The following is a 115,343-nucleotide window of genomic DNA, read 5'->3' as shown; positions in this document are numbered from 1 at the left end:
GGCAATGAAACTCTGTACTTGATTAAGTTGGCGACCCACGTCCAGGTTTGCATCTTCAATTTGTAGGTGCACATCAGGTGTCGTTTGCGCCTGTGTCTTCATGCCATTTAACAAAATGGTCAGAAAAGGATTGTCCAGGGAGGTCATGGTTACGCCGATATTGAGTGCCGAGCTGTATCCACAGAGGACACTGCAGAACACCGCAATTATTATTTTTATCTTCATTGCGTTTGTCCGATACAGTTGAAAAGACCGGTAAATCAGGCTTACCAGTCAACAATTGGCTTACTTCATGGTTGGCATGGAAAACTCGGCACCAGCTCTCTGGCCAGTCGGCCAGCGGGCAGTGACGGTTTTCATTTTAGTATAAAACCGCACGCCATCCGGTCCATGCATGTGCAACGGACCAAACAATGAACGCTTCCAGCCACCAAAACTATGGAACGCCATTGGCACTGGAATAGGGATGTTTACACCAACCATGCCGACCTGAATATCTTCGCAGAATTGTCGTGCACTATCACCATCGCGGGTGAAAATAGCGGTGCCATTGCCGTACTCATGAGCATTAATGAGTTTTACCGCTTCATCGTAACTCTTCACTCTGACAACTGACAGTACCGGTCCGAAAATTTCCTCGTTATAAATCCGCATTCCCGGTTTGACATGATCAAACAGGGTCGGACCCACAAAATAGCCGTTTTCATGACCCGGATAAGTAAAGTTACGGCCATCAACAATCAACGTGGCACCTTCTTCCACGCCGCTATCGATATAAGCTTTAACTTTGCCAGCGTGTTCTTTGCTGATCAACGGTCCCATATGGCTCTCTTCCGGCAAACCGATACCCGGGCCAACACGCATGGTTTCGATTTCTTTAGTCAGAGATGATACCAGGTGATCAGCCACCTCATCACCAACGCAGACAGCCACCGAAATGGCCATGCAGCGTTCGCCGGCAGATCCATAGGCCGCACCCATCAACGAGTGGACGACCTGTGTTGGATCTGCATCCGGCATGATGACCATGTGATTTTTGGCACCACCCAGTGCTTGTACCCGTTTGCCGTGTTCGCTGGCTGTCCGGTAAATATATTCGGCAATGGGGGTCGAACCGACAAAGCTGACAGAAGTGATCCGGTCGTCGGTTAACAACACATCAACAGCTTCTTTGTCACCATTGACGATATTGAATACACCGTCGGGCAGTCCGGCTTCCGCCAGCAGTTCCGCCAGCCGGTACGTCGTACCCGGATCTTTTTCGGAGGGCTTCATCACGAATGTATTACCACAGGCGATGGCAATCGGAAACATCCACATTGGTACCATGGCAGGGAAATTAAACGGTGAAATACCGGCACAAACACCTACCGGCTGCATCAGTGAGAAACTGTCCACGCCACGGCCGACATTGAGGCTGTGCTCTCCTTTAAGTAAGTGAGGAATGCCACAAGCGAATTCCACGACTTCCAGACCCCGGGTCAGTTCGCCTTTGGCATCGGAAAAGACTTTGCCGTGCTCGGATGTAATCATGGTGGCCAGTTCGTCGACATGTTCTTCAACGAGTGCCTTGAATTTAAACAGGATGCGGGCCCGATTTAACGGTGTCACTTTGCTCCAGGTGGCGAATGCCTTTTCCGCCGCAGTGATGGCCTGACGGGTTTCTTCGGCAGAGGACAGTGCCACCTGAGATGACTGTTCTCCGGTTGCCGGATTAAAGACAGGGCCAAAGCGTTCACTGGTGCTGGCCACTGCCTGATTGTTGATAAAATTTCCGAGTACTTTCATGTTCTACATCCTCGTTTTGTCTTCGCCGACCGTTTCCGCCTGGTCGTGTTACTTTTGAATGCTCAGTCCCGCGTCAGCGCACAGCTTGACCAGATTGTCATGCCCCATGGTTGCATAAGTGAGTGGGTGGGCAACGGCAGGATCCTGTTCTGCTTCGACCACCAGCCAGCCTTCGTAGTTGGCTTCTTTGAGTCCCTTGAACAGAGTTGGATAGTCGATAAAACCGTCTCCTGGCACGGTAAACACACCATCGAGTACCGAATCGAGAAAGCTTCTGTCGCGATTGAGTGAATCGGTCAGTACTGCCTTTCTCATGTCTTTGCAGTGCACATGATTAATTCGACTGGCATACCGTTTTTGAAGGGCGATCGGATCACCACCAGCATAGGTCAGGTGACCGGTATCGAGCAGCAGTCCAACGGAATCCCGGGTCATGTCCATCAGTCTGTCCACTTCTGTCTCAGTTTGAACGACAGTCCCCATATGGTGATGGTAGGCAATTTTGATACCCTGATCCTGGCAGTAGTCGGCCACCTGATTCAGGCGGCTGGTGAACTCTTTCCATTGATCGTCGGTCATGTTGGGTTTATGGGACAAAGGGGTTTCTCGTTGTCCGTGTATACAGTGGGTTACTTCACAGTAAACCATGGTGGTTGCGCCCAGGTCCTTTAATAACTTGAGATGCCCCTGGATGGCTTCGATTTCTGCTTCAACGCTGCGGGTCAGTAGTTCAGAGCTGTACCATCCCGACACCAGACTCAGGTTGTGGCTGTCCAGAATAGGGCCAAGAACTTCGGAGCTACGGGGAAACTTCTGTCCCAGCTCAAAGCCGGAAAATCCAGCCTGTTTACCTTCGCTCAGGCAGGTTTCCAGAGGTGTATCTGCGCCGAGTTCGGGCAGATCATCATTGGTCCAGGTCAGTGGATTGATACCCAGTCTAACGCTCATTTTTTATTCTCCAAGAAATGTTGGCGCTGTTTGCCGGCAGTCGCTGCCGGCAAACGTTCGTTTTAGGAAGTTTAGAAATTCTTTGCCTGTTTGACTTTCTGCTCTTCGTACCCTTTCCGGGATTGCTGCACTTCTTTGCGTGGTGATACTTCGGGAATGGCAACATCCCACCAGGCTCCACCTTCGCTGGCCACCGTCACGGCATCAGTATCGATGGCAATGACATAGCTGATATCGGATGCTTTGGCCCGTTCCAGTGCGGCTTCCAGTTCGGTAATGTTGTGAACCTGTTCTGAGCGGGCACCGAGCGCGGCGGCATGAGCGGCAAAATCTGTTTTCGGGGCACCGTTTTCAGTACTCAGACAATCTTCCAGAAGATTATTGAAAGGCGCGCCACCGCAGGCGTTCTGCAACCGGTGAATACAACCAAAGCCCCGGTTATCCAGTACCACGACAATGATTTTCAGCCCCAGCATGACGGAAGTGGCCAGCTCTGAATTGAGCATCAGGTAAGAGCCATCTCCGACCATCACGAAGATTTCCGATTCCGGCCGTGCCATTTTAGTGCCTACACCGCCAGGAATTTCGTATCCCATACAAGAGTATCCGTATTCCATGTGATAACCCTTGTCATAGCGGGTACGCCAGAGTTTCTGAAGCTCTCCAGGCAGGCCTCCGGCAGCACAGACGACAATGTCTTTTTCTCCGACTGCCCGGTTGACTGCGCCCACACATTCCGCATCGGTAGGCAGGTTGGTACCGCGATCGGTGGTGGCGGTATCCACTGATTTATCCCACTCGGCTTTGAGTTGTGCGGCTTTTTCAATCCATGCTCCATCGGGTTGCCAGCCTTCCAGGCCAGTTTGCAGCTGTGGCAGGATAGTTTTGGCATCCCCTACCAGAGACTGTCCTTTGTGTTTAATAGCATCAAATGACGCGACATTGAGACACAACAGTTTGGCGTCCGGGTTAATCAGTGCTCTGGAGCCTGAGGTAAAATCTCCCAGACGGGTACCGACTGCAATGATCAGATCGGCTTCGGCGGCCAGTGTATTCGTGGAAGCAGCGCCGGTTACGCCCATACTGCCCATATTGTCCTTGTGGTCCCATGGCAAGGCACCTTTGCCCGCCTGTGTTTCTCCCACCGGTAAATGATAGCTGGAGACAAAGCTGTCCAGCTCAGTCACGGCACCGGAGTAATGTACGCCACCACCGGCCACCACCAGCGGTTTCCTGGCCTGACGGATCAGGGTAATGGCTTCCAGCAACTCATTGGCATCGGCTCCCGGGCGGCGTTGACGATGAATCTTTTCGGCAAAGAAGCTTTCCGGATAATCGAATGCCATGGTTTGTACGTCTTGTGGAATTGCCAGGGTGACCGGACCACATTCCACTGGATCGGTTAACACTCTCATTGCTTGTGGAAGAGCGCTGAGTAATTGTTCCGGGCGGGTAATACGATCAAAAAAACGACTGACCGGTTTGAAGCAATCGTTCGATGTCAGAGTCATATCATGAAAGTTTTCGATTTGCTGCAATACCGGGTCCGGCATCCTGGTGGCAAATGTGTCTCCAGGCAAAAACAACACTGGAATGCGATTGACATGAGCAACGGCAGCTGCGGTGACCATGTTGACTGAGCCTGGTCCGGCAGAAGCGGTACAGGCCATCATCTGGCGGCGGTTCATGGTTTTGGCATAAGCAATGGCAGCATGTGACATAGCTTGTTCATTATGAGCACGATAAGTGGGCAACTCATCGCGCACGCGATACAGCGCTTCACCCAGACCGGCGACATTGCCGTGACCAAAGATTGCCCATACACCGGCGAACATGGGTTTGATCTCGCCATCGATGTCCACTTTCTGAGCGGTCATGTATTTGATGATGGCCTGGGCCATCGTGAGTTTAATTGTTTTCATGATTGCTGACCTCTTGAATCTTGATTCTGCTAAAGAGCTGAAACGCCAGTCTGGCCGGTACAGCCTAACGCCATTGCCGGCTGGCATTGCTGATGTACTGCAATACTTGATTAGCTGTTGTTATTGCGTTCTTTCCAGAAGGAAACGAGTTCCAGATAATTCTGCACAACACCGTCGATGAGTTGCTGATCGTTATACTCACCCCGTAGCCATTGCCGGCTGGGTTCACTGAAAATGGTGCGGCCAACGGCAAAACCTTTGCAGATGTTAAAACCGGCACTGTCATTGAAGCCTCTTTTCAGTTCATCTGCCGGAGCGTCCAGACCGAGCATAACCACCCCATGACAATGAGGGTCTCTCGACTCAATCAGAGTGGTAATTTTCTCCCAGGAAGCTGGAGTCTGTGGTGGCAGTTTCCACCAGTCAGGAAAGACTTCCAGGTTATAGAATCGCATCATGGCGGTCACAAATGTATCGTCTGTGATTTCTGAACGTTGCGGAGGGATCAGTTCCAGCAATAACTCATGACCTGTAGCGCAACAGGCCTGATACAATTCTTTAACGCGGCGCTCCTGAGCCAACCTGAGTTCAGAGCTGTCTTCAGGATGGTAAAACACCAGACATTTGACGATGTGTTCAATCGGCCACTGTCTTAATCTGGCGCTGATATTGTTACCGCCTTCAAATTCCAGTGGACGTGAGCTGGGGAGTTCAACCGGGCGTCCAATCCACCAGCCTTTGCCGGTGACATCGTTGAGTGCATCCTGACCGTAAGTGTCATCAATCAATACCCCTGCCTGACTGCTACCGATCTGGCTCGCTCCCTTTTCTGCCGCCTTGACCAACAGCCTTTTGAGGGCTTTGACTTTGCCTGGATCGACGTTTTCCTCACGTGCCATATCGAACAATTGCTTGCGGTGATCAAAGGCCAAAATGCAGAGATCATCCCACTGCCGGCTACGACGTTGAGCTGTTACGCGATGCAGCTTATTGAGGGTTTTGTCGAGATCCGGACGAGGTACGCTATGTTCCCTGGTGAGGTAGTTGTCCAGCTCCTCTGCACTGGGAATGGCCGGCGCGCATCCATGACGGGATACTACCAGCGCACCGCAGGCATTGGCGTAAGCGCAACAGCGTTCATAAGGTTCATCTCGTAGCCAGCCGCGTAAAAAACCACTCATGAAAGCATCGCCGGCACCGAGCACGTTAAGTACTTCGATGCGGACTCCCTGAAAGGCTTCGAAGTCTGAGGCGTTGTCAGGAATCTTACCATCCAGCACGGTACAGCCGAGTTCTCCCAGCTTCAGCACGATGGTTCCACTGGTTAATTCACGGATTTTCTTCAGCGCGGTAATCGTGTCAGTACTGCCACCGGCAATATGAATTTCCTCTTCTGTTCCAACGATCAAATCAATGTCGGGCAAAATGGACTGCAGATGCTGACTGACGCCATCATCAGAAATAAAACGTGTTTCACCGTCTCCGAGCGATGTCAGGCCCCACAGTACCGGACGATAATCAATATCTAGAACAACTTTGGTACCGGCTGCTTTGGCATATTCGATGGCTGTTTTACTGGTTTTATAAGTCTGCTCGGTGGAAAAGTGAGTGCCGGTAATCAACAGGGCTTTACTGGAGGCGATAAACTCCGGGCTGAAATCGGAGCTGTCGATGGCCATGTCCGCACAGTCTTTGCGGTAAAAAATGAGTGGGAAGGTTTCTTTATCTTTGATTCCCAGAATCACCAGACCGGTTAAACGTTCTTTATCGGTGACCACATGGCTGACATCCACTCCGGCCCGGACCAGTTCTTCACGAACAAAACGTCCCATGTGTTCATCTCCCACACGGGTCAGCATGGCCGATTTAAGACCCAGACGAGAGGTTCCGAATGCGATATTACAGGATGAGCCTCCGAGATATTTAGCGAAGCTGCTTTCATCCTCCAGACGACTGCCAATCTGTTCGCCGTAAAAATCAACTGCAGCACGCCCAAGGCATATCAAGTCCAGAGTTTTATTCTTGCTCATGTGTTGTGTACCCGTATTTTTGTTTGGTGGAAACGGTCTTCCATCGTTCGGTATCGGCGGCCCAAATGCGTAAAAAGCTTTTTTGGTCCTGTTGTTTCATTTTTCAAAATAATAGAACATAAATTCCATAAAAACAATATGAATACATTACGTCGGCAGAGCTGGTTTGGGTTTCAGGGATGCCAGGTTAATTATGTTTTTTCGCGGTTCTGATAAGACGGAGGCCGGCTGCCGATAAAGCGAACTGGTCACAAGGAGTACCGAGAATGAAATTTTTTTTCTAAATGAATACTGTCATGCCTAATGCTTTGGATTTTTTCGGAATAAATATTCCAATTGTTTAGCAATAAACTGTTTCAAATATTCAGGCCTGGGCCTGTTGGCTTTCGGCGGCTCCCAATCAGTCTTTGACTTTAAAGGTGCTGATCAGCTCCTGTAGCTGTCTGGCCTGCTGGGTCAGAATCTGCGCCGCACTGGCGCATTCTTCGGCACTCTGACTGTTCTGGTGAGTTACCTGATCAATCTGCTCAAGTCCAATGCTGGCATGTTTTAAGGCAGAAGCCTGTTCGCTCGAAGCGTGTGCAATTAACGAAACGAGATCTGAAACTTTCTGAGCTGAGGTTACAATTTCTTTCAGTGATTCCGCGGTTTTAGCGGCGATTTCGGTACCGACACGGGTTTTCTCCGTAGTGCTCTCTATCATTGCCGCAGATTCGGACGCTGCTTTGGAGCTACGCGCAGCCAAACTACGGACTTCGTCTGCAACAACCGCAAAACCACGACCCTGCTCTCCGGCTCTGGCCGCTTCGATGGCAGCATTCAGGGCCAGCAGGTTGGTCTGGCTGGAGATATCGTTAATAGTTTTGATGATCTCCGTAATGTTTTTGCCTGAGTCGCCAATTTCCTTCATGGCATGGTTCAGCTCATCCATTAACTGATTGCCTTCTTCCGCATGACGTTGAGACTCTTTCGAGAGTAAGTCTGCCTGATGTGCATTCTCTGCGCTTTCTGATGTTTGCTGGGTCATCTGGGTAATAGTGGTGCTGATTTCAGTGACCGATGTGGCAGAGTTTGTTGCGCCTTCTGAAATGCCTTGGCTGAGTTCAGCCATTTGGGAGGCGTTTTTTGAAATTGCCTGAGCGCCCTGCTGAACCTGACTAACGAGTGTATTCAGGTGTTCAATCATCCGCTGCAGAGCCAGACCGAGCTTATCGCGATCAGATGTCAGGTTCACAGTCTGATTCAAATCACCCTGTGAGATGCGTTCTGCCAGCAGAACCTGCTCTTGCAGACTGCTGGCCATCGAGTTTAGTGCGTCCGTCAGTTGACCGACTTCATCGTTGGATTTATGGTCGAGTCGCTTCGAAAATTCGCCAACACGAATATCCTGAGCCAGTTCCACAGCGCTTGAGACCGGTTTGGCCAGCTTGCCGGCGAGTAGCCACAGCAGGAGAACAAAAGCCACAGACACTATAACCCCGACGACTATCTGCCAAAGACTGCTGTCGAGACTGCGATCGGCCATTTCTTTTTTCAGCGCCAGTACGTCTGACAGGACAACCGTCTGTGGTAATGAGATCATGACTGACCACGGTGTGGTTGTTTTGCCGAGTGTCAGCGGTACGATTGCATTGAGTATCTGATTGTTGTCAGAGTAGAAGGATTTGGTGGTTTTGTTTTGTGTGTCCTGGATAATTTCATCGGCACTGTCAGGCATGGCGGATGAGATGGCTTCGCCCGTCAAAGCAGGATTTTCGCTTTCGGCGATAATGATTCCGTCATAATTAATAACGATTGCCCGCCCTTGACCTTTAAACAGATCAGCATCAAGTTGTTCAACCAGCTGTTGAATAAATGCCTGGTTATAAGTTATGCCGGCTATGCCCAGAAATTTATCGTCGACGACTATAGGAACAGATAAGGATATTTGCCATATTTTAGAGCCGTTGTCGGTAATAACAGGAACCGGTCCGTATACGCTTTCCTGTAGAGTGCTTTTGGGGGTGAGGTACCAACCGCCTTTTAAAATGCCATTTGCAAATGAATCCTGGCTGTCATAATTATCGAGAGTGGTCACAACCGCTTCTCCGGTACTATCTCTGCTCCAGCTCGGCAGGAAACGACCAGTACCCGCCTCACTGCCAGTGTCACCGCTTTTACGGAAAAATAGATCCTGATTGTCCAGTGCCTGAGGTTCCCAGGCTGAAAATGTAGAATAAAAATGATCGTTATTGACCAGGATGGTTTTCAGCAGGTTGTTGATTCGATTGCGATCTTGCCCCATGGCCTTGCGAACACCTTCTTTTTGCGCAACTTCAAAGCTTTGTGCCATAGTTCGGGCGGCATCCAGTCCTTCCTGTAGTTTTGCCTGGATGTAATTGGAGCGTGCCGAAGCAAGATTATTAATGTTCTGGAGAGTATTTTCCCTTACCAGGGACGTGATTCTGGCCGATATGATCGATTGGGTGGAAGTCGAACTGTACAAACCATAAGCAATTAGAAGCAGTGATGCAATGATAAGACAGAGTCCAGCGCTAAGCGCTATTTTAAACCGGACATTCAATTTCATCTCAATATCTCTTGACTGCGCATTTGTTAATTTTTATTTGGTGCGACTTTTCTCAGTATAGAGCAACATTCATACGGTATTTAAAATTTTGTAAGCCGGAATTCAGGCAAAAATGACAACATGACAAGTCCGTAACATCCTCGTATGAACATCCGTCCTCGGGTATCAGAATACGATACAACGATAAAATATTGGCTAGCCAGGCATTTCGATTTCAACATACCGTTTTAAAGCATCTATAGAAACCACTGCGGCAAATCCATTTCATGAAGTGATACTCTCAATAATGGCTTCAGTGGTGACATCGTCGAACGTGTTTGTAACAGGCATGGAAAGCCAGTACATCACCGCACGTACGGATCAAAATTTGAAAGATGCGGGAGCATACAAGGTATTAAAACGCTTTTCATAGTGACATCTCCATCAAATCATTCATCTAAAATGGTTTTTATTTTTGTTTAACGGCAGATAGCGAGTACATCTTGAATCCGCTGATCGTCGACTGCCAAGACTCACATACTTTTTCAATCATTGTGCTGATTAATGGGCTGCAGCTGGGCCGAAATGTAATCAATGCTTTCTTTCGCAGCGGCTATTGGGTCAGGTAAATTCCCGATCTTTCTGGAGAACGGTTCAAATGAAAAATAGCCTTTATACCCATCAGTCAGAAGTTGGCGAATTTGCTGGATATTATCGAGACGGTCATTGGGGCCTACGAATACCCGATGGCTATCCTGCATGGATGCAAACGTAATGTTTGGGTCCTCTACACCGGAGATATGAACCAGGCCCGTCATGTTGGCAAACATTTCCTGCTCGCCGGCACCTTGATGATGAAAAGTATCGTGTACCAGGCTAAAGCGGTTTTCCAGCCCAACTTCTTTAATGGCGTCCACCACCTTGCGTTTCAGTCTTATTGACGAGACGGGAAATCCCAGTGCTTCCACAAATCCTGTTAAATTGTATCGCTCAAGTATTTTATCCAGGGACGTCAGAGCGATTTCCAGGTTGGCTGCTTTTTCTTCTTCGCTGGCTTTATAACTGCCATCATTTAATGGACATAACACCAGTCCACCGGCTTCACATGCATGAGCCAGACCGGCCAGTTTTTCGGCCTGAGCTTCTCTCTCTTCATTCCATATATTGAATGGGTAAAGTGCGTTGATGGTTAAGATTTCAATGCCGTTTTCCTTGGCCAGGGCTCCTATCTCTGTGGCTTGTTGTAGATCGGTGATGCTGTTCGTCTGTATGTCATTTCGCAATTCTATGGCGTTAATCCCAAGCTGTGCGGCTGTCATAATGAGTTCTTGAGCGCTGCAGGATGGATACACCATATGATTAAGTGAGAATTTAATGATGTGAGACATAGCCATACCTGAGTGATGTATCAATGATTAGGTTGCCGGTTTATTCGATGCCGTTGAGCGAGAAGTATTTGACAGTCAATCGGTTGTTGGTGAAGTTAAGACTGTGCCTGGCTCGCTGGTCTGCTCTTTTTTATAGAATAGAACAAATATTTCAATAAAGTAATAATCAGAACTTTTTGTTTTGTTACATAAATTGCGGATGCAACTTTGTGTTATCGATGTTGCCGATACACGCAGTGTGGGACCTTAAGGAGAAGTTAAAGCTGTGTTTGATTTATGACTTTCCGCCAGAAACGTACTGTTAATCATTCGTAGAATAAGGTGAAACATGTCTGGGCAGATGGTTTCGCCAGGTGATGTTAACAATCACTGTTTATGGAATTTACGTTTCATATTGTTTTTTTTTAAAAAATAAATTCCAAAATGAGAATTTCAGGGACTATAATGAATTCGTTCGCTTGAGATAATCCTTGTTGTTGCTTTCAGTGTTGACAAGATAGTAAATCGAACGCAATATGGAATATATATTCTGTAAGTTGGAAATATGGAAAATAATTTCTACAACCAATTTTCCATGGTCTAACTTAAAGGCTTGCTATATAAACTGGACTGATCCTGATCACTCGTTCAGAGTGACTTCAGTCACTTAGTTGAAGATAGAGAAGCGAGGGGGTTCGATAGCTCCATGTTGGACTCCTTCCGGTATTAATAAAAATAATAGAATGCAACCGGGCATTCACCCAGAGGAGTTAAAAATAAATGAAAAAAATAGCTTTAGCTGCTTTAGCCACAACTGCAATCGCAACTTCACTACTGGCAGGTCCCGCTTATGCCAAGGAGTTAAAAATTGGCGTTTCCATGGCGTTATTCGATGACAACTTCCTGACTGTCCTGCGTAAGGGGATGGAGAACTATGCTGATGAGGCTGGCGTATCTCTGCAAGTGGAAGACGCGAAAAACGAAGTAGGGCAACAACTTAACCAAATACAGAACTTTATAGCTTCCGGTGTTGACGCGATTATCGTAAACCCCGTGGATACTGATGCAACGGTGTCAATGAGTGACGATGCCTCTAGTGCAGGTATTCCTCTGGTTTATGTGAACCGTCAGCCTATCAATCTTGAAATGTTGCCAGACAATCAGGCTTTTGTGGCCTCCAATGAAACGGATTCAGGGACTCTTCAAACCAAAGAGGTCTGCCGTCTTCTGGGAGGTAAAGGTAAGGTTGTGGTCATGATGGGAGAACTGTCAAACCAGGCTGCCATTCAACGTACCAAAGACATCCATGATGTCATCGCGACTCCCGAGTGTTCAGGTCTTGAGATCATTGAAGAGCAAACCGCCGAATGGTCACGTACCAAAGGTAATGATCTGATGACTAACTGGTTGTCTGCCGGTTTGAAATTTGATGCTGTTATTTCCAACAATGACGAAATGGCCATCGGTGCAATTCAGGCCCTGAAAGCGGCTGGACGGCCAATGGACAAAGTAGTTGTTGCAGGCATTGATGCGACTGCGGATGCGCTTGCTGCGATGAAAGCCGGTGATCTTGATGTCACGGTGTTCCAGGATGCTGCGGGTCAGGGCAAAGGTGCCATTGATACTGCTGTTAAACTGGCAGAGGGCGAAGATGTCGATCAAAAGGTCTGGGTACCATTCAAACTGGTTGTACCGTCTAATATGAACGAGTTTATGAATTAAGTTCATATGGAAACTCAATCATCTTCAGTTGTGAAGATGATTGAGTGCCGGAATACACTGAAAATAACCCATTATCTTTTTCTTGCTGTCTTTCTATAAGACACGGCAATTTGCATTGATATTGTTCAATTTTGAGTTTTGCTAACGTGGAGGTGTTGCGTTATGGTCAGCGCATCACGAGTAGAAAACCTGCCTGCCGATGTGACAGAAACTCAGTCGCACCCTTATAAATATGTACTTGAAGTTATCAACGCCCGTAAGGAATTTCCCGGTGTCGTTGCATTGGATAATGTCTCGCTTCGTGTCAGGCCTGGTACTGTACATGCTCTGATGGGAGAAAATGGAGCGGGTAAGTCCACTCTGATGAAAATCATTGCCGGAATTTATCATCCGGACAAAGGTGAAGTTCGTCTGCGTGGAGAGCCGGTATATCTAGCCACACCCCTGGCAGCACAGGAAGCTGGCATTGCGATGATCCACCAGGAATTGTTACTGATGGACTACATGACGGTTGCAGAAAACATCTGGATTCGTCGCGAACCTAAAAATTCTATGGGATTAATTGATCACCAAGAGATGCGGCGCAAGACAATTGAGCTTCTCTCCGAGCTGAATATCAATATTCACCCAGATGCCGAAATTAAAGATCTGACTGTTGCCAATCGGCAGATGGTCGAAATTGCAAAAGCAGTATCGTTTAATTCCGATGTCCTCATCATGGATGAGCCGACATCCGCGCTGACTGAAAACGAGGTGGAGCACCTCTTTACTATTATTCATGGTCTGCGTGAACGCGGAATTGGCATTGTATACATCACTCACAAGATGAGTGAGTTGTTTGAAATTGCGGATGAGTTTTCAGTGTTTCGTGATGGTCAGTATGTGGCGACACATGCTGCCAGTGATGTCACACGTGATGACATTATTCGTATGATGGTGGGGCGTGATGTCACTCAAATGTTTCCAAAAGAAGAAGTGGAAATGGGTGATGTTGTGTTGTCGGTTAAAAATCTGACACTGGAGGGTGTCTTTTCCGATGTGTCATTTGATGTGCGCGCTGGTGAGATTCTAGGCTTTGCCGGATTGGTTGGGTCCGGACGTTCCAATGTTGCTGAAGCATTATTTGGTGTTACTCCTGCCAACCGCGGCGAGATTATCATTGAAGGCAAGCCGGTATCCATTAAATCCCCCAACGATGCCATCAAGCTTGGAATGGCATTTTTGACGGAAGATCGCAAGCAGACCGGCTGCTTTCTGTCGCTGGATGTCCAGGAAAATATTCAATTGCCCGTATTGCATGAGAACTATGTTAACCATGGTTTTGTAGCAGAGCACGCTGTCGAAGAAGCCAGCCAGGAAATGAGCAGGAAACTGAGAATTAAAACACCGACCATGCAGGAATGTATAGAAAACCTGTCTGGAGGAAATCAACAGAAAGTGTTGATTGCCCGGTGGTTGCTGACTAATCCGAGAATTCTGATTCTGGATGAACCAACGCGTGGCATTGATGTTGGTGCTAAGGCAGAAATTCATACGCTGGTGACTCAGCTGGTTCGTAAGGGGGTGGCAGTCATTATGATTTCCTCCGAATTACCAGAAGTGTTGGGTATGAGTGACAGAATAGTCGTTATGCATGAAGGCAGAGTGACAGGAATACTGAACCGTGATGAGGCAGATCAGGTCAGTGTGATGGATTTGGCCGCAAAGTAAATACCATCGAATACATATGCAGGTGGATTCCGAAAGAATAGAGAGGTAATTATGGTAACTAAATCAGCTGCTGCCAGTATGGAAACATTGGATCTGGCAACTAAGAGGCGCATTCCTCCGGAATTTAACATTTTTCTGGTTTTAATTGGCATTGCAGTGCTTTTTGAAATACTTGGGTGGATTTTTGTGGGTCAGAGCTTCCTGACCAACGTGGCGCGTTTACAGATTATTATTCTGCAAGTATCCGTCATTGGTATTATTGCGATTGGTGTGACTCAGGTAATTATTACCGGTGGGATTGATTTGTCCTCGGGTTCTGTCGTCGCAATGAGCGGAATGATTGCTGCAACCTTTGCGCAGACTGCCAAGTGGCCCAAAGTGATTAATCCTGCGCTGACCGACCTGCCGTTTATTGTGCCAATACTGGTGGGTATAGCTGTCGGTGGGTTGGCTGGTCTGGTCAGTGGCGTGTTGATTACCAAAACCAAAATCCCACCATTTATTGCAACATTGGGCATGATGGTCAGCGCCCGTGGCGTAGCCAGATGGTATACCGATGGTAGTCCGGTATCCGGATTTACAGAAAGCTTTGCTGTGTTGGGTAATGGCTTAAGTCGTTGGATGCCCGTCGTGGTGTTTCTATGTGTTGCAGTTATTTTTCATATTGTGATGCGTTATACCCGTTACGGAAAATTCACCTATGCAATAGGTGCTAACGAACAGGCTGCACGCGTGTCCGGCATCAACATCGACATGCACTTGATTAAGATATATGCCATTGCGGGACTGCTTACGGGGTTGGCTGCGATGGTAGCGATTGCACGGATAAAAACTGCTCAGGCGGGAATGGGATTAATGTACGAACTAGATGCAATTGCTGCATCGGTCATCGGTGGAGTGTCCTTGTCCGGTGGTCGTGGCCGGATTATGGGTACTGTAATTGGAGCCTTAATCCTGGGGGTGATGTTGTCCGGTTTCACTTTCCTTAGGATTGATGCATATTATCAGGACATTATTAAAGGAGTCATCATTGTTGCAGCAGTAGTGGTTGACCAACGTCGACAAAACAAGCGTCGCAAAACGACCTGATTGTTTTTTCGAGCGATAAACTTCAGCCGCGTACAGCGGCTTTTTTACGTCCAGGGAAGGACCAATCCCGCGAGCGCATGGATGCGCGGGAGCGGGGTACGTCCAGGGAAGGACCAATCCCGCGAGCGCATGGATGCGCAGGAGCGGGGTACGTCCAGGGAAGGACTCGCAGACTATTTGTTCCCGACACATTCTGCATTTCCACCATCCGTGGCGGTCATCCGCGAGCGCATGGATGCGTAGGAGCGGGGTACGTCCAGGAAAGGACTCGCAAACTATTTGTTCCCGACACATTCTGCATTTCCACCATCCGTGGCGGTCATCCTGTGAGTGCAGGGGGGAGGTTGAGTTTATCTGGCGATTTGTGTCAGCTCTAAGGTCGTTTCAGGCCCCATCCGGAGCCGCGATGTGTTTGCTGCCATCCAGTTTGTTGTTGGCCTGTAGACGATAGGCAAGACCGATCGAGAGTGTTTGTGCAAGGCACAGAGATGAGGTTAAGGAGCGGAAGCTGCGAACTTGGGCTTCTTTCACTACCAGGCTGACACTGGCTTGTAATGCCAATGGGCTGAGCGGACTATCGGTAATCACAATCAATGGACTACCTTTTTTCATGGCGATTTGAGCGACATCCAGAGTTTCCTGGGCGTAAGGGGTGAAGCTGATGGCAATGACTGCATCCTGGGCATCGATAGACTGGGCTTGTTCCTTAAACATCCCTCCGATGCCATCGACCAGGTAAGCATGGTGTTCTATATGCCGTAAGGCGTAGGCAAAGTACGATGCCACGACAAAGGCTCGCCGGACCCCAACGATATGAGTTGACCTGGCATTCTCCAGAATGTCCAACGCCTTATTCAGATTCTCTTCCTCCATTTCATGTTTCAGGTGATCAAGGGCGATGACATTGGATGTCGTGAATTCCTGTAACAGCTGAAACGGTGAAGGGTTATCTGATTGGCCGTATTCCTGGCTCGCCATGCGAATACGTTCGCTGTAGCTCGGTGCATTATCAATAAGCTTACTGCGAAACAGACGCTGCATTTCACTGAACCCCTGGTATCCCAGGGCATTGGCAAACCGGATCAGTGTTGAGGGGGTTACATTGGCTTTTGTTGCAATAGAGGCAACGGTGTCGAAAGCAACATCTCTGGGGTGATCGGTAAGATAACGTGCAACCTGTTGCAATCGTTTGCTGAGATCGTTATAGCGCTCTGCAATCGTTTGTTCCAATTCTTCCAGAGTATTGGGGAGGTTAGTTTGATTCATAGATGCTTCTCTTAAATGATGCTGCGGTCTTTCGCCAGTGCCTGGTAATGTCACTAATTTGTTAGCGGGCTATATTTTGGTTCGGAGTTTTAAATATATTTAGCATGATTTCTTTTTTGCGCCTTTGAAACCAGTTGTCAGAAAGTAAACATATATGTGTCTCTTCATATTTATCCGGACAAAGAAAGCCTTATGGCCAAGTGAATCAATCCAGTCAAGGTTGAGTGTATGGGCAAGGTTTCCATAAATGGAATAGAAATTTCATTTTACTTGAGGCATTTAGCGGTAGCAATCTTACTTTTGCTCAGCATGTGTCATTTTAGTTCCTATTTAAAACGGAGTAACGTAGTTCATGGTCGGGGTGGTTTGCGTAACAGTGATGAGATGTGATGCATTCAGTGTCAAGGCAGTCGAATGGTCAGGCCGGCATTTTTAAATAAGTAGCCAATGGTAGGCTCTGCTCTCACATGAGCAACCTGTGCGAGAAACAACTCCGCTGTTGCCAACGCATCTGTCAATGCATTGTGCCCGCCGTATTCCGGCAGGTTATAACGCTTGCGACAGTTGTTCAGTCTAAAAGCATCGTCGCGGACATATTCCTGGATTTTATTTTTTTGGATTCGTTCAAATAATAGAGTGTCGAACAGGTTGATCTGTACGGAAGGTAAGGCTATTTGACGCCAGAGTCTGGTCAGAAAACCTATTTCCACTGGTGCGTGATGCACAATCAGTAAACGTCCCTGAAGCGCCTGGTACAGATATTCGAGTGCAGTTCTGACTGGTATGCCCTGATCATTGATGTCTTGATCCGTAATCATGTGCAGACCAACAGTATCTTTGGATACCGCCCCGTGATTGACGAGTAGCAATTGTGCCGTCGAAAGCTTGATAGTGCCTTCGTCGATGCTAATCCATCCCAAGCTTAAAAGGTGATCCGTTGCCACATTGAGCCCAGTCGTTTCCATATCCAGTACCAGATATTTCTGATTGTTCCATGGCTCGTTATGTAGTGCATTCAGAGTCTGGTTGAAGAACTTTGTGCGTAGACGTGCCATTAACATTAGGAGGGTAAACCATTGGCAAATCTGATTTTTGCCATATCCTGGGCGCTGGCAATGGCTTTGAAGGTTGCTTTCAGGTGTCGTCTTTCCAGCTGGCTCAGATGAGTTGGATCAAGATAAGCACTGATTTTACCGTGTTGTTGCCAGTGATCGTGTTGGGTTTGCAGGCGGAGTTCTGAAAGAAACATCCAGGCGTCCTGCAGGTTATGAATATTTTCCTGCGACATGGCTTTTTTATTGCCCAGATTCTGCAGTCGCTCAATTGTTGAGGTCGAGGTTTCTCCAGTGGCGAGACCATAGATCCTGGCCAGATCATTAATCAGAGCAATACCATTGTGTTTCAGATCCAGCTCATTTTTGTGTTCGCCCGTGCTTTCCAGAACCAGGTTACGGAAAAACCCCAACGGCGGTCTGGAACGCAGCGCATTTCTGGTTAATGTGGCCAGAAAAATACTGTTTTTTTGACAATGATTCAGGGTTTCTGCCTGTAGCTGTCTGGCCGGCTCCTCCGGTCCGTAGGAGGAACGGATATCAAAGAAAATAGAGGCATTCAATAGTGCTTTTGGGGTGGACTTTTCAATCCAGTAATTAAACTGCCGTTGCCATTGTTGTCGGCTCATCATCCAGGTTGGATTGGTTGCCATGATATTGCCAGGACAATAGGGAAATCCACAGTGGTGCAGACCGTCACTGACAAACCGTGCCAGTCGATTGAAATAGTGCACTTCCTGTTCGTTGGGTTCATTTTCCAACATCAATGCGTTGTCCTGGTCGCTACCAAGAGATTGCTCTCTGCGGGCCAGAGACCCGAATACCAGAAAATTAAAATCCATTGGCGCTTGTCCATATTGCATCATGGCCAGTTTGATCAATTGCTGTATCAGATTATCGGAGATGGTGGCCAATACTCTGCCGATATCTACTGGAGAAATATTGGTGACTACCAGGTTGTTTATCAGAGCAGGCAGTCGTTTACAGGTATTGATTAACGCCGGGACATTGGTTTGCCGGCTGATTTCTGATGCCAGTAGTAGAGGGCTGAGTTGCTGGTTACGTAGTAAGTCTGTTGAAGTTATCATGCCAATAGGCTTGGCATCATGACTGATAATGGGTAGATGATGAATATCCCGTTCACTCATCAACAGCAGTGCCTCCATAATGCTGGCCTGTTGAGAGAGATATACGGGGTCATGGGTCATGATGTCGCCAACGGGAGTATCAGCCGGCAGTGCAGTGGCCAGCACCCGAGAACGCAGGTCCCGGTCGGTTAATATCCCAATCATTTGTTCGTTTTCGAGTATCAGGATCGAGCTGACCCGGGCAGCTGTCATTTTTTTTGCGACAGCCTGTACGGTGCTATCAATATCGGTGGCAATCAGTCCGGAGGACATGAGTGAATCTACCGAATTGGAAAGATGAATGGCCGGAGTAATGGTTGGGTGAGTCTGGCTTGCAAATAACTTACGCAGCCTGTTTGCCCGGGTACTGGTGAAATAACTCAGAAAGCTTGGGTAATCGTCGGCGATCGTCTGGAATGTTTTCCTGTCCAGACGGTAGACCAGGCTGTCTTCCAGAGCGATAACAGTAAAGCCTTCAGGATTATTTTCCAGAATACTGGAGATACCGAAACACTCACCATCAGCTAGGCGGTCAACCAGAAGGCCCTCCTGGCTGCGAATCTCAAACGCACCTCGACGAATAATGTGCAGGACCGGTCCGCTTTCAGGTGTCTCAATCGCGGTGGATTGTTCTACTTTAATATATTGGACTTCAAGACCAGAAGCGATTCGCTTCAGTGCATTGCCATCCAGAAACTGGAATGGCGGTGTTTTTTGTAAAAAACTGATAACTTCAGTAATTTCAACGGTTGCACTCATGTCCGGTCTCCAGTGCAGTTACTTGGAAGACGCTGTTTCCATGAAAGGTGTAATGAATTCCGAAAAAATAGCTGAGGTTTCGACAAAATACAATGAACCACCTGCGGAAACAGCCACTCGCATTACATCATTACTCTTGTCAAATGGTGGTACTTCAAGGCTCCAGACTTGCATTGCGGTCTTAGTCTCGACTTCCTCGACCGGAGACATATTGGTCGGAACCGTTTGCTCAGCCTCTGATGGGCCGATTACCAGTGCAGCGGCTTCCAGTGCAATGTTGGAATCGAGTGTGAACAGCCAGCTACCGGTATCTTGTTGGTCAGCGCGAATGACGATTTCAATGTCGCCGTTTTTCAATGTACATTTTCCGCTTTCATGGCGGCAATCTGATTTAGGAGCCAGCTTATAACTCTGACCGGCAACGGCAGCCTGAGGCTTTTCTCCGATGGCCAGGTCAGTCGCGAAATAAGCGATGATTGCCAAAAACGGGGCTATGAGTAGTGCGATTGTAATGTGTTTATTTTTAAACATAAGGTCTACATCTGGGTTGGAAGTTGGGAACAGGTGTTAAACACCTGTTCCAATCAGTCCATTGGTTAATGGTTAGACGCTGAACCGATACCACTGGGAACACGGATATCTTCAACAATGTGTTGAATGTGCTCTGGTGGCGGGGCGGTCACTTTCGATACCGAGAAAGCGATTGCAAAGTTTACGATTGCGCCAATGGCTCCAAACGCATTAGGTTCGATGCCAAAGAACCAATTGGGTTTCATGCTGCCTAAGAATTCCGTACCCGGAATAAACATGATGCCCTTGTGTTGGAAGACGTAGAACAGCGTGATGCCAATACCGCCGATCATGCCCCAGACGGCTCCTTCCTTATTAATTTTCTTCGAAAAGATACCCATCATAACTGCCGGGAAAATTGATGAGGCTGCCAGACCAAACGCCAGTGCCACAGTTCCGGCTGCAAATCCTGGTGGATTCAGGCCGAGATAGCCCGCAGCCATAATGGCCAGGGCCATCGTAACCCGACTGGCCATCAATTCTCCCTTTTCAGAGATGTCAGGTCTGAATACACCTTTTAACAGATCATGGGAGATGGCTGAGGAAATAGCCAGTAACAGGCCTGCTGCCGTGGACAATGCTGCAGCCAGTCCACCGGCGGCAACCAAAGCAATTACCCAGTTTGGCAGTCCGGCAATTTCCGGGTTGGCCAGTACCATGATGTCGTTATCAATTTTGACCAGTTCGTTTTCGTCTTTGTTGGCAGTGTAGTGAATGCGGCCATCACCATTTTTGTCTTCAACTGCCAGTAACCCGGTTTTTTCCCAAGTGTTGAACCAGGAAGGCCGTTCGTCATACTTCATGTACTCACCTGGAGCGGGTTCCAGGGTATTCATGAGGTTGTAACGGGCCATTGCGGCTACGGCCGGTGCAGTGGTGTAGAGAATGGCGATAAACACCAGAGCCCAGCCCGCTGACTTCCGTGCATCACTGACTTTGGGTACAGTGAAAAAACGGATGATCACGTGTGGCAGACCTGCAGTACCGATCATCAACGACATGGTATAGAAGAAGGTGTTGGTCATGCTCAGGCGGAACTGCGTGGTATATTCGCTGAAGCCTATATCCTGGACAATTTGATCAAGTTTATCGAGCAAATAGGTATCCGTGCCGACCAGTGTCCCGCCAAGACCAAACTGCGGAATTGGGTTCCCGGTCAGATGTAGGGAAATAAAAATGGCAGGAATGGTATACGCCAGAATCAACACACAGTATTGAGCGATCTGGGTATAGGTAATGCCTTTCATGCCACCAAGTACTGCATAAAGGAAAACAATGCCCATCCCAATGTAGAGGCCGGTGTCATAATCGACTTCCAGGAAGCGGGAGAATGCCACGCCAACCCCTTTCATTTGACCAATTACATATGTGACTGAAGCCAGAATCAGGCAGATAACGGCTACCACACGGGCAGTATTGGAATAGTAACGGTCACCGATAAACTCAGGGACGGTAAACTTGCCATACTTACGTAGATACGGTGCCAGCAACATGGCTAACAGTACGTAGCCTCCTGTCCATCCCATGAGAAAGACGGTCCCGCCATAGCCAAAGAATGCGATCAGACCGGCCATAGAGATGAACGATGCCGCAGACATCCAGTCGGCTGCGGTCGCCATACCGTTGGCAACAGGGTGAATTCCCCCACCGGCGACATAAAATTCACTGGTTGAACCAGCTCGCGCCCAGAATGCTATGCCGATGTACAGTGTGAAAGAGAGACCAACAACGATGTAGGTTAAGGTTTGTAACTCCATTGTTCGTCTCCTTTACTCGTCTTCGTGCAAATTATATTTTCGGTCCAGGGCTTCCATCTTTCTGGTATACACGAAAATTAAAACGACAAAGCAATAAATTGAGCCCTGCTGTGCAAACCAGAAGCCCAGTTTATATCCGAAGATTTTTATTTGATTGAGAACATCCACCAGCAGGATGCCAAATCCAAATGACACGACGAACCAGACAACCAGTAGCGTAATGATCAATCGGATATTTTCTTTCCAGTATGCCGCCTTGGCACTGGAATTATTATCAAGATTCATAGAGGTGCCTCCATTGTATTATTGTTATTGGGCTGTGGTGTACAGCCTTATATCGTTAGGCGGCTTTAAGTTAGCAGTGCACTGTCAGAAATGCGTTTAGACTTTGGTCGGGGGGGCGCAAAGAAGATCAGTGTTGTGACAGGATCGTCCATGACTGAAAACTATCAGGCTGCACAATGACTTACAATGCGAAGGCCGTATTAAAAAATATGTTCAAACCGGTCACAGATTATGGCCTTGCTCTGGCTTCTCTGCTGGTATTAATCAAAGGCTCTTTAGTATTTTCGAATATCTGTAAATTCTGAAATATTTCGCGAATCATCCGGGGCGTGATTTTTAAAAAAATAAACCAGACAGGCTAAGAGTGAGACCAAGGTGTAAGCCTTGGCCTCTCTGTAAAAAAAGAATGTTAAACGTATTTTAACAGATCGCTGTCTTCCCGCTCCTTGTCCTCACCTTTCTTGGGAGGCATGTGAAAGCTTTGTTTGATTTCATCGTTGAAAATGGAGTTCAGGTGCACATCAAACCCCCATAATCGATGTAAATGCTTCATTACTTCAGTCGTCGAGCTCTGATCCAGAGGAATATTGTTGTGACGGATATGCTGCAATGTAATGGAGCGGTCACCACGAAGGTCCACCTCATACACCTGGATATTTGGCTCCCGAACACTCAGGTTATATTGCTCAGAAAGTTGATGACGAATAGCCTGGTAACCGTTTTCGTTGTGAATGGCCAGCACTTCGTACTCAGCAATATTTTCGTCATCCAGAATGGAAAACAAGTGCAGATCGCGAATGACTTTGGGTGACAAGAACTGTTGGATAAAGCTTTCGTCTTTGAAATTCTCCATGGCGAAGTGCAGCGTTCCCAGCCAGTCATCGTTACCGGCGATATCCGGAAACCACTGTCGGTCTTCCTCGGTCGGGTTCTGACAGATTCGTCTGAGATCGGTAAACATTGCAAAGCCGAGTGCATACGGATTGATGCCACTGTAGTACGACGCATCAAACGAGGGCTGATAAATCACACTGGAGTGGGAGGTCAGAAACTCCATGATGAAACCTTCTGTCACCAGGCCACGGTCATACATCTCATTGAGAATGGTGTAATGCCAAAAGGTTGCCCAGCCTTCATTCATGACCTGGGTTTGTCGTTGTGGGTAGAAATATTGTGCGATTTTACGCACTATTCTGACCAGTTCCCGTTGCCAGGTTTCCAGTAATGGTGCATTTTTTTCAATGAAGTACAGTAGGTTTTCCTGTGGTTCCTCGGGAAAGTGAGACTTATGTTTGAGGTCTCCTTTTTCTGCATTAGTGGGGATGGTCCGCCATAGCAGATTGACCTGCCGCTGCAGATACTCCTCTCGTTCATTCTGTCGTTCCCGCTCCTCGGTTGCGGAGATCGGAACTGGCCGCTTATAACGATCAACTCCATAGTTTTGCAGGGCATGGCAACTATCCAGAATCTTCTCGACTTCTGCGATACCATGGCGCTCCTCACACTTTTGTACGAAGTTCTTGGCAAATACCAGATAGTCGATGATGGCGTCAGCATCGGTCCAGGTTTTAAACAGATAGTTGTTCTTGAAGAATGAGTTATGACCATAACAGGCATGAGCAATGACCAGTGCCTGCATGGTCATGGTATTTTCTTCCATCAGATAGGCGATACACGGATTGGAGTTGATGACGATCTCATAAGCCAGACCCATCCGTCCGCGTTGGTAGTTCTGCTGCGTCTGTAAAAACTGCTTGCCGAAGCTCCAGTGATGATAACCTACCGGCATGCCAACGGATGAGTAGGCATCCATCATTTGTTCGGAGCTGATAATTTCGATCTGGTTGGGATAGGTATCCAGCTTGAACTCAGCCGCAATCTTGGCGATCTGGCGGTCATATTCCTGCACTAACTCAAAAGTCCAGTCCGATCCCGTGGATAAGGGTTTGCTCGCGCGTTTACTCATGCTCACCTCGCTTATGCGGCTTCCCGGCGTTGGAACAGTTTTCTGAAAACAGGATAAATCTCCCCTGCTTCAACGATTTGTTCCATTGAGAACTGATCCGGGAAATCACCGTAAATGCTTTCATACTCATACCACAGGGCCTGATGATCCCGCGGGGTGATTTCGATGTAGGAGTAGTACTGAACCAATGGCATGATGGCTTCAGTCAGAATTTTCCGGCATACCGGTGAATCATCGTTCCAGTTGTCACCATCCGATGCCTGGGCCACATAAATATTCCAGGCAGAAGGCGGGTAGCGGTGTTTGATAATTTCGTCTGTCAGTTTAAGGGCACTGCTAACAATGGTTCCGCCGGTTTCTCGGGAGTAGAAAAACTCTTCCTCGTCAACTTCCTTGGCGCTGGTATGGTGGCGAATAAACACCACTTCGATTTTTTCGTAATTGCGTCGCAAAAACATATAGAGCAATAGAAAAAAACGTTTGGCAATGTCTTTGGTGGATTGGGTCATGGACCCTGAAACATCCATCAAGCAGAACATCACCGCAGCATTGGTGGGTATCGGTTGTTTCTCATGACGGTTGAAGCGTAGGTCGAAGTCATCAATAAAGGGAATGCCGGCCATTTTTCGTTTGATACGTTCGATCTGGTCTGTAATTTCCTCGATACGGACCTCATCGTCAGCGAGTGGGCCTTTGGCTTCCAGTGATTCCAGCTCAGCGGTCAGTTCTTTGATCCGGCGTCGGCTGGAACCGGTCATGGCGATTCTACGCGCATGTGCATTGCGCAGGCTGCGAACAATATTCATTTTCGCCGGGGTACCCTGGGTGGAATAGCCCGCGCGACGATAGGTGAATTCCTCCATCTCACGCAGTTCTTTTTGCACCATATTTGGCAGGGCAAGATCTTCAAACAGAAACTCCAGGAACTCATCCTGGGAGATGTTAAAGGTAAACTCATCCATACCTTCGCCACTATCTGATGCTCCCTGTCCTGATCCATTTCCGCCGGCACCACCGCCCTGAGGCTTGCGTAACCGGTCTCCCTGGCTGAACTCCTTGTTACCAGGATTCACAAATGTACGCTGACCTCCCTGGCCATGGGAAAAGTGTGGCTCCTGAATATCCCGGGATGGAATAGTGATCGATTCACCCTTCTCCATATCGGTGATTGAGCGACGATTGACCGCTTCATTAACCGCTTTCTTGATGTGTTTTTTATAACGCTCAAGAAAACGGCGCCGGTTCACCGCACTTTTGTTTTTACCGTTCAGTCTCCGGTCGATCACATAACTGTTTTGCATACAAGCTCCGTCGTCTATTGAGACTTTCTGACTCTCAGATACCATTCGGACAGCAATCGCACTTGTTTTTCAGTATAGCCGCGTTTGACCATGCGATTGACAAAGTCTTCGTGTTTTCTTTTGTCCTCAGTGGACGATTTCGGATTGAAGGAGATCACCGGTAGCAGGTCTTCGGTGTTGGAGAACATTTTTTTCTCGATGACTGCACGCAGTTTCTCGTAGCTTTGCCATTCCGGATTCTTACCGTTGTTGTTCGCTCTGGCCCGTAGGACAAAGTTAACGATCTCATTACGGAAGTCTTTCGGGTTGGAGATGCCAGCAGGTTTTTCAATTTTTTCCAGCTCATCATTCAGCGAGCTGCGATCTAGAATTTCACCGGTATCCGGATCCCGATATTCCTGATCCTGTATCCAGAAATCAGCATAGGTGACATAACGGTCAAAAATGTTTTGCCCATATTCTGCATAACTTTCGAGGTAAGCGGTTTGAATTTCCTTGCCGATAAACTCGATATAACGTGGCGCCAGATATTCTTTCAGATGGGACAGATACAGATCGTGCGTTTCCTGCGGGAACTGCGCCTGTTCAATCTGATCCTCCAGAACGTAGAGCAGGTGTACCGGGTTGGCAGCCACTTCCGTCGGATCGAAGTTAAAAACTTTGGACAAAATTTTGAAGGCAAACCGGGTGGATAAGCCATTCATGCCTTCGTCGACACCGGCAGCATCTTGGTATTCCTGATGAGACTTCGCTTTAGGGTCAGTGTCTTTAAGGTTTTCACCATCATAGACCCGCATCTTGGAATAGATATTGGAATTTTCAGGCTCTTTGATTCGACTCAGAACACTGAACTGAGCTAGCATTTTTAAGGTATCAGGAGCGCACGGTGCTTCTCTCAGGGAGCTGTGTTCCAACAGCTTCTCATAAATATTGATTTCCTCGCTGACGCGGGTGCAGTAGGGCACCTTAACGATGTAAACCCTATCCAGAAACGCTTCGTTGTTCTTGTTATTGCGAAAAGACTGCCATTCGGACTCGTTAGAGTGCGCCAGGATGGTGCCGTTAAATGGAATGGCACTCATGCCTTCCGTTGCGTTGTAATTACCTTCCTGTGTGGCGGTCAGTAATGGATGAAGTACTTTGATTGGAGCCTTAAACATCTCCACAAACTCCATCAAGCCCTGGTTGGCCTTACACAAGCCGCCGGAAAACGAATAAGCATCAGGGTCATTCTGAGCGTATTCCTCCAATCGGCGGATATCCACTTTCCCGACCAGTGAAGAAATATCCTGATTGTTTTCATCGCCGGGTTCAGTTTTTGAGATCGCGATCTGATCAATGATGGAAGGAAACAGTTTGACCACCCGGAACTTGCTGATATCACCGCCGAAGTCATGCAGCCGTTTGATTGCCCAGGGCGACATAATGGTTTTCAGGTAACGATTGGGGATTCCGTATTTTTCTTCGAGAATATCCTTATCTTCCTCATAGTCAAACAGCCCCAGTGGGGTCTCGTAAACCGGAGAATCTTTGATAGCATAGAAAGGAATTTTTTCCATCAACGCTTTTAGTTTTTCTGCCAGAGAGGATTTGCCGCCGCCTACCGGCCCTAGCAGATATAAAATCTGTTTACGTTCTTCCAGCCCCTGTGCTGCATGTTTGAAGTAACTGACGATATGTTCGATAGGTTCTTCCATGCCGTGAAATTCTTCGAAGGCGGGGTAACGTTTGATGATTTTGTTTGAGAAGATTCGACTCTGTCGAGAGTCACGTGACGTGTCTATAAATTCAGGATCACCGATGGCTTTCAACATCCGTTCTGGGGCAGTTGCATAGGCCATTGGGTCAGCTTTACAAAGCTCAAGATACTCTTCGAGCGAATACTCCTCCTGATTCCGGGATGTATAACGTTCTTTGTAATTACTAAAAATATCCATGCCTCACCTCGTCGCATTTTGATAAATCGACTTACTTTGGACACCAGTTGTTTAGTAGAATGTTCTGGTTTCAGGCACTTAGTGTGCCAGGATATGGTTAGAACGTTGTACTGTATTTGTCCGGATTTTGTCATTGCTATCGTTACTCTGAATGAATTCTCAGAATACGATGCGTTTATCTCCTTAATTTTTAAAATAAAAATTTTAGTCAGATCACTTGCGTCAGATTATGATCGGTACAAGCAATATGTTTTAACCTTAGCATGTTTTGAGCCAGGCTTAGTGTAAAGATTTCCTGGGTTAAAAAAACAATAACAAACTCTTACTTTTCTATCATAGGAGCCTCGATGTTCTTTATCAAAACATTTAACAAGATTTCAAACAACGGCTTAAATTGTTTTTCACGAGAAAGTTTTGAAATTGCCAGTGAAATTAATCACGCGGATGCACTGCTGTTAAGAAGTCACAAACTCACTGAATCTGATTTAAACGGTGGTTTGAAAGCAATCGCCAGAGCCGGTGCTGGAGTAAATAATATTCCTGTTCAGCGTTGTTCTGAACAGGGTGTTGTGGTGTTTAATACTCCTGGAGCAAATGCTAACGCAGTGAAGGAAATTATCCTTGCAGGACTGTTGTTGGGAGCGCGTGATCTGGTTGGTGGATTACAGTTTGTAAAAAATATGAACGGGCTGAATGATGCTGACATGCAAGCTCAAGCTGAACAAGGAAAGAAAGAGTTTTCGGGATGTGAGCTGCAAGGAAAGACACTGGGAGTGGTCGGCTTGGGTGCTATTGGTGCGCAGGTGGCCAATATGGCGCTGGAACTGGGAATGCGGGTGATTGGCTATGACCCTGCTCTTTCAGTGGAATCTGCATGGCGTTTAAGCAGTCGTGTTGAAAAAGCTGAAAACCTGGCGTCATTGTTGAATAAGTCTGATTTTGTAACGTTGCATGTACCTGCCATTGAGGCGACCAAAGGTATGATCAATAACGATGCAATCAAACAATTTCGGGAGGGTGCCGCATTGTTGAACTTTGCCAGAGAATCGATTGTTGATCTGGTTGCGGTGACGGCGGCCCTGAATGCCGGGGTGCTGAGAAAATATATTACTGACTTTCCGGCACCAGAATTGATCGGCCGTGATGATACTTTGATATTTCCTCACCTTGGCGCTTCGACTCAGGAGGCAGAAGACAATTGTGCAACCATGGCAGCCAATCAGTTGATTGATTTTTTGATGAATGGAAATATTAAAAATTCTGTTAATTTTCCGTCTATCTATCTGGAACGATCAACCGGTTATCGCCTGACATTCTGTAATGAAAACGTACCCAAAGTATTGAGCAATGTGTTGTCTCTGCTGGCAGACAGAAATATCAACGTCATCGATATGCTGAATAAGAGTCGGGATCAGATTGCTTACAACATTCTGGATATTGAAGAGGCGCCATCTGAGGATTTACTGGATGAGATAAGACAGGTTCAGCATGTTATTAATGTTCGCTTGATCGCATAAAATCGATTCAGTTCAAATTACATGCTGGTAATCGTGATAATGATTTCTGGTATGTAATTTTTGTGGTTCGATATAACTTTAGTTAACGTAACTCATGTTTTGCTGTCTGAACTTTGACGACTATTGTGAACGCGGAGTTTTGCTCGCGTGATCAGGCTTGGCTCGCGAGTGTTCGAATAAGGGGCAGACCAACATTTTTCCCATATTCATTTATCTTATCTTCCTCTGATCATGGAAAGAATATGGGATATCCAATGCGCTGTTGTAAAGCGTCGATACTTTGTCCATCAGGTAAAATGACGGGCTCGCTGATGTTCTAAATAATTGAATGACACAACCTGAATTCTTCGATTTTCATGAGTATCTGTGATCACTACAGTAGTGGTCATCTTAACAAATGACAAATTCGGAGGCGGTTATGGATTACATCAGACTGGCCGGTGAGCGTGGTCAGGCGAATTTTGGCTGGCTCGACAGCAAACACAGTTTTTCTTTTGGCAGTTACTACGATCCCAGGCATATGGGATTTTCGGTTTTGCGGGTCATTAACGATGATACTGTTTCACCCGGGGCAGGTTTTTCTCCCCATGGTCACCAGGATATGGAAATTATTTCCTACGTGCTGGAAGGTAATATCGAGCATAAAGACAGTACCGGGAATCATTACGTGATCCCGGCAGGTGAAGTACAAAGGATGAGTGCCGGAACCGGGATCACCCATTCAGAATATAATCCGTCTGAGACGGATTCACTGAAATTTCTGCAAATATGGCTACTGCCCAACGTACAGGGGATTTTGCCAAGTTACGAACAGGCCAGTATCCGCCAAACCGGCAAGTTGACTGCCCTGGTTACACCTGACGGGCAGGATGGTTCATTGCACATCCATCAGGATGCCGCGATTTATCGATTGGTACTTGAACCCGGAGAAGAATATCAGCTGGAAACCGGATCTCGTTTTGGATACCTGCATGTGATCAATGGTGCCGCAATCACCGATCGACTGACGGTTAAAGCCGGTGATGCATTTGGGTTGAAAAGCGATCGGCAACAGCATTTGCGTGCCGGGGATCAGGGGGTTGAGGCTCTCTGGTTTGATTTGCCGGCGAAAGCTTCCTGATTTCTACGATGAGCGGATGAGTTATATCATCCGCTTCCCTGGTTGAGAGGGGTTATTGGCACCAGATAGGGCTGGTGGATGCGCAGACAATAAAAAATGGATTGAGTAATGTGTCTGGCCGGCTGTTATAGATCAGCGGCTTCAAGGAATCAGCTTCCAGCACTTGCCCCCCGGCTGCCAAAACCACCGCATGGGCCGCGGCAGTATCCCATTCGCTGGTTAACCCCAAGCGCGGGTATAAATCGGCTTTCCCTTCTGCAACCAGGCATAATTTCAGTGAACTGCCCATGGCAACGATATCTGCATCTGGCAGGCGCTGCATGAACGCTTTGAACTCATCAGACTGATGTGAGCGACTGCCCACAACCCGCCAGCCAGTAGCTTGTGCAGGCACATCGGCCACCTGAATGGTTTGCGCTGCTTGTTGCCCAACCTGCTTGTAGGCCCCTTTGTTCTGTTCGCCCCAGTAGTAAGTATCGAGAGCCGGTGCGTACACCACACCAAACACCGGCTGGCCATTCTCAATGAGGGCGATATTGACGGTGAATTCGCCATTTTTTTTGATGAATTCCTTCGTGCCATCCAGCGGATCAATCAGCCAGTAGCGAGTCCAGTCCAGTCGCTCGGACTTAACTGTATCCCCTGATTCTTCTGATAACACCGGAATATCCGGTGTAAGTGTTTTGAGGCCATCCACAATCAGGTGATGAGATGCCAGGTCTGCTTCAGTCAGAGGGCTGCTGTCGGATTTGTCATAAACGGCAAAGTCCTTTTCATAAATGTCCATAATGGCGTCACCGGCGGCCTTCGCCAGCTTGAGAATACTGTCAGTCGTAAATTCCATCATACTGTTCCTGATCGTTTAAAAAGCCCAAATCATTGGGATGAGAAATATGGACGTTGTAGCGACCACGATGCTCATGGGCAAACCGATGGTGACAAAGTCCGATGTTTTATAGCCCCCGGGTCCCATGACCATTAGATTGGTTTGATAGCCAAGGGGAATGACAAAACTGGCTGAAGCGGCAAACATGACTGCAATGACAAAGGGCATGTAACTGACTTGCAATTGTTCGGCCAGTGAGACGGCAATTGGAAACATCAGAATTGCCGCCGCATTGTTGGTAATAATTTCAGTAAAAACCGCCGTGAGCAAATACACCATGGCCAATACTGCCCAAGGCGGGATAGAGTCATTGATGAGCAACCAGCTTGCAATAGTGGCCGCCACACCGGTTTTGGTCATGGCGGCTCCGAGGGAAAAGGAAGCGGCAATAACCGTAATGACCGTCAGGTCAATATTTCTGCGTGCCTTGGTAATGGAAATACAGTGGGTCGCCAGCATCAACCCAGCCGCGATGAAAGCGGACTGTAAAATACTGAGCAGGCCACTGGCGCTGGCAATGACCATGGCCAGCAGTATGTACAAGGCAATAGGAGCTTTATGGAATGAGGGCGGTGTTGAATCGTTGATGGCGCTGACCAATAGAAAGTCGCGGCGAGAGCGGTATTGACCAACAAAGTCCTGACCGGTTTCCAACAGTAGTGTGTCACCAACCTGCAATTGGATATCTCCGATCTTACCTTCAATACGGTTGCCGTTACGGGAGACCGACAAAATGGCTGCCTGAAAGCGGGTCCGGAATCTGGACTCTTTAATGGTTTGGTCCAGGCCAAAAAACTCAGGGCCTATCACTGCTTCGACCAAAACACGCTCGTGGTTGGCCAGTTTTAGCTTGTCGACATCGCCGTTAGCTGGTTTCAGGCCGTGAATGCTTCTGAGTTCACGTGCGCACTCCGGGGCCCCTACAAACACCAATTCATCGCCGGCCAGTAGCTGAGTATCGGGAGAAACGGCCAGTAATAAACGGTCATTGCGGTGAATTTCCACCAGATAACCATAACTCAGGCTCCGTAAACCGGCTTCCTCAATGGTCTTGCCACAGAGCGGTCCGTTTTCGTCAATGTGAACGTCCACACTGTATTCGCGGACATTACCAAGCCGATCAATTCCACCGTTCCGGTCTGGCAGCAGCCGATCAGCAAAGAAAAACAAAAAAACACCGCCAATCAGTAATAGTGGAATACCCAGCCAGGCCAGCGAAAACATGGTTAGCTGGATATCCAGAGTCGATTGCAGCAGTCCATCGATGACGAGGTTGGTGCTGGTCCCGATTAGTGTGCAGGTACCACCCAGAATGGCGGCATAACTAAGGGGGATCAGCAGCTTTGAGGTGGGAATATTTGACCGTCGGGACCATTCCTGGATCGAGGGAATGAACATCGCCACGACAGCCGTATTGTTCATGAACGCACTCATCATTGCGGTTGGGATAATGACCTTCATGATGCCGTGGCGAGCATTCTTGGGTTGCCCCAGCAGTCGTCCGGCAATCCACTGAATGGCACCAGTCTCCTTAAGACCAGCGGCAACAATGTACAGCGTGGCGATGGTCATGACACCTGGGTTGGAAAACCCGGCCAACCCTTCAGCAGGCGTCAAAATACCGGTGATGACCAGTGTCGCCATAGCTGCCATGAGAATGACATCGGTTGCCAGGCGACTACTGACCAGCGCGATGAGTACGCCGGCAACCACGGCTAAGGTCAGATAGGCTTCATACCCCATGATTTAATCTCGTATAAAAAGGTCTTTGCCGCTGAAGCAATGACAAACTGTCTGTGATAAATCACTGCAAATACATTCGGGACAAAAAATGTTTAATAAAAAGTGATTGCGATAGTAAAGAGTTGTCCCTAACATCTCAACGGTCAATTTAGAGTGGATAATCGATGGACGTGCAGGAGGGCGGACTAAAACAGCAGGAACATCTGCGAAAGCAGGCTGTGATGTTGAGGTTGCAGAAAAAAAGCCTCAACGATATTCAACAGCAGACCGGCCTGAGTCACCCGACGATTATTGCTGCTTATAAGAAATTTCTGGCTGGTGGTTGGAAAGCTCTTGAAATGCTGCCACGGGGGCGCCCCTCAGGTACTAAAGGACTGAAGAAGCTTCACCTTGGCGGAGTCATTAAGAAGCTTATTCATATCTCCGCTCCGGTTAATGGATTGTGGAGCATTGAGGCTGTTCAGCGTTGGCTGGCAGAAAACTATCAGGAACAGGCATCGGCTAAGACGATTGGCCGGTATCTAAAAGAGTGTGGATTCATCCCGCCGGATGAGACATTTATTGTCAGTCGGCAGGCTGCACAACAGTGGTGCAAACAGCAGGGCGTTTATCCTGAAAAGCGTCAAAAACCGGCGGTCTTTATCTGCGGGGTCAGGAACTTCAGTTATGAGCATGGCGCTTCGACAGGCTACCAAGTATATCTGAAGGATCTGAAAAACCGGGTGCAATGGTTGCATTCAGATGCGCCGTTGGGTGAAACGTCCATAATTAAGGTTGCGTCGGCAGTTCTGGATGATTGTCCCGAAGGGATGATGTTGATCGTCAAGAGCCCGTTTTTGCAGCGTTATCAGGAACTGAGAGCGTGGGTAAACCAGCAGCAAAATGTCTGTTTGATTCCCCACGGAGAATTGAATTTGCAAGCAGGTGGTATTGATCGTAAAACGCCGCCGGAAACCATTCACAAAGCTAATAATTGTCAATCCAAGGGGACGGATATGCCTTTAACACACCTTGAACGTCTGGAAGCGGAAAGTATCCAGATCATGCGGGAAGTCGTGGCCGAGACTGAAAACCCGGTTATGCTCTACTCCATCGGCAAGGATAGTGCAGTCATGCTGCACATTGCGATGAAAGCATTTTACCCCTCTCTTCCTCCGTTTCCGCTGCTGCATGTGGATACCCGTTGGAAGTTTCGGGAAATGTATGAGTTCCGTGACAAAATGGTTCAGGATCTGGGGCTGGAATTACTCACCTACGTTAATCCTGAAGGTATTGAAAAAGACATAAATCCGTTTACTCATGGATCGGCCATTCATACGGACATCATGAAAACCGAAGCCCTTAAACAGGCACTGAACAAATATGGCTTTGATGCGGCCTTTGGTGGCGCACGCCGGGATGAAGAAAAATCCCGTGCCAAGGAGCGGATTTTTTCATTTCGGACGGCAGACCATCGCTGGGATCCCAAAAGCCAGCGCCCGGAAATCTGGAAGCAGTACAATGCCCGTAAACACAAGGGTGAATCCATCCGGGTGTTTCCATTATCGAACTGGACTGAACTGGATATCTGGCAGTATATCTATCTTGAAAATGTGCCAATTGTGCCACTGTATTATTCTGCTGAACGTCCGGTTGTAGAACGCGACGGTGTGCTGATCATGGTGGATGATGAACGTATGCCGTTGCGCGATGGTGAAGTACCGATGATGAAAAAAGTCCGGTTTCGCACCTTGGGGTGTTATCCCCTGACCGGCGCAGTCGAATCAGAGGCAGATACCTTGCCGGCTATTATTCAGGAAATGCTGTTAACCAAAACATCTGAACGCCAGGGACGGGTAATAGACCATGACTCGGCCGCATCGATGGAAAAGAAAAAGCAGGAGGGTTATTTCTAATGGCACATGTATCTGATCTGATCGCAACGGATATTGCCCAATATCTTAAAAATCACGAGCACAAGAGCTTGCTGCGTTTTATCACCTGCGGCAGCGTGGACGACGGTAAAAGTACTCTCATTGGCCGTCTGCTGTTTGAATCCAAAATGTTGTTTGAAGACCAACTCGCTGCAGTTGAGTCCGATTCAAAAAAATTCGGTACTCAGGGAGACAGTATAGATTTTGCCTTACTGGTTGACGGTCTGGCAGCTGAGCGGGAGCAAGGAATTACTATTGATGTCGCCTATCGGTTTTTCTCTACAGATAAGCGGAAGTTCATCGTTGCCGATACTCCAGGGCATGAACAATATACCCGGAATATGGTGACTGGCGCGTCCACTGCCGATGTTGCCATTCTAATGGTCGATGCCCGCAAGGGTATACTGACTCAGACCCGTCGACATAGTTATCTGACTCACCTGATCGGTATACGTCATATTGTTGTGGCCATTAACAAAATGGACCTGGTGGATTATTCCGAAAAAGTGTTTGACCAGATCGTCGAGGATTACCGCGATTTTGCCAAGCAGTTGGGTATTGAAGATGTCACATTTATCCCGATGTCGGCGTTCAAGGGCGATAATATTATTGAACCCAGCATCAATATGCCCTGGTATCACGGCACTACCTTGATGGGATACCTGGAAACCGTTGAGATTGATGAAGAGCGCTTGAAACATAAGCCATTTCGCATGCCGGTACAGTGGGTGAATCGACCCAATCTTGATTTTCGCGGTTTTTCCGGGCAGATCGGAGGCGGAACCATCCATCCTGGTGATAAAATCCGGGTTCTGCCATCCGGAAAAGAAAGCACTGTTGCCCGTATTGTGACTCGTGGTGGCGATCTTGAAAGTGCCCAGGCAGGACAATCCATTACTCTGACCCTGAACGACGAAATCGATATTTCCCGTGGGGATCTTATCGTGGCTGCACAAGAGCCGGCAGCGGTTGCCAAGCAGTTTGAAACCACCGTGATCTGGATGCATGAAGAACCTATGTTACCGGGCCGGACCTATTTGATGAAAATAGGTACCAAAACCGTATCTGCATCGCTGACGGATATTAAGTATCAGGTCAATGTGAATACCATGGAACACATTGCTGCTAAGAAACTTGAACTTAACGGGATCGGTGTTTGCACCATCAGTCTCGATCAGACCATTGCGTTTGATCCGTATTCCGAGAATCAGGATACCGGTGGTTTTATTCTGATTGACCGTATTTCCAACAATACCATGGGAGCTGGTCTGGTGAATTTTGCACTTCGCCGTAGCCAGAACATTACCATGCAGCACGTGGACGTAAATAAGGAAGGCCGTTCGCAGCTCAAGCATCAAAAGCCCTGTATTCTGTGGCTGACCGGATTATCCGGGGCGGGAAAATCCACCGTTGCCAATCTGGTGGAGAAAAAACTGTTCACAATGGGGCACCATACTTACCTACTGGATGGCGATAATGTGCGTCATGGTTTGAACAAAGACCTCGGCTTTACCGATGGTGATCGGGTTGAAAATATCCGCCGTATTGCCGAAGTGGCCAAACTTATGGTGGATGCCGGGCTGATTGTCATCACGGCATTTATTTCGCCGTTCCGGTCTGAACGCCGGATGGCTAGGGAAATGGTAGAAGACGGGGAATTTGTCGAGATCTTTATCGATACTCCGCTCAGTATTGCCGAACAGCGGGACGTTAAAGGACTCTACAAGAAGGCGCGTCGTGGTGAGTTGAAGAACTTTACCGGTATCGACTCGCCTTATGAGCCACCAGAAACGGCCGAATGCCAACTCGATACTACCACTTCAACACCTGAAGAAAGTGCGGATATGGTGATTGATTACCTGCGTGAGCGTGGGTATATCTGAAGCCCTTAGGCTGAATCCAGGGACGCAGCATGTTCTGTGTCCCTTTTTTATGGGCGTTTAAGCTAACCGGCAGCTGAAATGCAGTACCTATACCTCGTGCTGTACCACGTCAGCCACTGTTTTGAGCGCCTGTTGATGCATAGCCTCTCTTTGTTCCGGCATTCCCGCTAACTCCAGAATCGCTTCTATCCAGGCGTCTTTGTCCATATCCAGCAGAATGCCATTTTGATGGTCTTCAATGACTTCGGCATATTGAGAGTCTTTTGCATAAATACCGACCGCTCCAGTCTGGGTGATGTCAAAAAACTTGGTGTATGAACGGGCGTGATTGAAAGGAATATCCATCAAGGGAGCCAAACCGATCTGGCGGCCTGGTTGGCAGAGTAATGTCTTATAGGTTTGCCAGGGCATCGGATGCAGAATCGTGGTTCTGGGCAGGTCCCTATATAGCTTATAGACATTTTGTCCGCCGATGATCTCGAAAGACAGAGCAGGGTTTTCAAGTAAAACGGCTTTGATAATTTCATACAGCCAATGTATTTCCCTCTGATGGCTGGCAGAACCATGATAAAAGACCTGAATCACTTCGCGCTTGCGGGCAATGGCCCGGGGATAGACATGTTCAGGCTGCCAGTCCGCATACTTATTCAGCAGATGAGGTGTAGAAAGCCAGAGTTTCGCATCCATTGCTCTTAACCAGCCTTGCCGGCTGGCTGTCAGGCGAACAATTTTCCAGCGATATCGAAGCGGAATGCTATGTGAGCCGGCAACATCAAACAGATCATCGTCCATAAACAGAATGACGTCTTTGATCAATGCCCGGTGCTGGGTGATAAACGTCTTCCACTTTTTAGAAATATAGCGAACCAGAATAATACTGGCTCCGGTAATTTGCTTGGGAGTGGGCAGGTTATCAAAACTGGTTTTAATGGGGTCAATGCCGTGGGCAAACAATTTAGGCAGCAAATAAAGGTCGGTTGACGGGTTGGGACGCTCTTCAACAATAAAGAACCTGTCGCCATCACTTATCATCATAGGTTTACTTTAACCAAGGTTTATCAACCATTGGAGCATGGCTGAGATTGAAATCCGGACGAGTATAATTCAAATTCGGATTATAATACGGATCATCATCCATGACATGCTGCCAACGCCGTCTCATATAGTCGGCTTCACGTTTTGAGCGGGCCTTTTTCTCAGGGCTGTCATCTTTACCACGGGATACCGATTCATGGTGAAACATCTTGGCGTAAGGCGTAAACACAACCCGCCTGCCAGCCTCGCGCACTCTTAAGCAGTAATCAACATCATTAAACGCAACCGCCAGGTTTTGCTCATCCAACCCACCCAGTTCCCGATACAACGATGTGTGGGTCAGCATGCACGCAGCGGTGACTGCTGACAGATCCTGAGCCATGATGGCTCGGCCCATATAGCCGGGCTCATCTTCTTCGTAGTGACTGAAGTAGTGATCTGCACAACCACCGGGACCAACAGCGTCGCCCGCATGTTGTACCGTACGGTCATCGAACAACAACTTAATACCTACAACCCCCACATTGGGTTGCTGCAGTTGCCCGATCATAACTTCCAGCCATTCCGGGGTAATCACTTCCGTATCGTTATTGAGCAGACAAAGTAAATCGCCCCTGGCATGTTGGGCAGCAATGTTATTGATGGCTGAATAGTTGAATGGATGGGGGTAAGGAATTACCCGAATATGGTCCTGCTGACTGATCGTCTCAAAATATGCAAGCGTTTCCGGATCTTCGCTTTGGTTATCGATAATCAGCAACTCGTAGTGTGTGTAAGTTGTCTGGCTTAACACACTCTCCACACATAGCTTGAGATGGTGCAGAGCATCTCTGGTTGGCACAATGATGCTGACCAGTGGCTTGCCAACCGGAGTATAAATAACTTGATTAAAACCTTGTGGGTGGGGTGTAACCTGGGCACTGATTTCATGGTTTTTCAGAAATTGGTGCAGTGCTTCAGTATCGTTAACCTGTTCTTCTGGAGATGGCTGTTGCTGGTGATATAAGACAGCCGGAATACGTAGAACCTTGTGACCATTATGCTTATAAGGCGCTGTATAAGGCAGGCATGCCAGAGCGATTTCATAGATCGACTTTGGGTGTGAGTTCCAGACTTCTTCAGGCAGTAGATCAGTATTGACTGCTAGCAGACCGCCAAGGTAATTGTGAGCTAATAAGAATTCCGGGGACCATTGTGGTTTAAAAAAGGGGTTAACACGATTTCCTTGTTCGTTTAGTTGGTCGTGGTCTGAATACAGTAACATGCAGTCTGGATGAGAATGTATTTCGTTTGCCAGATAAAATAATGCATAAGTCTGTAGCCGAACGTTCTGTTGGGTAAAAATAGCCCAGCCCTTTTTGGATTCAGAGTTTTGCCAGTCAGAATAATTCAGATGGATAAAATGCTTATATAGCTGCTTATCCAAGCTGGAGTAAAATATCTCTGATGGTGTTTTACCAGGATAAATAATTGATAGTGTTAGCGAATTTTTCCATTTATTTATTGTCCGGGTAATTCTGAAAAGATTCCATGCGCTAAGTCGATCAAACCGTTGCATCCATTTTTTATACGGAATTTTGGGATGAAATGCCCGAAAACCACCAGATAGTTCATAGGCTTTGAGAGGCTGAAATATGACTGTATACCAACGGAATCCTGCCCTATAAAGCCTGAGTCTAGGCTGCTTGTGAATAATTGGGATAATGCGAATCCAGCGTCGAATAATTCGTTCTGGCAGTCTTACTTTTTTGAGTGTTAACTCGGTTATTTGAACGTTATCTGATTTTCCGGATACCTGAATCCACAATTGTTTTGTGTCGGCAGGTAATTGGACAAGCTCCACGAGATTGCCTTTCAGGCTGACAGGTAAATCGATCTCATGGGATTGATGTTGTGTGGCAGGAATCAATTTGGCTTCAATCTCTGCGCCGTTCGTTAGGATTTTAGCTTTTAGTAGTATCCATCCAGATGAAATTGATTCTGTTGCAATATCCAAAGCCAACCGGGTAGGTATATGATGATTGTGTTTTGGCAAGTTTGGGCGTAGTTCCTCTGGCATTGTGTTAATAGCTAGACTGCCCCACATTTGGATGCGGGCCAAGTATGACTGTTCTCAAAAAGACACGAGTGGTATTTACTTCTGCATATATATCAACTTTGTTATATCGACCCGGTAGTTCCACTGTAAAACCACAGCGGCGTTGAGGAGACTTCATGCCGTTGTTCTGCATTACTTTGACAACATCATCGCGATCAATTGTAAGGGCTGTTGCACATTCTTGCTGATCAGGAGTGATTAAAACTATCCTTACTGTGGTATCGGAGTTTGTTGTTTGCAACCATCCTTTAATCATCCAGCTAGTTAGAGTGCGATGTAGACCATTCTCTTCGGATGGAGAATCCAGATGCCATTTAAATATGCCATGTTTTTCAAGAGACTTACTGCTCTTGCTTGTCGAGTAAAGAATTTTTTTTGTCTGCTTCATCAGCCGCTTGTAGCCAGTCAAGACATTGCTACTTATTGACTGGCAGTATTCTTCAAGTTCGTCTTTCTTTTGGGCCACTCGCTTGATGAGTTCGGGGGGATAAGACCAGGGTATTTCATTGCGGTCATGGCTCAGGAAGTACTGCTTATGCTTGATTTTGCCTCGTTTAACTGCACTACCACGTTTGGATTTGCCCAGAATAAATTCTTCTAGTGACTTTGTGACGTAATGATTAACCCGCAAATGGTCCCACACCAATTGTTGAGCAACGCCTTCTTTTTTACTGTTGAGGGGTTCGCCGCGTGTATTCACGTATTGGCCGGACAACAGGCTAACAAAATGAGGATTATTAAAGTTGGAAACCGCCTCTTTGCGAGCAATCGTTTTATAGTTCAGGTTAGCAGTGAATTTAGGGTCTGATTGGCGATTAAAGCGCTCGATGACCATGCCTTCTTCGCGGAATAATTGACCGGCAGAGCCAAAGCAGGCCCATTGCATGGCTACAGCAGCGGTATCTGGATTGGCAAATAAGCGATTGATCAAGGGCTGGATGGTCTGATCCTCATCCATTAATGTAATGTATTCGTCAGCATCAATGATCGCTACCAAGTCAACCCACTCCGGGCAGATACTGAGAAGCTTTCGATAAGCAGGTAATTGTGGTTTTACATTCCAACGGGTGGGGAAATCCACTGTGGTGACGATACCCAGCTTTGTCAGTTTTTTTAGTATATTCGCGCTCTCATCGGTGCTGTCATTATTGGCAATAACAAAATGATCGATTCCTATGACCAAGTGATAAGCGATCCATTCCAGCAGGCAATCTGCTTCATTTTTGATAATTGCGATTATCGCGGTTTTCACTGCTGTTATTGTTCCTTAACCGTTTTTTCGGATACGTCATCCAGAATGTTTTTTAATTGATCCAGACCTCTTTGCCAATGATAGTGAGCGCTCACAAATTGGCAGGATGAAGCAGACATCTTATTCCATATCAAGCGGTTGCTGTAAAGATCTGTCAGATATTCAACCCATTCATGTTCATTATCCGTTATAAATGCTTCCTGTGTGTTCACCACAGGAATACCTTCTGCAGCAATAGTTGTCATCACTGTTGGCAGGCCGTGGGCCAATGCATCGATCACTTTGCCTTTTACGCCGGCCCCGCTGCATAACGGCGCAACGAATACCCTGGCTGATTGATAAACAGGGGTGAGGTCTTCTATCCACCCCATAATTCGGATGCCATCGATCATAGCCCATTGTTCGTTCAGTGAGTCTGATTTTGCCCCGCAGATAAGCAGATGGACATCGGGTAGCTTTAGACGAACCTTCGGCCATATTCTCTCAATAAACCATGACAGACCCTCTTTATTGGGTGCATGACCAAAGTTGCCTAAAAACATGATATCTGCACGTTGATCCATTTGGATATTGCAGGTTTCCGATTCTTTAACCCAGGGGCATAGAGACAGGCTAGAGGGATTGATTTGTTCCTGATGAATCAGAATATCAAGTTCATGCTCACTATAAGAAAGTACTTTATCGGCTTGTCTGATCTGTTGTAGTTCCCGCTGTTTGATCATTTGTACTTGTTCATGACTCTGGCCACTGCTCGCCATGAGTCTGCTTTCCCGCAGATAGTGAAGGTCAGCCAGGTTCAGGATAATTCTGGCGTGTGGGGCCCAAAATCTCAGTGCTTGCGAAGTTCGTTCTAACACATGGAAGCGGGTGACAAAAAAGAAAGAATATTGATTGGCATGTAATTTTAACCAGGTTATTGCCTCGTTAACGTCCCTGAAGGCTTCTGCCCGGACACCAGCTTGATTAAAAAAACGCTGGGACTGGGTATTGATCAAGTGATCGTCCAATGCCAGGAATGTCACCTCATAATTCAAAGCCTGAAACAGTTTTATCTCATTTACTGCAGCTGCACTGGCTGCATCTCTGGATGTAACCGGAAAGCAAGTATCAATAAATAACACTTTTCTACCTCGTTTTTGAGGCGATAACCAATCAGGATAATGTGAGTAACCCAGTTCCTGGTACATATCTCCAAGTTTAACAATTGCTACTTTCAAGCCACGCTTCCGCCATCTGGCGGTGGTTTTGGCAAATACCGAAAAGAAAGATTTCCCCTGTAAGCGGTGCTTCCATGCAATGACAAAGATGATTGCAAAAGACGGTAGTAGCTTAGTTATTATAGCGAAGACAGGCACAAGCTCCCTTACTGATAGATTAGGTGTTCCAAAGAAGCATAAGGTCAGTTCTGACAATCTCTTTCAGGCATGAGCCTCATCATGAGTGAGACTTATGCCCTAATTTTTGTTTGTGAACATATAACCGGGATACGGATAATATGCTACCAGAAACGGGTTCAGGTACTACTTTTGTCATCCAGGCTCAAACCAAATAGAAAAATGATGATTTGCGCATGTTCTTCAATGGTTGTTTGTTATCCCCGAAACTCTTCCTGATGCTCCAAAAACCACTGGTAAGCCTGACGCAATCCGCTTTCCAAAGAAATGGAGTATTTCCAGCCCATTTGTGCCAGTCGACTGACATCCATCAATTTACGAGGAGTACCATCGGGCTTGGAGCTATCCCAGACAATATTGCCCTTAAAACCAGTAACTTTGGCAACTGTCTCCACTAACTCTTTGATCGTGCAGTCCACCCCGGTGCCAACGTTGATATGGCTAAGCATTGGCTGGGTATTGGCAAGATAGACAGACTTGTCCAGCTCCATGACATAGACAGAGGCTGCAGCCATGTCATCCACATGCAAAAACTCTCGCATCGGCTTTCCGCTTCCCCAGGCGATGACTTCTTTATCATCACGTAGCTTCGCTTCGTGGAATCGTCTTAATAGAGCAGGAATGACGTGTGAGTTCTCAGGGTGGAAATTGTCATTGGGGCCATAAAGATTGGTGGGCATTACCGACCGATAGTCCCGATCGTACTGTCGATTATAGGATTCACAGAGCTTGATACCGGCAATCTTGGCAATTGCGTAAGGCTCATTGGTTTCTTCCAGTACACCCGTTAACAGCGCAGATTCCTTCATGGGTTGTTCGGCGAATTTAGGGTAAATACATGAAGATCCCAAAAACAGTAGTTTATTTACTCCGGCAAGATGTGCCGCGTGAATGATATTGCATTCCATCATTAAATTCTGATAAATGAACTCCGCCGGGTAGGTATTGTTAGCATGAATGCCACCGACCTTTCCTGCGGCCAAGTAAACCTCGTCTATTTCATTATTCAAAAAAAACTGATTGACGTTTTCTTGGCAAGTGAGGTCCAGTGTAGCTCTATCAGCATAAATTAGCTCGATGTCGGAGTGTTCAGATAATCGACGAGCAATTGCCGAACCTACCAGCCCATTGTGACCTGTAATAAATACTCTGCGCTTAGGCATTATGATTCCTACTATAGAAAATTTATTAACGTGAATACATTGTATTTAACACAACTCTAAATGGGTCGATAGTTATATTGCCTATTGTCTGAAATAGCTTATCATTGCTTCCTGACATAACTTTTATTTCATTTTCCCTTACAAAATCTGGATTTACTCTAACTTCGATACTATGCCCAGAGATCTGTTGCATCATCTCTATTATTTGTTTCAACGTAGTTAAATGCCCACTACAAACATTGATGACTTCTGAAGAAACATTTGACTCGAGTAAGCGAATGTATGCCTCAACTACAAAGTCAACTGATGAATAATCACGGGCGACATCTATATTACCTAACTCAATAATTGATTTGTGTCTTTTAAAGTGATCTACAATTTTAGGCACAAGAAAATGTATGGCTTGATTTACCCCTGTATAGTTAAAAGGGCGGGTAATTAAAATGTCAAGCTTGTTGAAATAGGTTGTAACTATCTCTTCCATAGCTAGTTTACTGATAGCATAATGATTTATAGGTTTGCATATATCAGATTCTAATATTAATTCCTTTTCTAGTGCCCCATAAACATTTGCGCTACTTGCGATCAGTACCCTTGGTCTGGGTATCCCTGAATCTAATATTGCATCAAGTAAGTTTTGTGTCCCTAACACATTAATATCGTAAAATGCTAAATTATCTTTATGGCCAACAAATGATATTGCGGCTAGATGCACCACATATTCGGGAGAATGTTTAGCTAATAGAGCTTGGATTGTTTCCTTGTTTCTAATATCCGCACATACATGGTTCTTATTGGAAGCCGAATTAACTACCTCAACTACCTCATAACCTCTAAAATGGAGCGCCCGAACAAGATGATAGCCCGTAAATCCGTTTGCTCCAGTAACCAGCACTTTTTTGCTAGAATGAGAACCCAATTTCGTTTCTCCTTAAATCAGCATGAACCATCATTTTGCTAAGTTCTTCGAGATCAGTATGTGCCGTCCATCCTAATTGTTCTTTTGCTTTAGTAGGGTCTCCAATTAAAAGATCAACTTCCGCTGGGCGATAGAATTTTGGATCAATTCTCACGACGGTTTTATTGGTAGACTTGTCTATGGCTACCTCGTCTTCTCCTCGGCCTTCCCAAATTAGCTCTATATCAGCAGCTTTAAATGACATGCTTACAAAGTCCCGAACCGTTTCTGTTCGATTGGTTGCTAATATGTATGTATCGGGTTGTTTGGTTTGCAGCATTAGGTACATTCCCTCAACATAATCCTTTGCATATCCCCAGTCTCTCTTAGCATCAATATTTCCAAGCTTTAATACATCTAGTTTCCCTAATTTAATTTTTGCCACACTATCAGTTATTTTACGAGTTACAAATTCTCTTCCTCTCAATGGTGATTCATGATTAAAGAGAATTCCGCTAGTTGCAAATATATTGTACGATTCCCTGTAATTTACAGTAATCCAATGTGCATATAGTTTGGCTACACCATAAGGACTTCTCGGATAAAAAGGTGTTTTTTCTGTTTGCGGTATTTCCTGTACTTTACCAAACATCTCTGATGTAGAAGCCTGATAAAACTTAATATTTGGGTTTACTATTCGAATAGCTTCCAGTAGGTGTAATGCTCCTATGCCTGTTATTTCAGCAGTGGTGATTGGTTGGTCAAAAGATACTCCAACAAAGCTTTGAGCGGCCAAGTTATATATTTCATCTATTTCGGTTTTCTCTATCAGTCTGATACATGCTGAAAGGTCTGTTAAATCAAATTCAACTAAAGTCAAATTGGGGTGAGAATGTATGTTCAGTTCTTCAATGCGCCAGAAATTAACGGAACTGGTTCTCCTAAATGTGCCATAAACTTGATACCCTTTTGACAGTAAATATTCTGCTAGATAGGCTCCATCTTGTCCGGTTATTCCGGTAATAATTGCTTTCATAATATAACAATCTCAGTGGTTTAGTGATCTTAGATAAGCTGCGATATGAGTTGCTTTAGTAATTTCCCATGTATAGTTAAAAAGGATTTTTTTACACTTTTCATCTATAATTGGTAGCTGCTGGCTTCTTATATTTTCTATTGCTCTTACTAGTTCTTCAATAGAAACTTTGTTATCTAGCATAAATTCCCATCCTTGATAGATTTCGGTAAGAGCGCTATTATTTAAAATAATTGGAGCGCAGCCATACTGCATGGCTTCTAAAGGAGGTATCCCAAATCCTTCAAGTTCTGATAAATATAGAAATGCAAAACTCTTTTTATATAGTTCTATTAATTCTTTGTCATTAGGAGAATCAATTAATCTAACCCTTGGTGAATTTAGTAAAGTAGTTTGATTGTTTATATGCTTCACTTTTCCGTAAATTATAACATTGCCATTTTTATTTGTGTTTAACCATGACTTGGCAACTTCTACCATTTTCATAAAACCCTTCCGTGGGTCATTTTGAAAAGGAATTAGAAGACAGTTTCTAGTGGTACTGAGGTCATAGTTTTTTGCTTTGTTAAATGGAGCTAATGGAGAAAAAGTAATTGATATATCTTTATTGAGATGCTTTTGTACATCATGTCCTGTGAATCTAGATATACTGAGAATCTCGTCACTGGTAGTATTTATAGATCTTATAATATCACTTGTAATGTAGGGGAATTGTTGGTCATATAACTGGCTATGAGTTATGTGAAATATATCGCATATGGTAAGAACATATGATATATCTTTGTCTCTTTGAATAGGTAAGGGATGATAAGGAGAATGATAAACGATTTGTTTCTTGAATGCTTTGGCAAACTTTAAAGCAACTTGAATACTTAGCAAGTCATAGCTTACTCCTTCCCAAGTAAATGTAACTGTCTTTTTATGCCTAACATCTGATGGTACTCCACGAGCGCTAGCGTTAAAAAAAGGAATAACAGATAAGCTACTTTCGCTAGAAAGATATGTAAGTATTCGAAAAATATACCTACTGATTCCTGAATACATATTTCCAGATAACAATCTAGAGCAGTCTAATAATATAGTCATTTGCAAAGGGCTCATATGCTTTCTTTGGTATACTTTCTGTACTATATCTGATGCCTGACTCATCCTATGGGATATAAAAGAATAGTTCTTAATTGATTCTGAAAGAAGCTTTCCAAGAGCAAAATATCCATTCTGATATAAGATATTTGTAGATGAAAGAAGTCCATGTATAGAAGGATTACGTTGTGTTTTTATGTTATTAGAAAGAAAATAGTCTATAGCAGAATGGTAGGCTTTTAATAGACCGCAATAATATTTTTCGCTAGATAGTTCATTAAAGCGATCTTTCCCTTTTTCAATTAACTGCGCCCTTAGGTCATCTGACTTCAAAAGATCACTGATTTTATTAGCAAGGTCCGTTGAATCATATGTATTGAAAGAGATACTAGCTCCTTCAGAGATCTCGGGAAGGCAGGTTGACTCAGAGGTAATAACGGGACATTCTAGTCCAAAAGCTTCGACTACTGGTAATCCGTATCCTTCAGCAGCGCTTGGAAAGACCAGTACGTCTGAAATCTGAAATAAATTTAAATAGTCAATTCGAGGCACCCTACCTAAAATATATATTCTATTGGTCAGGGAATATTTTTCTGCGAGACTGGCCAAATCTTTTAGGCGTTCAGCACCATGAGACTCTCCTGTGCTAAGAATTAGACCAATGTTGTCTGGCAATTGTTGCATTGCTTTAAACAAGGTTTCGTGGTTCTTGTGAGGCCGGGCAGCTGCAGGATAAAATATCAAGTTTGATGCTGTTATATTATATTTGGATTTCAAATTTATATTTTCAGATATTTCATATTCACTTCTATGAAAAGGAATGAATGTCGAATAAATTTTATCTGCGTTTATGTTATGTCTAGATATAATGTCGTGTTTTGAAAAATCAGAAATGGTAACAATATAGTCTGACTCGTGAACAGTTTTTCGTATGTTACTTAGCACCGATGAAGGAAATTTGTCTGGAAAGTGCTCTGGAATAACATCATAAATTGTGACGATGGTAGGACAATTGATAAAGCGCTTAACTTCATTGAAAGGAAGATGTATTGCATCCAAAATGCCACAGTACAAATTTAATTTTTTTTCAGTTGTTATAATGATCCTGATATTTCCAGATACGTATTTCCTAAAAGAACAGTAGTTATCTCTGGTTACAAAAAGAACTAGTTGACTTCTCTTTAAGAAACTTTTTATACCTAATAAATATGCATGTAATGAATTGACCATGCCTGTCTTCATATGGGCAGCTCTGGAGGTTAAGTCAATTCCAATAACTATTCGCTGCTTGTCTACAATGCTCATCGCTGTAACTGTCCGAAAAAGTAAGAAGTATATATTTGTTGTAAACTGGTGTGCAAAAATATATCAATTTTCCCTATGCAACCAATAATAGCCGCCGTTTATTTCTAGTCGTTCACCAATGTTTCTTATAAGAGAACCGGTGTTGAAAGAGTCTATTGTTACAGGCCCTAGACTATCAGAAACTTTAAAAATTCCTAATTCCAGAATGTTAGCTATTACTGTGCATGTCCTAGTTTTCATTACTGAATAGCAGTCTCCTGTTCCAAATTTTTTAATTGAGTCAATATCGAAGCCAACCGTTATTTGCACATTTGGAGATAGACATGATCTCAGTTCTTCGCTAATAAAAATTAGAGGAAAACTACTATCAAAACTATAAAAAGATTCAACGTGCGAAAAAAGATCTGGTCTATTTAACAGTATAAGTTCGAATAAAATATCTTTTAATTCAGTGTTTTCAATGGTTATAATTTCATCAATAGGCAATGCTTGTTTGAAAAGTCTAGTGTCTTCCAAGTTTTTTAGCACTGCTGCTGTGTCTAATGTACTACGGTTATCTTCTCTAAATATTAAATAGCTTTTATTTTTTCCTACCTTTTCAATAGATGATTCAAAACATTTTTTTAGCTTATCTTCGGATTCAAAAAAATATGGCTTCCTCCCCCAATATCGACTAAGAATAATAATACTGTCTTTCAAAAACGTAGGGGATTCAGCAATAGTGAGGTTGTGTGACATTCTTATATTGAGGTCACAGCATAAATATGCCAAATCTAGCCATTCATAGCCTATCTGAATATGCTCTAAGTTGTCTTGCCCCTTATTATTTGAAAAACCAAATTCAATGAGATATGTTTTGTGTCTGGACCGCACAGCATTATTCAATAAAAAAATTTGCTCAGGATCAAACTCACTCTCAGCGTTGTTTCTGGAGCCATCACTGTAGAAAAAAAACTTGAAATCTGACTGGCTTTTTTTTACAAAGTAGTTAACGATGTTGGCATTTGTGCCTGAAGAAAAACTGTGGCATATGATGCACGATACTTTTTTCTGGCGTTGTTCTAAAAAATATAAAAATTCATTTAAGAAACTTTCCGACTCGTTAAAATACTTCAGGTGTAAACCAAAACAGACATTGGAATATTCTAATAGCTTTCGTGACATTAAATTGCTTTCTGGATGGATTATAAGATATACACCACTTAGCTTATTCCTAAGGTTTCTCAATAGTGCTGCAACATATGGAGACAACTGAATCTGTGGAACATAAACCAATGTAATCTCACATGAATTACTATTGAAGAAATCTTTCTTTGTGAGTTCATATTCGACTGTTTTAAGTAACTGAGACTTATTTTTCATATATTTTTATCAAGAAATGGTTTGTTGAATATTATACAAGCGTTTAATCAGGGTCATTCAGACATCCATGTATTCCACCTGTCGCACTAATACAGGCTCCATGAATAAAACTTGATTTTTCAGAACATAAAAATAGTGCGAGCTCAGAAACCTCTTCAGGTGTCGCAATTCTTGCTATTGGATGAAAAGACTCTAACAGTTTGAACTGGTCTTCCTTACCTTCAAAGCCAGCTTTTAACATTTCAGTACTCACCGCTGCGGGCTCAATAGCATTGACGCGAACCCTGTTGCCCAGGTCTACAGCCATATTCCGGGTTAACGAACTAAGACCGCCTTTGGTAGTAGCATATGCGATAAAATTCTTCTTGGTTTGTAAAGCATGAATGCTGCTAATGTTAACGATAGCTCCTTTATTTTTTTCCAGATCAGAGAGAAAACACTGGCTGAGAAAAAATGGAGCGGCTAAATTAACGTTAAAGCTGCTCTTCCATTGCTTGCGGGTAATTTCAGAGCAACTTCCTAAAATTTGAGTGGCGGCATTATTGATGAGAGCAGAAATTCCTTCGTTATCAGTTACATCATTAACATTTCTAAAAAATTCATCGGCATATACTTCATCATCGACAAAGCGTTCCAGGTCTATTTGAAAATTCTTGACATTACTTCTGCTGTCACTCAGTGGAATAATATCTGTAGCAATTACCTGATAACCATTGTCTGCAAAACAACTAACCAGTGCTTTGCCTATGCCGCCGTTTGCCCCAGTAATCAGTACCCATGGTTGGCTATTCAGTTTCATTGAAAAATCCCGAAATTTTATTTAGAGCTTCAAGTGTGGCGCGTTCAACACCTTCTACGGTATTGGAGCCATTATGAGAACCAAAGATACATTGCTGCATATTCCTTAGTGGGGAGTCCGAAGGTAATGGTTCTATTTCGAAAACATCTAGTGCTGCAGCTTTTACGTGACCAGATTTTAGCGCACTGATTAGTGCTGCTTCATCAATAAGTGGGCCTCTCGCGACGTTTATAACATAGGCACCTTCTTTCAGTAACTCCAGGGTTTCGCTATTCAGCATATGATAGTTGTGCTGATTGAGGGAGCATGTAAATATCAAAAAATCAAGTTCAGATAATCCATCTGGAAATGCTTTATGTGATGCGAAATCGAACCCTTGTACATTGTCAACGCCGGGGTCATAAACTGTTACTGTGACATCGAACCCGGATAATCTTTTGGTAAGGCTCTTTCCGATATCCCCGAATCCCACGATTCCAATGTTTTTTCCGGATATGCTGATACCTGCTGGTTTGGGCCAGTACCCATTACGAACTTCGCGATCAATAAAATATGTTTGTCTAGCCAGACCCAGAATGTAGGTTATAGCCACATCTGCAACTTCGCCGCCAAACATGTTGGGTGTATTGGTGATGGGTATATTTAGTTCCTGACAAGCTGTAAAATTGACGTTATCTACACCAATCCCCCATTTTACAGCTGCCTTTAGTCTCCCCGCTTTACCAGCACTGAATACAGATTTAGTCGCAGGATCATCGCCGATAATCCAACCATCATATTCGGGGACCAGATTTATTAACTCCTGCTCGCTTAATGTTTGAGTCGTTTCCGCTGGCACAAGTCTTAGGCCCATTTCTTTTGCTATCAAAGTAAATTTATCTATTTGGCCAAGCATCGGTGGGCAAGTGACAAGTACATCTTTCATTTTGTATTCCTCATGTGTTCTGCTATTGCTGCCACCATGTCCCAGTCGTGAGGTTCATCTATATCCAGTGATTCAAGTGGTGGGGTTTCAAACATCATAGGCTGGGTACCAATGCGTGCATGGGTCTTGGCAAAGGAGTCTCTAGTGAAGATATACAGACAAGAGTTTTCCTCAAACCATGGTTCTAAATCTTGCGTGCGAATTAGATTTTGAGGATCGTGGTTCACTGCAGAACCATCTTCGCGATAAAATCGGGTCTGTACTTTATTGACAGAGAATAGAGAATCAAAGTTTTTGTCAGATCTAAAAAGTTTTAGTGCGTTGTCGATAGTCGCCGAGCTAATAAGAGGGTTGGTCGTATGAGTCATTATGTAACTATCAGCGGGCACAGCTTCAATATCGTCAGCGAGAATTTTATTCATGCTGACAAAATCACCAATTAGTTCTGGTTTTCTGTCCCGAATTATAATTCTGCCATCTTCAACCAAGCCGTTATCCTCAAGGATTGACCGGGCGTCTGTATTAATTATGATTTGGTCTATGCTTTCAACAGCTAACAAGGCATCCAGTATCCATTTAAATAATGGCTTTCCAGCAAGTACTCTAAAGTTCTTGCCTTTTACCCGCTCGCTATTTGCTTTCATTGGTAATAATGCAACAGTTTTACTTGCCATTATAGTTGTCTCGCTCTAAATCTAGTGGATAAAAATAGTGTTTTTTCATCTTGTTAGAAAGTTTTCGATGTTCGTGATTTCCTAGGTACGTACCCCAATAATGATTAAATCGAAATAACACAATTTCAAGAATTCTCCTCAAGAATACTGACTCTCGAATTGCAGCAGAACTGTCAGCAAGAATACTTGATATAAAATAACGAAAAAAGTCAGGCAAAGAAAAGTGTACTTCAGGCATTATTTGCTGTAGAGCGTAAGCTTCTCTTTCGTAACGTATACGAACTTGCCGCCATGTCTCATCATGAATATGGTAGACGGATGCATTCGAAACATAGCCAACTTTACCACCACTTTCTATGATCTGCTTTGCTAGATACATATCTTCAAGGCCGGTAAGATCTTCATTGAATTTGAACTTGCTCCATGTTGTTTGGGAAATGGCTGCGTTTGCGTTATTACAAAAAAAACCTTCCTGAGGAATTTTTGAGTATGGTGGAAACCATTTGTGAAAATGTTGATTTTCGGAGTACTTAGTTGTATTGCGCCCGATTTGCCGCCCGTATGTGTAATCGATGCTTCCTTTAATCAAGGGGCGGCATAGCTCTGTAATCCATTGATCATTTGTTGGAATACAGTGTCCACTTATAAAGACTAGGTAATCTCCATCAGCATACTGACAGCCAATGTTGAGCGCTCGCCCGAAGGTGAAGTCGGATTTTGAAATATACGTAATACGACAATCATAATTTTTGGCAATCTTAAGCGTATTATCAGTAGAACCAGAGTCAACAATAACCGTTTCTATATTAAATAGTTCAGAACGTTGCTGAGATATCTGGCCCAATAATTCGGCCAAATAACGTTCTTCATTATAGGTTCTAATGATGATACTAACTAGCATGATGCTTCAATGATGTTGAATCTTGGTACTTTCTGTCCTTTGACAGGAAGGTGAACAATAAAGGTACTACCAGATAAGGGATATTGTTCAAGTTTTTCATCCGTTAGCCCTTCTTTTGCGGATGTTATAAAAAGGTATTGCATATCGTTTCCACCAAAAGCACAACTTGTCGGTTGAGGTACTGGTAAGTTGATCCGATCAACCTCCTTTCCTGTGCAGTCCAGACAGGTGATACAATATCCATCCCACTGAGCTATCCACAAATTGCCACTTGTGTCAATGGCTCCGCCATCAGGGGTTGCCGTTGATTTTTTTAAGTCTAGTATGGGTAGAGAATGAGGCATATCTAATTTCCCATTTTCGAGAGGTATTTTAAATAGCACTTGTTTCCATGAGTCACTTAGCAACAGCGCATTCTTTGAAGGCCAGCGTAAGGTATTTGGTATTCCTACTCCCGACATTTGTTGCTCCAAGTGGAGATCTGTCGATAAACAAAATATTTTTCCGTTTTCGCCTGAGGGCACTTTTTCCATTGTGCCAAACCAAAACTTTCCATCTGGGCCAACACTTCCATCGTTGGTTCTAAAGCCATCTGGTAGGGGTAGCTCGATTAACTTTTCGAATTCTTCTGTACTTAGGTTGTATTGAGCTATGCAGTCTTCACAGGCCATGAGCAGTAGGGTGTCAGAGATTACTGCGAGCGCAGATACAATTGTTGGGAGCTCTCTAACGATACTCTTTCCTGTTTTATTTTCAGAGAAAGGAAGTTCAAATAATTTCTGATCGATAATGTCCAGCCAAAACCAGCTTTCTCTTTGCGGGTGCCATATAGGAGATTCTCCTAAAATGTTGTTAGCCTGGATTTTAATCATGGTTTATATTCCGAAATACTCTTTATAGTTAATTTTTTTAAAAACGTTACAAGCACCATCAACAGTAGCGTCATATATAACTCTATTGTCTTTCTCAAATATTTCTTTTGCGTGTTTGTAAGACTTCTCCGAATTATCAAGGTCAGGGTTGTCCCATTTTTGGCCCGAGAAATAGGTGTCACAAAAATGATTGCAATCTTTTCCTAACATTCTATTCGTTTCATTTGCTCGCCCTTCGAATTGAAATCTATGATCCATTCCTATAATTATGATTTCTTTAAAGCCTAAGTGGTAAGCTATCTGTAGTGCCGCATAGGTTACCGTCCAACCTTCACCTATTCCATAAGCTATGTCTGTAGAAAATATGGAGGGTGGGAGTCCTGTGTTAATTAAGTGAGTTAATGAATTTTCTTTAAATATGTCACTGGCTTTAGCGCTAAGAAACTTTCTGCTTGTGAGTTTTTTAATTTCATGTTCAGATTGTCTTAAGACATGACTATTTATTGCTACATAATACTGGGGATAAAACCTGAATTTATTAAATCCTAGGTATATTTTATTTAGACCAATACAGTACTCTCTCTTTAGAAAAGATAAGTTCATGTTGTTAAGAGAGGGACCGTTGCAAACCAAAACACATCTTTCGTCCACGTGTCGATTTTTAAGCGATGCCAAACGACTGTTCACTTATGCGTTCCTTTTAAGAAGTACTGCCCGATTTCTTTGTTCGATTATTGAAAAACCATTTTGTAGCAGGAAAGGAGTGGCTAATGTTCCTTTCGCCACCCAGTTTTTCTGATCATCTTGCCATGTGTCATCCAGGCAGATAAGCCCGTCAGGAGCTAACTTCGTGAGTAAGTGCCTGGCACATATTAAATGCATTTCGTGGCAAGCTATTTCATCTATTCTGCTGCCTAAAAACTTTTGATACCGGCTTTGACGGAGTTCAGAATGCCCACCGTGATCAAAGTCATAAGCATCTAAAAAAATGAAATCGATTTCCTGTTCGTAATTGGCCAGAAAATCTTCACCTTTAGAGGTTAGGGCTTTGGCTCTTAGTTTATGTTTGGAAAAATAGTCGTTGGCTGTTCTTGTGTTGTGTTCATCCATATCAACGGTAATGAAGTCAATGTCATGCGTGTGACAAAGTTTAGCAAATATACCGGTTGAGCCTTGACCGGATACATTTTCTCTTGTTGTGCCTATTTCAATAAGCACGTATTTTTTGTTTTCTTGTTTAATCTGGGAAAAATTTTGTTCGAGATATTTTAATAATAAATCGTGTCCATGCACTTTTGATTCTTGTTTTTTTAAAATAATATTCTTTGCGCTGGACAGTAGTTTTTTTTCCTGTTCGTCGTCTAATTTTTTTCTGTAATTGATCAGAGATAAAGCCAGCCCAATAGCTTCTAGTTCTCTTCCAAGTGATAATAATAAAGATATAATTTCGATTTTTTGATCATATTCTTTCTTCGGAATTTCAGAAAGAAACTCCAATGCGGTATTTGCAAAATGTTGAGCCATCATTAAGTCATTGCGGCTTTTCATTTCTAGCGCCAGATGCAAGCACAAGTTAAACTTGTCACTATGACTGAGTGTGCTGCCTAATAAATATTTATCGACTTCTAATAAAAAGTCATCTGCAGTCAGACAGGTTAAGACAACATTAGAGATGTCTCTATTATCTTTATCTATGCTATTTTTGTGGTTGATACTAGTGTTGTATTTTAAGTTCCTTAGTTCCTCTCTAATATCCAATATTGCTTTGTGTGCGTTTTGTTCAAACTGTTGCGATGATATATAGCTGGGTGTCTTTTCTGAGTTTTTGGATATGATCAAGTCTTCTAACAAATTAATGCTGCGATTCAGCATATTAAGTCTTATCATTTCTTTTATGGTACGAAACTCTAAAAGAGTACCTATTTTTTCTTGGCTTACGGTTAATTCGCAGGCGAGTTTGAAATTTGAAGTCGATTTTTCCTGTTTATTTAAAACAAGAAAAGCCTTACCTACCGTGTGGTACAAGCTGGAGAGTAAGACCTTGCCAAAAACGTGCTTGTCAAATCCATTATCTAAAGCTTTCTTTGCCCACTGTCTTCCGAGATCCAGCTGACCTAGTTGATACAATGCAATTGCTTTTAATGCAATTATTTGTGTTTCGGACGAGTCTATCTTGATAGGTAAGGAGTAAAGATTTTCCCAATCTGCTACTTCCCAATAAGAAATTGCATACTGCAACATATCTGTACCTGTTGTTTCCAATTGATTGCCTAGGCCAGAATGAGAGATGTTCTTTGGATGGCTATAATTTGGCATAAGTTTTTAGTTGTTGGTTGAGGTTGTTGGGGGCAAGGATATGCTAACTCTTTGCTCGTACTCTAATTATATTGTGGTCATACTTTAGTTAATGCAGGGGGCTCTCATTTTATTAGCATTTCTTTTAGGAGTTCTAATTGCGCATCTACTTTTGTGAATTCGTTGTCCAACTGGCTTTGCCGATATTCGAGTTCTTGCTTTTCATTTTCCAGTGAAGAAATATAGTTTTCTTTTTCTGCAAGCTGTTTTTTTAAATCCTGTAGATCCTTCTGAAGAATTTCTATTTGAGCCAGTTGTTTCAAATGCTCTTTATTTTCAGTATCCAGTTGATGGATACGGTTATCCTGTTCTGTGACTTGTTTTTTAAGTAAAAGATTTTCTTCCATCACAGATTCATGGTTTTTGGCTTGTTTTTCCAGTAAAGCAGTATTCGATTCAAGAGCTTCATTTTTTTGTTGTGCAGCTTGCAGTTCGCTCTTGAGTTGTTGAGAGTGTACTTGCTGCTCTTCTAACTTTTGTATTTGTTGTTCAACCGTGTTTTGTACCGATTTATGGTTGTCCTGAAGGTCTTTTATTTTTGTTCGCAGTTCTTCGTTTTCCTGCTGAGATAGCTGCAGATTCTCTTTCAGCTGAAGCAGTTGTGGGATTAACGTATTTTGTCTAAACAGTGTCAGGTGTTTTCCGAGGTCTGAGCTTTTGTCCTCTTCTGTGGAAAGACAGTCAAACCCGTTCTGTTCCAAAATCTCTAATAATTGAGAATGAGGTCTTTGGTCATCAAATAGTTCTGTGTCGTAGCTGACGAGAACAATAACACTAAAGTTTTTTAACGCTTGAGTATCGATCAGGTTTTTCAGAATGGAGTGTTCTTCTCCCAGCATGTCGACAATCAGACCGTTTTTCTCTTCTGCGTTAAGCGTAATTTTTTTTATGAAGTCAGAAGCGCTAACAGGTTGCACACTGCGCATCTGTTCAACTTTTAACCCAGGATACAGTGTCAGCATCTGGTTTGCTGGCCGGAGAGTGTGCATGTGCTTTAAGTTAAACTGATACTGAGTGATTTCGTTATTGTGGTCACTGATCCATTGCTCGTGGTAAGTGATATGGTTACCTACGGGCCGTTGTTTGAGCTCAGGTGCGGCCAGCAAGATCTGGATATTGCTATCAAGCAGTTCGTCCAGACGCCCAAAAAGTACATCTGCTCCTATGGCGACCACTTTATTACATTGTTTGATCAGTTCTAACATGATGTGCACTCAGTCATAGAATGATAGGTGTTGTTCAGCCACGTCCAGAATGGCGTTTCCAGTTCTTGTTTGTAACTGTTTTCTGGTATCTGCGCTGTCTTATGTCTCTGGCTCTTTACCTTATGGATGTCGTCAATAGTTGTCCAGCATAGTCCTAAACGATCAGCTTCGCGGTTTAGCCAGGAATGCCCGTTTAAAGCTATTGGTAACCGATAGGACGCGGAGAGCCATAATGTTCCCGAAGTTTTTTCTGCATATACAGTCGGATCGTAGTCCATCACGAGCAAAGATGCATGTGCCAGTGCTTTATGAAGTTCTTGTTGGTTCCAGAAATGCGGTATCAGCTCAATTTTGGGATGCTGGGCGGCCATGTTTTGTAGCTCTTGCTGGCACTGTTTAAAAACTGGAGCAGCCGGTAACTTACCTGAATACTGAATAATAATAGAGGTGTCCACTTTTGGGAGCAGTTGTTTCAGACGATTTGGTAAGTTGAGGAATCCCTTCTCTGCCTTGATATCTCCCATATATAAGATGATAGGGGATGTATCTGTTGATCTATCTGCTTTTTTGGGAGTCTTTCCATTATCGTTGGCTCCGGCAAAAATATTTGGGTGTAGTTTTAAGTCTTTTGCCGGCGCCAAAAGTTGATTGTAGCTGTTTAGATATTCAGCATTGCTGGTTTGAAGGCTGACGGATTTCAGTTTGGCTAGTCTTTTGAGAGCTGCTTTAAATTGCATTTTTATCAGTGGATGTGTGGTGTGCCCCAGGTGATTGATTCCACAATGAAACATAAGCAAGAGTACATGGTGACCTAATGAACTACATTTTCTTTCAACCAGATAAGTGAGTGCCAGGTTGATGGCTTGACAGTGATCCCAGTTCATTGTGTGGTACAAATAGAGACTTTGGCTATTACGGTTCTGAATAATACTGATGTATTGTTTTGCCAGCTCTCTAACGAAAGTGCTTTTTTCTGTACTGCTTGAATAAGGCTTGTTGAGGTTGTGGTAAAAGTCCACCTTGAAATGTGGAGCAACCCTGAAACCTTGTTGTGTCAGCTTTGTCGCAGTTTGCTCATTAATGTCATGATGACATACGATTATGACGCTCTTTTGTTCAGGTAGGGAGGGGAGTGTTTGTCCCAAAGCCTCAATAAAACCGGCGTGATGGCCCTCGCAGATACCCAGCGCAGGGTCCATAATCACAAGGTCGAGAGTCTGCGAGATCCTGTTCATCGGTTTCTCTAGTAGCTGTGCATGATCTGGCGTCCTTCAGCCTGGCCTGAAGTGACATAGTGAAGTAGAGGATTCATGCCGGCCTCTCGAACATCTGGATAAGTATCGAGATACCAACGGCTGTTAAACTTGGGGCTTGGGTCCCGGCCTTCGGCAAAACCGAATTTAATAAAGTGTACCAGCGGATTCATTCCGCTTTCTGCAACATCAGGGTATCGGTTGAGATACCACTCAATATCAAACAAAGGATGAGGTGACATATCCAGTTTGGCGCCCTGGCTCAAAAAATGGAGCAATGGATTCATGTTCAGCGACTCAAGCTCGTTGGCCTTTAAGTAGTAGGTGGGGTCAAAGAGAGGGTGTGGCGATAAGCCTTTTTTCCATCCTTTGTGCAAATAATGGGAAAGAGGACGCATATGTTTGCCTGCAGTTTTACGATACCAGTCAGCATGGAACAGGATGCGTAAATGGTTTTTATTGACCTTTTTTCCCGTCTTGTCAGGTATATTTGTGCTATTGCTTACTACCTGTTTCTTTTTAAGCGTGCGAATCTGTTTTTCTTTCGCTTCATTATCTAAAAAGTAATGTTCCAGTTCTTCTTGTAACTGAGCGACCTGTAGTAATAATAATTCATTTTCACTTTCCAGTTCGGTAACCGGCGAAGTATCAGCACGTGGGTTATTCTTTAGTGTGTCGATTTCTGTTTGCAGCTGTTTAATCTGTTGATCTTTCTGCTGTAGACTACTCTGGCTCTCCTTGGCTTGTTCTCCTTGGGACTTGGCTTCCAGAAATGTTTGCTCAAGCTCTTCCTGGAGTTGTTGTACCTGAAGCGTCAGCAGCTGATTTTCACTGTCATATTCTTTGTTTTGCTGATCAATTTCGGCCAGATTATGTTCCAGTTTATCGATTTTTTGCTGTAATTCCGGAATTCTGGACTGTTCCGCCAAAAGTTTTTGGTTGCTGGATTTCTCTTGTTCCAATTGTTGCGTAATACTTTCCAGCTGAGCCAGTTCTTCCTGTAATTGCTGTATCTGAAGTATCAGCAGCTGATTTTCACTGTTATATTCTTTGTTCTGTTGATCACTTTCGGCCAGTTGATATTCCAATCTATTGATTGCCTGTTGTAATTCCGGAATTCGGGATTGTTCCGTCAACAGCTTTTGGTTGCTGGATTTTTCATGCTCCAATTGCTGAGTAAGATTTTCCAGGTGAGCCAGCGTTTCGTTATATTTGAGTTCCCAGGTGGTTCTTATATTTTCAAGTTGCTGCTGGTGTTGATGAATCTGGTTCAGTAACTCATTTTGGTGACGGTTTTGATGCTCGATTTGTTTGAGTGCTGTCACTGCATCTGCAAGTCCAAATTCTTTCGAATCCGACTGCATGCTGGAGCAAGCCTGCAGTTCACCAAATACATCGTATACATCGGCATGGTGTTTGGTGATCAGCGTTGCTACCAGGTAATTGTTCATTGGGCGGGAGGCTTTGTTATCTATAGTCAATCCTGGTATATCCAGATCTCCTGTTTCGACGCCATGCTGCTGTAAACAGGTCGCGAAGCTGTTTATATCTTGTCTGGCCGCTTCAAGGTCGATTACCAGACAGTTTTTTCTGTTTCGTTTGAAGAAGCCCGTCAGGCATCTGGCGCTTCCCATCCAGTCCGACAAAAACTGATAGCTATTACCCTGTTGGGTAATGGCGTTCATTAAGCCTATGGCTGGCGATTGGTATAACAGGATAAACAGGCTATTGGTATCACTAAGCCCTTCCAGCATTAATGCATCCCGATAAAAATCAAAGTCGGTATCATATGCCAGGAGTTCATGTTGTTCCGAGCCATTCTGGGAGTTAACCCTGGATATAGACTCATGCTCTATTGATTGTTGCGAGGAGCTTTGTGTTAAGTTTTTAAGCTGTTTTAGCAGTGGCAATAATATGTGCCATTCACAACCATGAGTACTGGAGATAATGATTTTTTGCATAAATCCTGTTGCCTGATTATGTGTTGCCAGTAAAGGAACGAGCACACACCTTGTGACGCTCCCTCGATCTTTGTCAATTGTAACGGTGTTATTGTCCTATATGGTTAGAGCAACTTTGGCGCTAACAGCAATTTGATAAAGAATCTGTGTCATATCTTTAAGTATTTGCCGTGATTTGACGCTGATTTTTGGCAGTACCAATATTTCATCGCCTGCAGCAACCTGAATGTTTTTGTTGCTGCTAAATAATCCGCGTTTGCCGTTTACTTCGGTGAAGCTGCCATTACGATGCGCTACAACAATACGAGCGGTGTTGGCGTTCTGGGTATAGCCTCCAGCACTTTTTATGTAATCTTTGAGTTTGTATTTCTCATTGAAGGCTATCGCATTTGGAAATAATACTTCTCCACTGATCAGAACTAAACCATCTTTAGTTGGCACCTTAATGACATCTCCGTTTTCCAGCAATAGATCATTATGTCTATCTGAATCGGCGATGACCACCTGACCTTTAGGCTCTATTTTTCGGGCTCTGTCTACCCATTGAAGCAAAAGTGATGCTTCCTCTTTGCGTAGAATGGCTTCGTCACTGGTACCGGAGCGAGCCGTTAATGCAGCGCTTTCGAGGCTTTTTAACGAGGTTTCCAGCATCTGTTTTTGGCGATCCTTCACACTGTGGCGAAATAGCTGCAGGTTGTCTTTATCCGATCGGTCTGAATACCGTATCTGGCTCAACAAATCACCCAGCTTGGCACCATTGGGGAGTACATATTCCTGCGAACTTTCGTGTTCTCCTTCCACTCTTACGGTAATCGTGCCAATTTTTTTATCAGCGGTAAATTCCAATTCATCCCCATTTTTGAGCATGACTTTGGATGCATCGCTCAAGGGGTAGTAATCGACATTACGAATGGTACCGGTATTGCGGATAATGCGTACATGGGTAGCTTCGGCATTGGGTTTCGCTATTTTGATCAGATCAGCGACTGAACGGGTCTTGTCTGAAAACTCAAAGCGTTTCGCATTTTCGGTAAGTCCGCTGATTTTGACGGTATTTTGCCGTGGTCCTACAAATATCACGTCACTGTCACCCAGTTGGATAACCGGCATGGTGCCATTCAACAGGAAATTATAAAGGTTGACGGTCGCTCGGGTTTGTTGACCCCGTTTGACTTCAACATCCAGAAACGACCCCCGTTCCGTATCGATGCCACCGGCCTGGTCCAGGTAATGTAATAGGCTATCCATACTGGTGCCGCTGTACAATCCAGGACGGTTTACAAAGCCACTGACAAATACTCTAACCGGCTGTGCCGCAGCCAGGCTGGCATAAATATAGACATTGGCTTTGAATACTTTGGTGATAGACGATTCCACTAATTGCTGCAGATCTTTATTGCGGATACCTACAACACTGATCGGACCCGCATTGGGAATGAATATATTGCCCTGTGGGTCAACAGTCAGCAGATCGCCGTATTCGAAAGCTCCCCAGAGCCGTACCTGAATTTTATCGCCAATGGCGATGGCATAATCCGGATTGAACTGAGTGGCCCCCTGACGGGCGAAGGAACCGGTAAACAGGTTAGAGCCAAACACGTCCGAGGCGATATTGTTTGAATAGTCAAAATATTGTGGTGATTGGGGCTTAATGGTAGGGCCATCCAAACCATTTTTTATGTTGTTGTAAGATGATCCGGGCAGCTGTTGTGAGTCTGAACCATTCGGAATTGGCTGTGGTATCGATTGTTGTGCGGCTGCCATGCACGATATCAAGATAAGTAAAGAGATAAAACTTGCTTTAATAAACGACAAAGGCATGTACTCAATCCTTATGGTCTTTAACAATGGCGATCAGCAATTGAATCACTCCGGCCAACATGAAGGTTAACAAAATAAATACGGTCGCATTATACAGCCGTCTGGGCTCAAGCGGGTATTCCGGGAGCGTGGGTGTTTGGATGATGGAAACTTTTTGTATGGTGCGGGTTGCTTCTACCCGGCCTTTTTCCAGTGCCAGTAACGCTGACTTATAAATGTCTTGGGCGAATCCAGCTTGCAGTTGCAGTCGCTGAAACTCTTCAACGGTGAGGTTCAGAGTATTGCCATCTGGGGCGGTCAATTTTGCCTGTTCCTGCTCGATTTGTTTATCTATGGCCGCAATTTGCTGGGTGATCTTGGCAACATTCGGGTGACTTGGCACCAAATAAGCTTCAAGAGCCTGGCGCTCAGTTTCCAGTTCGGCTTTCTGACCTTGTAGTGAACCGATAATGGCGGAAATGTTTTCGGCAGTAGCCTCAGGTGAAATCAGCCCTTTTTCATTTTGAAAATCCAGTACCGCTTGTCTGGCCTGTTGGGCTTGTTGGTACATTTCGGTTACCTGGGTTTCCAGAAAGCTGACCTGGTTTTGTGCAAGGTCATGAGCCAACTGATTCATATGAATTTCCCCTTCATGTACCAGAAAATTGGTGATGGCCTGAGCCGTTTGGGGATCAAAAGCCTGTGATTGAATCACTAACAGACCAGAGTATTCATCCAGTTCAATACTGACCCGGGAAAGGTAATATTGATGAAATTCTTCGATAGAGGTGTCTTTCTGTTGCAATCGTGAGAGTCTATCCCAGCGGGGATCACTGTAGTGGGCTCGTATATGCAGTGCTTTATCGAGTTTTTTTAGTATATCAATCGAAAGCAGGTATTCCCGCATTAAGAGTTGTTCACTCCTGTTGGCACCGCTACTGGCCCCTAGCAGGCTGGAGAAGTTAAATGATTGGCCGCTGGAAAGGTCAGTACGTTGAATAATAATTTGAGCTGTTGATACGTAACGATCAGAAGCGATTGCCAGCCAGTAAATTGTACTGAGTATGCATATAATCAGTGCTATAGATATTGTTTTATTGCGTTTTAACATTCGTGTGAACAGATGTTTTGAATGGTTTGTTGTCATAGTTGGTAGCTGTTTTTATAGGCGTACAGGGCATCATCAATATTATCGAACCAGAGGGCTTTGCCTTGATGGAGCCATACTCCAGCGGTACAGAATTGTTTGAGTGTTCCCTCTCCATGGGAAACCATAATGATGCTGGCATGATCTGCTATGCGTTTGAATGCATCGGCAGCCTTTTGTCGAAAGGCTGCATCTCCGGCAGCAGTTACTTCATCAGAAATATAAACATCGAAATCAAACGCCATGGAGAGGGCAAATTGCAGGCGTGATTTCATCCCGGATGAATAAGTTTTAACGGGTCTTTCAAAGGCTTTTCCTATTTCAGCAAAATCCTGAACGAACTGGATTTTTTCCGGAATATCGTCATTGTGGCCGTGGATGCGACAAACAAACTTAGTGTTCTGTCTGCCAGTCAATGAGCCTTGCAGTCCACCACCATAGCCCATGGGCCATGAGACTCTGCAATGGCGTTCAATATTGCCTCTGTTGGGTTCGTCTACCCCGCCAATCATTCGCAGCAACGTTGATTTTCCTGCACCATTATGGCCAATCAGGCCCACATTAAGTTTGGGAGGGATAGTCAGACTAACTCCTTGCAATATCCATGGACCAGGGCCTGACGGAGTTTGATATCGCTTGTGAACGTTTTCAACGATAATCATTGCATCATCATCCTCAGAGCAAAGCGTCGATGCAACGCAAGTCCAAAAAACATCGACACCAGAGCACATTTAAACAGAAAGCTCTCGTCCAACTCTGGAAATGTATGATAGTAACCGGCGAAACCTAACCTGGCCGACTCAATGCCATGAACCACGGGGTTGAATAACAGCCAGTCGCGATAGGGCTGTGGAATTGATGTCAGTGGAATCATCACGCCCGAGATCCACATAAGAGGCATAGTGATTAAGTTTATAATTTTTCCAATTTCGGGAATCAGTTCCGTGGCAACAGATGTCATTAAACCTAGCCCGGTACCAAGCAACCACAAACCCCAGAGCGCTCCGATAAGTCTGAGTGGATCAGTCGGTTGAACTTCTTTGCCCAATAATGCTAATCCGGATAAGAGGATGATAATGACAAATAACATAATGATGCCTTCGAGCGCAGCACGGACCAATACTGTGTCGATGGGTTTTACCTGGCGATACACAAAAAGTGATTTATTGGCATCAATGGCATTAGTCAGTTGGCCCCATGTGCGTTTAAACATAAAAAACGCCAACATCCCCATCATGAGCCATATAGCCGTATCAATCCCTCCAACATGCCTGACTCGAACAACCGAAAAAATAAACGTCATGTAAACCACATGAAACGCCGGCTCCAGCAGCAGCCAAAACCATTGTGCCCTACCGGATAACAATCGCGTTAATGCTTCACGTAGGAACAGTGCTTTCCAAACCGACCATGTGACTTGTAGTGGAGTGCGGGTGGATGTAGACATATCAACAGAACCTGCGGATCAGTGACCGGCAAGTGATGGCATCAGTGTAATCGGTTGTGTAATAGTTAAACAGTTTCGTTATTCCGATAATCATTCGACAGCCCAAATAAAGAAATGCTTACTGGCATCTGATGCTGGTGACAATATGTAAAAATAATTGAGGCGGGATCATAACACTTGTCTCTTTGGGGTCACAAGAAAGTGTCTGAGATGGATCTTCTAAAGCATTGAATTTTTTCAGAATTTGTTCTGTTGAGTTCTATCATGCCAGTAATCCTGACTATTACGAACAGGAACTGTTTACACTTGCAATTGTTTAGCGGGTCTGTTGTAAACTTCAGCGTCCCGTAGAGAAAGAGCCTCATCAAATGACCCAAGAAACTGTCTACTCCGTTTGCCCTCACGATTGTCCCAGTGTTTGTGCTCTGGAAGTCGAACGTATTGATGGCCATCGCATTGGCAAAGTAAAAGGTTCTAAAGATCTGCCATATACCGGTGGGGTGATTTGCGGCAAGGTGGCCCGCTATCAGGAGCGGATGTATCACCCGGAGCGATTATTACATCCTCTCAGACGGGTTGGCCCAAAAGGCAGTGGTCAGTTTGAGCGAATATCCTGGGATGAGGCGCTGGATACTGTGGCTGAAGCTTTTACCAGGGTGGAACAGCAGTATGGTGCAGAGGCTGTATGGCCTTATTTTTATGCCGGGACGATGGGATTGCTGATGCGCAAGGGGATTAACCGTCTGCGCCATGCCAAGGGCTATTCCAATATGGCCGGCACGATATGTGTCGGTTTGTCTAATCCAGGTTGGCAGGCCGGAGCCGGTGGTTTTAATGGCGTTGATGCACGCGAAATGGCGAAGTCTGAAGTCATTGTGATATGGGGAGCCAATGTGGTTTCCACGCAGGTGCATGTGATGAGTCATGCGCTGGAGGGTATGCGTAATGGTGCCAAGTTAGTGGTGGTGGACCCTTATTTTAATAAAACCGCCCAGCGTGCGGATGTACATTTGGCGCTCCGTCCGGGTACGGATGGCGCGCTGGCCTGTGCGGTTATGCATGTCTTGTTTCGGGATGGGTATGCCGATTGGGACTATCTGAAGCGTTATACCGATGAACCGGAGGCACTGGAGCAGCATTTGCGGGATAAAACACCGGTCTGGGCTGCCGCCATTACGGGATTGACCGTTGAGGCGATAGAAGCATTCGCACATTTATATGGTGGTACAAAAAAATCGTATTTGCGCTTGGGCTATGGTTTTTCGCGCTCCCGCAACGGCGCGGTCAATATGCATGCTGTGTCCTGCCTGCCAGCAGTCACCGGTGCCTGGGCCGTGGAGGGCGGTGGTGCGCTGTTTTCGGTCAGTGCTCTGGCTAAGGTGGACATGCAACTGATTGAAGCTAAAGAGCTGAAACAGCCAGGAATCAGAACGCTCGATATGTCTCGTATTGGCGATATTCTTACCGGTGATAGTGAGGCTCTCTGTGGTGGTCCTCCGGTCATGGCCATGTTGATTCAGAATACCAACCCAGTGGTCGTGGCTCCCGAATCGGCCAAAGTCCGGGCGGGTTTTGGTCGTGAAGATTTGTTTGTCTGCGTACATGAGCAGTTTATGACTGAAACTGCGCAGATGGCTGACATTGTCTTACCTGCCACAATGTTTCTGGAGCATGATGATATTTATAATCCTGGCGGCCATGCGGTTTTGCAGGTGGCCCGACAGGTGGTGCCGGCAGCGGGTGAGTGTCGTTCCAATCATGAGGTGATCAGTGCTCTTGGACTGCGCCTGGGAGTGAAGCACCGCAGTTTTGATATGAATGCCTGGGATATTCTGGATGAATCATTAAAAGCATCCGGTTACCCAAGTGCACAGGAAATTCATGATCAGCGGGGTTTGGACGTGAGCACCCCATTTGCGGAATCACATTTTTTGAATGGCTTTCTCCATGCTGATGGCAAGTTCCATTTTCGTGCGGACTGGGCATCGTTAGGCGCAAAGGCACCGGGTATGTCGGATTTGCCTGATCACTGGGCGGTGACAGATGAGACCTCAGAGCAGTATCCTTTCAGATTAGTAACGGCGCCAGCACAAAACTTTCTTAATTCCAGTTTCAATGAAATAGCCTCTTCTCGTAAAAAAGAGCAGCAGCCAAAAGCCCGGATTCATGTCGATGTGCTGAACCGTATGGGGGTGGCTGATGGAGCGCGTGTCCGTATTGGTAATGCTCAAGGATCAGTGTTGCTGGTAGCGGAGGCGGCGACCGGACAACATGCTGACACCGTGGTTGTTGAAGGACTTTGGCCGGATGAATCATTTATCGAGGGGCAGGGGATCAATCTGCTGACCTCGTCAGAGCCCGGGTATCCGGCTGGCGGCGCTGCGTTCCATGACACCAGTATCTGGCTCAGGCCGGACTCCGGTTATTAAGATAGTCAAGTGCCTGGCGTGCCCGTTCGAACTCCTGGCCGTTGTCCTCTGTGACGGAAATAAATGGCTTTTTCGGCAGTTTGGGTTCGCCAAAATGGATGCGGTCCCAATCATGCCAGGTCAGTCCATGACTACCGCTGTGCGCATAGTCAAAACGATCATCATAGCGATAGCTGTTTAATGTGTCCTGAGTCACTTCCGCTACTCCCAAAGCCTCAGTTCTACCGAGTTGAGTGGCGGCCCCAGCCTCAAGGGCAATCACCAGATCACCCGCTTTGATGGATAGAAAATTCATAAATGCCTGCGGCACCTGATCCAGCTCCCGATAATCCTTGCGCCATTTTGGATTCTGGCCGAAGACCACGTCACCTTTGACCTGGATATAGGTTTTCAGTTGCCGTTCCCAGCCATTGCGAACCCGGATATATCGGTCCAGAGAGCCTAAATCTTTCCAGTAAATTGCCAGACAGCCACGTTGCTTGAGTTGGGTGTAGCTGCACTCAGGGCGATGGGTCATCAACCACCAGAGTTTCATACCTAAATACCTTCATTAATGCATTTTTGTTGTTGTTTTATAAGGACGCAGGTAATGCCGACAATGAATATCGGTTTATATGATGCGTCAAGCATCACCTTACCTTCAGGTCAATTGCTGGTGCAAGTCAGAAATGACGGAATAAAGTGCTACTTAAGGAGTAGGAACCGGGAGAGAATGGTTGTTTCGGGCAAAACCGTATCCTCGCTCTGATACGGCAAAAGTTCCATGTTCGGCTTGTCGGTTTCAGTCGAGAAAATATTCGTTTACATAACCAAAATGTTCGTGTACGTCATAGGCGGTCATATTAGCCGCTCTTGCTGCCTGGAGGCCCAGTTCTGCATCCTCAAAAACTGCACATTTTTCAGGAGTCGCCCCAGTCAGTTCAGCGCCCCGTAAAAAAACGTCCGGTGCTGGTTTGGGATTAGCAACCTGGTCGGCACCTACAATGGCATTAAACAGGTGATCAAGGCCGCATATTGTTAGTATCGCTTTTGCCTCCTCCGTGTAGGCACCGGTGCCTACAGCCATGGGCTTTTTGCCGTAAAAGTAGCGTGCAATATCGGCGATTGGTGTCGGCTTGACGTAATCGTGCATGAGGGATTTGGCAATGGTTTCTTTGAAATCATTCATTTCAGTGACACTAACGCGAAGTGGTGTATTGGTCTTCTGAGCAATGATTTCCAGAGTTTCTTTGGTGGGAACGCCGCACAAAGCCCGCATCATCGGTTTTATGATTGGTAATCCGAATGCTTTGAGGGTACGGGTCCAGGCTTCTTCGTGCAGTGGCCCGCTTTCAACCAGGGTGCCGTCCATATCGAAGATCAGGGCGTCATAGGTTTGGAAAAGATCAAAATTCACAGTGACAGTTTTCTCTATGGGAAAGGAATAAACATCGCAGCTGATCAGCTGCGATGAAGTCAGAAATGTAACATGCTGCTTGCAAGTGGCATAGAGCTGTGTCAAAAATTTCCGGCAAATCTATACAGCAGGTTTTTATATGTATCTGAATCCTTCCATACACAGTGATCAACATCCTGATTCTTATTATTTTGCCACCCTACGCTATCCCCAGAACTATTCATTGCTGCGACACTCTATTGATGTTGACACCTGTGTGATCGGAGCCGGTTTCAGTGGTATCAATACCGCAATTGAACTGGCGGACAGAGGCAGGTCGGTTGCTGTACTGGAGGCGAGGAAAGTTGGCTGGGGAGCTTCGGGCCGTAATGGCGGACAGGTTCTAAGAGGAATTGGTCATGATCTGGAGCAGTTTCGTAACCAGATCGGTGAACAGGGTGTGGACACGATTGCCAGAATGGGTCTGGAAGCCGTAGACGTAGTATTGGACCGTATTCAGCGTTTCGGTATTGACTGCGATGTTCAGCGGGGGAGTTGTGATCTTGCGACCAAGCCTCGTCACATGAAAGATTTCAGCGAGGACTATGAATGGCTGAAGTCAGTCGGTTACCGGTATGACATGGAGTTGATCCCGGCGGATAGAATTCGCGAGGTGGTCGGTACGGATGCTTATATTGGCGGTTTGCTGGATCGGGGCGGAGTGCATTTACATCCGCTGAATCTGATTGCCGGAGAGGCAGCCGCAGCCGCAGCCGCAGGGGTGCAGATATTTGAGGATAGTCCCGTCATTCGCATCGAGGAAGGTGAACGGGTCAGAATCTACACAGAAAAAGGTTTGGTGAATGCCAGTCAATTGGTAATTTGTGCCAATGGCTATGTGACTGGGTTGCATCCAGAGTTGGACTCAAGAGTGCTGCCGACTGGCACGTATATCGTCGCGACCGAGCCTCTGAGTGATGAGCAGTGCAAGCGCATTCTGCCGCAAAACACGGCAGTCTGTGATCAGAATGTTGCCCTGGACTACTATCGTTTAAGTGCAGACAACAGGTTGTTGTTTGGCGGCCGCTGCACCTATTCCGGGCGTGACCCCAAGTCGATTAAGGCCATTATTCAGCCCCGTATGGTGCGTTTGTTTCCGTGGCTGAAGGATGTAAAGATTGATTACGAATGGGGGGGGATGCTTGGGATCGGTGCTAACCGTTTACCGCAGATAGGGCGTTTGCGCCCTAATATTTATTATGCTCAGGCTTATGCCGGTCATGGGGTTGCCGCCACTCACATTGCAGCCCAGTTGGTGGCTGAATGTATTTGTCTTGAAAGCAACCGGATCGAAGTATTTGAACGAATTCGGCATATGAAATTTCCCGGTGGACCGTTATTGCGCTCGCCCCTGTTGGCTCTGGGGATGATGTATTACCGGTTTATGGACTTATTTTAGCGAGGATAACCGGCAGGCTTAAAAGCCTGCCGGTAGAGGGAGAATCTGCTCAGAATGTGTCCCCGGCAGACAGGATTTCGTCGTCTATGATGACACGGCCGTCAACAGCTTTGTAGGCTTTTAACTTACCTGAGACAACCCGGTTCGTCCGGCCGGCCTCAAACTCGCTTGTAAAAGACTTTTGTAAGATGGTACCGCCCGTGACGGCATATTCCAGATTGAGATTACCGTCGCTTATGCCGTTGCTAACAGGCTCGTCGTAAGCGTTCATGTCGTCACCGTAGAAGCTCCAGGCAGTGTTGTCATCAATGCTGATTTGATAAATGTTGCCATAAAATGGATCGTTGATTTTCTGGAATATACCGTTGAACGGGGTCAGGCTTGTTTCCAGGAAGGTTAGCCTTCTGTCCCTCAAATATATGTCCAACTTATTAATCGAGCTGTTGTTAATCGCAAGGGAGTTATTGGTGTTGTCCAGGGTAAGATCGAGATGAATATCATCGCCGAATAAGGACCCCCGCCACTCCTCGCCAAGTGAACCATCGTAGTAGAAGAGAGATGTGATTTCGTCATTCAGCTGTATACTCAGTTTTAGCTGCCCAGACTGCTCATCGGTTTCAATCGTTAAAAGCTGATCACTCTGGGGAAGCCTCAGGTCATTACCGTTATTGTAGAAATGGATCGCTTCAGGGGTGGCTAAGCTTATTTTGATGTGACCACTATTCGCTGTGGTAACAGAATAGCTCGCCTTACCTTCCAGACTATCGGGCAGAGAGCTCCGGTCATATCCAAGCTGTGCCAGCAGGTTGATGGATTCTTCAAGATCAACTGTAATGCTGAAATGATCAGAGTTGGCACCATATTCGAGTTCGAGTATAGGGTCGCCATCATATTTGAATATTAGCGAGCCATCTGTACTGGAAATATAGTTGGCAGTGATGGCGTAATGGTTCAGGGCGCTGATACATTCATTTCTCACACTGGCGTCGGCACAGGCGTTGTCAGTGTTAAAGGTCAGTAAGTACTGATTGTCGCTCAGGTGTTGCATATCGAGCATGTTGGCAAGCACTTCTCCGGTTTTGCGGATGTCAGAGTCGCTCCAGCCTTCCAGATAAATATGCACATTATGAAGCTTATCTTCCAAGGCGGAACTGTAAAAATTACTCAGCAATTCGTTGTAGTATATTGAATCTAATACGTAATTAGCGGCTTCTCCCTGGGATAAAAAAAACTGGTTAAACTGTTTCAGAAATGGGGTCAGTACTTCTTCTTTGGTTCTTGACTGCTGGGTACTGCCTTTAGAGTCATTACCACCACTATTACAGGCAGACAGGGCAAGGGCTGCCCATACCAGCAGAGTGTATTTGACGAGTTTCATTGTATGCTTCCTTATTTTAAATAAGAGCTGTTATTGGTCATCAGCAACCCATTCCATTAGGAGAATAGAGATTTGCCTGGAGGAAAATGTAACTGCGAATAGTAGCAGTTCCAATTATGTCAGCAAACCGTCAGTAAACAAAAGTAAGTAATGTTGAGCTGTTGTGTTTTAGAAATGGTATTGGATGGTGATGGCGCTCAGATTACCACCTAGGCCTTTATGAAGGTGTTTGGTTGATGGTGGTGTCGTTGGTTTGACAGGCATCCTCAGATTATAGTGTGCTGCACGGTAGTTGTTGGAGTTGTCTGCTTTCTGGGAGTCAAGCCCGATTAGCTGGCTGGTCGATAATTGCAGTTCGAGGTCGTGCCAACGTTTGCTGATGGTCATTGTCAGGGTCGTCGTCAGGGCTGACTCCTGAGTTGGTTGTTGGTCAAGTGTTGTGAGCGTCACGATACTGCCTTCGAATAATGGCTGCCAGGCTTGTAGCTCTCCATTGATCTGCCAATAATCAATTCTGGCACCTAAAATGAACGTGGTATTCCAGGGCTCGTTGAACCCGTGCCAGTTTGCATGAATACCCTGGCTGAGCGCGCTGATATTGCCATTCACCTGCTGAACCTCAGTAATATAGTTGTTCCCGGTAATCTCATCACCACTCCACACCTGGCCGCTCTGGTCAAGCTGTATGGCGTTGGCATGGAGACCGATGCTGCCGTTGGATAATAGCGGCAGTATTTCAAAACTGGCAGACCACATTGTCAGATAACCTTCAGTGTGGGTCAGCTTGTTGTCTTCCTTAAGTTGAATTGGATGATGGGATAATTTGATTTGAAATACCGGTCGTTCTGAGCGGTTAGTCAACCATGCTGAAATATTGAAATCCCGGTCACCCACTAAAATATCCAAACGCTGGTGACAATTGTTCCAGCGGCTATAGATCCCCTGAACCGACGAGGACAGTGTGGCCGTTCGACCAAAATCATCCTGGTAATTAAAATCGTAATGCTTACGACTGTGATAGTAACCAAGCTCGGTATTGGTTGAGATGTGGGTGCTAATATTTAGCAGTTCCGGACCAATCTGGCCAGATAGCATCTGGTTATGCCACTCGCCCTTCCAGGAGCCCGTCACTGTCGAATTGGAGGTGTCAGACTTGAGAAACTGGTCACCAAGTTTATAGCGCCAGAGTGCATTCTGATGATTGATCTGTAAGCCAAATCGCGAGTTGTCTGTAATGGACTGCTCTATTGTTAATGTGTTGTTGTCATTGATGTGCTTTGCTTTTCGGGTTTGTACTAGATGCTCTGTTTGATAGTTCCAGCGAATATAGTCGTCTTCTGGTGGGCACAATTCTGACATGGCAAATGTATCTGTAGCCCATTGTAATGGCTGGGTAATTTGATCTACTGGCTGGGAATTTGAATAGACTGGCAGAGCAGAGAGCATTATCAAAGTAAGGGACGACAAGCTTGGATTTCCTGGTGATGGTGCAGTGCTAACGATAGCAGATTTGTGTCATTACCACTGACATAATAATGCTGTAATAAAATTACAAAATAATAAATGTCAAGGGCTATTTTTGCGTAATTTCGCTGATAACGGATTGTTCTCAATAGCGAATATTCATTGTCTGCTATCCTGAACCCCTGTTTTTATGGGGGTTTTGCGTAATTTCGCGCATAGGAAAATCACAAACGGGGTTGGCCGATAAAAAACGTAGTTTTATTACAAAATTGATTGTCAGGGTGATCTGTGTCAATTCGAATCGCCGACTAAGGTCTAATCTTTCCGGTGTAAATTGATCGGGTGATCTGATCAATCGGGAGAGTTCGTGCCAGGCCTGTCCAGCTGTTATCGGTAATCTGTAACATACGTTCAGGAATGTATCGCTCTTCGAGGCTCGGCTTTCATGTTTCATCTAATTGCTGACTCGACCCGGACTCTCCTTTTTTACCAGTTTTTTTTATAAATATTTCCCGAGGAGATGTTCATGTATACAGACGATTTTGCCGCAGGTGTAGGTGCTAAAGAAGCCTGGGAAGGCTTTGTGGCAGGAAGCTGGCAGCAGGAAATCAATGTCCGTGATTTCATTCAGTTAAATTACGCTCCTTATGACGGTGATGATCAATTTTTGGCTGCTGCCACTGATCGTACCCAAAAAGTCTGGGCACAGGTCATGGAGCTGATGAAAGAAGAAAACCGTCTGGGCGGTCCATTGGATTTTGACGTGGACAATCCAGCGACCATCACTTCTCATCCGGCCGGTTATATTGACCAGTCATTGGAAAAGATCGTCGGTTTGCAAACTGATAAGCCTCTCAAGCGCGCTATCATGCCATATGGTGGTATTCGTATGGTTGAAGGAAGTTGTGAGGTGTATGGCCGTGAACTGGATCCGGTCACAAAAGCGTTTTTCTATGCTCATCGCAAAACCCATAACCAAGGTGTATTCGATGCGTATACTCCTGAAATTCTGGCCTGTCGTAAGGCGGGTGTGATTACTGGTTTACCTGATGCCTACGGTCGTGGCCGTATTATTGGTGATTACCGTCGGGTAGCGTTGTACGGTGTTGATCGTCTGATTGAAGGGAAAAAGGCTGAAAAAGCAGCAAGCGCTCCTGCAAATATGGATGAAGATATCATTCGTCTGAGAGAGGAACTGAGCGAGCAGATAAAAGCTTTGCAGGAAATGAAAGTGATGGCACAGAGCTATGGCTTTGATATCAGCAAACCAGCCAAAAATGCAACCGAAGCCGTACAGTGGACTTATTTTGCATATCTGGCAGCAGTGAAGAGTCAGAATGGTGCAGCAATGAGCTTTGGCCGTGTGTCCACCTTCCTGGATATTTTCATTGAGCGCGATCTGAAAAGTGGCGTTTTGACTGAAGAGCTGGCGCAGGAATTGATCGATGATCTGGTGATCAAACTGCGTATGGTACGGTTCCTCAGAACCCCTGAATATGATGAGTTGTTCTCTGGTGATCCAACCTGGGTAACTGAAGCCATTGGTGGTATGGGATTGGATGGTCGTTCACTGGTGACTAAAAACAGTTTCCGCTTCCTGCATACTCTGTATAACCTGGGTCCGGCTCCTGAACCTAATCTGACAGTCCTGTGGACCAATCAGTTACCCGAAGGATTTAAGCAGTTCTGTTCCAGAGTCAGTATTGATACATCATCCATTCAGTATGAAGGTGATGATCTGATGCGCGATAAGTTTGGTGATGACTATGGCATTGCCTGCTGCGTATCGGCAATGGCCATTGGTAAACAGATGCAGTTCTTTGGCGCCCGTGCCAATCTGGCAAAAACCATGTTGTATGCGATCAATGGTGGTCGTGATGAGAAGTCCGGTGCCCAGGTCGGTCCTGAAATGGCCGTTATGGATGCTGAGGTGCTGGAGTATGACAAAGTGGTGGAACGCTTTGACTACTACATGAAGTGGTTGGCCAGTACCTATGTGAATGCTCTGAATATCATTCACTACATGCATGATAAGTATTCTTACGAATCTGCGTTAATGGCTCTGCACGATCGTGATGTGCTGAGAACCATGGCGTGTGGTATCGCCGGGCTTTCAATTGCAGCCGATAGTTTGAGTGCTATCAAGTATGCCACTGTCAAGCCTGTTAAAAGTGAAGCCGGTTTGGTGGTTGATTATGTCATTGAAGGGGATTTCCCGAAATTTGGTAACAATGATGAGCGGGTGGATAGTATTGCTACGGCTCTGGTAGAGAAGTTCATGGACTATGTTCGTGAAAACCCAACTTACCGGAATGCCAAACCGACGCAAAGTGTACTGACCATTACTTCCAACGTTGTCTATGGTAAGAAAACCGGTTCAACACCGGACGGCCGTAAAGCCGGCGAACCATTCGCACCAGGTGCCAACCCGATGCATGGTCGTGATACTAAAGGTGCGCTGGCATCACTGTTATCAGTGGCCAAACTACCTTATGAACACGCAGAGGATGGCATCAGTTACACCATGAGCATGGTACCGGCAGCCCTGGGTAAAGAGCGCCTGGCCCAGGTGAAAAACCTGAGCAGTGTTCTGGATGGTTACTTCAATGCCACAGGCCACCATGTCAATGTGAACGTGTTGAATCGGGAAATGCTGTTGGATGCCATGGAGCGTCCGGAAGAATATCCGCAGCTGACCATTCGGGTATCTGGTTATGCGGTCAACTTTGTAAAATTGACCCGTGAACAGCAGCAGGATGTAATCAGCCGTACTTTCCACGGTCAGATGTAAGTTCTGATCGCTTGGCAACCCCGGCGGTTGCCGGATGATAAAAAAAGGAAGCAGTTTTGCTTCCTTTTTTTATGGATGTCTCGTTAGTGGCGTTCCATTGATTCTGCAGAAGGGGGACTTTCTGTATTGCTTGGAAAAGTAATCAGACAAGCAGTGCCTTTACCTGGTTCGGTTTTAACATCTATCTTGCCATGAAGTTTCTGAGTTACCAGATTGTAAACAATGTTCATGCCGAGGCCGGTACCGCCCTGGCTTCTACGGGTTGTAAAAAATGGCTCGTAGACTTTAGCTTTGGTGGCGGCGTCCATGCCTGTGCCGAAATCACGGACCTGAAGTTGAATCAGGTTGTTCACATGATGACAGGAGACAACGATGTCACCGGTTGTCTGTCCCTGATTATAGGCATGAATATAGGCGTTCATAATTAGATTGGTCAGTAGCTGTGCAATGGCTCCGGGATAGGTTGTGACAGTCAATGACTCATCCAGATCCAGTTTGATCGTTACTTGTGAACGTTTCATCTGTGGCTGTAGTGAACGTACGAGCGTGTGTATATAAGAGTTCAGTTGCACTGTTCTGAGTTCTTCATGGGTCTGGTCGACGGCAACTTGTTTAAAGCTTTCAATCAGTTCTGCGGCGCGTTTCAGGTTGTCGCTGAGAATCTGACAGGATTCTTCGGCAGAAGTCATAAAACTGTCCATTTGCGTGCGGGTCAGTTCATTTTCAGTGAGTTGTCTGGCGACCTGTTGTATCTCTTCCCAGAGAAAGCTGTTTGCGGTGATAGCCACTCCAAGAGGCGTGTTGACTTCATGTGCTACTCCGCTGACCAGCTCTCCGAGAGAAGCTAACCGTTCCTGTTCGATCAGTTCCTGCTGTGCCAGTTTTAGTTTTTCCAAAGATTCGAGCAAATGATTATTTGTGATGAGTAGTTGTTCTGTTCGCTGATGTACTTCTGCTTCCAAATTTTTGTGATGCAACATAATTTGTTTTTCCCGTTCCCTCAGTCGTTCCAGTAGATGGTGATATTGATGCAGTAGATCAGACAGTTCGTTGTTCTGCAGTCCATCATGAGTAATGGAGATATCATCAAGATGAATTTGCCCGGCACGATAGTGAGCAAGACCTTCGCTGAGCTTGCTGATTGGTGTGGAGATATTGCGAGTCAGCATGCGGTGGTAAAAAAAAGCGGTAAGTGCCAGAGCCAGAAGTCCAATGCTTGTCTGTACTTTCAGCGCCGGCATGAGCCCTGCCCAGATGCCCTCACTGGTAATTGTAAGAGCGACATGACCGATCAGTATTTCTTTGGGTTTCAGGCCCAGATAAACAATACGGTTATAGTAAATGAGTCGACTGTTTTGCGATTGTAGTCCTTCTTCGGCAAAAGAAAGATTATGCAGAGGGGTGATTTCGCCATACTGGGCGATGACCTTCAAAGTATCATCGCTAATAATGACGCCAGAGACGTGGGGATTTAGCAGCATGGTTTTTGCCAGAGAGTTGATGGCTTCATCATCAAAATTCCAGAGTGACTGAGATAGGATCGGTCGCAGAGTGCGCATCATCTGGTTGATGCTTTGATACTGATTTTCCACCTGCAATCGGTAAATAAGATAGAATTCGGACACAATCACTGAAGACGAAATGATTGCGAGGATCAGTATTACCCGATACATCAATTGTCTTGCAAGACGGGAGTTCAACAATCTCATCACGACTCCAAGGCTGGCAGGATAATGAGTAAGCCTTATGGTCATTGTTACGATAGCGTGTCATCACACAAAAGATCTGGAGTAATGAACTGACCAGAGGCTATCAAAAATAATAGCTATATTGCATTGGGATATCCAAGTTCTCCCCAGACATGATAGACCATAACCGCCACTGCATTGGATAGATTCATACTACGGCTGTTTTCCCGCATGGGTAACCTCAATAGTTGTGTCATTCCCAACCCATCACGAATACTTTCTGGTAACCCTCTGGTCTCAGGGCCAAATACCAATGCATCATTATCCTGGAAGGTTGTCTGGCTGGGCCATTGAGTGGCTTTTGTGGTGAGGCCGAAGATCCGTTTCGGGTCGCCGTGCCATTGTTCGGCATAATTGTGTTGGAAAGATGCCCAGTCGTCATGATTACAGATTGAGGCATATTCATGGTAATCGAGTCCTGCCCGTCGAAGTAGTTTGTCATCCATTGAAAAACCAAGTGGATGAATCAGATGCAGCTGCACACCTGTATTGGCACATAGCCGGATGATATTTCCGGTATTCGGGGGAATTTCTGGCTCAAATAACACCACATGTAACATAAAAAACCTCAGTACTGATTAATCAGGCAGATGTTGATCGATTGCAGTGAATGTGTCCATGCTTGTGTCATGTGTAACTCCTCTGGACATTAGGTAGAGACGAAAAAAGCGACAGAGACTCTGAACGTTGGATTCGGTGGCGATGAAAGTTGTTAAGTCGCGGACAAAATGACCGATAAAAGACATAATGGTAGTGACCGCAATGATGATCGCAGAATATAAAAAAATAGAATCCTGATGACAAACATCTGCAGGGTGGGGGTGTTATAGAATCTCTGAAACCGGTATTGGGGATGTTTCTGAGGCGTCAGTCAGGAGTGTGACCAAGTGAGAAGTTCTGTTATCAAATGGATGAATATTTTCCATTAGTCGATTCTGAGGCTTTAATGGTATATAGACTTTAATAATATATAGCGGTCATGAACGCCAAATGTTTGAATATGGAATACGGTATCGCACTTATGGGGAAATACCATGGTTAACAACCAGCAATTAGGCAGTCTGTTGGTTGCCCGCAAGCTGATCAGTCAGCAGCAGTTGGAAAAGGCCTTGCGTGTTCAAAAGCAGAATCACGAACAGCGTTTGCTCGGGCAGATACTGGTTGAACTCGGATTGGTTAACTATTCTGACTTACTGCGAGTAGCCAACGAAGAACTGCATATCCCCAGAGCGGAAGCGGTTATGAAGATCCGGGCCCGACTCAAAGCGCAGGCCAAAGCTTTCTCCGAACCGACTGAGGATGCAGAACCGGAATCCGCTATGGGCAGTGAGTATGCGCAACCTGGCAAAGATTTCCCTGAAGTGGATCTGGGGGAAATCGAGTCGTTACCGGGTACTCGTGGTGATGAGCTGCAGCTCATCATCATGATTCAGGATATGTTGGTAGAAGATGAACTTCATGATTCCAGAATATTTATTGAGGACGGACTGCAGAGTTTTCCGGAATCCAAACGTTTGCAATGGTTGCAACTATGGCACCGCATTAAAACGCATGGCTGGGTACACTTCATCAATGAATATGAAGAACTGGATGTTCAGGATAAACAGAATCAGGCATTCCAGATTTTGAATGCTTATCAGTTCTTGGCCACTGGTCAGTTTGCCAAAGCGCTGCCAATGCTGGAAACTCTGAGCGGTGCTGGGCGAAAGGGCAAGAGTTATCGACTGTATCTGTTGGGTTATTGCCTGACGAAGTTGGAACAGGTAAGCAAAGCGAATGAAGCGTTTTATCGATATGTTCAGGAAAATAAAGGCAGTGAAAACCGTTGGGTGGTTACCGCAAGAGGGTACTTAAATTCAAACCGGTGAACTGTACTCAAGAGACCGATTACACTTTTTCCGTAATGACGCTTGGTTAAAAAAAGTAGCAATGTTGTAAGCGTGGCAAATGATGGCGGTATGGGACTGTTTGATTACCTTGCAGAAACTGTATTTGCCAACTTAATATCGTAATATCCAATTTGAGAAAATGAGGGAAAGTGTTTTGTTGTTGCGATAACAAAGCATCTTTGAGTGAGAGTGACCCAGAAAGCTCCTCTTGTATTTCGACATCCGGTTTATCTAGAGCTTTTGCAATGAGATCATTGACTATAAATTAGAATATGCTAATTTATAGTTTATCTAAATAAATCAGGATTTTGAACCATGAATATTGATCGCATTGTTATGGCATTTGCAGGCTTTGTCATAATGTTAAGCCTGCTGTTGTCGCAAATTCATCATCCCTATTGGTTATTTCTGACAACCTTCGTCGGGCTGAATCTTTTCCAGGCTGCTTTTACCGGTTTCTGCCCTCTTGCCCTGATTCTCAAAAAAGTCGGCGGTAAAAGCGGAGCGGCTTTCAGCTGACCGATACTGTCCCCCCTGTTGTTTCAAAACGCCACTTCAGCCAGTCTGTCAAAGGTTGGCTGGAAAAACATTCTCAGACATATTCACGTTGATTATCTCCTATTTTGATTGCTTTCCGATATTTAATGCACCTGTATCGACATTAGCTGCTACGTACTATACTGTGAAAATGCATCTGGTGGATGCCAGTTGTGTGGGAACCGGTATATGATCAGGGCGACGCAATAAAATAAGTGGTATTAAAGAACTGTGTACCAATATTGCTGACAGACCCTGCGTTGTTCTGACAAATATTTCTTACAGGGTACACAATATTTATGGCCTCGTCAGAAGCGCTGTCAAAATTGTTATCTAACGGATTATTCAACGAGGATCTGGTGGCCAGTCTGCTTGCGGGCTGGCCGTCGTCTGCTCTAATTATTACGAACTCTGATGACCAGTTCCGAATTCTCTATCACAGTGAGTCTACTGGTAAATGCTTTAGCTTGACGGATTCACAACTGAGTGCAGCCCATTATCTGCATGAGTTATGTGAGGAGCTTAACAATGCAGTTCTGGGTACTTGTTTGGAGTCAGTGCGTCAAAAGGGAAGCTGTGCTCATATCATTGGGCTTGGGTCTTCCAGTAAAATACAGCATGTTATGATTGCTTTACCCCATCCTACATCTGATCTTGTCGCGCACATCTTTTCCCCCCTCAAAAATAGGACACAAGTGAATTTAGCTGATGACGCTGGTCATGAAAATCCTATGCATCTGTCTCCGTTCGTTTCCCAGTCGATATTCGAACAGATTTCAGAGGGTTTGTTTCTGTTGGATCTGTCGGCTTCGCGACAACTGGTGGTGCATTGGATGAATCCGACAGCCGAGCGTTATATGGATCTCACCAATAAACAGGCTCAGGGACGAACTTTGCAAGAACTGATGCCGATTGGGTTTCAAGCTCAGTGGGCTCTCTATGAACAGGAATTTGTTCAATCCGAAGCCTCTTATCGGTTTACTGCCTCTCTTGTACTCAGAGATCAGCAGCGTTATTTTGATATTACCCTAACATATATTAAGGATTTACAGGACAAACTGCTCTTTGTTGTTGGTCTTGCTCGTGATGTTACCAAGGTAACAGTTGTCGAAGAGGAGCGAGCCAGAAAGGCTCAGGAATTTCGCACGCTGATTGAAAACTCTCCTGATATGATCATTCGCTATGACAAAGAGGCCCGTCGATTGTATGTCAATCAGGCCTATCTGCGGATAACCGGGCTGAGTGCCGAAGAATCTATTGGTCGAAAGCCCTTGGATATCGACAATGTAGGGAACCAGGCCGAACGATTAACCGCATTTATCAAAAATGTAGCTGTAACTGCTGTGTCTGGAGTGATAGTGATGCATTTTCAGGCGGTTGATGAAAAAGTCCATTATTTTGAAATGCGTGGCGTGCCGGAGTTTGATGGATCTGGTGATGTTACCAGTGTCCTGCTCATCGGACGGGATATCACGGAGCGATATGAAAACCAGAACCGTCTGTTCACCAGTGAACAGGCATTTCGAACGCTGGTGGAAAACTCTCCAGATGCCATTGCCCGTTATGACTTGGAGGGTCGTCGGGTGTTCGTTAACAAAGCCCTTACAGAATTGGTTGGGAAAAGCGCGGAAGAGTTGGTTGGAAAAACGCCTTTAGACGATAATCTGGGAGGAGATGATTCCCGAGGGGTTTATAATACGATTTTGCGGGTGGCGGCTACCAAAACTCGTGAAACATTGTCCATTTGTCTGAATACCAAACGCTTCGGCAAACGTTACCTGGATCTGATTCTGACACCCGAGTTTGATCGTAGAGGAGACATCAATGAAATACTGGTGGTGTCCCGGGATATCACTGCTCACAAGGAGATTGAAGAGCAGTTGTATCGGAGTGAGCAGACTTACCGCACGCTGGTGGAAAACTCTCCAGATATTATCTGTCGGTACGATTGTGACCGTCGCCTGATTTATGCCAACCCATCATTGGCAAAGCTGGTGGGAAAGCCTCTCAATGAAATGTTAGGAATATCGCCGGCAACGGCAAGGCAAAAAATGGTGGAGCAAGGACAGCTAAAGGCCAGTCCTCAGTCCAGAGTGGATGAGGCATTGGTCGAAGTACTGAAGACAGGTAGAAACCTCAGTCTGGAGACAAAAATTTTACGTCAGGATGGGGTGTTGGTTACTGCTCTTGTGCGTTTTGTTCCGGAATATGATCGTGATGGAGAGCTGGTTAGTGTGCTCGCAGTAGCGCGTGATATATCCGATATTCATGAATACCGTCAGCAGGTGAACCGCCTATCGTACTATGATGTTTTGACCGGGTTACCCAACCGTACCCACTTCAGTGACACAGTTGATGATGTGCTGAGTCAGGCCAGTGAGCAGAATTGCCGTGTGGGTCTTATGATGATTGATCTGGACCAGTTTAAGAATATCAATGACAGCCTAGGTCATGCTTCTGGTGATTATCTGCTGAGTAAGATGGCAGAACGGCTACTGGATAAAGTAGGAGACGGTGATATTGTGGCCCGGCTTGGTGGAGATGAATTTGCCATCCTGATTCCGAATGATCCAAGCCGAGATATCGTTCGCCATAAAGGACAGGATATTTTAGATATCATTCGAGAGCCGCTCCTGATTAATGATCGGGAAATCTCTGTTACGGCCAGTATCGGCGCCTGCATTTATCCAGATGATTGTGTTTTCACAAGTGAATTTGTGAGTTCTGCGGATTCGGCTCTGTTTCATGCCAAGGACTCCGGACGTAATACACTGTGTTTTTATCATTCCGGCCTGACCGTTCAGGTTCGGGAGCGACTTGAATTGGAAAACGATTTACGCAAGGCCCTCACCAGGAATGAAATGCAGTTGTTTTTTCAGCCTCAAATTCATCTGCACAGCGGAGAAGTGATTGGTGCCGAGGCACTGATCCGTTGGCAACATTCAGAACGAGGATTGGTTCCACCTGATCGTTTTATTCATATTGCTGAAGAGAATGGTTTCATCGTTGAACTGGGCGAGTGGATCATGCGTCAGGCTTGCATGACTGCGCTGCGGCTTAATCAGGATCGTAGCAATCCGCTGGTGATTTCCGTCAATCTGTCGCCACGACAGTTTGCTGATCCAGAGATATCCGCCATGGTCTTGCAGGCATTGTCAGATACCGGCTGCAACCCTAAATGGATCGAGCTAGAGATCACTGAAGGTATTCTGATGGATCATCGGCATGATGTTATGAAATCCCTGCAGGAGTTGAAGGAACCGGGTATGTCAATTGCTATCGATGATTTTGGCACCGGGTATTCTTCCCTGGGCTATTTAACCCGCTTTCCAATCGATACCTTAAAAATCGATCAATCATTTATCAATCAGATCTTGGAATCACAACAAAGCGCCGTATTGATTCGTACGATTGTTTCCATGGCGTCCAGTCTTTCCATGCACACCATTGCCGAAGGAGTGGAAACCCGTGAGCAGGCTCATAAGCTTGTGGAAATGGGTTGTGAAAAAGCACAGGGGTTCTATTATGGCCGCCCCATGCCGATCAAAAAATTCGAACTCTATCTACAACACCAGTCACATTTCAAACCCATATCCTGAAATGGTTTTTCACAACCAATCAATTAATCGTTAGTGTCATTTGTTTCCTTAAATCCAAAACTCATGTTTTTGCTCCGCGATCCAGAGGCATAGTGGCTTCCGGTGTTTTCAACCGGATTTATGGATCTAAATCAAACCGGTCAGCAGCGTGACCAAGTGGATGAACGATCATGCCAACTACATCAGTCCCTGGTTAAGCCTGGCAGAAACAGCGATCAATCATGATGGTCAACTAGGACCTATCTGCAGTAATGAGTTTATCTGCAATCAGTGAAAAACTGATAAAAAATTCAAGAATCACATCCAATTTATCAAAACGACTGAAAATTCTTCTGACCCCTTTCAGTCAACGAAACGAACGCTCTACCTCATTTCGTTTCTTGTACATTTCCTTGTCGTACTCCCAAGGAGGGATTCGATTCGCCTTGGGTGCTACAACAGGAACTTTGCCCAGATTCAGCACCAGTTGGCGCGTATCATTTCCTTCATATGCTTTATCCATTATAACGCTTGTGCCGTCCTTTCATGGTTCTCAGCAACGTTCGCCCCTCTAGCGTGACCAGGAGATAAAGAAAGCATCACAACGCTTTGAGCATCCGACGCATATGAATTTTAGTTGTCTATCCACTTCTTGATTTCTCAATAGCTTGTGGGTCGTTTTTCTTCAGCGCTCCTGTACATCGGAATGTACTTTGACGATCGTGCTATCAAGCGAAGCCTGATCGACCTGAATCTTGATAACGTCCACCGCTTGAAGTGCTGAAAAACATGATCCGAAACACCCTTCTTGGCCCAGCGATTAGCTCTCAGAAAAATGCTGTAACTGGCTAACTGTTTGAATTTGTGGATTGGCGAAATATTCGGATTAGGGGCATGCGATAGAGGAAACTACCTACTCATAAAGAATGCCCAAAAAAGCCTATAGGAAAATTTCATTGCCAGAAAACGGTTGGCTGGCCGGATAAACTACATTTTCCAATTTTGGGTGATTCTGCGTGCTTTCTTTTCCTCGAGGTTGAACCAAGCGCTTTGATCGTTCGAAGTATCGGCCACAACTAGAATATCTTCGTCGGTTAACAATCCTGACAGTCGCCTAGTGGCCTCGTGAGCGGTTATAGGAGAATTCACATACCAACTATTCTTGGTTAGCGGAGTTGCATTTCCCATGCTTTGAATGGCTTTGTCTATTTGTTCTTTGCGGTCTTCCTGTTCGACCAGATCATAGGAGAAAAATAAGTTATTGGGCATTTTGCCTCCTTAAAGTGAAAGCTAGGCAGCACAGTATAAAGAGTTTTCTTTTAAAAGCTATTAGGGGGTTATTAGATTAATTGTGTAAACGTATTGTCAATTTTGAGGTTTTGACTGAACGATCGTAAGCAATCTGTGGATACAGTTAGATATCGCTTTTTTAGGGAATTTTCCATGATTACTGTTATTGGCAATGAAGGTTTGGGAATACTGGGATCTGAATTAACTGTAAATCCTCTGAAGACATCCAGTAATGGTTCTGAGCAACAATTAACCGTCAATATTTCAAATGGTAATCTGGTAATAGCCCGTGAAGATGACAGTTTTGTTACTCAAGGAACTGATTTTTCTATATCCATGATCTATAACAGCCTTGGTATTCGAGGTGATGCCAGAGGTGGTTCTTTCTTGCAAAGCTATAGCCAGCGTCTTGTGGCTATCAGTGCCAGTGAGATTAAACGAATAGATATTGATGGTACTGAATCACGTTTTTTGTTGGATGCTGTCAGTGGTCGCTTTGTGACGACAGATGGTGAAGGTGCTTACGACTATCTGGTTCGTCAAGGCGGCAATAATGAATGGATATGGCATGATGGAAGTAGTGGTAACACTGAAGTGTTTGATAGCAATGGGCGGTTGATTGCTTTCAGTGATATTAATAATCAGACCAGTACGATTAACTACAATGATTCAGGCCAGCTAGAGAGCATCGTATCGGCAGATCAACAAACTTTAACATATCAATACGATAGTGACGGTAGAGTCGTTTCGATTCAGCTCAATCGCGATAACCATCTTATCACCAGTGCCAGATATGTTTACGATATTCTTGGGCGCCTGGTGTCGGTCACAATGGATCTGACACCATCAGATGGCAGTATTGAAGATGGCCAAATATATCAAACTTTTTATACTTATCATGGTGATTCTCAGCGGTTGGCCTCTGTCAGTAACAGTTCTGGTATCGTCCAGTCATTTGATTATAAGGAGATTGACGGTCAATGGAGATTGACCAGTGTCACCGATGGCGATGGCAACAGTACTACTCTCAGTTATGATTTGGACAGTCGTAGTACCACTATCATAGATGCCAACCAGCAGATATGGACTTATCGTTACGGTGCTACAGGTCAGATAGAGCAAGTGCTGACCCCCGCTGTGGATGGCCAAAGAGCCGTTACCACATATACATATGATGACAATAATAATGTCATCTCAGTAACCGATGCCCGTGGTTATGTTGTTACGTTCGAATATGATCAACAGGGTAATCAAATACTCAGAAGGGATGCTCTGGGTAATACCATTAAAACAACTTATGACGAACATAATCATTGGTTAACCAGAACAACTTTTCTGATACCAGACCCCGATGGCAGTGGTGAGGAGCAGGCGGATGAACCAACCACAGAGCGTCGAATATATGACAGTCACGGAAATTTACGTTTCGAAGTCAGCGCTGCTGGCTCTGTCAATGAGTATCGGTATAACTCTCTGGGACAACTTGTCGAGCATCTTGGCTGGCAGAAAGCTCGGTACAACCTTGCAGACCTGGCTGAGGATGAAGCGTTAACAGAATCTCAGTTGAGTCAGTGGGGACAGGAACAGAGTAAGAGTGGCATGAGTCTGGTGACTTATACATACGATGGCTCGGGTCAGTTGTTCACCAGTACAGAATATGATGTTGTCGATGAGGAAGGTACTGGCGTCGAAAATGATCAAACCAAGTACTTCACCTACGAATATGATGTTTACGGGCAATTGCGGACCCGAGCGATTATTCGCGGTTCTGAATTAGAAGTTAAGCTATTTAATTATGATGGTATCGGACGTCTGATTAGTGAGATCGATCCTCTATCAGCAGCAACTGTCTATACATATGATGACGCAGGGCAGCAACTGACTGTCAAATACGCTAATCAGTCCACTGAAATCACAGCTTATGATCATGCTGGCAGGACCATCAGTAAAACCTTGGCCAGTGCTACCGGTGCCACTCAATATAATAGTCAATACCGTTATGATGCAAATGGAAATCTTGTCGCGCAGCAGGATGCCAATGGTGTACGCAGTTATCAGTTTTTTGATGCCCGTAATCGCAAAATTGCTACAGTAGATGGTACTGGTGCAATTACTCAATATAGTTATGATGCGAATGATCGGATTATTAAAACCACCGTATATGCTAATCGGGTCAATGCCCAGGCATGGTGGCGTGATGATGGTACTGTTCCAACAACGCTGAGTGATACAGGCATAACCGCCAGTGACAATGACCGGATCAGCGAGAATCATTATGATGCCGCCGGGCGACGGATTCTGTCTTCTGATCCGAATGGTCTGCTGACACGCTACTACTATGATGGTGCTTCCCGTCTGATCAAAACAGAAGAAATAGATTCATCCGTACAGGACTTCCAGTCTGCGCTGATATCCATTAATAACGAGCGTCGTAATATTGAGAAAATCAACGTTAATGCTTTTGGTACGGATCAAAATGATGTCATAGAAGGTAATATTCAGAAAGATACCCTGTATGGCTATGATGGCAATGACAAGCTATATGGATACGATGATAACGATATTCTTCGTGGCGGCAGCGGCAACGATAGCTTGTTCGGACATGATGGTTCTGATTCTCTATATGGAGACAGCGGAAACGATATCCTTTCCGGCGGTGCGAACAATGATTATTTAAAGGGTGGTTCTGGAGATGATTACCTGATTGGGGGCTCGGGTAATGATACTTTGTTCGCTGAATATGGCAACGATACCTTACAGGGAAATACTGGTAACGACAGGCTTTATGGTAGTCGTGGTGTGGATGTCTATCTTTTCAATAAAGGTGATGGTTGGGACACTATCTACACCTATGAATACTTTTATGATTCGCTGCAAAATGGCCATGAGGATGTATTAAAGTTTGGAGCGGGGATTACAAAAGATGATATCAGAGTTACTCGTAACGGACATGATATTCGTCTTGGACTGAAAGGTACCAGTGACGGCGTAACGATAAATAATTTCTTTTCTCGGACCACAGCAGAGATCGGTAAGGTAGCTTTTGAAGATGGTTCATCGTGGGGGGTAACAGACTTAATCGATTTGTCTGTGGTTGCGACAGATGGGAATGATCGGTTATGGACCATAGGTGAATATACCAATCTGAATGGTGGAGAAGGCAATGATACGCTGACTGGATCGGATGCAGACGACACACTTGTCGGAAATGCTGGTGCCGATAGTTTAGATGGCAACAATGGTAATGATGTGCTTATCGGCTCCATCGGTTTCGACACTCTTTACGGTGGTGGTGGGGACGATATCCTGGAAGGTGGTGAAGGGAATGATAACCTGAATGGAGGTACTGGATCAGATACATACATTTTTGAAGATGGTTTTGGCCAGGACTATTTGAATAATAGTTCAGAAAGTGCCTCTCGTGACAAACGCATGGATATTGTTCGATTTGGTGGTTCTTTGTCACCTGAGAATGCGCGGCTTTATCGTTCTGGAACCAGCTTGATGATTGGTTTCATCGGTAAGGAAGATCGGTTGGAACTGGCTTATTTTTATCACCCAAGCTATCAAAATACGCTTATCAATCAAGTCGAGTTTAGCGATGGTACTGTCTGGACGGTTGATGATCTTAGAGAACTGGCCAAGCGTGAAGCTGACTACAACCAGACCCTCTATGGTGATGTTAATGTCAGCAACAGCATTGATGGCGGTCTGGGCAATGACACCATCTATGGTGAAAACAAAGCCGATCAGTTGATCGGTGGGCGCGACAACGACTCTCTGTATGGTAGGGGCGATAATGACACCTTGATAGGTGGGCATGGTAATGACTATCTACATGGTGAGTCCGGCGATGATATTCTCGTTGGAGGCATTGGTAACGATACCCTGTATGGTGGTGCGGGCAATGATGTGTACTCGTTCAGTGCCGGTTTTGGCCAGGATCTGCTTTATAATGAGGAAAGTTCTGATTCACGTATAGATGTGATTCGTTTTGATGACACCATCCAGAGTCGGGATGTTTCGTTACACATTAGTGGAAATGATCTGATCCTGAGTGTTGTCAACACTACTGACCGGATTACCATTGGTGGCTTTGAGCAATATGACTTTGCCCAAATCAATGAAATTCAGTTTGCTGATGGCACTGTCTGGCATCTTGACGAGATCATTTTACGGTCTACTCAAGGCACTGGTCATGATGATTCTCTATATGCCTATGACGAAGGTTCTTCACTAAATGGTGCAGAAGGAAACGATGCTCTTCATGGTAGTAGCAATGGAGATACCTTGCAGGGGATGTATGGATACGACTCCTTGTATGGTAGCTACGGAAATGACCTGCTGATCGGTGGTGCCGGAAATGACCGTTTGTATGGTGATAATGGTAATGATACTTACATATTTGAAGCAGGTTTTGGTCAAGACTATATCAGTAACAATGATTCGACATCTGTTTCATCGAGAGCCGATGTAGTCGATTTCCGGGGTGAGCTGAGCGACAATGATTTCTGGGCGATTAAATCCGGATATGATCTGATCATTCAGTCCCGCACCAGTGGTGATCGTCTCATCATCAATAGATATTTTTACTCGAATTTCAAATCCAATTATTACATTAACGAAATCCGTTTCTCCAACGATGTTGTCTGGAATGCCAGTAATATTAATTCCATCGTTGATCTACATAAAGCCGAAAACCCTGCTTTAGCGGTAGTTGATATTACCGGGGATTCAAGTGATGAAAACCTTAAGGGGGGGGATTATCGCGCTACAATTCATGGCGGAGATGGCAATGATGTTGTTCAGGGAAGTTATGGTGATGATCGGCTTTATGGTGATGCCGGGAATGATCAGCTGACCGGAGGTGGCGGAAATGATCAATTATATGGTGGAAGTGGAAATGACAGTTACTACTTTTCTGTTGGTTTTGGTCAGGACACTATTTATGAGTCGTCAGGGAACGCCGATACTTATGGTAGTAATGCAGACCGAATAATATTTGATAACACCATTATGGCTGATGACATAGAGGTCAGTCGCAATGGTACAGCACTGGTACTGATTCATCGTCCAAGCGGCGATCAGATAACCGTGGATAGCTTCTTTAAAGAGCCTGCTGTTGTCAATATTACCGAGATTGTGTTTGCAGAGGGTGTTCGTTGGAGCGTTGATCAGCTGAAAGAAATGGTGCTGACTGGCGATTATCACGACCAGATTGTCAGAGGGTATGGTAGTGGTGATACGCTGCTTGGGCTTGAAGGGGCCGACAGCTTATATGGTAATGCCGGGGACGATGTTTTAATTGGTGGTACAGGATCAGATCATTTATATGGAGGTGTCGGAAATGACACCTATGTATTCGACCTGGGATTTGGCAGTGACACTATTCATAATTATGCGGATAGTGAACTTGACTTGAATGAGCGATTGGACAAGATCAGTTTTGGTCCATCAATCCAGGTTGATAATGTCAAACTGTCCCGTAATGCCAATCGGGATCTCATTATTACATTTAATGATTCCAGTGACCGACTGACAGTGGTTGATTTTTTCCACGATGGCGACATCAACACTCAGTACCGAATAGATCAGATCAGTTTTGCCGATGATACGACCTGGAGTGCCAAGGACATTCGACAAAAAGTCCTGGTCGGTTCACACCTGAATGATTTGCTTTATGGCTATAACGAAGAAAGTAATCTGAGTGGTGGTTATAGCAATGACACTCTCTATGGCAATCAACAGAATGATGTTCTAAATGGTGAGTCAGGAAGTGATTCTCTGTTTGGTGCTGCAGGAAATGATGAGTTATATGGTGGTACTGGTAGCGATCGCCTTTATGGTGGCGATGGAGATGATCATCTCGAGGGTGGGTTGGGCAATGACTGGCTGGTAGGCTCTTCTGGCAGTGACACCTATTTCTTTGCCAAAAATTTTGGTTCAGACACTATCTATAATACAGGAGAGAATAATGATGCGATAGGATCTGCTCCCGATGTTATAGAGTTCAGCGCTGACTTTAGCCCGGATATGATTCGGGTTTCCCGTACTAATAATGATCTCGTCCTTAGAGTCAAAGACGCTGATGATAACATTACTATACGAGAGTTCTTTGTATCAGGCAGCCAGACTAATGCACGCATAGACGCTGTTAAATTTGTCGATGGAACCACCTGGAACTATCAACAATTACGTGCCATGTCGGAGATAGGCTCTGCGGAGTCAGAGCAAATGTGGGTATTGAATTCTGGTCATACTCTTGATGGAAAAGGTGGAAACGACAGGTTAAATGGCAGTGATGGTGTCGATGTGCTCATCGGCGGGAGTGGCAATGATACCTTAAGTGCTTATGCGGGAAATGATACGCTCTTCGGCGGTAGCGGCAACGATAGTCTTTGGGGGAATGCTGGCCAAGATATTTTGGATGGAGGCCTGGGGAATGATAGTTTACGAGCTGGTGCCGGCAATGACACCCTGATTGGTGGGGTAGGTAATGACTATCTTGGAGGCGAGGAGGGTAGTGATACTTATTTCTTCTCTCGCGGTTTTGGTAATGACACTATCAATAACGCTTTATATAACTCTGATATCTTTGGTCAGCAGACCGATATAATTCTATTTGATACAGATATTTCGGCTTCGGACATTAAAGCCACCCGATCAGATAATGACCTGATTCTTAGCTTCATTGGCAAAGAAGACAGTATTCGGGTTTACAGTTATTTTTCTGAAGATTTTAAGGGTAATCATACCATAAACGAAATCCGCTTTGCCGATGGTACGGTATGGACAACCGATAGTATTGCCCGCTTGGTTATTGAAACCAATGATGCAGACAATAATGTATATGGTTATGCCAATAAATCGGATGTTATTTATGGTCGTGGTGGGAACGATACCATTCATGGTGATTCTGGTGACGATATTCTCGATGGCGGCGACGACAATGATTCGATTTATGGTGGCGCTGGCAATGACTATTTGGCCGGTGGCACTGGCGTGGATACCCTGTGGGGTAAGGATGGTGACGACTATCTCAAAGGGCAGGAAGGTAATGACAAGCTGTATGGTGGAAATGGACTCGACACCATAGACGGTGGCTCAGGTGGTGATACTTTATATGGTTGGTATGGAAACGATACGCTGATAGGCGGATCCGGAAATGACGTTCTCTATGGTGAATATAATAGTGATGTTTACCGGTTTGAACTGGGTTTTGGTCAGGACATGATCTATGAAATCGCTAACGAAAGTACTGCTGGAGATTTCGATGTCATCGAATTTGGTGAAAACATCACTCTGGATGATCTGAATTTCAGACGTTCAGGAGGTTCACTGGTCATCAGCATCAACAATTCTGAAGATGTGCTGACGATCTCTTCTTTTTATAGCAATTGGAAAGCACATAACGCCTACATTATCGATGAAATCCGCCTGGCGGACGGTACAACATTAGATCCGGACCAGATAAACGCTTTGGCTCAGATAACTCATGGTTATGACGATCTGGTCTATGCCACACCTGAAGCTTCGACGCTGGATGGACAGGATGGCAACGACAATATTTATGGTTCCGGATCAGCAGATTTGCTGAATGGTGGCACCGGCAACGATAGTATACGCGCCGGTTCAGGTAACGACATTATATCCGGAGATGCTGGTCATGACAGCCTGTATGGGGAAAATGGTGACGACTATATCTCCGGTGGCCTGGGTAATGACACGTTATCGGGGTGGGGTGGCAATGACACTCTGGTTGGTGGTGCCGGCAATGATATGCTTTGGGGCGATGCAGGGGATGATGTTTATCTTTTTGAGATCGGTTTTGGTAAGGATGTTATCGAAAACAATGGTGCAAATGGAGACTTTGACATTATCCGCTTCGGAGCGGGAATAGATTCTGATAACGCAGCATTGAAGAGATCTGGCAACGATCTTTATATCTTTTTTGCCGGCTCGGATGACAGTATCAAGGTTGATGACTACTTCCGTGATAACGCCACATCGATAGATGTTATCAGTGAAATCCAATTTGCCAACGGAACTGTCTGGACCATTAGTGATGTCAAAAGCATGGTGCAGGAGTCGTTTGGTTTTAATCAGAATCTCTATGTTGATGATGTTACTCAGACGCTGGAAGGTGGACAGGGTAATGACAACCTGTATGGGGGAGCTGGTGATGATCGCTTGTCTGGTGGAGGCGAAAATGACACGCTCAGAGGTGGTGCAGGAAATGATCTTCTAGTAGGTGGTGATGGCCATGATTCTCTAACTGGAGATGATGGTGATGACAATTTGTATGGAGGTCTTGGCAATGATTCTCTGTCCGCCAATTCAGGTAATGACCTGCTTGTTGGTGGAACTGGTGATGATTATCTGGATGCAAGTAACGGTAACGATATCTATTACTTTGATATTGGTTTTGGCAATGATTATATCAATAACTATCACGATGATTCTGGCAGCGTGGACGCGATTGTCTTTAGTGAAGCGATCAAGCCATCTGACATCGTCTTTTACCGGTATGGTAATGAACTGAGGCTCAAGCATCTTGAAAGCGGGGATACTGTTCGGGTGAGAGATTACCTGGATTCCCGTTATGCGATACAGGAGGTCCGGTTTGAAAGCGATGGTACCGTTATGACCATGGACGATCTCAAAGCGGAAGTCATCAAGCCAAAAGACACCGACGACAGGTTGCGTGGTTATAGTGAAGCGACATTTATTGATGGAGGGGCTGGGAACGATACTCTGCATGGATTAAGTGCAAATGATACGCTAAATGGTGGCAGTGGATATGACACTCTCTATGGTGGTGCTGGTGCAGATATACTCTGGGGTGGATTGGATAGTGACAGCCTCTATGGTGAGGCTGGTGCAGATATTTATCTCTATGGCATCAACCAGGGTAAAGACTGGATATATGGCCAACGTGATGAAGATACTCTGCGTTTTGATGACAGCATTAAAGCAGATGATTTGTTATTGGGGCGGTACGGTGACAACTTGGATATTGTTGTGATCCAAAATGGTGTCAAAGTTGGCCATGTTGTTTTGGTAAATCAATTCAGGGAGTCAAGTTCTAGTTATGCCGGTGTCTCAAAAGTTGAGTTCGCCGATGGCCTGGTATGGGACGCTAAATTATTACGTGCTCTAACCTTACAAGGGAACGATGAAGATAATAACTTGGTGGCTTACTCCAGTAATGATTTATTGCAGGGTAAGGGTGGAAATGACTCTCTTCAAGGCGGTGCTGGAGCAGATACCTTAGAGGGAGGAGATGGTAAAGATATCCTGCTAGGAGGAACAGGTAATGACCTGCTATCAGGCGGTAGAGGCGAGGATAAGCTGTATGGTGAGGCCGGCGCTGATGTATATTTGTATGATATCAATGAGGGAACCGATTGGATTTATGGCCAGCGAAGTGAGGATACTTTACGTTTAGGTGATCACATTAATCCTGACGAAGTCCAGTTGCTTAAATATGGTAATCATGTCGGAGTCATTATTCGACAGAATGATGTTGAAGTCGGTCGGGTTATCGTTTCGAATCAGTTGGCCAGTTCTGATTCTGGTGTAAAACAAATAGAATTTTCTGACGGCACAATATGGAATGCGAGTGAAATCCGCACCAGAGTTCAACCAGTTGATGATTCGTATAGCAGCCTATATGGAAGTGATAGTGTTGATCATTTGACGGGAGGGGAATGGAATGATCGGCTCTATGGAAGGGAGGGGGATGATACATTAGCTGGTGGTGGTAGTAACGACAGTTTATATGGAGAAGCTGGAGCCGATACTTATATATATGGCGCAAAACAGGGTACCGACTGGATTTTTGGTCAGCGCGCTGAGGATGTACTGCGCCTTGATGACAGCATCAAGCCAGAAGATGTTACATTCGTCCGTGATTCCAATAACCTCGATTTAATTGTCACTCAGAATGGAGCCGAAGTTGGTCGTGTGGTATTGGTAAACCAAGCTTATGATGGCAGTAGTTCGCATACTGGTGTGTCGCAAGTTGAATTTGCCAATGGCACTATATGGAATAACGATGAAATACGTGCTCGTGCGCTTATTGGTGATAATTCTAACAATACTTTGACTGGTTATAATTCAAATGACTTGATTCAAGGTAACAGTGGTAGTGACCAGCTTATTGGTGGACCTGGAGAGGACACGCTGCTCGGTGGTAGTGGTCATGACAGGCTTTATGGTGGCAATGGCAACGATACGCTTCATGGAGGACTGGACGATGACTCGCTATACGGTGAAAGTGGCGCTGATATCTATCTCTATAATGCCTTTGAAGGTAAGGATCGGATCTATGGTCAGCGTGAAGAGGATATTCTCCGTTTAGGTGAAAATATCAAACCGGAAGATGTGTCGTTCAGGCGATATGGTAGTAACCTTGATCTGTTTGTACATCAAGAAGGTGTCGAAGTTGGCCGGGTGGTGTTGGTTAATCAAGCCTACGACAGCAATACTACATATACTGGAGTGGCTCAGGTCGAGTTTGCTGATGGTACTGTCTGGAGTGATGAACAGATCAGAGCTATGGCCATGGCTGGTGATGCCAGTGAGAATAACATCAGTGGTTACAATAGCGATGATACTCTCTATGGTTTTGAAGGATCTGATAGGCTATACGGTGGTCAGGGTAACGACGAGATCCTTGGTGGTATAGGGCATGATTCTCTTTATGGTGGTTCAGGTAATGACTTGCTCGACGGTGGAATCGAAAATGATAGCCTCTATGGTGAAAGCGGTAATGACATCTTAGTTGGTGGTACCGGAACTGATAACCTGTATGGTGGTGAGGGTGATGATATCTATCAATTTGGTATCGGTTTTGGCCATGACTCCATCGATAACAATTATGCGGTTGCTGCCGGCAGTACTCAGGTCGATATTATTGAATTTGATGACACTATCAGTTCCGGAGATATTACCGCTCGTCGACAAGGCAATGATCTTTATTTATATCATGTAAATGGTCATGATCAGATCAGGGTAACTAATTATTTTTACCAGTCTTCAACAACTCATCATCTGATTAACGAAATTCGCTTTGCTGACGGCACTGCCTGGGGACTGGACGAAGTCCGCGATCTGGTATTGCAACAACTGAATACCAATGAAACACTCATTGCCAATCAGAATGATCAGAATATTAAAGCCAGTTTTGGTAACGATAATTTGTCTATGGATGCCGGGCTCACGGGGGTTACTCTTGATGGCGGTACCGGTCATGACAAACTGTATGGTAATGATGAAGTTAATCTGCTGATCGGTGGCTCAGGCAATGATTCTCTCTACGGTCATTCGGGTAATGATCAATTGTCTGGCGGCATTGGTAGTGATTCTCTTTATGGCGAGGATGGTGACGACCTGCTTGTCGGTGGCCCGGACAATGATTACCTTGAAGGTGGTAAAGGTAATGACACTTATTTCTTTGAAAATGGCTTTGGTTGGGACCGCATCAATAACTACGCTATCTATAGTGATAAAGAGCTCGATAAGATCCAGTTTGGTGAATCTGTTAGCATCAATGATGTCATATTGCGGCGTGGTGGCGACAGTCTATACATATATATTGAGGGTAGCGAAGATGGCATGGAGGTCATCAACTTCTTCAACCAGGATGGCACACAGACCTATGCAATTAATACCATTGAGTTCTCTACCGGTGAAATCTGGAATCTTGAAGACATCAAGGCCAGGGTGATCACGCCCACTCACGCCAATGACAAGTTATATGCCTATGCGGATGGTACTGTAATACATAGTGGTGAAGGCAATGATTATCTCCGTGGTGCGGCCGGAAATGATACTCTGTATGGTGAGCAGCAAACGGACTCTTTGTATGGTGGCTCCGGTGATGATGATTTGTATGGTGGTGATGATCGCGATTATCTAACTGGTGAAAGCGGTCATGACAGGATCTGGGGTGATTCTGGTGTTGATACGCTTTATGGTGGCTCTGGAAATGACCTGCTGTTTGGTGGAGAAGGAAATGATCGGCTATATGGTGATGCCGATGACGACACCTTGATCGGTGGTGCCGGAAACGATTATCTCTGGGGTGGTGATGGTGCTGATGAGTATCGGTTTGAACGCGGCTTTGGTCACGATACCATTGAGAATACTATTAGCCATAACTATTCCAACAGCGAGAAGCCTGGAGAACGGCCGGATGTCATTCGCTTTGCCAGTGATATTAAGTCGACAGAAATTTCGCTACATCGTAACTTTGATGATCTGATTATTAAACTGATTGATTCTGACGATCAGATACTGGTCAAGCAGTACTTTAAAGATGATGGTACGACCCATTACTATGTTGATCGTATCGAATTTGCTGATGGTGTGGTGTGGAAATTTGATGATGTGGTCAGACTGGTTGAAAGTCAGACGAATTATCAGCGTACCACTTTTAGTTGGCAGGTAGGAGATGCTCTTTCTGATTTGCAGGCATATTTCCGTCTAGATGACGAAATTTTTGTGCCAATTCTGCCGTTAACCAATGGTTATGAAGTTGAATTTAACCATCTGGAAGCAGGAGAACACCGATTTACCATTGAGTATCGAGATGCCGATGGTAACGTCCAATATCGTAGTGAAGACCAGTTCATTGTTACCGATGAAAGTACAGAGGAACGGATCTCCGTTTTTAACACTACTGAAGCCCATAGTGTTACCAGAAGCACAGAGTATCGCTATGATGCCGACGGAAATCTGGTGCGTAGCATTGATGCCGAAGGCTATCTGACTGAGTATCAATATGACGCCAGTGGCAATCAGACCCAGATCATACGCCGTGCCAATAAGGTAGATTCCATTGATCAGAATGTCGTCGCATCGTCAAAGGACCAGGTCAGTCGTACCCTCTTCGATACCTATAATCGCAAGATTGCCCAATTGAGTGCTCAGGGAAAACTTACCGCATGGAACTATGATGAAATTAAGCATTCTGTGACCGAAACACAGTACAGTGAGTTTATCGCATCGTCACAGTTTGACGCAGCTCTGGCGGATCTGATCAGCGCTGCCAGCGGTTCTAATGATCAGGCAACCACGCAAATATTTGATGCCAATGATCGCCTGATTCAGACGATAGACAACTACGGCACTTTGACGGATTACCGTTACGATGAAATGGGTAATCTGCTTGAAACCCGTACCGGGCATAGTGCCACAAGCACGACGGAACAACGTATCGAACGCGTTCGCTATGACGATTTTGGTCGGGTCATTGGTCGCTTGAATGCGGCTGGCAGCGCCTTGTACCGCGATACAATGACCCAGAGTGAAGTGGACGCACTCTATGCTGTTTATGGTGAACATATCCGTTATGACGCCCTGGGCAGACAGATTTCCGTGACCGATGCCGGTGGTAATACCCAATACCGTTATTATGATGCCAGTGGACAGTTAAGATTCCAGATCAATGCTACGGGCGAAGTAGTTGAGAACCGTTACAATGCCTTTGGCGATGTCATTGAAACCATCAGTTACAGCAACCGGATTGATGCCAACAAACTGACTGGTGGCGAATTGACTTCAACCCTGCTGAGTACTATTGGACTGGCGGTGTCTGATAATGATCGTCATGTGCTGATGAGCTACAGTGCAGGCGGCCAGGTGGCTAGTCAGACCGATTCCCTGGGCTATACCAGTACCTTTAGTTATGATTCCTTCGGACAATTACGATACCTCGAAAGACAGCTGGATTCGAAGCACACCCGCATTGATCGTTTCAACTATGATCTGCGCGGTTTGCAGACAGAAAGTGAGCTGGATGTTGGTGATTTGGAACAAAATCAACGTACCCGCTATGACGCTTTCGGCCGCAAGATCAGTATGGTCGATGAACTGGGTCAGATGACCACCTGGCAATACCAGAATGCAGGTCAGATTGTTCATACCATTAACCCGGCTGGTGAAATATCCACCATTGTTGTTGATGCCTTTAACCGCGCAATAGAGCAACGCAATCAGGGGGTTGCCGGCACAGAAACGGTTATCCGCACGCAATATAATGATCAGGACCATACCCTGACAGTGACTTCCGCCGAAGGCATTTCCGTCACCCAGATCTTTAATCGACTGGGCGAGAAAGTGAAAGTCATCGATGGCAATGGTTTGATCACTCGCTATGAATATACCGTCGAGGGCCAGTTGGATCGTGTGGTGCGGGAGCTCAGTGATGGTGACCAGATCTTGAGTGATAACGACTATGACCAGGCCGGACGTCTGCTCGACAGTCGTGACGCCAACGGTGTGCGTACGCATTATCAATATGATGCCGGTGGCCGTGTATTAACCCGTACCGTTGATGCTGATGGACTTAAACAAGTCACCGAATACACCTACAACGCCTTCTCGCAGACGTTGCAGGAACGCATCCAGGAAATTGATGGATCAATTATTATCAGCGTTACTGAGTACGATCAGAAAGGACAGGTGAGTCGTGTTATTCAGGACCGTGATGGTCAGAGTAATATTACGGAGTTCAGTTATGATGCACAGGGCCGGCAAACGACTCTGAAGAGCAATGTCGGCACCTCTGAAGAAACACTCAATCGCTATCGTTACGATGCTCTTGGTCGCATGTTGAGCCAGACGTTGGACGCAGAGGGCATTGCCCAGACTATCTCTTACCAATATGATGGCCTGGGTCGTCTGGTACAAAAAACGGATGCCGGGGGCAGCCGCACTCGCTATGTTTATGATGCCCAGGGGCGTCAGCAATTTGAAATCGATGACCTCGGTGGCGTGCGGGAAACGGTCTATGATGATCAGGGGCATGTAGCTGCTGAAATTCACTATGCCAGGGAAATTGTGTTAACCGGACTGTCAGCAACGATTGATGCCGATGACGTGTATGATCGCCTTGAGGCTTTTGCCGGGCTAGATCAGATCGAACGTTTTGTCTACGATCAGGATGGTCGTTTACGCTACCAGGTGGATGCTGCCGGCTGGGTCACCGAAAGTCGTTATGACCAGAATGGCAACGTGATTGCGACGCTGCAGTATCGTGATCAGGAAAGCTTTTCCGCGCCCGTAGTATCCATTGCACAAGCACAGGCGGCCGTTGTCGATAACTTGGTTTTGGAGCAACACCGCTATTTCTATAACCGCCTCAACCAACGGGTGATCGAGGTTGATAACAGCGGTCAAGTCAGTGTGCGAAGCTATGATGCCAAGGGGCAACTGAACAGTAAATATCAATATGTAACGCAGTTTGATCTGAGTAATGTATTGGCTGCTGCTGATCAGCAAAGTGCCCGTACTCTGATTGATACCTTACTATCAGACAGTCAAGAGGTAGTGGTGCCAAACCGCTATTTCTACAATGGCAAGGGAGAATTGATCGTACAGCTGGACGCCGCAGGGCTGGCAACAACATTCAGTTATGACGCCCGTGGTAATCGACTCAGCGAAACCCGCTACGATGTCTCCGTTGCAGTCAGCGATACCACTACTCTGGAAGGTCTCCAGACGCAACTTTCGGCCATATCCGCTACTCACAAGCGCAGTCGTTATTTCAAATATGACGGCTTGAATCGCAATATTGAAATCATTGATGCCAATGGGCAAGCCACTAAAAACTGGTATGACGCTAATGGCGATCTGGTCGCCCGCCAGAGTGCTGGCGGCGGTATCAGCCGTTCGGTTTACGATGCTCTGGGGCGTGAAATCTACCGTATTGACGCTGAGGGTGGTGTTATCCGTAGTGACTATGATGCATCAGGTCATGTCATCCATCAGGTTCAGTATGTCAACCGTATTGATATTGGTGGATTGGGCACTCAGGTCAGTGTTGATGAATTAAACCTGCTCTTGGCTACCGATGCCAGCGATGAAGTTTCATGGTTTGCCTATGATGCCCTGGGAAGACAGATCTATCAGGTTGATGCTAATGGTTATGTCAGTGAAACCCGTTACGAAGGAACATTAGGTCAGTTAACCGCCAATAACAAAGTGATTGACGATGGTTATGACCATCATGTCATCGATACCATTCGCTATGACCGAGCGATTGACCTGTCGACGGTTATGGATGCCGATGGCATACACGGTGCGCTTGAAAGCCTGGGTTACAGTGAGGACAAGTGGCATAAAGTTGATTGGCAAGGTGCGTACTTCACCCGTACCTTTACCGACGCTTCGGGACAGGCCATCTACCAGATCAACTCAGAAGGCTATCTGAGCGCCTATGAATATGATCAGGATGGTCATGTGATTCGTGAGCGCACTTTTGCTGAGCCGGTCAGCTTTGATGAGCTGACCAGTGTTGCGGCAGTCGATGCCTATCTCAACCGAGGCTGGGCGTCCGTATCCGGTGGCTATGAAGCACTGGTCCAATATTTTGAACCTGAAATATTGCTGAATTTTGATAATCAGGCTGACGATCAGTCTGCCAGTGGTATCGCAAGCATACAACACGGCGGCCTTACTTATGGGGAGTCATTACATCAGGGTGACGGCAAGTCGTTACAACTGAATGGTACCGACAGTTGGCTGGATATCAGCGATGCTCTAAATGGCTTGCGTACCGGTGATGATTTGGCCATCAGCACTTGGTTCAGTACTGAAGCTGGCGAAGGTCAAACCGGCAGCAATGTGTTGCTCAGCGCCTCCAATGATGTCTTCGGTGGTAAACGTAACCAGTCGCTGGTGGTATCGGTGACTCCTAGTACCGGAGAGCTGGTCATTCAGGTAGCCAACTCCACTCAGAACAAAACTGAAGTGCTGGATCTCGGTCTGGCGGATGGTCAGGCTCACCACTTGGTTCTGAATTTTGAGGGCGATAATGGTTATATCGATGTTTATGTTGACGGAAAACTGCTGTTTACGGTTACCTCTTTGCCAGCAGTGGTTTGGACCGAAGCAGATACGTTAAGCATTGGTCAGCAATTTCAGAATGGCAACGGAACCGCCGGTGAGTTTTTCCGTGGCAATATTGATGGGTTTGCACTTATTCATCAGCAACTGAGTAGTGATGCTGTGCGTGACCTGTATCAGGCTGGTCTGATGGGTCAGATCAGCGGCAGCCGTAACCATGAAATTAGCAGTGAAGTGGTGCGGCAGTATGATGCAGCAGGGCGTCTGATTACTGAAACGGTTGATCCTGATGGCCTGAATCGTACTACCCAATATAGTTATAATGGTAAAGGCGAGCTGATTACCCAAACTGATGCCGAAGGTCATGAAGACTGGTTTATCTACGATGATGCCGGACATCTTCGATATACTTTAGAGTCTGTTGGTACGCAAGCACAATACCAGGCTGAAGGCGCAGTCAGTACGAGTACCGAATATCGCTATAACGGTTTTGGTGAACGTATTGCTGAAATTCACTACGCCAGTCCGATTTATTTCCAGACGACAGGTGCCGAAAAAGCCGATCAGTTAAGTGTTGCTGATTTCAGCGATGTGCAACTCAGCACTGCAGATCAAGTCAATTATCTTGCATATGATGCTCTTGGACGGGTTCACTATCAGGTCAATGGTTTGGGTCAGATAACCGAACTGAATTATGATGGTAATGGTAACGTGATCCAGCAGGTGCGTTATGACAAGGCTCTGGATCTGGGCAAAACCGTATTGGACCAGGCTGGCATACAAGCTGCTCTGGATATGCTCTATCCTGACGATAACCTGGGCAACAGCCAGATTGTTAGTTCATTCTACGATGCTGTCAATCATCTGCGCTTTCGTGTTGACGCCAGTGGCGCCGTAACCGAATGGCGTTACGATGCAGAGGGGCAGCAAACTCAACAATTGCAATATCTGACACCGGTGACTTTGACCCGTGGTATGAAGATTGCCGATATGGTGGAGTTGCTGGCCGATTTTGATTATCAGGGCAACCAGACTTTCTATGATCGTCTGGATCGACCAGTATTTGTCATTTCCGCGAGTGGCCTGATTACCGAATATCGCTATGATCTCCAGACTGGTTTCCGTGATACGGTGATCGAATATGCCGCTCTCAGTTTTTCCGACCTTTCGTTGGATTCATCGGTTACTGCTGCTGCGCTTTACAGTGCACTAAATAGCTCCGTTGCTGCGGCCAGCAGTGACAACCGTGTTACCCATGAAATCCGTAACTTGCTGGGTCAGGTCGCTTTCATTGTCGATGCCGAAGGCTATATCACTCGGCAGTCATATTCCGCTACTGGTGAGCAGGTATTTAGCGAACGCTACACTGGCTTTACCTTTGCCGATCTGAATGTCACCGGCAGTCATGATCCTGATGCCATCATGATTGCGATTACTTCTAAACTGGCTTCACTGGAAACAGCCGACAGGCAGACCAGCCACTGGATACGCAATCACGCAGGGCAGGTTCGCTATTCTATCAATGCCGAAGGTGCAGTGATTGAATACCGTTATAACAGCCTGGGTTTGAAGACTGCAGAGATTCGCTATGGACAGACAGTTACAGAGGAACAGATTGTTTCTGGAAGTTGGCAGACCCTGCTGGCTGATATGGATAAGCAGACTTCGACGTTTGAGTATGACGCTGGTGGGCGGATGGTACGCACGACTAATGAGCGTGGTGTTATCACTGAATATCGCTATGACGACTTCGGCAATAATGTTACTGAAATCAATAATGTTGGTGATAACCAACGGATGCGTAACCGTAGCTTCGATCGATTGGGTCGTGTCATTGAACAAAGCAGTGCCCGTGCTGTCAGTGAGCAGCGCGATGGCAGCCGTATCGCTTATGACATATTTGGCCGTAAAATCAGTATAACGGACGAAAGTGGCGCTACCACGTGGTTCTATTATGATGCTAACGACAGGTTGGTATATCAGATAGATGCAGAGGGAGGCTTGACAGGATATCAATACGATGCCCTTGGTCGGGTTACCGGTGAAACTCACTATGCTACCGCTGTCGTCGACCTGAGCGTGATCAGTGGCGGAGTCATCGATGCTGCGTTGACCGATCAAATAAAACAGAGCAGTGCAGATCGCACCATTCATTCGCATTATAACCACCAAGGTGAGCTGGTCAGCAAAACCGATGCTGAAGGCTATCAAACGCAGTATCAATACAACTTGTTTGGCGAATTGATCCGTGAGTTGCAGGATCTTGAGTTGAACAGCCTGAATCAATCCGTTCGTCAGGTCATTAATGAATATAAGTATGATCATCGCGGCCTGTTGACGGTTCGGTCTATGGATACTGCTGGCTTGAATTTGGTGACAGAACAGCAATATGACGCCTTTGGTCGTCAGATTTTGACCATTGAAGGCGGTGATGTGATTGTCCGTACCAGTTACGACCGCAATGGCCAGATCATCGAACGTATCAATGGCGAAAACGAACGTCGTGCCACTACTTATGATGCTTATGGTCGGGTGCTTGCCACCACGGATGCCCTGGGGGCGGTGACTCGCTATCAATATCTTGAAAATGCTGCCCGTGTACGGGTGACCAGTCCGGAAGGCATCATCACCGAAACCAGCAGTAATGCCTATGGTGAAAAAATCTCGGTGACCGATGGCAATGGCAATGTTACTCATTATGAGTACGATCAAAACGGTCAGTTAATTAAGGAAACCCGTGCTGATGGCTCAGTAATTCAGCATAGCTATGATGAGATCGATCAGCGCATTAAAACCATTGCCGCCAATGGTCTGGTGACTGAATACCGTTATGACAAGGCTGCCCGTTTGCTGGAACGCACGCAGATAGCTGAGAGCGAAGGCATTAAACTGACCACTCAATATGCCTATAACGCCTTTGGCGAGCAGGTCCGGATCACCGAACCTGGTGGCAAAATCACCGAAATCAGCTTTGACCGTAATGGTCAGGTGGCGCAACGTCTTGTGGATCCCGATGGCATCCGTCATGTTCAGCGTTTTAGTCACGATGGTCTGGGTAATCAGGTGCTGGTCACAGAAGGACAACTGGCCAGCAATGGCCAGACCATGACCACAGAGTTGAAGACTGTTTATGTCTACGACAACCTTGGCCGTCTGGAGCAGGAAATTACAGATCCGGATGGTACCGCTATCAGCACGACTTATGTTTATGATTATCATGGTAACGTGGTGCAGAGCATTCAGGGCGAGAGCCTGAGCCAGTATTATCGTTATGATCTGGCCGGGCGTGAAACCTATACCATGACCAGTACTGGTCAGATAATGCAAAAAATCTATGATGATGAAGGACGCATTATTGCCGATGTGCTGTATCACGGCACAATTGCACTGGATATCTGGCAGTCAGATAATGATTTTGAAGCCACGCTGAAAAATCTGCAAAGTACTGTTACCCGTTATCTGTATGATCAGGATGGCCGGTTGACCTATAAAGTCTTGGCTGACAATCAGGTTACGCAATATTTTTATGACGGTAATGGTAATCAAATTGCCGAAAAAGTACTGGATGTGTCTATCGTTCAGCTAGGGCTGTTGCTGCATAACTATCCACTTAGTGTTCAGGGGCTGGGACAGGGGCGCTATGACTACAGATCTGCAGGCTATACCTTTGCACTTGGCGCAGTAGAGGCAACAGGGGCATCAGGAAGACTGACTGTCAATGTGGATATTGACTTTCCAAATATGTATTACATGGAACTTTCGCTGATTGGTCCGGATGGAAACTCCTATAGTCTTAAACCCTATCGATCCAACAATGGCGAAAATCACTTACAGGGCAGTTTTGGAGTGGATGCCGGCGATCAGGATGTGAGCGGTTCCTGGCAATTAAAAATCAAGCTTTATTCTAGCTACTCATTTACCTTAAATGACTGGAGTATCGATTTTGAATCTGTTACTCAAAAAACGACTGAGCAGGATTTCAATGCCCTGGCCAAAACTGAGTTTGCCACAGCCGACGCGTTATCCATCACTCGGACTGTTTACGATGTGATGAACCGACCAGTATTTAAGATCGATCCTGAAGGATATGTCACCGCTTATCAGTATGATGTCAATGGAAATGTGCTGGCTACCGCTCAGTGTGTTAATCCTGTTTCTGTGGGAGCTAATCCGAGTCTTGCAGAAGTCGCTGCGCAACTGGTTTACGACAACAATCAGGACAAAATTACTTACTATCGTTATGATGCTTTGGACCGTTTGATTGCTACTGCAGATGTTAGTGGCATGATTGACAGCAGTGATCACAATTCCAGCACTTTGATGACACAATATTGGTATGACGCGGCTGGGCATGTCATTGAGACAGGATCATATCAAGCTACTTTGCTTGATCTGGCCAGTGAGAATGCCAGTTTTCAGTGGCTACACAGCAGTTATAATATTTACGACACTGCTGGCCGCCTGAGTGCAGAGGTTGACCCGGCCGGATATGTCATTGCTTATCAATATAATGCATCCGGCGAACTATTGACCAAAATACGCTTTGCTGATGCTTTGTCTATGGCTGAGATTAACAGTGATGCAGATTTTTACGCTGCAGTTACGTTGTTAACGAATAGTCAGAATCCGGACACACATGTAACCACTTACGAATACGATGGTTCTGGTAATGTCACTGCTGAAATAGATGTTTTTGGCAACCGTACCGAATATACCTATGACAGTACCGGCAATCAGGTCTCTGAAACTAACGCCCTTGGTTATACCATTAGCTATGGTTATGACAACCTCGGTAACCGTATCTCTGAATATCATCCTCAGGTGGGTATTGAAAACGCCGGCCTGGAAATTCGTCGTACATTTGATGCTCTAGGCCGGATATTGACCGAAACCAACAACAATGGTTTGAATATCCAATACAGCTACAATGCACGTGGTCAGTTGATTACGGAAAACCATAATGGTGTGATTGTTGAACATCAGTATGACGCCTTTGGTCAGGAAATTGTCCGTATTGAAGCTAAGGGACTGGATGATGAGCGGATCATCCGGTCTGAGTATGATCGACGTGGTCAGGTGATTGCCACCATTGATGCTGATAGCCAGCGAACAGAATATAAACATGATGCCCGGGGTCGGGTTATTGAGCAGATCAATCCCGATGGCACTTCTGTATATACCGCCTATGATGGCTTGGACCGGGTTGTGGTCAAAGTGGATGCAGGTGGACTGAAAACAGTTAACCAGTATGATATTTATGATCATTTAACAGTTGTTTCCCAAGGGGCTGATGATGGCTCGCTGACGGCTGGTAAACTATTCAAAGGTGACGTACAAACTCGCCACTACACATATGATGAGTTGGGGCGTCAGGTTGCGATGACCGACGCAGAAGGCTTTACAACTACAATGGAGTACGATGCTTTTGGTAATCAGATTCGTATCCGTAGTGGCCAGTATTTGTTAGCCGATACCGACCCGGATTATAGTGGCGAAAAAGCCTCAGCGGTCAGTATTGAGACCCTGACATTTGATTACGACGCCAAGTCACAGCTGGTTAAAATGACCGATGTGCATGGATCCACTACGACCTATGGCTACGATGCTATAGGTAACCGCACGCGGGAAACCAGTGCCGCGAATAAACTGAACGGCACTGCCGCGCGTATTACGATAGACGTCTATAACTCCGCCGGTCAGCATATTGAAACCAGGCAGCCAGCAGGCGGTATTATCCGTTACGAATACGATCAATATGGCAATGTTGCCTATCAGCGCCAGTTACAGAGTCAGGAACCTGAGGTCTGGTCAACCATCGCTTACAGTTATGACAGTGAAGGTCGGGTTGTAACAGAAACTGACGATTATGGCGCAGTTACCCGTTATGGCTATGACAGTCGCGGTAATGTCATCAGCAAATCCATGGCGTACGGCACATCCGAAGAGCGTACAACCCGTAGCGAATATGATTTGCTTAACCAGAAGGTCGCGGATATCGATGCACTTGGTAACCGTACCGAGTATCGCTATGACGCCAGTGGTAATCGTATTGCCGTGATCGATGCAGAAGGCCATCAGGCTCGCTACTATTATAATGACGGCGGTCAGTTGGTCGCCGTGCTGGATGCCGAAGGCGGTGTTACCCGTTTTGATAATGATATATTTGGTAATGCCATTGGTACCCGGCAATTTGCACAAAGTATCGATATTTCAACGATAGCGGTACAGGATCGATATGACTTCGATGTTATCAGTGCACTGCTGGTGGAAAGCAACCAGGACCGTGTTATTGCAATTACCTACGATGCCAATGGCAATAAACAGTCTGCCATGGATGCAGAAGGCCGGGTGACTACCTGGAGCTATAGTTCACAGGGTTACCAGCTCAGTGAAGTTCAACGTGATATTACCAATTTACAGGAACGTGCGACTTACTACGAATACGATGCCAGTGGTCGTCTGATCAAGTTTACCGATGTCGATGGCGTGATCACAGAATACCGTTATGATGCTGCTGGTAACAAAGTCAGAGAAAGTATTAAGGCCCCAGCTGGCAGTGGCTATACAGAAGTTATGCGAGTAACCGAATACCAGTATGACCTCAATAACCGGGAAGTTTCCCGTACCTTTGATCCAGATGGACTTAATATTGTTGAAGGTTTTGAATACGACCTGGCTGGTAACAAAATTGCCTATATTGATGGAAATGGCAATAAAACAACATATAGTTACGATCAAAACAATCGCGTTACTGGCGAACTCAACAGCCTGGGTGAGAGTAAACAATACAACTACGATTCGGTCGGTAACCGTGTTGCAGTGACCGACGGCAATGGAAATGTCTATCACTTTGTTTTTGATCAGGCCAATCGCATTGTCCGCGAGATCAAACCTTCCGTTCAGGTCACTCGTTTCGACGGAGAGAGCTGGGTAAGTACACAGCAAAACCTGGTGGTTCAACATGTGTATGATGCTTTGGGTAATGAAACTCAAACTATTGATGCAGATGGATTCAAGACCACTCGCTGGTTCAACAGTAATGGCCAGCAGATCGCCGAACTGAATGGCCGTAATGCATTAACTGCATGGGAGTATGACCTGTTTGGTGACAAGGTAGCCGAGTATCACTACAACGAGTTCCTTAGTGATGATGCTCATGATGTGACCAAACAGCCCGTTGTAACCAATGATCACCGTATTGCCGTGCTTATGAGTTATGACAAGGCTGGTCGTCTGTCTCGCATCGATTATCCACAAATAGAGCATTACGATCTCGATATCTCAGCAAATGTTAGTGTGACTGAGTCACTGGCAGAAATCTACGAAGCATACAGCTATGACGCTTGGGGCAATGCCGCCAGTCACCGGGATAAAAACGGTAACCTGACCCTGTTTTACTATGATGTAAAACAGCGCCAGATTGCCATGGTTGATGCCTTAGGTTATTTGACTGAGACCGTCTACGATGACCAGAGTAATGTTATCGAACAACGACAGTATGACACTCCCGTAGCGGTAACAGGGCTGGAAGGCGGAACTATTCCGGATAAAGGTTTCACTTTTGTTGATGAGAGTGTAGTTACTTATGTCATTTCACGTGAATATGATATGGCCAGCCGGATGCTCAAGGAGACAACCCCTGAAGTCGAGACCTGGACTCGTGCCAATGGTGCTATAACCACACGGATTACCACCACATATGAATACGATGCCAATGGTAATCAGATTGCTAAAACCCGGGCTGCGGGCAGCAATCAGGCCGTCACGGAGTACTTCTACTTCGATGCTGCCAATCGTATGTTTGCTGCGGTGGATGAACAGCGTACCTTGAGTGAATTCAGTTATGATGGTAATGGTAATGTGGTGGCTCGTGAACGTTACAATGGTCGTGTTAGTTCGAATAATTTCCGTACCGAAGCTGTCTCTGACCTGCGTGCCCAGATCAGTGCTACCAGCGGGCATCAGCTCAGTAAAATTGTCTATGATGCGCTTGACCAGAAGATCCTTGAAGTAGAAAAAATTGACGGTGGTGACGTGCTTGGTGGTGTTGTTTATGATGATAACGACCTGGTGACTGAATATCGGTACGATGGTCGTAATAAACAAACCGCTAAAATTGAACATGAAGTTGCAGCAGTTATCAGCCTGACGGAGAGTCAGAATAGTGACCTTAACGGAAATCGTCAGACCAGAGTCAACCGGAATCTTATTTCCTGGAGTGCCTATAACGCAACCGGTGATCTGATTCGTACCGTATCACCGGATGGTACCGGTTCGGTATTCCAATATGATGCCCTCGGCAATCAGACATTGATTTACACTGGTGCAGTATCAGACTATCCGGATGTTGCGACAGGTGTGTCCGTGGTGATGGGAGATCAGCTCACGGTGCATTGGTCTGGAGAGTCCAGGGCATATGTAATGAGTTATTCTGATTCACGTTTGGATGCGGTTAGTAGTACCGGGGAAATTAATTGGCCGGTACTGACGGAAAATGCCAGCCAAAGCGGTATTACCAGTGCAGGTGAGACAACACTGAGTGCAGCACCTGGAGAGGATGTATATTTCCGTATTATTACATTGGGTCGAAGCGGTAATAAGACCGTCAGCCAGGAGTACCACGTTTCAGTACCTGCTACTTATCAGCAGGTTGAGATGGTTACTTCTGGTGATCATTATGCTGCCGAGGTCAGTTTCAATGGTCCGGTCAGCAATCCGCTGATTCAACTCGGTGGGAATAAGTACCGTCTGGTACAGCAGAGTAATGGCCGTTATCGCGCTGAGCTGCCAAGGGGATTGAGTGCCAGTGCCAAATACCAGGTGCAGTGGACTTCAGCCGGTAAGAATTATACTGGCGAAACACTGACGATGGGGGCCAGCGAAGCACACTACAGCACCGCAACTGATTACAGTGTCAGTTATGCATCTGATACCAGCAGCGGTACTTTCAATGTCAGTATGGCTCCGGTACTGCCCAATACCCTGATTAATTTTGACAGTATCGCGGTCGTATGGGAGCAACAGCTGCCGTCGGATAGTACTGAAACCCCGGTGGTCATGGCCCAAGTGTTGTCGGCTGGCGAAATTGCTGCGGGTACTGCGTTCCCGGTCACCGTAGAGGGGTTGGTGGCCGGCGATTATCAGGTTAGCGTTCGTGCCAATATCGATGGCGACGAGGCTGTGCTAGCCAGCTTTAACCATACCCTGACGAGCAATGATTTCGACGGTATTGCCAGTCAGGATTATCATAATAACAGTATTGCTTTAGCGCTCGCAGGTACTGGTTCCATAAGCAATCCGGGTTATGCGCTGATCCTTGATGGGAAGCGTATTGACAATGTTCAGCAAGGAAACTATCTGACTCTAAGTGAGCTGGCGAATCAGAACCAGTATTATCAGCTCTATAGTGGTGAACAGGTTGGCAGTACTCACTCTCTGGATGTAACCACTACTTTGGTGGAAATACCGCAGAAGGATGCTGACGGTAATCCTGTAACAGATACCAATGGTGATCCTGTGATGTTGGCCGATCACCGTACCGCTCAGGTTGAATTAACCCTGGATGCCGATCAAATTGCTGCAATGGACAGCAATGGTCTGACTCTGTCGTGGAAATCTGCGAGTACCAGCCTGAATTTTGACAATAACCAGACACTGACGCCGGACGCAGATGGCCATTATAGTGTCGATCTCGCGGATCTGACCCTTGATGGCGCCTATGATCTCAAACTTAGCTATCACACTCAGAACGGGACAGAAGTTCTGGTTGACTGGGTACGTTTCAACAGTGCCGATGAAACCACCAGCTGGCTTGATCGCTACTCCCTGAGTCTGGACAACCATGAAATCAATGGTCGCATCTATCCCAATGGTAATAACCTGCAGATAGCCGTCGGACTCTATACCGGTCAGGTCAAACTGGCGGCTCAGACGCTGAATGTTAATCTGGTGCTTGATGACACCAGTTATTCTGGACAGTCACAAGTCTCCGGCAAAGATACCGGCTACTTCCGTAAGAGCGCTTATGACGCATTAGGTAATGTGGTGGCCACTTACAATGACAGTGGTATCTGGACGACCTACAAACTCGATGCCATGGGCAACCGCCTGGAAACCACCGAATGGGGCACAGAAGAGAGCCAGCTCAGTGGTAAAGGCGAATCACATACGCAGTACAGTCAATATGATGCATTGAACCGTGAAATCAGCCATTGGGGTATAACATCCGCAGATGGAGAGCGTTCGGTCAATACCAAGACTTATGATTATAACGGCCACGTTATCCGCGAAACCAATGCCGACGGTAGTTATGTGAGCTTTGATTACAATGCCGTCGGGCAACTACTCGCTACCCGTCATCGTGCTGCCAGTGGTGGTGTATTGCGTGAAGAGATCAGTCGCTTCGACCAACTGGGCCGTGAAACGGCCAAGCTCGATGCCCTTGGTAATGGTGTCGAAAATGTCTATAACTCTTATGGTCACTTAAGTGCTCAATATGTTGCTGGCACTGACGATCATTTTAGCTTCGGCTATGACGTTTTTGGTCAGCGTACACAACAAATCGAGACCAGTAATACAACTCAGGTTATTCGTAGCTGGTACGACAATGCTGGCCGGTTGATCAAGCAAAGCACTGGCGACATAGCCACTGAATACCTGCTGGATAGTCGCGGTAACCGTATCCGCAGTCGCTTTGCCAATCATGACGTCATTGAGTTCTATGACAGCCTGTCCCGGGTGGTTACGCGTATTGATCATCACAATGGTCGGGCTGTGGTGGATAACATGCACTACGATGCATTTGGCAACCTGATCAGCACTCGTGATGCTAACGATCATGTAACGAGTAAAGTCTATGGAGCCTTTGGGCGGCTGATGCAGGAGACTGATGCTGATGGTCGTACCACTCATTACAGTTATGATGACTTTGGTCGTCTGATTCGCGAGTGGGCTCCGGCGATCAGCCTGGAACACATTGGTACCATGGGTACCAAAGACATTCGTCGCAGTTATGATAGCCGAGGCCGTTTGACTGAAATCGATGATATTGGCACCGGTGTCAAAACCCAATATCAGTATGATGATATGGACCGTCGTATCCGCGAAATCCGTACTCGCAATGGTAACTACAGCACCAACGAAGCGGATATACGTTTTGAATATAACGCTATGGGTGAGCTGGTTTTCTGGCATGACGATTATGCGAATGTTGCCATGCGCTACGGCTTTACCGCTGATGGTCAGTTGCATAGCGTGCAGGGTTGGAAAGACTACGTCTCGGAAAGTGAAAAAGGCACGCAGAGCACCTATCTCGAATACGGCTGGAGCAACGGTCGCCTGAGTCAGGTTTACGACCACCTCAGTGGCAAGCACCAGTACTACACCTACTACAGTAATGGCCTGCGCAAAAGCTATGACGATGGCTCTAACATATATCGTTATAGTTACAACGCTAACGGTCAGGTCATTCGTTCTGAATGGCAGAAAGATGGCCAGACCTGGCATGCTACCTGGGGTTACGATGCCCAGGGTAATAATGTCAGTTATCAGGTGTTTGCGGGTGATGAGGAAAAACAACGGCAGAACACAGTTTTTAACAGTGAAGGTACTCGTGTTGTCAGAACCGAGGAGATAGAAAATAATGCCACGCAGGAAGAGTATACCGAATTGGTATGGTCTAAGGATGAATCAAGCGATGGCAAGCACCATTTCATGCTGATGAAGGGTACTCGCCATACAGATACCAGGAGTGTCACTACCAATGAGTATGATCTGGCTGGGCAAATCACGCACGTTGATATGCAGAACTATGAGACCAAGGTATTTACTGCCGAGGATCCCCGGTATTCCCGCACAGAGAGCAAACGTGTCAGTCATATCTGGGACGATACCACTTTCAGTGCCAGTGGTTTGAAGCTCAAAGAAACACTGGATGGCGACAATACCAAGAAAGCCAGAACCAAAACCACGACCACGAGTTTCGAGTACGACAGCAATGCTCATATGACTCGGTTTAGCAAGTCTAAAGACACCAACGGCAATACTGAAATCGGCGATTTCCGCTACAACAACGATGGCCAGATCGTGCACCGAAACATTGATCCGGCGGATAAAAACCTGAAGACCCACAATCGCACTTACTTTTATGCCAATGGCGATGCCGTTGGTGATAAAGGTACGGATGACAAAGGCAACCAGGTTACCAATCTCGGAACGGGTGATTACCGCTCTGTCGTAAATATCAGTGAAGACTTTCCAACCAGTGCCCTGAGCAGCTTTACCGCCACAGGCGGCGAAACCCTGCGTCAGGTGGCAGCCAATCTGCTGGGGAATGCCAATTTGTGGTTTATTCTGGCAGAGGCGAACGGTTTGAGTGGTACCGATACCCTCAAAGCCGGTCAGACCATCACGGTGCCGAACAGTGTTGAAAGTGGCAAGCTTGATGCTGACACGCACAAGATCTACAACGAAAGTGAGATCATCGGTTCGACCATGCCAAATGTGCGGCAGAAAGCGAAGAGCAGACGGTGTAAAAATTTCTTCGCGATTGTCGTCATGGTCGTGGTGGCCGTTGTGGCCGCCGCCATGACGGCCGGTGCATCTATGATCATCATGGGAGCCGCACTGGCTGCCACCAGTGGCGTGGTTATGACAACGGTTGCCGTTGCGGCTGCCGTGATCGCTTCGGCGGCGGTTGGTGCAGCGATCTATGCTGGAATGAACATCGTCCAGCAGGGCATCCTTATTGCCGCTGACATTCAGGATGGATTTGACTGGTCTCAAGTTGGAGAACAGGCAGTCAACGGTGCCCAAAGCGGCGCATTCGCGGCCGCTACAGCCGGTGCCGGCTTTCTGAGTGGCGCAGCGCAGACCTTTGCCAAAGTGGCTATCCAGGCGACAAAAATCTACGTCAACCGTTCGGCTTATACGGACAAAAACGGCCATATAAACAACTGGAGTGGTCTGGCCCTGCAAATGGCTTCCCTGACAGGTACTGCTCTTGGAGACAGTGCCAGTCAGGCCAATAACACACTCAAACAGGTCAGCGAGGCGACTAACTGGATTAATAGTCATGCGAACTACATCAGTCCCTGGTTAAGCCTGGCAGAAACAGCGATCAGTCATGATGGTCAGTTGACAGGCGCAGACTGGGTGAATGCCATTGGTCAGACCTTTAATGCCGTGGTAGGGGATAACGTCCAGGGTACCCGCTACACCGATGTGATCAAACGATCGGCACTGGAAACCGCCGGGGCGGTGGCGTTATCGAGCATCGATAAAGAAGCCGCCTACAGTTACTTCGAGAACAGCGTTGCGACAGAGATCGGGGAATACGCAGGTGGAAAAATTAAGCAGGTGCTGAAAACAGACACCTGGGGGCAGGATGCGATGGAGCGGGCGAAGCGTCTGCGGGCTGAGCGTAAGGCCAATGCCACCGTTCCCCAGCCTTCAAATACTGCTCCCATTCCTGAGTCTTCCTTATTGGAGCAGCCATTGCCGGGTGAGCGCCCAGCGGTCTCCGGTAAAATGGACGTTAATGACAGCTCGTTGCTAGAGTTTCAACCAAAGAACAACGCGACTTCGGCTGATCAACCGTTGCAGACACAAGATTCATGGTATCGCTTTGCCGGGGTACAGTTAGCGGCAGACGGCGAGATGACCGGATTGACGGTGGGTGATGAGGCGGCGGCTGATGCCAGTATTAGCAGTGATATCGATCAGCATGCGGAGGAAGCACAGAAATACCTGTCTCAATTACGGGATCAATATGACATTACCCTCCGTCGCGGTGATGCCATGATTCCGACATTGGACGGTGAAAATTACGATACTTATACCGAGCTATCACACCTGAGTCTCAAAGAGGTCGAGACGCATCTGAATTATCTCCGCTCACAGGAGGCAGTAACGGATGATCAGTATGCTGAGATGTATCAGATGTTGCTCACTAATGCGACTCAAGACTTCTTGCAGAATGTAGACAATAACTATCTGGATATGAAAGGATTAAATCTATCTAAGGATGAAATGCGGCAAAGATTTGTTGCCAATGAGTTTGCGAACTTCAAAGAGCAAGCTGAAGGCTTGAACTTGAACATGTCGGCGGTTGATTATCAAAGCCTGCAGAACGATTTTATACGGGCAAATACACCTGTAGACCCTTATAAGGAACTCAACCGAATATTCCGTGAGGCAGATGCTTATGGTCTTGAAATGGCACGCCAGATTGACCAGAGCACTGATAATCCAGTGTGGAAAGCCGTGCAAAGTGGCGGATTCTGGGGTGCTAACAACTTTCATGCGTTGATGACGGCCATAAAGGATGAGCCGGGACAACTGGTCGCTTCTACCTTAGAGGGAGGCTTAAACTTACTGGATG

At 45.8% G+C, this 115,343-nt stretch carries 62 protein-coding genes and 1 pseudogene (1 of these 63 running past the window's edge); 14 read left to right on the top strand and 49 right to left on the bottom strand.

The features are described 5' to 3' along the window. The 7 genes from ACQY6I_RS19220 to ACQY6I_RS19190 all read right to left on the bottom strand — a co-directional run. A protein-coding gene (locus ACQY6I_RS19220; RefSeq protein ID WP_428243127.1) for a sugar ABC transporter substrate-binding protein crosses the window boundary here: on the bottom strand, nt 1–225 show its 5' portion. 702 nt of this gene lie to the left of the window's left edge; 225 of the gene's 927 nt are visible here — the first part of the coding sequence; its start codon is at nt 223–225; its stop codon lies off the left edge, out of view. Nucleotides 226–285: 60 nt separating this feature from the next. Continuing rightward, entirely contained in the window at nt 286–1,788 is a 1,503-nt protein-coding gene (locus tag ACQY6I_RS19215; protein WP_428243126.1) for a CoA-acylating methylmalonate-semialdehyde dehydrogenase, read from the bottom strand. 48 nt (nt 1,789–1,836) lie between these two features. Then, entirely contained in the window at nt 1,837–2,736 is a 900-nt protein-coding gene (gene iolE, locus ACQY6I_RS19210) for a myo-inosose-2 dehydratase (protein WP_428243125.1), read from the bottom strand. A 71-nt stretch (nt 2,737–2,807) separates the two neighbouring features. Continuing rightward, nucleotides 2,808–4,658, bottom strand: a complete 1,851-nt coding sequence (iolD, locus tag ACQY6I_RS19205; protein ID WP_428243124.1) for a 3D-(3,5/4)-trihydroxycyclohexane-1,2-dione acylhydrolase (decyclizing) — start codon at nt 4,656–4,658, stop codon at nt 2,808–2,810. Between the two features lie 110 nt (nt 4,659–4,768). Further along, the gene (locus tag ACQY6I_RS19200; protein WP_428243123.1) at nt 4,769–6,688 is read right to left on the bottom strand and encodes a bifunctional 5-dehydro-2-deoxygluconokinase/5-dehydro-2-deoxyphosphogluconate aldolase; all 1,920 of its coding nucleotides are present in this window, start codon (nt 6,686–6,688) and stop codon (nt 4,769–4,771) included. A 400-nt stretch (nt 6,689–7,088) separates the two neighbouring features. Then, nucleotides 7,089–9,257 (bottom strand): methyl-accepting chemotaxis protein, encoded by a 2,169-nt coding sequence (locus tag ACQY6I_RS19195; RefSeq protein ID WP_428243122.1) that lies wholly within the window; start codon nt 9,255–9,257, stop codon nt 7,089–7,091. Nucleotides 9,258–9,781: 524 nt separating this feature from the next. After that, complete coding sequence (locus ACQY6I_RS19190) at nt 9,782–10,624, bottom strand: TIM barrel protein (protein WP_428243121.1); 843 nt, start codon at nt 10,622–10,624, stop codon at nt 9,782–9,784. Nucleotides 10,625–11,383: 759 nt separating this feature from the next. Between ACQY6I_RS19190 and ACQY6I_RS19185 the strand changes: the two genes are divergently transcribed. From ACQY6I_RS19185 to ACQY6I_RS19175, 3 genes are all read left to right on the top strand, one after another. Further along, a complete protein-coding gene (locus tag ACQY6I_RS19185; protein WP_428243120.1) occupies nt 11,384–12,325 on the top strand; it encodes a sugar ABC transporter substrate-binding protein in 942 nt (313 codons plus the stop codon). Nucleotides 12,326–12,487: 162 nt separating this feature from the next. After that, nucleotides 12,488–14,035 (top strand): sugar ABC transporter ATP-binding protein, encoded by a 1,548-nt coding sequence (locus tag ACQY6I_RS19180; RefSeq protein ID WP_428243119.1) that lies wholly within the window; start codon nt 12,488–12,490, stop codon nt 14,033–14,035. Between the two features lie 51 nt (nt 14,036–14,086). Continuing rightward, on the top strand, nt 14,087–15,124 hold the full coding sequence (locus ACQY6I_RS19175) for an ABC transporter permease (protein WP_428243118.1): 1,038 nt from the start codon (nt 14,087–14,089) through the stop codon (nt 15,122–15,124). Between the two features lie 384 nt (nt 15,125–15,508). Here the strand turns inward: ACQY6I_RS19175 and ACQY6I_RS19170 are convergent, their stop codons facing one another. From ACQY6I_RS19170 to ACQY6I_RS19130, 9 genes are all read right to left on the bottom strand, one after another. Beyond that, a complete protein-coding gene (locus ACQY6I_RS19170; protein ID WP_428243117.1) occupies nt 15,509–16,390 on the bottom strand; it encodes a MurR/RpiR family transcriptional regulator in 882 nt (293 codons plus the stop codon). A 401-nt stretch (nt 16,391–16,791) separates the two neighbouring features. Next, the gene (locus ACQY6I_RS19165) at nt 16,792–17,451 is read right to left on the bottom strand and encodes an exonuclease domain-containing protein (RefSeq protein WP_428243116.1); all 660 of its coding nucleotides are present in this window, start codon (nt 17,449–17,451) and stop codon (nt 16,792–16,794) included. Beyond that, entirely contained in the window at nt 17,451–19,328 is a 1,878-nt protein-coding gene (locus tag ACQY6I_RS19160) for a putative nucleotidyltransferase substrate binding domain-containing protein (protein ID WP_428243115.1), read from the bottom strand. The genes ACQY6I_RS19165 and ACQY6I_RS19160 overlap by 1 nt, the downstream gene beginning before the upstream one ends. Nucleotides 19,329–19,346: 18 nt before the next feature. Beyond that, nucleotides 19,347–19,859: a hypothetical protein gene (locus ACQY6I_RS19155; protein ID WP_428243114.1), complete on the bottom strand. Its 513-nt coding sequence runs from the start codon at nt 19,857–19,859 to the stop codon at nt 19,347–19,349. A gap of 65 nt (nt 19,860–19,924) precedes the next feature. Continuing rightward, nucleotides 19,925–21,655 (bottom strand): sodium:solute symporter family protein, encoded by a 1,731-nt coding sequence (locus ACQY6I_RS19150; RefSeq protein ID WP_428243113.1) that lies wholly within the window; start codon nt 21,653–21,655, stop codon nt 19,925–19,927. A gap of 12 nt (nt 21,656–21,667) precedes the next feature. After that, nucleotides 21,668–21,940, bottom strand: a complete 273-nt coding sequence (locus tag ACQY6I_RS19145; RefSeq protein WP_428243112.1) for a DUF4212 domain-containing protein — start codon at nt 21,938–21,940, stop codon at nt 21,668–21,670. A 409-nt stretch (nt 21,941–22,349) separates the two neighbouring features. Continuing rightward, complete coding sequence (locus ACQY6I_RS19140; RefSeq protein ID WP_428243111.1) at nt 22,350–23,906, bottom strand: SpoVR family protein; 1,557 nt, start codon at nt 23,904–23,906, stop codon at nt 22,350–22,352. A gap of 11 nt (nt 23,907–23,917) precedes the next feature. Next, complete coding sequence (locus tag ACQY6I_RS19135) at nt 23,918–25,207, bottom strand: YeaH/YhbH family protein (RefSeq protein WP_428243110.1); 1,290 nt, start codon at nt 25,205–25,207, stop codon at nt 23,918–23,920. Between the two features lie 14 nt (nt 25,208–25,221). Continuing rightward, nucleotides 25,222–27,144 (bottom strand): PrkA family serine protein kinase, encoded by a 1,923-nt coding sequence (locus ACQY6I_RS19130; RefSeq protein ID WP_428243109.1) that lies wholly within the window; start codon nt 27,142–27,144, stop codon nt 25,222–25,224. Nucleotides 27,145–27,491: 347 nt separating this feature from the next. Here ACQY6I_RS19130 and ACQY6I_RS19125 point away from each other — a divergent pair, with 347 nt between their 5' ends. Continuing rightward, nucleotides 27,492–28,661, top strand: coding sequence for a phosphoglycerate dehydrogenase (locus ACQY6I_RS19125; protein ID WP_428243108.1), 1,170 nt, complete (start codon nt 27,492–27,494; stop codon nt 28,659–28,661). A 418-nt stretch (nt 28,662–29,079) separates the two neighbouring features. Next, complete coding sequence (locus ACQY6I_RS19120; RefSeq protein ID WP_428243107.1) at nt 29,080–29,781, top strand: pirin family protein; 702 nt, start codon at nt 29,080–29,082, stop codon at nt 29,779–29,781. Nucleotides 29,782–29,833: 52 nt separating this feature from the next. Here the strand turns inward: ACQY6I_RS19120 and cysQ are convergent, their stop codons facing one another. Together cysQ and ACQY6I_RS19110 are read right to left on the bottom strand one after the other, a co-directional pair. Beyond that, nucleotides 29,834–30,628: a 3'(2'),5'-bisphosphate nucleotidase CysQ gene (cysQ, locus tag ACQY6I_RS19115; RefSeq protein WP_428243106.1), complete on the bottom strand. Its 795-nt coding sequence runs from the start codon at nt 30,626–30,628 to the stop codon at nt 29,834–29,836. 15 nt (nt 30,629–30,643) lie between these two features. Further along, nucleotides 30,644–32,410, bottom strand: a complete 1,767-nt coding sequence (locus ACQY6I_RS19110; RefSeq protein WP_428243105.1) for an SLC13 family permease — start codon at nt 32,408–32,410, stop codon at nt 30,644–30,646. A gap of 956 nt (nt 32,411–33,366) precedes the next feature. On the opposite strand from ACQY6I_RS19110, the gene cysD reads away from it, so the two are divergent. Both cysD and cysN read left to right on the top strand, forming a co-directional pair. Continuing rightward, nucleotides 33,367–34,305 (top strand): sulfate adenylyltransferase subunit CysD, encoded by a 939-nt coding sequence (cysD, locus tag ACQY6I_RS19105; RefSeq protein WP_428243137.1) that lies wholly within the window; start codon nt 33,367–33,369, stop codon nt 34,303–34,305. After that, nucleotides 34,305–36,206, top strand: a complete 1,902-nt coding sequence (cysN, locus tag ACQY6I_RS19100; RefSeq protein ID WP_428243104.1) for a sulfate adenylyltransferase subunit CysN — start codon at nt 34,305–34,307, stop codon at nt 36,204–36,206. The genes cysD and cysN overlap by 1 nt, the downstream gene beginning before the upstream one ends. 87 nt (nt 36,207–36,293) lie before the next feature. Here the strand turns inward: cysN and ACQY6I_RS19095 are convergent, their stop codons facing one another. The 23 genes from ACQY6I_RS19095 to ACQY6I_RS18985 all read right to left on the bottom strand — a co-directional run bounded on the left by ACQY6I_RS19095 (nt 36,294) and on the right by ACQY6I_RS18985 (nt 64,171). Beyond that, the gene (locus tag ACQY6I_RS19095; RefSeq protein ID WP_428243103.1) at nt 36,294–37,241 is read right to left on the bottom strand and encodes a glycosyltransferase family 1 protein; all 948 of its coding nucleotides are present in this window, start codon (nt 37,239–37,241) and stop codon (nt 36,294–36,296) included. Between the two features lie 4 nt (nt 37,242–37,245). Next, nucleotides 37,246–39,276 (bottom strand): glycosyltransferase family 2 protein, encoded by a 2,031-nt coding sequence (locus ACQY6I_RS19090; RefSeq protein WP_428243102.1) that lies wholly within the window; start codon nt 39,274–39,276, stop codon nt 37,246–37,248. A 28-nt stretch (nt 39,277–39,304) separates the two neighbouring features. Then, complete coding sequence (locus ACQY6I_RS19085) at nt 39,305–40,591, bottom strand: glycosyltransferase family 2 protein (protein ID WP_428243101.1); 1,287 nt, start codon at nt 40,589–40,591, stop codon at nt 39,305–39,307. Between the two features lie 5 nt (nt 40,592–40,596). Further along, the gene (locus tag ACQY6I_RS19080) at nt 40,597–41,808 is read right to left on the bottom strand and encodes a glycosyltransferase (RefSeq protein ID WP_428243100.1); all 1,212 of its coding nucleotides are present in this window, start codon (nt 41,806–41,808) and stop codon (nt 40,597–40,599) included. 374 nt (nt 41,809–42,182) lie between these two features. Further along, on the bottom strand, nt 42,183–43,148 hold the full coding sequence (gene fcl, locus ACQY6I_RS19075) for a GDP-L-fucose synthase (protein WP_428243099.1): 966 nt from the start codon (nt 43,146–43,148) through the stop codon (nt 42,183–42,185). Nucleotides 43,149–43,173: 25 nt separating this feature from the next. Further along, nucleotides 43,174–44,067 (bottom strand): NAD-dependent epimerase/dehydratase family protein, encoded by an 894-nt coding sequence (locus ACQY6I_RS19070; protein ID WP_428243098.1) that lies wholly within the window; start codon nt 44,065–44,067, stop codon nt 43,174–43,176. After that, nucleotides 44,051–45,085: a GDP-mannose 4,6-dehydratase gene (gene gmd, locus ACQY6I_RS19065; RefSeq protein WP_428243136.1), complete on the bottom strand. Its 1,035-nt coding sequence runs from the start codon at nt 45,083–45,085 to the stop codon at nt 44,051–44,053. Before gmd ends, ACQY6I_RS19070 begins: the two co-directional genes overlap by 17 nt. A 9-nt stretch (nt 45,086–45,094) precedes the next feature. After that, entirely contained in the window at nt 45,095–47,470 is a 2,376-nt protein-coding gene (locus tag ACQY6I_RS19060; RefSeq protein WP_428243097.1) for a glycosyltransferase, read from the bottom strand. Nucleotides 47,471–47,533: 63 nt separating this feature from the next. Beyond that, a complete protein-coding gene (locus ACQY6I_RS19055) occupies nt 47,534–48,832 on the bottom strand; it encodes a hypothetical protein (RefSeq protein WP_428243096.1) in 1,299 nt (432 codons plus the stop codon). A 43-nt stretch (nt 48,833–48,875) separates the two neighbouring features. Beyond that, a complete protein-coding gene (locus ACQY6I_RS19050; protein WP_428243095.1) occupies nt 48,876–49,631 on the bottom strand; it encodes an SDR family NAD(P)-dependent oxidoreductase in 756 nt (251 codons plus the stop codon). Further along, on the bottom strand, nt 49,618–50,484 hold the full coding sequence (locus ACQY6I_RS19045; protein WP_428243135.1) for a phosphoglycerate dehydrogenase: 867 nt from the start codon (nt 50,482–50,484) through the stop codon (nt 49,618–49,620). The genes ACQY6I_RS19050 and ACQY6I_RS19045 overlap by 14 nt, the downstream gene beginning before the upstream one ends. A 68-nt stretch (nt 50,485–50,552) precedes the next feature. Then, on the bottom strand, nt 50,553–51,230 hold the full coding sequence (locus tag ACQY6I_RS19040) for an acylneuraminate cytidylyltransferase family protein (RefSeq protein WP_428243094.1): 678 nt from the start codon (nt 51,228–51,230) through the stop codon (nt 50,553–50,555). Beyond that, the gene (locus ACQY6I_RS19035; RefSeq protein WP_428243093.1) at nt 51,220–52,131 is read right to left on the bottom strand and encodes a glycosyltransferase family 2 protein; all 912 of its coding nucleotides are present in this window, start codon (nt 52,129–52,131) and stop codon (nt 51,220–51,222) included. The genes ACQY6I_RS19040 and ACQY6I_RS19035 overlap by 11 nt, the downstream gene beginning before the upstream one ends. Continuing rightward, entirely contained in the window at nt 52,125–53,003 is an 879-nt protein-coding gene (locus ACQY6I_RS19030; RefSeq protein ID WP_428243092.1) for an SMP-30/gluconolactonase/LRE family protein, read from the bottom strand. The genes ACQY6I_RS19035 and ACQY6I_RS19030 overlap by 7 nt, the downstream gene beginning before the upstream one ends. 3 nt (nt 53,004–53,006) lie before the next feature. After that, entirely contained in the window at nt 53,007–53,690 is a 684-nt protein-coding gene (locus ACQY6I_RS19025) for a 6-hydroxymethylpterin diphosphokinase MptE-like protein (protein WP_428243091.1), read from the bottom strand. Continuing rightward, nucleotides 53,691–55,265, bottom strand: coding sequence for a hypothetical protein (locus ACQY6I_RS19020; protein ID WP_428243090.1), 1,575 nt, complete (start codon nt 55,263–55,265; stop codon nt 53,691–53,693). Between the two features lie 158 nt (nt 55,266–55,423). Further along, nucleotides 55,424–56,563 (bottom strand): hypothetical protein, encoded by a 1,140-nt coding sequence (locus ACQY6I_RS19015; RefSeq protein WP_428243089.1) that lies wholly within the window; start codon nt 56,561–56,563, stop codon nt 55,424–55,426. Continuing rightward, nucleotides 56,557–57,798 (bottom strand): hypothetical protein, encoded by a 1,242-nt coding sequence (locus ACQY6I_RS19010; protein ID WP_428243088.1) that lies wholly within the window; start codon nt 57,796–57,798, stop codon nt 56,557–56,559. The genes ACQY6I_RS19015 and ACQY6I_RS19010 overlap by 7 nt, the downstream gene beginning before the upstream one ends. A gap of 8 nt (nt 57,799–57,806) precedes the next feature. Next, the gene (locus tag ACQY6I_RS19005) at nt 57,807–59,777 is read right to left on the bottom strand and encodes a hypothetical protein (RefSeq protein ID WP_428243087.1); all 1,971 of its coding nucleotides are present in this window, start codon (nt 59,775–59,777) and stop codon (nt 57,807–57,809) included. A gap of 96 nt (nt 59,778–59,873) precedes the next feature. Beyond that, on the bottom strand, nt 59,874–61,541 hold the full coding sequence (locus ACQY6I_RS19000; protein ID WP_428243086.1) for a polysaccharide biosynthesis/export family protein: 1,668 nt from the start codon (nt 61,539–61,541) through the stop codon (nt 59,874–59,876). Nucleotides 61,542–61,602: 61 nt separating this feature from the next. After that, on the bottom strand, nt 61,603–62,688 hold the full coding sequence (locus ACQY6I_RS18995; protein ID WP_428243085.1) for a chain-length determining protein: 1,086 nt from the start codon (nt 62,686–62,688) through the stop codon (nt 61,603–61,605). Nucleotides 62,689–62,720: 32 nt separating this feature from the next. Further along, nucleotides 62,721–63,386, bottom strand: coding sequence for an ABC transporter ATP-binding protein (locus tag ACQY6I_RS18990; protein WP_428243084.1), 666 nt, complete (start codon nt 63,384–63,386; stop codon nt 62,721–62,723). Further along, nucleotides 63,383–64,171, bottom strand: coding sequence for an ABC transporter permease (locus ACQY6I_RS18985; RefSeq protein WP_428243083.1), 789 nt, complete (start codon nt 64,169–64,171; stop codon nt 63,383–63,385). Before ACQY6I_RS18985 ends, ACQY6I_RS18990 begins: the two co-directional genes overlap by 4 nt. 368 nt (nt 64,172–64,539) lie before the next feature. Here ACQY6I_RS18985 and ACQY6I_RS18980 point away from each other — a divergent pair, with 368 nt between their 5' ends. Further along, entirely contained in the window at nt 64,540–66,600 is a 2,061-nt protein-coding gene (locus tag ACQY6I_RS18980; protein ID WP_428243082.1) for a molybdopterin-dependent oxidoreductase, read from the top strand. Here ACQY6I_RS18980 and ACQY6I_RS18975 read toward each other — a convergent pair. Then, nucleotides 66,578–67,135, bottom strand: coding sequence for a hypothetical protein (locus ACQY6I_RS18975; RefSeq protein WP_428243081.1), 558 nt, complete (start codon nt 67,133–67,135; stop codon nt 66,578–66,580). The genes ACQY6I_RS18980 and ACQY6I_RS18975 overlap by 23 nt on opposite strands. 246 nt (nt 67,136–67,381) lie before the next feature. Further along, complete coding sequence (locus tag ACQY6I_RS18970; RefSeq protein ID WP_428243080.1) at nt 67,382–67,996, bottom strand: HAD-IA family hydrolase; 615 nt, start codon at nt 67,994–67,996, stop codon at nt 67,382–67,384. A 139-nt stretch (nt 67,997–68,135) separates the two neighbouring features. Between ACQY6I_RS18970 and ACQY6I_RS18965 the strand changes: the two genes are divergently transcribed. Beyond that, nucleotides 68,136–69,434: an NAD(P)/FAD-dependent oxidoreductase gene (locus tag ACQY6I_RS18965; protein WP_428243079.1), complete on the top strand. Its 1,299-nt coding sequence runs from the start codon at nt 68,136–68,138 to the stop codon at nt 69,432–69,434. Between the two features lie 49 nt (nt 69,435–69,483). Here ACQY6I_RS18965 and ACQY6I_RS18960 read toward each other — a convergent pair whose 3' ends face one another. Together ACQY6I_RS18960 and ACQY6I_RS18955 are read right to left on the bottom strand one after the other, a co-directional pair. After that, on the bottom strand, nt 69,484–70,812 hold the full coding sequence (locus ACQY6I_RS18960; protein ID WP_428243078.1) for a hypothetical protein: 1,329 nt from the start codon (nt 70,810–70,812) through the stop codon (nt 69,484–69,486). A 168-nt stretch (nt 70,813–70,980) separates the two neighbouring features. Then, nucleotides 70,981–72,279, bottom strand: a complete 1,299-nt coding sequence (locus ACQY6I_RS18955; RefSeq protein WP_428243077.1) for a hypothetical protein — start codon at nt 72,277–72,279, stop codon at nt 70,981–70,983. 523 nt (nt 72,280–72,802) lie between these two features. Here ACQY6I_RS18955 and pflB point away from each other — a divergent pair. Further along, nucleotides 72,803–75,067, top strand: a complete 2,265-nt coding sequence (gene pflB / locus ACQY6I_RS18950; protein ID WP_428243076.1) for a formate C-acetyltransferase — start codon at nt 72,803–72,805, stop codon at nt 75,065–75,067. 83 nt (nt 75,068–75,150) lie between these two features. Here pflB and ACQY6I_RS18945 read toward each other — a convergent pair whose 3' ends face one another. Then, nucleotides 75,151–76,776, bottom strand: coding sequence for a sensor histidine kinase (locus ACQY6I_RS18945; RefSeq protein ID WP_428243075.1), 1,626 nt, complete (start codon nt 76,774–76,776; stop codon nt 75,151–75,153). Nucleotides 76,777–76,892: 116 nt separating this feature from the next. After that, on the bottom strand, nt 76,893–77,375 hold the full coding sequence (gene trmL / locus ACQY6I_RS18940) for a tRNA (uridine(34)/cytosine(34)/5-carboxymethylaminomethyluridine(34)-2'-O)-methyltransferase TrmL (RefSeq protein ID WP_428243074.1): 483 nt from the start codon (nt 77,373–77,375) through the stop codon (nt 76,893–76,895). A 474-nt stretch (nt 77,376–77,849) separates the two neighbouring features. Between trmL and ACQY6I_RS18935 the strand changes: the two genes are divergently transcribed. The 3 genes from ACQY6I_RS18935 to ACQY6I_RS18925 all read left to right on the top strand — a co-directional run bounded on the left by ACQY6I_RS18935 (nt 77,850) and on the right by ACQY6I_RS18925 (nt 82,840). Then, entirely contained in the window at nt 77,850–78,683 is an 834-nt protein-coding gene (locus ACQY6I_RS18935) for a hypothetical protein (protein WP_428243073.1), read from the top strand. Between the two features lie 336 nt (nt 78,684–79,019). Next, complete coding sequence (locus ACQY6I_RS18930) at nt 79,020–79,223, top strand: YgaP family membrane protein (protein WP_428243072.1); 204 nt, start codon at nt 79,020–79,022, stop codon at nt 79,221–79,223. Between the two features lie 713 nt (nt 79,224–79,936). Continuing rightward, nucleotides 79,937–82,840, top strand: coding sequence for an EAL domain-containing protein (locus ACQY6I_RS18925; RefSeq protein WP_428243071.1), 2,904 nt, complete (start codon nt 79,937–79,939; stop codon nt 82,838–82,840). A gap of 232 nt (nt 82,841–83,072) precedes the next feature. Here ACQY6I_RS18925 and ACQY6I_RS18920 read toward each other — a convergent pair. Further along, a pseudogene (locus tag ACQY6I_RS18920) lies at nt 83,073–83,662 on the bottom strand (IS5 family transposase); the annotation flags it as partial. Between the two features lie 144 nt (nt 83,663–83,806). Next, entirely contained in the window at nt 83,807–84,088 is a 282-nt protein-coding gene (locus ACQY6I_RS18915; protein WP_428243070.1) for a hypothetical protein, read from the bottom strand. A 174-nt stretch (nt 84,089–84,262) separates the two neighbouring features. On the opposite strand from ACQY6I_RS18915, the gene ACQY6I_RS18910 reads away from it, so the two are divergent. Then, nucleotides 84,263–115,343 (top strand): calcium-binding protein (locus ACQY6I_RS18910; RefSeq protein WP_428243069.1); only part of this gene is annotated, 31,081 nt, incomplete at its 3' end.

The organism is Gynuella sp. (assembly GCF_050297175.1).
Classification (GTDB): Bacteria; Pseudomonadota; Gammaproteobacteria; order Pseudomonadales; family Natronospirillaceae; genus Gynuella.
This window is presented reverse-complemented; position numbering and strand designations above follow the sequence as displayed.

What these genes read in the sequence shown, in the direction of transcription:
- ACQY6I_RS19215 (WP_428243126.1), bottom strand. Translation starts at nt 1,788, where the DNA reads ATGAAAGTACTCGGAAATTTTATCAACAATCAGGCAGTGGCCAGCACC.
- iolE (WP_428243125.1), bottom strand. Translation starts at nt 2,736, where the DNA reads ATGAGCGTTAGACTGGGTATCAATCCACTGACCTGGACCAATGATGAT.
- iolD (WP_428243124.1), bottom strand. Translation starts at nt 4,658, where the DNA reads ATGAAAACAATTAAACTCACGATGGCCCAGGCCATCATCAAATACATG.
- ACQY6I_RS19200 (WP_428243123.1), bottom strand. Translation starts at nt 6,688, where the DNA reads ATGAGCAAGAATAAAACTCTGGACTTGATATGCCTTGGGCGTGCTGCA.
- ACQY6I_RS19195 (WP_428243122.1), bottom strand. Translation starts at nt 9,257, where the DNA reads ATGAAATTGAATGTCCGGTTTAAAATAGCGCTTAGCGCTGGACTCTGT.
- ACQY6I_RS19190 (WP_428243121.1), bottom strand. Translation starts at nt 10,624, where the DNA reads ATGTCTCACATCATTAAATTCTCACTTAATCATATGGTGTATCCATCC.
- ACQY6I_RS19185 (WP_428243120.1), top strand. Translation starts at nt 11,384, where the DNA reads ATGAAAAAAATAGCTTTAGCTGCTTTAGCCACAACTGCAATCGCAACT.
- ACQY6I_RS19180 (WP_428243119.1), top strand. Translation starts at nt 12,488, where the DNA reads ATGGTCAGCGCATCACGAGTAGAAAACCTGCCTGCCGATGTGACAGAA.
- ACQY6I_RS19175 (WP_428243118.1), top strand. Translation starts at nt 14,087, where the DNA reads ATGGTAACTAAATCAGCTGCTGCCAGTATGGAAACATTGGATCTGGCA.
- ACQY6I_RS19170 (WP_428243117.1), bottom strand. Translation starts at nt 16,390, where the DNA reads ATGAATCAAACTAACCTCCCCAATACTCTGGAAGAATTGGAACAAACG.
- ACQY6I_RS19165 (WP_428243116.1), bottom strand. Translation starts at nt 17,451, where the DNA reads ATGTTAATGGCACGTCTACGCACAAAGTTCTTCAACCAGACTCTGAAT.
- ACQY6I_RS19160 (WP_428243115.1), bottom strand. Translation starts at nt 19,328, where the DNA reads ATGAGTGCAACCGTTGAAATTACTGAAGTTATCAGTTTTTTACAAAAA.
- ACQY6I_RS19155 (WP_428243114.1), bottom strand. Translation starts at nt 19,859, where the DNA reads ATGTTTAAAAATAAACACATTACAATCGCACTACTCATAGCCCCGTTT.
- ACQY6I_RS19150 (WP_428243113.1), bottom strand. Translation starts at nt 21,655, where the DNA reads ATGGAGTTACAAACCTTAACCTACATCGTTGTTGGTCTCTCTTTCACA.
- ACQY6I_RS19145 (WP_428243112.1), bottom strand. Translation starts at nt 21,940, where the DNA reads ATGAATCTTGATAATAATTCCAGTGCCAAGGCGGCATACTGGAAAGAA.
- ACQY6I_RS19140 (WP_428243111.1), bottom strand. Translation starts at nt 23,906, where the DNA reads ATGAGTAAACGCGCGAGCAAACCCTTATCCACGGGATCGGACTGGACT.
- ACQY6I_RS19135 (WP_428243110.1), bottom strand. Translation starts at nt 25,207, where the DNA reads ATGCAAAACAGTTATGTGATCGACCGGAGACTGAACGGTAAAAACAAA.
- ACQY6I_RS19130 (WP_428243109.1), bottom strand. Translation starts at nt 27,144, where the DNA reads ATGGATATTTTTAGTAATTACAAAGAACGTTATACATCCCGGAATCAG.
- ACQY6I_RS19125 (WP_428243108.1), top strand. Translation starts at nt 27,492, where the DNA reads ATGTTCTTTATCAAAACATTTAACAAGATTTCAAACAACGGCTTAAAT.
- ACQY6I_RS19120 (WP_428243107.1), top strand. Translation starts at nt 29,080, where the DNA reads ATGGATTACATCAGACTGGCCGGTGAGCGTGGTCAGGCGAATTTTGGC.
- cysQ (WP_428243106.1), bottom strand. Translation starts at nt 30,628, where the DNA reads ATGATGGAATTTACGACTGACAGTATTCTCAAGCTGGCGAAGGCCGCC.
- ACQY6I_RS19110 (WP_428243105.1), bottom strand. Translation starts at nt 32,410, where the DNA reads ATGGGGTATGAAGCCTATCTGACCTTAGCCGTGGTTGCCGGCGTACTC.
- cysN (WP_428243104.1), top strand. Translation starts at nt 34,305, where the DNA reads ATGGCACATGTATCTGATCTGATCGCAACGGATATTGCCCAATATCTT.
- ACQY6I_RS19095 (WP_428243103.1), bottom strand. Translation starts at nt 37,241, where the DNA reads ATGATGATAAGTGATGGCGACAGGTTCTTTATTGTTGAAGAGCGTCCC.
- fcl (WP_428243099.1), bottom strand. Translation starts at nt 43,148, where the DNA reads ATGCCTAAGCGCAGAGTATTTATTACAGGTCACAATGGGCTGGTAGGT.
- ACQY6I_RS19060 (WP_428243097.1), bottom strand. Translation starts at nt 47,470, where the DNA reads ATGAGCATTGTAGACAAGCAGCGAATAGTTATTGGAATTGACTTAACC.
- ACQY6I_RS19055 (WP_428243096.1), bottom strand. Translation starts at nt 48,832, where the DNA reads ATGAAAAATAAGTCTCAGTTACTTAAAACAGTCGAATATGAACTCACA.
- ACQY6I_RS19050 (WP_428243095.1), bottom strand. Translation starts at nt 49,631, where the DNA reads ATGAAACTGAATAGCCAACCATGGGTACTGATTACTGGGGCAAACGGC.
- ACQY6I_RS19045 (WP_428243135.1), bottom strand. Translation starts at nt 50,484, where the DNA reads ATGGGCCTAAGACTTGTGCCAGCGGAAACGACTCAAACATTAAGCGAG.
- ACQY6I_RS19040 (WP_428243094.1), bottom strand. Translation starts at nt 51,230, where the DNA reads ATGGCAAGTAAAACTGTTGCATTATTACCAATGAAAGCAAATAGCGAG.
- ACQY6I_RS19035 (WP_428243093.1), bottom strand. Translation starts at nt 52,131, where the DNA reads ATGCTAGTTAGTATCATCATTAGAACCTATAATGAAGAACGTTATTTG.
- ACQY6I_RS19030 (WP_428243092.1), bottom strand. Translation starts at nt 53,003, where the DNA reads ATGATTAAAATCCAGGCTAACAACATTTTAGGAGAATCTCCTATATGG.
- ACQY6I_RS19015 (WP_428243089.1), bottom strand. Translation starts at nt 56,563, where the DNA reads ATGTTAGAACTGATCAAACAATGTAATAAAGTGGTCGCCATAGGAGCA.
- ACQY6I_RS19010 (WP_428243088.1), bottom strand. Translation starts at nt 57,798, where the DNA reads ATGAACAGGATCTCGCAGACTCTCGACCTTGTGATTATGGACCCTGCG.
- ACQY6I_RS19005 (WP_428243087.1), bottom strand. Translation starts at nt 59,777, where the DNA reads ATGCAAAAAATCATTATCTCCAGTACTCATGGTTGTGAATGGCACATA.
- ACQY6I_RS19000 (WP_428243086.1), bottom strand. Translation starts at nt 61,541, where the DNA reads ATGGCAGCCGCACAACAATCGATACCACAGCCAATTCCGAATGGTTCA.
- ACQY6I_RS18995 (WP_428243085.1), bottom strand. Translation starts at nt 62,688, where the DNA reads ATGTTAAAACGCAATAAAACAATATCTATAGCACTGATTATATGCATA.
- ACQY6I_RS18990 (WP_428243084.1), bottom strand. Translation starts at nt 63,386, where the DNA reads ATGATTATCGTTGAAAACGTTCACAAGCGATATCAAACTCCGTCAGGC.
- ACQY6I_RS18985 (WP_428243083.1), bottom strand. Translation starts at nt 64,171, where the DNA reads ATGTCTACATCCACCCGCACTCCACTACAAGTCACATGGTCGGTTTGG.
- ACQY6I_RS18980 (WP_428243082.1), top strand. Translation starts at nt 64,540, where the DNA reads ATGACCCAAGAAACTGTCTACTCCGTTTGCCCTCACGATTGTCCCAGT.
- ACQY6I_RS18975 (WP_428243081.1), bottom strand. Translation starts at nt 67,135, where the DNA reads ATGAAACTCTGGTGGTTGATGACCCATCGCCCTGAGTGCAGCTACACC.
- ACQY6I_RS18965 (WP_428243079.1), top strand. Translation starts at nt 68,136, where the DNA reads ATGTATCTGAATCCTTCCATACACAGTGATCAACATCCTGATTCTTAT.
- ACQY6I_RS18960 (WP_428243078.1), bottom strand. Translation starts at nt 70,812, where the DNA reads ATGAAACTCGTCAAATACACTCTGCTGGTATGGGCAGCCCTTGCCCTG.
- pflB (WP_428243076.1), top strand. Translation starts at nt 72,803, where the DNA reads ATGTATACAGACGATTTTGCCGCAGGTGTAGGTGCTAAAGAAGCCTGG.
- ACQY6I_RS18945 (WP_428243075.1), bottom strand. Translation starts at nt 76,776, where the DNA reads ATGAGATTGTTGAACTCCCGTCTTGCAAGACAATTGATGTATCGGGTA.
- trmL (WP_428243074.1), bottom strand. Translation starts at nt 77,375, where the DNA reads ATGTTACATGTGGTGTTATTTGAGCCAGAAATTCCCCCGAATACCGGA.
- ACQY6I_RS18935 (WP_428243073.1), top strand. Translation starts at nt 77,850, where the DNA reads ATGGTTAACAACCAGCAATTAGGCAGTCTGTTGGTTGCCCGCAAGCTG.
- ACQY6I_RS18930 (WP_428243072.1), top strand. Translation starts at nt 79,020, where the DNA reads ATGAATATTGATCGCATTGTTATGGCATTTGCAGGCTTTGTCATAATG.
- ACQY6I_RS18915 (WP_428243070.1), bottom strand. Translation starts at nt 84,088, where the DNA reads ATGCCCAATAACTTATTTTTCTCCTATGATCTGGTCGAACAGGAAGAC.